At 72.7% G+C, this 110,941-nt stretch carries 109 protein-coding genes and 1 pseudogene (1 of these 110 cut by a window edge); 57 read left to right on the top strand and 53 right to left on the bottom strand.

Annotated elements, in window-relative coordinates:
- The 7 genes from WAB15_RS07685 to WAB15_RS07655 form a co-directional block, all read left to right on the top strand.
- Positions 1-548, top strand: the 3' portion of a protein-coding gene (locus tag WAB15_RS07685; RefSeq protein ID WP_407285767.1) for a cytochrome P450. It extends 664 nt beyond the left edge of the window; only the last 548 of its 1,212 coding nucleotides appear in the window; its start codon lies beyond the left edge, outside the window; it ends in the stop codon at positions 546-548.
- Positions 549-862: 314 nt separating this feature from the next.
- Positions 863-1,231: a hypothetical protein gene (locus tag WAB15_RS07680; protein ID WP_399143992.1), complete on the top strand. Its 369-nt coding sequence runs from the start codon at positions 863-865 to the stop codon at positions 1,229-1,231.
- A gap of 61 nt (positions 1,232-1,292) precedes the next feature.
- The gene (locus WAB15_RS07675; RefSeq protein WP_407285766.1) at positions 1,293-1,433 is read left to right on the top strand and encodes a hypothetical protein; all 141 of its coding nucleotides are present in this window, start codon (positions 1,293-1,295) and stop codon (positions 1,431-1,433) included.
- A gap of 50 nt (positions 1,434-1,483) precedes the next feature.
- A complete protein-coding gene (locus tag WAB15_RS07670) occupies positions 1,484-2,101 on the top strand; it encodes a GDSL-type esterase/lipase family protein (RefSeq protein ID WP_399143990.1) in 618 nt (205 codons plus the stop codon).
- Positions 2,102-2,347: 246 nt separating this feature from the next.
- Positions 2,348-3,493, top strand: a complete 1,146-nt coding sequence (locus WAB15_RS07665; RefSeq protein WP_407289190.1) for a serine hydrolase domain-containing protein — start codon at positions 2,348-2,350, stop codon at positions 3,491-3,493.
- A gap of 133 nt (positions 3,494-3,626) precedes the next feature.
- Positions 3,627-4,352: a nucleotidyltransferase domain-containing protein gene (locus WAB15_RS07660; protein WP_407285765.1), complete on the top strand. Its 726-nt coding sequence runs from the start codon at positions 3,627-3,629 to the stop codon at positions 4,350-4,352.
- Between the two features lie 190 nt (positions 4,353-4,542).
- Positions 4,543-4,836: a hypothetical protein gene (locus WAB15_RS07655; RefSeq protein ID WP_399143988.1), complete on the top strand. Its 294-nt coding sequence runs from the start codon at positions 4,543-4,545 to the stop codon at positions 4,834-4,836.
- A gap of 188 nt (positions 4,837-5,024) precedes the next feature.
- Here the strand turns inward: WAB15_RS07655 and WAB15_RS07650 are convergent, their stop codons facing one another.
- The gene (locus WAB15_RS07650; RefSeq protein WP_407285764.1) at positions 5,025-6,101 is read right to left on the bottom strand and encodes a S1 family peptidase; all 1,077 of its coding nucleotides are present in this window, start codon (positions 6,099-6,101) and stop codon (positions 5,025-5,027) included.
- Positions 6,102-6,339: 238 nt separating this feature from the next.
- Positions 6,340-6,474 (bottom strand): hypothetical protein, encoded by a 135-nt coding sequence (locus WAB15_RS07645; protein WP_407285763.1) that lies wholly within the window; start codon positions 6,472-6,474, stop codon positions 6,340-6,342.
- A 224-nt stretch (positions 6,475-6,698) separates the two neighbouring features.
- On the opposite strand from WAB15_RS07645, the gene WAB15_RS07640 reads away from it, so the two are divergent.
- From WAB15_RS07640 to WAB15_RS07620, 5 genes are all read left to right on the top strand, one after another.
- A complete protein-coding gene (locus WAB15_RS07640) occupies positions 6,699-7,178 on the top strand; it encodes a colicin E3/pyocin S6 family cytotoxin (RefSeq protein WP_407289189.1) in 480 nt (159 codons plus the stop codon).
- The gene (locus WAB15_RS07635) at positions 7,175-7,405 is read left to right on the top strand and encodes a hypothetical protein (RefSeq protein WP_407285762.1); all 231 of its coding nucleotides are present in this window, start codon (positions 7,175-7,177) and stop codon (positions 7,403-7,405) included. The genes WAB15_RS07640 and WAB15_RS07635 overlap by 4 nt, the downstream gene beginning before the upstream one ends.
- A gap of 255 nt (positions 7,406-7,660) precedes the next feature.
- Entirely contained in the window at positions 7,661-8,779 is a 1,119-nt protein-coding gene (locus WAB15_RS07630) for an amidinotransferase (RefSeq protein WP_407285761.1), read from the top strand.
- 239 nt (positions 8,780-9,018) lie between these two features.
- Positions 9,019-9,246 carry a hypothetical protein gene (locus WAB15_RS07625; protein WP_407285760.1) on the top strand — a complete coding sequence of 76 codons (228 nt, stop codon included), beginning with the start codon at positions 9,019-9,021 and terminating at the stop codon, positions 9,244-9,246.
- Between the two features lie 73 nt (positions 9,247-9,319).
- Positions 9,320-9,859, top strand: coding sequence for a hypothetical protein (locus tag WAB15_RS07620; protein WP_407285759.1), 540 nt, complete (start codon positions 9,320-9,322; stop codon positions 9,857-9,859).
- A 107-nt stretch (positions 9,860-9,966) separates the two neighbouring features.
- Here the strand turns inward: WAB15_RS07620 and WAB15_RS07615 are convergent, their stop codons facing one another.
- Positions 9,967-10,746, bottom strand: a complete 780-nt coding sequence (locus WAB15_RS07615) for an SDR family NAD(P)-dependent oxidoreductase (RefSeq protein WP_407285758.1) — start codon at positions 10,744-10,746, stop codon at positions 9,967-9,969.
- Between the two features lie 280 nt (positions 10,747-11,026).
- Between WAB15_RS07615 and WAB15_RS07610 the strand changes: the two genes are divergently transcribed.
- Complete coding sequence (locus WAB15_RS07610; RefSeq protein ID WP_399143980.1) at positions 11,027-13,246, top strand: NADP-dependent isocitrate dehydrogenase; 2,220 nt, start codon at positions 11,027-11,029, stop codon at positions 13,244-13,246.
- 127 nt (positions 13,247-13,373) lie between these two features.
- Entirely contained in the window at positions 13,374-13,916 is a 543-nt protein-coding gene (locus WAB15_RS07605) for a hypothetical protein (RefSeq protein WP_407285757.1), read from the top strand.
- A gap of 64 nt (positions 13,917-13,980) precedes the next feature.
- Here WAB15_RS07605 and WAB15_RS07600 read toward each other — a convergent pair whose 3' ends face one another.
- The 5 genes and pseudogenes from WAB15_RS07600 to WAB15_RS07580 form a co-directional block, all read right to left on the bottom strand.
- Positions 13,981-14,679 (bottom strand): HAD family hydrolase, encoded by a 699-nt coding sequence (locus tag WAB15_RS07600; RefSeq protein ID WP_407285756.1) that lies wholly within the window; start codon positions 14,677-14,679, stop codon positions 13,981-13,983.
- Between the two features lie 139 nt (positions 14,680-14,818).
- Positions 14,819-15,151: pseudogene (locus tag WAB15_RS07595) on the bottom strand (phosphatase PAP2 family protein); the annotation flags it as partial.
- Between the two features lie 207 nt (positions 15,152-15,358).
- The gene (locus tag WAB15_RS07590) at positions 15,359-16,294 is read right to left on the bottom strand and encodes a M56 family metallopeptidase (RefSeq protein ID WP_399143974.1); all 936 of its coding nucleotides are present in this window, start codon (positions 16,292-16,294) and stop codon (positions 15,359-15,361) included.
- A 137-nt stretch (positions 16,295-16,431) separates the two neighbouring features.
- Positions 16,432-17,010 (bottom strand): DUF5134 domain-containing protein, encoded by a 579-nt coding sequence (locus WAB15_RS07585; RefSeq protein WP_407285755.1) that lies wholly within the window; start codon positions 17,008-17,010, stop codon positions 16,432-16,434.
- Positions 17,011-17,153: 143 nt separating this feature from the next.
- Positions 17,154-17,540 carry a VOC family protein gene (locus WAB15_RS07580; protein ID WP_407285754.1) on the bottom strand — a complete coding sequence of 129 codons (387 nt, stop codon included), beginning with the start codon at positions 17,538-17,540 and terminating at the stop codon, positions 17,154-17,156.
- Positions 17,541-17,691: 151 nt separating this feature from the next.
- On the opposite strand from WAB15_RS07580, the gene WAB15_RS07575 reads away from it, so the two are divergent.
- On the top strand, positions 17,692-18,225 hold the full coding sequence (locus WAB15_RS07575) for a GNAT family N-acetyltransferase (RefSeq protein WP_399143970.1): 534 nt from the start codon (positions 17,692-17,694) through the stop codon (positions 18,223-18,225).
- A gap of 16 nt (positions 18,226-18,241) precedes the next feature.
- Here WAB15_RS07575 and WAB15_RS07570 read toward each other — a convergent pair whose 3' ends face one another.
- The 4 genes from WAB15_RS07570 to WAB15_RS07555 all read right to left on the bottom strand — a co-directional run bounded on the left by WAB15_RS07570 (position 18,242) and on the right by WAB15_RS07555 (position 21,651).
- The gene (locus tag WAB15_RS07570) at positions 18,242-19,072 is read right to left on the bottom strand and encodes an amino acid ABC transporter ATP-binding protein (protein WP_407285753.1); all 831 of its coding nucleotides are present in this window, start codon (positions 19,070-19,072) and stop codon (positions 18,242-18,244) included.
- Entirely contained in the window at positions 19,069-19,974 is a 906-nt protein-coding gene (locus WAB15_RS07565; RefSeq protein ID WP_407285752.1) for an amino acid ABC transporter permease, read from the bottom strand. The genes WAB15_RS07570 and WAB15_RS07565 overlap by 4 nt, the downstream gene beginning before the upstream one ends.
- Positions 19,971-20,852 carry an ABC transporter substrate-binding protein gene (locus tag WAB15_RS07560; protein WP_407289188.1) on the bottom strand — a complete coding sequence of 294 codons (882 nt, stop codon included), beginning with the start codon at positions 20,850-20,852 and terminating at the stop codon, positions 19,971-19,973. Before WAB15_RS07560 ends, WAB15_RS07565 begins: the two co-directional genes overlap by 4 nt.
- Positions 20,853-20,967: 115 nt before the next feature.
- Positions 20,968-21,651 carry a glycerophosphodiester phosphodiesterase gene (locus tag WAB15_RS07555; protein WP_399143967.1) on the bottom strand — a complete coding sequence of 228 codons (684 nt, stop codon included), beginning with the start codon at positions 21,649-21,651 and terminating at the stop codon, positions 20,968-20,970.
- 465 nt (positions 21,652-22,116) lie between these two features.
- Here WAB15_RS07555 and WAB15_RS07550 point away from each other — a divergent pair, with 465 nt between their 5' ends.
- The 4 genes from WAB15_RS07550 to WAB15_RS07535 all read left to right on the top strand — a co-directional run bounded on the left by WAB15_RS07550 (position 22,117) and on the right by WAB15_RS07535 (position 26,329).
- Positions 22,117-23,514 carry a DUF6421 family protein gene (locus WAB15_RS07550; RefSeq protein WP_399143966.1) on the top strand — a complete coding sequence of 466 codons (1,398 nt, stop codon included), beginning with the start codon at positions 22,117-22,119 and terminating at the stop codon, positions 23,512-23,514.
- Positions 23,511-24,335, top strand: a complete 825-nt coding sequence (locus tag WAB15_RS07545; protein WP_407285751.1) for an SDR family NAD(P)-dependent oxidoreductase — start codon at positions 23,511-23,513, stop codon at positions 24,333-24,335. The genes WAB15_RS07550 and WAB15_RS07545 overlap by 4 nt, the downstream gene beginning before the upstream one ends.
- Positions 24,314-25,402 (top strand): threonine aldolase family protein, encoded by a 1,089-nt coding sequence (locus tag WAB15_RS07540; RefSeq protein ID WP_399143964.1) that lies wholly within the window; start codon positions 24,314-24,316, stop codon positions 25,400-25,402. Before WAB15_RS07545 ends, WAB15_RS07540 begins: the two co-directional genes overlap by 22 nt.
- A gap of 231 nt (positions 25,403-25,633) precedes the next feature.
- Entirely contained in the window at positions 25,634-26,329 is a 696-nt protein-coding gene (locus tag WAB15_RS07535; RefSeq protein WP_407289187.1) for a B3/4 domain-containing protein, read from the top strand.
- A gap of 77 nt (positions 26,330-26,406) precedes the next feature.
- Here WAB15_RS07535 and WAB15_RS07530 read toward each other — a convergent pair whose 3' ends face one another.
- Complete coding sequence (locus tag WAB15_RS07530) at positions 26,407-27,114, bottom strand: lysophospholipid acyltransferase family protein (protein WP_399143963.1); 708 nt, start codon at positions 27,112-27,114, stop codon at positions 26,407-26,409.
- A gap of 167 nt (positions 27,115-27,281) precedes the next feature.
- Positions 27,282-27,698, bottom strand: a complete 417-nt coding sequence (locus tag WAB15_RS07525; protein ID WP_407285750.1) for a DUF4395 domain-containing protein — start codon at positions 27,696-27,698, stop codon at positions 27,282-27,284.
- A gap of 75 nt (positions 27,699-27,773) precedes the next feature.
- Here WAB15_RS07525 and WAB15_RS07520 point away from each other — a divergent pair, with 75 nt between their 5' ends.
- The 4 genes from WAB15_RS07520 to WAB15_RS07505 all read left to right on the top strand — a co-directional run bounded on the left by WAB15_RS07520 (position 27,774) and on the right by WAB15_RS07505 (position 30,948).
- On the top strand, positions 27,774-28,202 hold the full coding sequence (locus WAB15_RS07520) for a TlpA family protein disulfide reductase (RefSeq protein WP_407285749.1): 429 nt from the start codon (positions 27,774-27,776) through the stop codon (positions 28,200-28,202).
- Positions 28,203-28,427: 225 nt separating this feature from the next.
- Complete coding sequence (locus WAB15_RS07515) at positions 28,428-28,934, top strand: flavin reductase family protein (protein ID WP_399144509.1); 507 nt, start codon at positions 28,428-28,430, stop codon at positions 28,932-28,934.
- Between the two features lie 212 nt (positions 28,935-29,146).
- Positions 29,147-29,935: an electron transfer flavoprotein subunit beta/FixA family protein gene (locus tag WAB15_RS07510; RefSeq protein ID WP_407285748.1), complete on the top strand. Its 789-nt coding sequence runs from the start codon at positions 29,147-29,149 to the stop codon at positions 29,933-29,935.
- Positions 29,936-29,985: 50 nt separating this feature from the next.
- On the top strand, positions 29,986-30,948 hold the full coding sequence (locus WAB15_RS07505; protein WP_407285747.1) for an electron transfer flavoprotein subunit alpha/FixB family protein: 963 nt from the start codon (positions 29,986-29,988) through the stop codon (positions 30,946-30,948).
- A 99-nt stretch (positions 30,949-31,047) separates the two neighbouring features.
- Here the strand turns inward: WAB15_RS07505 and WAB15_RS07500 are convergent, their stop codons facing one another.
- Complete coding sequence (locus WAB15_RS07500; protein WP_407285746.1) at positions 31,048-31,566, bottom strand: DinB family protein; 519 nt, start codon at positions 31,564-31,566, stop codon at positions 31,048-31,050.
- A gap of 203 nt (positions 31,567-31,769) precedes the next feature.
- On the opposite strand from WAB15_RS07500, the gene WAB15_RS07495 reads away from it, so the two are divergent.
- Positions 31,770-33,041, top strand: a complete 1,272-nt coding sequence (locus WAB15_RS07495) for a DUF6986 family protein (RefSeq protein WP_407285745.1) — start codon at positions 31,770-31,772, stop codon at positions 33,039-33,041.
- A gap of 434 nt (positions 33,042-33,475) precedes the next feature.
- Here WAB15_RS07495 and WAB15_RS07490 read toward each other — a convergent pair whose 3' ends face one another.
- The gene (locus WAB15_RS07490; protein ID WP_407285744.1) at positions 33,476-34,513 is read right to left on the bottom strand and encodes a LacI family DNA-binding transcriptional regulator; all 1,038 of its coding nucleotides are present in this window, start codon (positions 34,511-34,513) and stop codon (positions 33,476-33,478) included.
- A gap of 142 nt (positions 34,514-34,655) precedes the next feature.
- Between WAB15_RS07490 and WAB15_RS07485 the strand changes: the two genes are divergently transcribed.
- Positions 34,656-35,612, top strand: a complete 957-nt coding sequence (locus WAB15_RS07485) for an ROK family protein (protein WP_407285743.1) — start codon at positions 34,656-34,658, stop codon at positions 35,610-35,612.
- 276 nt (positions 35,613-35,888) lie between these two features.
- Positions 35,889-37,790, top strand: a complete 1,902-nt coding sequence (locus tag WAB15_RS07480; protein WP_407289186.1) for a protein kinase domain-containing protein — start codon at positions 35,889-35,891, stop codon at positions 37,788-37,790.
- Positions 37,791-37,850: 60 nt separating this feature from the next.
- Here WAB15_RS07480 and WAB15_RS07475 read toward each other — a convergent pair whose 3' ends face one another.
- Positions 37,851-39,920 (bottom strand): NPCBM/NEW2 domain-containing protein, encoded by a 2,070-nt coding sequence (locus WAB15_RS07475; protein WP_407285742.1) that lies wholly within the window; start codon positions 39,918-39,920, stop codon positions 37,851-37,853.
- Positions 39,921-40,552: 632 nt separating this feature from the next.
- Here WAB15_RS07475 and WAB15_RS07470 point away from each other — a divergent pair.
- Positions 40,553-41,587: an NUDIX domain-containing protein gene (locus WAB15_RS07470; RefSeq protein ID WP_399149135.1), complete on the top strand. Its 1,035-nt coding sequence runs from the start codon at positions 40,553-40,555 to the stop codon at positions 41,585-41,587.
- Positions 41,588-41,685: 98 nt separating this feature from the next.
- On the opposite strand, the gene WAB15_RS07465 is transcribed toward WAB15_RS07470, so the two are convergent.
- On the bottom strand, positions 41,686-43,047 hold the full coding sequence (locus WAB15_RS07465) for a dipeptidase (RefSeq protein WP_399149134.1): 1,362 nt from the start codon (positions 43,045-43,047) through the stop codon (positions 41,686-41,688).
- A gap of 179 nt (positions 43,048-43,226) precedes the next feature.
- On the opposite strand from WAB15_RS07465, the gene WAB15_RS07460 reads away from it, so the two are divergent.
- From WAB15_RS07460 to WAB15_RS07445, 4 genes are all read left to right on the top strand, one after another.
- Positions 43,227-44,432, top strand: a complete 1,206-nt coding sequence (locus WAB15_RS07460; protein ID WP_407285741.1) for a geranylgeranyl reductase family protein — start codon at positions 43,227-43,229, stop codon at positions 44,430-44,432.
- A 75-nt stretch (positions 44,433-44,507) separates the two neighbouring features.
- Positions 44,508-45,326, top strand: coding sequence for a TetR/AcrR family transcriptional regulator (locus WAB15_RS07455; RefSeq protein WP_407285740.1), 819 nt, complete (start codon positions 44,508-44,510; stop codon positions 45,324-45,326).
- Positions 45,327-45,443: 117 nt separating this feature from the next.
- Complete coding sequence (locus tag WAB15_RS07450; RefSeq protein WP_407285739.1) at positions 45,444-46,769, top strand: sensor histidine kinase; 1,326 nt, start codon at positions 45,444-45,446, stop codon at positions 46,767-46,769.
- The gene (locus WAB15_RS07445) at positions 46,766-47,431 is read left to right on the top strand and encodes a response regulator (RefSeq protein WP_407285738.1); all 666 of its coding nucleotides are present in this window, start codon (positions 46,766-46,768) and stop codon (positions 47,429-47,431) included. Before WAB15_RS07450 ends, WAB15_RS07445 begins: the two co-directional genes overlap by 4 nt.
- Positions 47,432-47,480: 49 nt before the next feature.
- On the opposite strand, the gene WAB15_RS07440 is transcribed toward WAB15_RS07445, so the two are convergent.
- Together WAB15_RS07440 and WAB15_RS07435 are read right to left on the bottom strand one after the other, a co-directional pair.
- Entirely contained in the window at positions 47,481-48,248 is a 768-nt protein-coding gene (locus WAB15_RS07440) for a maleylpyruvate isomerase family mycothiol-dependent enzyme (RefSeq protein ID WP_407285737.1), read from the bottom strand.
- Between the two features lie 94 nt (positions 48,249-48,342).
- Positions 48,343-49,473: an MFS transporter gene (locus WAB15_RS07435; protein ID WP_399149128.1), complete on the bottom strand. Its 1,131-nt coding sequence runs from the start codon at positions 49,471-49,473 to the stop codon at positions 48,343-48,345.
- 194 nt (positions 49,474-49,667) lie between these two features.
- On the opposite strand from WAB15_RS07435, the gene WAB15_RS07430 reads away from it, so the two are divergent.
- Entirely contained in the window at positions 49,668-50,888 is a 1,221-nt protein-coding gene (locus tag WAB15_RS07430) for an ROK family protein (protein WP_399149127.1), read from the top strand.
- A gap of 62 nt (positions 50,889-50,950) precedes the next feature.
- Here the strand turns inward: WAB15_RS07430 and WAB15_RS07425 are convergent, their stop codons facing one another.
- From WAB15_RS07425 to WAB15_RS07410, 4 genes are all read right to left on the bottom strand, one after another.
- Positions 50,951-51,856 carry a phosphotriesterase gene (locus WAB15_RS07425; RefSeq protein WP_407289185.1) on the bottom strand — a complete coding sequence of 302 codons (906 nt, stop codon included), beginning with the start codon at positions 51,854-51,856 and terminating at the stop codon, positions 50,951-50,953.
- 74 nt (positions 51,857-51,930) lie between these two features.
- On the bottom strand, positions 51,931-52,515 hold the full coding sequence (locus WAB15_RS07420; RefSeq protein ID WP_407285736.1) for a DUF4865 family protein: 585 nt from the start codon (positions 52,513-52,515) through the stop codon (positions 51,931-51,933).
- A gap of 66 nt (positions 52,516-52,581) precedes the next feature.
- Entirely contained in the window at positions 52,582-52,980 is a 399-nt protein-coding gene (locus WAB15_RS07415; protein ID WP_399149125.1) for a cupin domain-containing protein, read from the bottom strand.
- Positions 52,981-53,072: 92 nt separating this feature from the next.
- A complete protein-coding gene (locus WAB15_RS07410) occupies positions 53,073-53,699 on the bottom strand; it encodes a TetR/AcrR family transcriptional regulator (protein WP_407285735.1) in 627 nt (208 codons plus the stop codon).
- A gap of 258 nt (positions 53,700-53,957) precedes the next feature.
- Between WAB15_RS07410 and WAB15_RS07405 the strand changes: the two genes are divergently transcribed.
- Positions 53,958-54,263, top strand: coding sequence for an SHOCT domain-containing protein (locus WAB15_RS07405; protein ID WP_399149123.1), 306 nt, complete (start codon positions 53,958-53,960; stop codon positions 54,261-54,263).
- A 57-nt stretch (positions 54,264-54,320) separates the two neighbouring features.
- Here WAB15_RS07405 and WAB15_RS07400 read toward each other — a convergent pair whose 3' ends face one another.
- Positions 54,321-54,830 carry an ATP-binding protein gene (locus tag WAB15_RS07400; RefSeq protein WP_407285734.1) on the bottom strand — a complete coding sequence of 170 codons (510 nt, stop codon included), beginning with the start codon at positions 54,828-54,830 and terminating at the stop codon, positions 54,321-54,323.
- A gap of 176 nt (positions 54,831-55,006) precedes the next feature.
- Positions 55,007-55,294 (bottom strand): hypothetical protein, encoded by a 288-nt coding sequence (locus WAB15_RS07395; RefSeq protein ID WP_384428452.1) that lies wholly within the window; start codon positions 55,292-55,294, stop codon positions 55,007-55,009.
- Positions 55,295-55,598: 304 nt separating this feature from the next.
- Here WAB15_RS07395 and WAB15_RS07390 point away from each other — a divergent pair, with 304 nt between their 5' ends.
- The gene (locus WAB15_RS07390; protein WP_407289184.1) at positions 55,599-56,696 is read left to right on the top strand and encodes a PLP-dependent cysteine synthase family protein; all 1,098 of its coding nucleotides are present in this window, start codon (positions 55,599-55,601) and stop codon (positions 56,694-56,696) included.
- 56 nt (positions 56,697-56,752) lie between these two features.
- Here WAB15_RS07390 and WAB15_RS07385 read toward each other — a convergent pair whose 3' ends face one another.
- Together WAB15_RS07385 and WAB15_RS07380 are read right to left on the bottom strand one after the other, a co-directional pair.
- Positions 56,753-57,226, bottom strand: coding sequence for an SRPBCC family protein (locus tag WAB15_RS07385; RefSeq protein WP_399149121.1), 474 nt, complete (start codon positions 57,224-57,226; stop codon positions 56,753-56,755).
- A gap of 133 nt (positions 57,227-57,359) precedes the next feature.
- Entirely contained in the window at positions 57,360-58,205 is an 846-nt protein-coding gene (locus tag WAB15_RS07380) for a DeoR/GlpR family DNA-binding transcription regulator (protein WP_399149120.1), read from the bottom strand.
- A 234-nt stretch (positions 58,206-58,439) separates the two neighbouring features.
- Between WAB15_RS07380 and WAB15_RS07375 the strand changes: the two genes are divergently transcribed.
- A complete protein-coding gene (locus tag WAB15_RS07375; RefSeq protein ID WP_407285733.1) occupies positions 58,440-60,857 on the top strand; it encodes a hypothetical protein in 2,418 nt (805 codons plus the stop codon).
- On the opposite strand, the gene WAB15_RS07370 is transcribed toward WAB15_RS07375, so the two are convergent.
- From WAB15_RS07370 to WAB15_RS07345, 6 genes are all read right to left on the bottom strand, one after another.
- Complete coding sequence (locus WAB15_RS07370; protein WP_399149118.1) at positions 60,827-63,256, bottom strand: right-handed parallel beta-helix repeat-containing protein; 2,430 nt, start codon at positions 63,254-63,256, stop codon at positions 60,827-60,829. The two genes, WAB15_RS07375 and WAB15_RS07370, sit on opposite strands and share 31 nt — an antisense overlap.
- Positions 63,257-63,433: 177 nt before the next feature.
- A complete protein-coding gene (locus WAB15_RS07365) occupies positions 63,434-64,027 on the bottom strand; it encodes a hypothetical protein (RefSeq protein WP_407285732.1) in 594 nt (197 codons plus the stop codon).
- 144 nt (positions 64,028-64,171) lie between these two features.
- Positions 64,172-64,624: an ATP-binding protein gene (locus WAB15_RS07360; protein WP_407285731.1), complete on the bottom strand. Its 453-nt coding sequence runs from the start codon at positions 64,622-64,624 to the stop codon at positions 64,172-64,174.
- Entirely contained in the window at positions 64,618-65,508 is an 891-nt protein-coding gene (locus tag WAB15_RS07355; RefSeq protein ID WP_399149115.1) for an MEDS domain-containing protein, read from the bottom strand. Before WAB15_RS07355 ends, WAB15_RS07360 begins: the two co-directional genes overlap by 7 nt.
- A gap of 145 nt (positions 65,509-65,653) precedes the next feature.
- Positions 65,654-66,478, bottom strand: coding sequence for an MOSC domain-containing protein (locus WAB15_RS07350; RefSeq protein WP_407285730.1), 825 nt, complete (start codon positions 66,476-66,478; stop codon positions 65,654-65,656).
- A 47-nt stretch (positions 66,479-66,525) separates the two neighbouring features.
- The gene (locus WAB15_RS07345) at positions 66,526-66,984 is read right to left on the bottom strand and encodes a DUF6643 family protein (RefSeq protein WP_407285729.1); all 459 of its coding nucleotides are present in this window, start codon (positions 66,982-66,984) and stop codon (positions 66,526-66,528) included.
- A 246-nt stretch (positions 66,985-67,230) separates the two neighbouring features.
- Between WAB15_RS07345 and WAB15_RS07340 the strand changes: the two genes are divergently transcribed.
- A complete protein-coding gene (locus tag WAB15_RS07340) occupies positions 67,231-68,613 on the top strand; it encodes a TerD family protein (RefSeq protein WP_407285728.1) in 1,383 nt (460 codons plus the stop codon).
- A gap of 52 nt (positions 68,614-68,665) precedes the next feature.
- Here WAB15_RS07340 and WAB15_RS07335 read toward each other — a convergent pair whose 3' ends face one another.
- Complete coding sequence (locus WAB15_RS07335; RefSeq protein WP_407289183.1) at positions 68,666-69,805, bottom strand: glycosyltransferase; 1,140 nt, start codon at positions 69,803-69,805, stop codon at positions 68,666-68,668.
- 123 nt (positions 69,806-69,928) lie between these two features.
- On the opposite strand from WAB15_RS07335, the gene WAB15_RS07330 reads away from it, so the two are divergent.
- The 3 genes from WAB15_RS07330 (at position 69,929) to WAB15_RS07320 (ending at position 72,000) form a co-directional block, all read left to right on the top strand.
- On the top strand, positions 69,929-70,732 hold the full coding sequence (locus WAB15_RS07330) for a glutamate racemase (protein WP_407285727.1): 804 nt from the start codon (positions 69,929-69,931) through the stop codon (positions 70,730-70,732).
- Between the two features lie 54 nt (positions 70,733-70,786).
- On the top strand, positions 70,787-71,404 hold the full coding sequence (locus WAB15_RS07325) for a hypothetical protein (protein WP_399149110.1): 618 nt from the start codon (positions 70,787-70,789) through the stop codon (positions 71,402-71,404).
- 92 nt (positions 71,405-71,496) lie between these two features.
- Positions 71,497-72,000: an NUDIX hydrolase gene (locus WAB15_RS07320; protein ID WP_399149109.1), complete on the top strand. Its 504-nt coding sequence runs from the start codon at positions 71,497-71,499 to the stop codon at positions 71,998-72,000.
- Between the two features lie 57 nt (positions 72,001-72,057).
- Here the strand turns inward: WAB15_RS07320 and WAB15_RS07315 are convergent, their stop codons facing one another.
- A complete protein-coding gene (locus WAB15_RS07315; RefSeq protein ID WP_399149108.1) occupies positions 72,058-72,588 on the bottom strand; it encodes a hypothetical protein in 531 nt (176 codons plus the stop codon).
- Between the two features lie 219 nt (positions 72,589-72,807).
- Here WAB15_RS07315 and WAB15_RS07310 point away from each other — a divergent pair, with 219 nt between their 5' ends.
- The 3 genes from WAB15_RS07310 to WAB15_RS07300 all read left to right on the top strand — a co-directional run bounded on the left by WAB15_RS07310 (position 72,808) and on the right by WAB15_RS07300 (position 76,102).
- A complete protein-coding gene (locus tag WAB15_RS07310) occupies positions 72,808-73,656 on the top strand; it encodes a 3-hydroxybutyrate dehydrogenase (RefSeq protein ID WP_407285726.1) in 849 nt (282 codons plus the stop codon).
- A gap of 87 nt (positions 73,657-73,743) precedes the next feature.
- Positions 73,744-75,771: a helix-turn-helix domain-containing protein gene (locus WAB15_RS07305; protein ID WP_407285725.1), complete on the top strand. Its 2,028-nt coding sequence runs from the start codon at positions 73,744-73,746 to the stop codon at positions 75,769-75,771.
- Between the two features lie 91 nt (positions 75,772-75,862).
- A complete protein-coding gene (locus tag WAB15_RS07300) occupies positions 75,863-76,102 on the top strand; it encodes a CsbD family protein (RefSeq protein ID WP_399149106.1) in 240 nt (79 codons plus the stop codon).
- Between the two features lie 75 nt (positions 76,103-76,177).
- Here the strand turns inward: WAB15_RS07300 and WAB15_RS07295 are convergent, their stop codons facing one another.
- Positions 76,178-77,536, bottom strand: coding sequence for an MFS transporter (locus tag WAB15_RS07295; protein ID WP_407285724.1), 1,359 nt, complete (start codon positions 77,534-77,536; stop codon positions 76,178-76,180).
- A 289-nt stretch (positions 77,537-77,825) separates the two neighbouring features.
- On the opposite strand from WAB15_RS07295, the gene WAB15_RS07290 reads away from it, so the two are divergent.
- From WAB15_RS07290 to WAB15_RS07275, 4 genes are all read left to right on the top strand, one after another.
- On the top strand, positions 77,826-78,656 hold the full coding sequence (locus tag WAB15_RS07290; RefSeq protein WP_407285723.1) for an FAD binding domain-containing protein: 831 nt from the start codon (positions 77,826-77,828) through the stop codon (positions 78,654-78,656).
- Positions 78,653-81,370 (top strand): molybdopterin-dependent oxidoreductase, encoded by a 2,718-nt coding sequence (locus WAB15_RS07285; RefSeq protein WP_407285722.1) that lies wholly within the window; start codon positions 78,653-78,655, stop codon positions 81,368-81,370. The genes WAB15_RS07290 and WAB15_RS07285 overlap by 4 nt, the downstream gene beginning before the upstream one ends.
- 6 nt (positions 81,371-81,376) lie before the next feature.
- Positions 81,377-82,351: an antibiotic biosynthesis monooxygenase gene (locus WAB15_RS07280; protein WP_407285721.1), complete on the top strand. Its 975-nt coding sequence runs from the start codon at positions 81,377-81,379 to the stop codon at positions 82,349-82,351.
- Positions 82,352-82,513: 162 nt separating this feature from the next.
- Positions 82,514-84,478, top strand: coding sequence for a protein kinase domain-containing protein (locus WAB15_RS07275; protein ID WP_407285720.1), 1,965 nt, complete (start codon positions 82,514-82,516; stop codon positions 84,476-84,478).
- Positions 84,479-84,487: 9 nt separating this feature from the next.
- Here the strand turns inward: WAB15_RS07275 and WAB15_RS07270 are convergent, their stop codons facing one another.
- Both WAB15_RS07270 and WAB15_RS07265 read right to left on the bottom strand, forming a co-directional pair.
- Positions 84,488-84,838 (bottom strand): peptidase inhibitor family I36 protein, encoded by a 351-nt coding sequence (locus tag WAB15_RS07270; protein ID WP_407285719.1) that lies wholly within the window; start codon positions 84,836-84,838, stop codon positions 84,488-84,490.
- 297 nt (positions 84,839-85,135) lie between these two features.
- Entirely contained in the window at positions 85,136-86,209 is a 1,074-nt protein-coding gene (locus tag WAB15_RS07265) for a beta-propeller fold lactonase family protein (protein ID WP_407285718.1), read from the bottom strand.
- A gap of 283 nt (positions 86,210-86,492) precedes the next feature.
- Here WAB15_RS07265 and WAB15_RS07260 point away from each other — a divergent pair, with 283 nt between their 5' ends.
- From WAB15_RS07260 to WAB15_RS07250, 3 genes are all read left to right on the top strand, one after another.
- Positions 86,493-87,701: a 4-hydroxybenzoate 3-monooxygenase gene (locus WAB15_RS07260; protein ID WP_407285717.1), complete on the top strand. Its 1,209-nt coding sequence runs from the start codon at positions 86,493-86,495 to the stop codon at positions 87,699-87,701.
- A gap of 76 nt (positions 87,702-87,777) precedes the next feature.
- The gene (locus WAB15_RS07255) at positions 87,778-87,855 is read left to right on the top strand and encodes a 50S ribosomal protein bL37 (RefSeq protein WP_384428599.1); all 78 of its coding nucleotides are present in this window, start codon (positions 87,778-87,780) and stop codon (positions 87,853-87,855) included.
- A 112-nt stretch (positions 87,856-87,967) separates the two neighbouring features.
- Positions 87,968-88,291, top strand: coding sequence for a putative quinol monooxygenase (locus WAB15_RS07250; RefSeq protein ID WP_407285716.1), 324 nt, complete (start codon positions 87,968-87,970; stop codon positions 88,289-88,291).
- Positions 88,292-88,320: 29 nt separating this feature from the next.
- Here the strand turns inward: WAB15_RS07250 and WAB15_RS07245 are convergent, their stop codons facing one another.
- Positions 88,321-89,634 carry a phosphoribosyltransferase family protein gene (locus WAB15_RS07245; RefSeq protein ID WP_407285715.1) on the bottom strand — a complete coding sequence of 438 codons (1,314 nt, stop codon included), beginning with the start codon at positions 89,632-89,634 and terminating at the stop codon, positions 88,321-88,323.
- Between the two features lie 147 nt (positions 89,635-89,781).
- On the opposite strand from WAB15_RS07245, the gene WAB15_RS07240 reads away from it, so the two are divergent.
- The gene (locus WAB15_RS07240; RefSeq protein ID WP_399149096.1) at positions 89,782-90,597 is read left to right on the top strand and encodes an HAD-IIA family hydrolase; all 816 of its coding nucleotides are present in this window, start codon (positions 89,782-89,784) and stop codon (positions 90,595-90,597) included.
- Positions 90,598-90,671: 74 nt separating this feature from the next.
- Here the strand turns inward: WAB15_RS07240 and WAB15_RS07235 are convergent, their stop codons facing one another.
- Positions 90,672-91,361 (bottom strand): histone deacetylase, encoded by a 690-nt coding sequence (locus WAB15_RS07235; protein WP_407289182.1) that lies wholly within the window; start codon positions 91,359-91,361, stop codon positions 90,672-90,674.
- 161 nt (positions 91,362-91,522) lie between these two features.
- Between WAB15_RS07235 and WAB15_RS07230 the strand changes: the two genes are divergently transcribed.
- Positions 91,523-93,076, top strand: coding sequence for an ATP-dependent DNA ligase (locus WAB15_RS07230; RefSeq protein ID WP_407285714.1), 1,554 nt, complete (start codon positions 91,523-91,525; stop codon positions 93,074-93,076).
- A gap of 4 nt (positions 93,077-93,080) precedes the next feature.
- Entirely contained in the window at positions 93,081-93,563 is a 483-nt protein-coding gene (locus WAB15_RS07225; RefSeq protein ID WP_399149093.1) for an NUDIX domain-containing protein, read from the top strand.
- Positions 93,564-93,608: 45 nt separating this feature from the next.
- On the opposite strand, the gene WAB15_RS07220 is transcribed toward WAB15_RS07225, so the two are convergent.
- The 5 genes from WAB15_RS07220 to WAB15_RS07200 all read right to left on the bottom strand — a co-directional run bounded on the left by WAB15_RS07220 (position 93,609) and on the right by WAB15_RS07200 (position 98,720).
- Positions 93,609-94,601: a zinc-dependent alcohol dehydrogenase family protein gene (locus tag WAB15_RS07220; RefSeq protein ID WP_399149092.1), complete on the bottom strand. Its 993-nt coding sequence runs from the start codon at positions 94,599-94,601 to the stop codon at positions 93,609-93,611.
- Positions 94,598-95,473 (bottom strand): carbohydrate ABC transporter permease, encoded by an 876-nt coding sequence (locus WAB15_RS07215; protein WP_407285713.1) that lies wholly within the window; start codon positions 95,471-95,473, stop codon positions 94,598-94,600. The genes WAB15_RS07220 and WAB15_RS07215 overlap by 4 nt, the downstream gene beginning before the upstream one ends.
- Entirely contained in the window at positions 95,470-96,459 is a 990-nt protein-coding gene (locus WAB15_RS07210; protein WP_399149090.1) for a carbohydrate ABC transporter permease, read from the bottom strand. Before WAB15_RS07210 ends, WAB15_RS07215 begins: the two co-directional genes overlap by 4 nt.
- Positions 96,440-97,801 carry an ABC transporter substrate-binding protein gene (locus WAB15_RS07205; protein ID WP_399149089.1) on the bottom strand — a complete coding sequence of 454 codons (1,362 nt, stop codon included), beginning with the start codon at positions 97,799-97,801 and terminating at the stop codon, positions 96,440-96,442. The genes WAB15_RS07210 and WAB15_RS07205 overlap by 20 nt, the downstream gene beginning before the upstream one ends.
- A gap of 157 nt (positions 97,802-97,958) precedes the next feature.
- The gene (locus WAB15_RS07200) at positions 97,959-98,720 is read right to left on the bottom strand and encodes a DeoR/GlpR family DNA-binding transcription regulator (RefSeq protein ID WP_399149088.1); all 762 of its coding nucleotides are present in this window, start codon (positions 98,718-98,720) and stop codon (positions 97,959-97,961) included.
- Between the two features lie 317 nt (positions 98,721-99,037).
- Between WAB15_RS07200 and WAB15_RS07195 the strand changes: the two genes are divergently transcribed.
- On the top strand, positions 99,038-99,445 hold the full coding sequence (locus WAB15_RS07195) for an STAS domain-containing protein (protein WP_399149087.1): 408 nt from the start codon (positions 99,038-99,040) through the stop codon (positions 99,443-99,445).
- Positions 99,446-99,469: 24 nt separating this feature from the next.
- On the opposite strand, the gene WAB15_RS07190 is transcribed toward WAB15_RS07195, so the two are convergent.
- Positions 99,470-100,645: an exo-alpha-sialidase gene (locus tag WAB15_RS07190; protein ID WP_407285712.1), complete on the bottom strand. Its 1,176-nt coding sequence runs from the start codon at positions 100,643-100,645 to the stop codon at positions 99,470-99,472.
- A gap of 101 nt (positions 100,646-100,746) precedes the next feature.
- Entirely contained in the window at positions 100,747-101,661 is a 915-nt protein-coding gene (locus tag WAB15_RS07185; protein ID WP_407285711.1) for a LysR family transcriptional regulator, read from the bottom strand.
- Between the two features lie 229 nt (positions 101,662-101,890).
- Here WAB15_RS07185 and WAB15_RS07180 point away from each other — a divergent pair, with 229 nt between their 5' ends.
- The 3 genes from WAB15_RS07180 to WAB15_RS07170 are packed head-to-tail and all read left to right on the top strand — an operon-like array spanning position 101,891 to position 106,178.
- Positions 101,891-103,087, top strand: a complete 1,197-nt coding sequence (locus WAB15_RS07180; RefSeq protein ID WP_407285710.1) for an NAD(P)/FAD-dependent oxidoreductase — start codon at positions 101,891-101,893, stop codon at positions 103,085-103,087.
- A 35-nt stretch (positions 103,088-103,122) separates the two neighbouring features.
- On the top strand, positions 103,123-104,583 hold the full coding sequence (locus tag WAB15_RS07175) for a 2-oxoadipate dioxygenase/decarboxylase family protein (protein WP_407285709.1): 1,461 nt from the start codon (positions 103,123-103,125) through the stop codon (positions 104,581-104,583).
- Positions 104,584-104,618: 35 nt separating this feature from the next.
- On the top strand, positions 104,619-106,178 hold the full coding sequence (locus tag WAB15_RS07170; protein ID WP_407285708.1) for an aldehyde dehydrogenase family protein: 1,560 nt from the start codon (positions 104,619-104,621) through the stop codon (positions 106,176-106,178).
- On the opposite strand, the gene WAB15_RS07165 is transcribed toward WAB15_RS07170, so the two are convergent.
- Positions 106,165-106,935, bottom strand: a complete 771-nt coding sequence (locus tag WAB15_RS07165; RefSeq protein WP_407285707.1) for a hypothetical protein — start codon at positions 106,933-106,935, stop codon at positions 106,165-106,167. The genes WAB15_RS07170 and WAB15_RS07165 overlap by 14 nt on opposite strands.
- Before the next feature lie 3 nt (positions 106,936-106,938).
- Positions 106,939-107,583 (bottom strand): RNA polymerase sigma factor, encoded by a 645-nt coding sequence (locus WAB15_RS07160; protein ID WP_407285706.1) that lies wholly within the window; start codon positions 107,581-107,583, stop codon positions 106,939-106,941.
- 385 nt (positions 107,584-107,968) lie between these two features.
- Between WAB15_RS07160 and WAB15_RS07155 the strand changes: the two genes are divergently transcribed.
- On the top strand, positions 107,969-108,787 hold the full coding sequence (locus WAB15_RS07155; protein ID WP_399149079.1) for an SAM-dependent methyltransferase: 819 nt from the start codon (positions 107,969-107,971) through the stop codon (positions 108,785-108,787).
- 52 nt (positions 108,788-108,839) lie between these two features.
- Here WAB15_RS07155 and WAB15_RS07150 read toward each other — a convergent pair whose 3' ends face one another.
- The 3 genes from WAB15_RS07150 to dhaK are packed head-to-tail and all read right to left on the bottom strand — an operon-like array spanning position 108,840 to position 110,928.
- Positions 108,840-109,280 carry a PTS-dependent dihydroxyacetone kinase phosphotransferase subunit DhaM gene (locus WAB15_RS07150; RefSeq protein ID WP_407285705.1) on the bottom strand — a complete coding sequence of 147 codons (441 nt, stop codon included), beginning with the start codon at positions 109,278-109,280 and terminating at the stop codon, positions 108,840-108,842.
- The gene (gene dhaL / locus WAB15_RS07145) at positions 109,277-109,888 is read right to left on the bottom strand and encodes a dihydroxyacetone kinase subunit DhaL (RefSeq protein ID WP_407285704.1); all 612 of its coding nucleotides are present in this window, start codon (positions 109,886-109,888) and stop codon (positions 109,277-109,279) included. Before dhaL ends, WAB15_RS07150 begins: the two co-directional genes overlap by 4 nt.
- A 47-nt stretch (positions 109,889-109,935) precedes the next feature.
- Entirely contained in the window at positions 109,936-110,928 is a 993-nt protein-coding gene (gene dhaK, locus WAB15_RS07140) for a dihydroxyacetone kinase subunit DhaK (RefSeq protein ID WP_399149076.1), read from the bottom strand.
- Positions 110,929-110,941: the final 13 nt, after the last annotated feature.

Here is a 110,941-nt window from a genome sequence, read left to right as displayed (position 1 = left end):
AGGACGCCACCTACGACCACGACGCCCTCGTCGACCTGGCGTTCCTGCTGCTGACCGCCGGGCACGACACGACCGGGAACATGATTTCGCTGGGCATGCTCGCCCTGATGGAGACGCCCGAGCTGCGGGCGCGCATCACCGGCGACCCCGGCAGCACACCGGAGGTCGTCGAGGAACTGCTGCGCTACTTCACCATCACCGACATCATCACCACCCGCGTGGCCAAGGAGGACATCGAGATCGGCGGGCAGACCATCCGCGCCGGCGAGGGGGTCTTCGCACTGGGCGGCGCGGCCAACCACGACCCGGACGTCTACGACAACCCCGGGAAGCTGGACGTCGACCGCGGCGCACGCCAGCACCTCGCCTTCGGCCACGGCGCGCACCAGTGCCTCGGACAGAGCCTCGCCCGCATGGAACTGGAGATCGTCTACGACACCCTGCTGCGCCGCATCCCCGGGCTCCGCCCGGCCGGCCCCGTCGAAGCCCTCCCGCTGAAGAACGACGCGGCCATCTTCGGCCTGCACGAGCTCCCGGTCACCTGGTAGGCGAGGCCCGCGCGCACAAGCCGGCTCACGGCGCCCGCAGCAGGGCCCGCAAGGGGCGGGTCGCCGCGCCGAAACGGGCCGATCCGTCGGCGATACACGGCAGCCCTCACGCCAATGGCGGCAACGGGCGCCGGTAGGGAACCGGCCTCCGGGCGCGGCAGCGCATTCCGGCGGGGAAGGGATTCGGCGCGTCACTCGGTGGCTGCGTGGTATTTCGCATTAGCCTTCAGTAACTGTATGGATTCGATCGATTACCGACCGAATCCATTCGATCTACCGGAGATGATATGCAAAAGCTTCGCAAGGCTGCCGTCGTGACAGTCGCCCTCGCCAGCGTCGGCCTCGTCGGCGCCGGCACCGCCTACGCCGGCGGCACGGGCGGCGGCACCCCCGGCCGCACCCAGGCGGCCCGCGTTGAGGCCCCTCAGCAGCAGACGGTCCGTCAGGACATCGGCCGGCCGCAGTGGGGCGACCACCACCACCGCCGCAAGTCGCACAGCCACAGGGTCGACATCCGCCAGCACACCTCCTGCCGGACGCACGAGGCGAACGTCGACATCCTCGGCAACGTAGGCATCCTCAACGGCCTGCTGGCCAACGCCGGCGGCGGCGAGGGCAGCTCGGGCGTGCAGCACACCAGGATCGGCACGCACCTGGCTTGCAACAACGTCATCCGCAAGTAACGGAAGGCGCGCCCCGGCCCGAGCCGCGGGCGCGGCGCCGGGCCCATGCGAGCACGGTCGTGTGGGCCCGGTCGACGGTGGGCTCCATAACGGCGACGGTCTGCTGTCGCTCGACGAGATGATCGACGCGTCCCTGGAGTACAGCACCAGCGCCGACCCCCAGGCCCGCAGCAACGAGCTGCTCGGCCCGCTGACCGCATAGGGCGAGGGCGGGGGGGTCGGGCATCGGGCCCCGCCCGTAGGGTGGGCGCGGTGATCAGGGACACGCGCATCTGCTTCATCGGTGACTCCTTCGTCCAGGGAACAGGCGACCCGGAGTACCGGGGCTGGGTCGGCCGGGTGCTCGCGGAGACCCGCGGTGACATCACGGCCTTCAACCTCGGCATCAGGCGCAACACCTCCGAGGACGTCCGGCTCCGCTGCTGGCAGGAGGTCCTGCCCCGCACCCTGCCCGACGCGGACAACAGGCTGGTCGTCTCCTTCGGCAGCAACGACACCGTGGTGGAGGACGGCAGGGTCCGCGTCGACCCCGCCCGCTGCCTGGACAACCTGGCGGCCATCCTGGACGAGAGCCGGCGCCGGGCGATCGCACCGCTGGTGGTGGGCCCGCCACCGGTCATCGACGCGGGCGACGCACATGCGCGACGGACCCTGCACCTCGCCGACGGGATGGCCGCCCTCTGCCGGGCCCGGCACATCCCGTTCATCGCTACGACCCGGGCCCTGGCCGACCACCCCGTCTGGACCCGGGAAGCCATGGCCGGCGACGGCGCCCACCCCGGCGCCGGCGGCTACCGGACGTTGGCCGGCCTCGTCCTCACCCGCCAATGGCACGAATGGATCGCCCGCGCGGACCAACACCGAAGCTGAGCCCGGGGCGTTGTGCGGCGACGGCTCGCCGACACGGAGCGAACGGCCGCCCGACGCCCGGGGGTTAGCCCTACTGCGCAGGGGCCCGCTGCCCGGATGGCTCAGTGGAGGAGGAACCCGCAGGCTGAGGGGGTCCGGATGTGCGAGGCGCTCGCGAATTCGAGTGCCCGAGGAGGGGGTCCCATGCCCGTTCAGGCCCGTCGGCTTCCTTCTGTTCGTGGCTCGTCTCCAGGGCGGCGGCAGGGGATCGCGAGCGTGGCGGTAACGGCCGCCGCCCTGGCCGTGAGCGGCACCCTGGCCCCCACTGCGGCGCAGGCCCACGGCTCCGGTGATGTCGTGCGCAAGGGGCTGGACCGCCTGGTGCACAAGGACCGCTACCCCGCCGCCCTGGCCGCCACCGTCGGCCGGGACGGGCGTACCCACCACTTCACCGCCGGTGTCGCGGAAGTGCGGACCGGCGCGAAGGTGCCGGTCGACGGGCAGGTGCGGGTGGGGAGCAACACCAAGGCGTTCACCGCCACGGTCGTCCTGCAACTCGTCGGCGAGGGCAGGGTCGCGCTCGACGCCCCCATCGAGCGGTATCTGCCGCACCTGGTGCGGGGCAAGGGCATCGACGGCCGCCGCATCACCGTACGCCAACTGCTCCAGCACACCAGCGGGCTGCCCAACTACACCGACTTCATCAGCGATCCGACCGGCAAGGAGCGCCACACCTACGTCCAGCCCCGCACCCTGCTCGACGTGGCGCTGGCGCACAAGGCGCTGTTCGCTCCCGGGACCCGCTGGTCCTACAGCAACACCAACTACCTCCTGGCCGGGCTGCTCATCGAGAAGGTCACCGGCCGCCCGCTGGCCGACCAGATCACCCACCGGGTCATCGACCGCATCGGGCTGCGCCACACCTACTTCCCCGGTGTCGGCGACGAGCGCATCCGCGAGGCCCACCCCCAGGGCTACTTCGCGTCGAAGCCCGGCGCGCCACTGGAGAACATCACGGAGCTGGACCCCTCCTGGGGGTGGGCCGCCGGCCAGCTGATCTCCACCCCGAGCGAGCTGAACCGCTTCTTCACCGCCCTGCTCGGCGGCGAGCTGCTCAAGCCCGCGCAGCTCGCCCAGATGCGCACCACCGTCGAGGTCCCCGAGAGCGCCGGCCTCGGACCCGGCGTCCGGTACGGGCTCGGTGTGACCAGCACCCGGCTGAGCTGCGGCGGGCCGGCATGGGGGCATGGCGGTGACATCCCCGGCTACAGCACCCGCACCGGTGCCACCGGGGACGGCCGCGCCATCACCGTCGCCGTCACCGCCGACGGACCACCCACCGAGCGGGGCCCCGCCGATGTCCAGGCCCTCCTCGACAGCGCCCTCTGCGAAGACCTGCGCCCGCGCGCGTAGCCGGGTGATACCGCAGGCCCGCAGGTCGGCCGACTCTCCATGACCGGTGCATCCCGCGCCACTTGGCCTGTTGTCCGACGTCACTTGCCGGATGCGTGGAGGGCGCACCCGGGGGCTGGCACGATGATCCGTCATGAATGATCAGGAAACTGCCGCGGCTGAAGCCCTGCGCCTGGTGACGGATCGCTTCCCGTACGCTCTGGGGGCGCTGCTCGGTGGCTCGGCCGCCCATGGCCGCGCCACTTCGACGAGCGATCTGGACGTGGCCGTCCTCTTACCGGACTCGGACCGCAGCCGCCGGGAGGTCGTCCGCCATGACGGCCGCCTGGCCGAGTTGTTCGTGAACACCGTCACGGACGTACCCGAGTTCTTCGAGTGGGACCGAGCCCGTCGCCGCGGCACCGTTCTGTTCCTCTACGCCGAGGGCCTGCCCCTGCACGACCCGCACGGGCATCTGGCGCGTACCCGCGATCGGGCGCGAGCGGTGCTTGCGGCCGGACCTCCCCAGCTCGGCCCGGCGGAGTGGGAGCACGGCCGCTACGTCCTCACCTGTTATCTGGACGACCTGGTCGACACCTCGCCCGCCGACCGGTACGAGCAGCTGGCCCTCGCCGACCACGCCCTGCGCGAGGCGGCGCACCTGGTCACCGCCTACCACCGTGCATGGACGGGGATCGGCAAATGGCTTCCGCGCAGGCTGCTGAGCGCGGACCCGGAACGGGGCGGAGCCCTGCTGGACGGTCATCAGGCGGTGGCCGAACGCGCCGACCCCGCTCCGTTGGCGGCGGCGGTCAACCAGGTGCTCGACCTGCTCGGGGGACCGCTGCGGGAAGGGTACGCACGCCGCTGGCGCGGTTGAGCCGCCCGGCAGGCCATCGACCATGCCCCGCCGGAGGGTCCGTCGGCGGGTCGACGAGACCGACACGGGGACTGTCAAGTGATCGGCGCGTCGTTCAAGTGGTTGTGGGATATGTCGTATTAGCCTTCAGTAGCTGTACGAAGTCGATCAGTTACAGATCGCATCCGTTCAACTTACCGGAGATGAATCAATGCGCAAGCTTCAAAAGGCTGCCGTTGTGGTCGCAACCCTCGGCAGCGTCGCGTTCCTCGGCGCCGGCACCGCTCAGGCCCACGACGGCAAGGGAGGCGGCGACACCTGGGTCGTCAAGTCGGGCAGCTCCTGCCGGTCACACGACCTGAACGTCGACGTCCTCGGCGAGGTCGGCATCCTCAACGGCGTACTGGGCAACGCGCTCAACGGCGAGGGCCCGGCAGGTGCTCAGTCCACCCCGATCGGCTCGAGCATGGGCTGCAACAACCTGGTCGGCGGCGGCGGCAAGTAAGGAAAACGGGCCCGGTGTCCAGGCGCGAGCCTGGCACCGGGCCCCTTTTTGCCTTGGGGACGCGGGCCGGCGGCCGCTCCGGGACGGGCTCCGCCCACCGCCTCGGCCAAGGCGTCCGCACATGGCGGCGTCCGCACATGGCGCCGGCCCGCGCACCGTGCGCGGGCCGGCAGCATACGCGGGCGGGCTCAGCCCAGTTCGGATCCGGTCTTCTGCAGGGCCTCGTGCACCGGCTGGTAGAAAGTCTGGCCTCCGAGGGTGCAGTCGCCGCGGCCGCCCGAGGTCAGGCCGAGGGCGTGGTCACCGTCGAAGAGCGGGCCGCCGCTGTCGCCGGGCTCCGCGCAGACGGTGGTCTGGATCAGGCCGTCGACCGCGCCCTGCTGGTAGTTGACGGTCACATCGAGCGCCATGACCACACCGCTGCGGACATGGGTGGTGCTGCCGCTGCGCTGCACCTGCTGGCCCACGATCGGCTCGGCCGCCTTGGAGATGGTCTGCGTCTTGCCGTTGTAGAGACTCACCGCGCTGGGGTGCACCACGTCGGCCGCGGTGTACCGGGCGAGCGCGAAGTCGTCGCCGGGGAAGGTGGAGTCCTGCGTCACCGCGGCCTCGGTGCCCCCCATCGTCGCGGACCAGCTCCGCACCGCCTCGCCGCAGTGTCCGGCGGTCAGGAAGTACGGCTGGCCGCCCTTGACGACGTTGAAGCCGAGCGAACAGCGCGCGGTGCTGCCCCAGATCGCCTCGCCGCCGGCGAGCAGCGGTCGCAGTTCCGCCGACGAATGGGTGAGGGTGGCCCGGTCGCCGAGCGCCGTGGCGGCCGCCTTGAGCTGGTCGAGGTTCTCTCCCTTGACCGTGGGGTCGGCGACGATGACCACCTTGTTGACGCGGGGATCCATCGCCCAGGACGTCCCGGGAATCCGCACCTGCTCCTTGAGCGTGGCACGGGCGGTGTCCAGTGCGGCGAGGGAGTGCTTGACGATCTTCGGCTGGGCGCCCGCCGCACGGACCTTGGCGGCGGCGGTCTCACTGGTCACGTTCACGATGAGCGTGCGGTTCGCGGCGTCGTAGTACGAACCCGCCCCCTCGTCGCCGAGACTGGAGCTGATCTCCTTGGCCCGCTGGGCGGCCGTGGTCGCCGTCGGTGGGTCGGAGGGCGGGCCGGGAGCGGCATCGGCGCTCGGCTGGGTGAGTACGGCAGTGATCAGGGCCAGGGCCCCGGCACCGGCGACGAGGGTGCGAGGCTTCGATACTCTCGTGCTCTTCAATTCAGGACCTCTGGTGAAGTTGGGCCGGTAGCGGATGTCCGGTCCGGGAGGATGCGGGGCGTTCCCCGGTCCTCAAATCTCTCCCCTGCCCCTGCTGCGTACTACACCCGCACAGGCCGCAGCTGAGGCGGAATCACCTGTACGGCCGGTGTCGGAGGCCTGGTCCACCGAGGTCACCGCGACTCCGGCCGGCCGTCGTCCTCGTGCGATCGGCCGGCCGGAGTGCGCCGTGTCCGACTCAGCCGACGATCTCGATCTCGCCGTGCGTGCCGGCGGCTTCGACGCCCGGGTAGCGGCCCAGCGTGCCCTTCTCCCAGCGCACCAGCACATCGTTGGGGCGGTCGTTGGCGATGAACGCGCCGGTGGTGACCACCGTCGCCTTGGTCCACGTGGGTGTACTGCGTCAGCTCCCCGTCGACCCAACGCACCACCAAGCCGTCCGAGCCGCCCCCGAAGCCGGCACCGGTGATCCGCTTGGCGTACCACCAGGTGCTCTTCGCCTTGGCCGGCTGGGACTCGGCGGTGAAGGGATGGCGGGCGTCCTCGTCGTCCGCGCCCTGGTAGAGCGTGACCTCGCCGTCGATCCAGCGCACGAGCATGTCCATGTGCCGGGTGCCGCCGGCCGCCGGTGAAGTACCTGGATGCGATGTGGGTCGCCTTGTTCCAGGGGGCGTTGGGGAAGGCCGTACGGTAGCGGACCTTCTGGACCCAGGTGTTGAGGTCGTCCATCCGGGTGTCGACGGCCCCCCTGCGGGTCTCCGACGGGTCGGTGCTCAGGCAGCCGCCCTGCCAGGACGTGCTGTTGACCGCCACCAGCTCCACCCGGCCCGCGGTCTCCCGTACCGCCGGACCGCCGGTGTCGCCCTTGCAGACGGCGCCGTCCGCGGGGGTTCTCCGCGAAGCAGCTGCTTACGGATATCACCCACTGCCGGTCGACGAGGGCGCCGGAACAACTGCGTTTGCCGTCACCGGTATCGCCAGAAGTACAATAAAAGCGGGAAACACCAAGTTGAGTTCGGCCCGTACACCGGGGAGCAGACGAAGCCGAAAGACCGTACGCGTGAGGTGGAGAAGTGAGAATCGTCGTCACGGTGTTCAGGAAGGACGCCGATTTCCTTGACAGCAAGCTGGACGTCTCGGAAATCGGTCTGGCGGCCGCCGCCGGGCTGGCCGGTATCCCCGCCGAAAGGTTCCTCGACGCGTATCCCTTGGACGGGAATCGGGCGGCCGCTCTGACCCGGCTCACGGGGATCGCCTTCGACCTGGACACCTATGAATACTTCCTGGAACCCGAAGCGGACTAGGCCGCCGCATTCCGGGGAAATCTGATTCGACATCAAGGGGCCGGTACGGCTCGGACTGGACGTCCGGGACCGTGCCGGCCCCGACGTGTGTCGCCCCACACGGGCCATCGGGCGTATTCCTGTTAGAGGCACCGGGTTCCGGCCAACATGGCGGGGAAAGTTGCCCGTTCACTTGTTCGGCACGTTCAATCGATCTTCATCGCGGGCGCACGGGTCTTCGGTTGCCGTGCGCCGCCTGAACGAGGAGCAACTTGCGTGAACGCCGATACCCCCCACATCGACCCGGGTGACTCCTACACCTCGTCCGGCCGGGCGGAGAGCCCCGTGTGCTCCTACACGGAGTGGGACCCGCTGGAGGAAGTGATCGTCGGCATCGTCGACGAGGCGAGTTTCCCGACCTGGCACATGGCTCTGCCGCCCGTGCTTCCCGGCAACCAGCACGCGACCTTCCGCCGCAACGCGGGGCAACCCTTCCCGCCCGAACAGGTCGCCGCGGCCCGCGCCGAGCTGGAGGAGCTGGTGCGCATCCTGGAGGGGGAGGGGGTGACCGTCCGGCGGCCGGAAACCATTCCTCAGCGGACGCCGTACACCACCCTCGACTGGACCAGCACCGGTATGTACGCGGCGATGCCCCGGGACGCGATTCTCGTGGTCGGCGACGACATCATCGAATGCCCCATGGCCTGGCGCTCCCGCTATTACGAGAACCTCGCCTACCGGCCGCTGCTGAAGGAGTACTTCCGCGGCGGTGCGAAATGGACCGCGGCGCCGAAGCCGGAACTGACGGACGAGCAGTTCGACCAGGACTGGACCGACCCCGGTGAGGACGGCCCGCAGCGACTGGTGGTCACTGAATTCGAGCCGACCTTCGACGCGGCCGACTTCACCCGCTGCGGTCGCGACATCATCGCCCAGAAGAGCAACGTCACCAATGACTTCGGCATCGAGTGGCTGCGCCGGCACCTCGGCGACGAATACCGTATCCATGTATTCGAGTTCAACGACTCGCACCCGATGCACATCGACGCCACACTCGTTCCTATGGCGCCGGGCAAGCTGCTCATTCACCCCGAGCGGGTGCCCGAGGTGCCGCAGCTCTTCAAGGGCTGGGATGTGATGGCCGCACCGGCTCCGGTCATTCCCGACACGCATCCGCTGTACATGACCAGCAAGTGGATCAACATGAACATCCTGATGCTGGACGAGGAGCGGGTGATCGTCGAAGCGCAGGACGAGCCGATGATCGCGGCGATGAAGAAGTTCGGCTTCCAGCCGATCCCCTGCAACTTCCGTCATTTCAACACCTTCGGCGGATCGTTCCACTGCGCCACGGCCGACGTCCGACGCCGGGGAACCCTGCAGTCCTACTTCTAAGCCGGCCGCGGACCTCGCCCTCGCACGCCGCGCCCGCACCGGGTCCCGCCCTGGTGCGGGCTTAGCCTGGCCGCAGCCGGCACAAACGCACCGATTACCGGCACTAATATGGCCATCGGACTCGCCGACATCACCATGCCCGCCCAGCGCCCGGCGGTCACCGACCGTTCCCTGACGTGCCGAAGTCCCCCGGCGCCTTCATGCCGGGGGACTTCAGCACGAGAAGACAAGGAATCACCATGCCCCCCACAGCGAGCGGACCGAAGAGGTCGGAGATGCCGAACCTGCCCTTCTGGTTCACTCTCCCCGTCATCTTCCTCGTCTCTTTCGTCCTCGGAGAGCACTACGGGTTCCCGTGGTGGCTGCGCCTCTTGGTCGTGGTCGCCGTCGGCTTCCTTCTCGAAGCGGTCAACCAGGGCGTACGGCGCGTGATACGCAGCAGCAGAGTGGATGGGGGCAAGGTGTGAACCATGAAGCCGCCTTTCGGGACACCGCGTTTCGACGCACCCCGCTTCGGCACACCGCATCGAGGAACAGCAGTTGACCCCATATTCCCTGGCGTTCTATATGGACGTGGTCACCACCGGCACCGTGCTCGGTGTGCGTCCCACGGACTCTCCCGACCGGGTCACCGAGGTTCTGGGGTCGGACTTCGGTGAGAACAGGTTCGGCGATACCGCCATGTGCCGTGACTACGGTCTGGCCGAGTTCCACTGGTGCCGCGCCGACGCCGAATCCCCGTGGTCGGGGCACCACTTCACCGTGCATGTGCACCGGCTCGGATATCGGTGCCACACGAAAGAGCTCGTCGACGGCGTGCTCCGCGACCGGTACGGGCGGTTCGCTCCCAGGCTTCGGTTCCAGAAGCTGCAGCGCCTGTTGGAGCGACGCGGCGTCCCCCTGCTGGAGATCCCGGAATACCCGGCGAACGCTCCGTACTACCGGAAGTTCTGGCAGCCGGACTCCCGCGTGGCCGTCTCCGTCATCGGCACCTACGGCGAGTACAGCACCCCGGACGCTCTACGGGTCGGCGATGTGTACAGCATCCAGGCGCCGGTGTCGTTGTCGACGTCTGGATGACGATGCGGCGCCGGGAGCGCCTCGTCATGTCACCAGGAGTCCACCTCGCCAGGAGTCCACCTCGCCCAGAGCGCACCTCACCCGGAACCACCTCACCCCGCCCCCGCTCAGGTCACGGAGAACCCGCCGTCCACGAACACCGTCTGACCCGTCACATACGCCGCACCCGGACCGGCCAGGAAGACCGCCGCGCCGACGAAGTCGTCCGGTTCGCCGTTGCGCCCGGCCATCGTCCGGCCGGCCATCGCCGTGGGGCGTTCGGGATCGGTGAACAGTTCCTCGGTCAGCGGGGTGCGGACGAATCCGGGCGCGATCGCGTTGACGCTGACGCCGTGGCGCGACCAGGCCTCCGCCTGGGAGCGGGTCAGCGCGGAGAGCCCGGCCTTGGACACCCCGTAGGCGCCACTGTTGCCGAACGCGCGGATCGACTGCTGTGAGGCGAGGTGGATGATCCGTCCCCAGCCGCGGTCCGCCATACCGGGCCCGAAGCGCTGCCCCAGCAAGAACGGCGCGTCGAGGTTGACGGCCATGGTGCGATCCCATTCGGAGGCGGTCAGCTCGTCCAGCGGGGGACGGGGGTTGACTCCGGCGGCATTGACCAGGATGTCCGGTTCGCCGTGCCGCCGTACCATCTCCTCCGCGCCCTCGCGGACCGCCTCCCGGTCGCGCAGATCGGCGGCTATCCAGTCCGCCGTACAGCCCGCCGCCCGCAGCCGCTCGGTGGTGGCGCGCAGCGGCTCCGTGCGCCGGGCCAGCACCACCACCTCGGCCCCGGCGCGGCCGAGCGCCTCCGCGATGGCCAGGCCGATACCGGAACTGCCGCCGGTGACCAGGGCGGTGCGGCCGGTGAGTGAGAAGAGCGCGTCGAGGTAGGCGGTGGTGGTCATGGTCTGGGGTGCCTCCTGCTGGTGTGCGGCCGTACGGGGGTGATCCGGCGGGTCGGGTACCGGTACCGGTACAGGGATGATCTTGCCGGACAGGTACGGCACGGCGTCATCCGGCCTCCCGTCGCCCGGTGCCGATCTCTTCGGCGACCGGTTTGCGGCGGTTCGCGGGGATCGGAACCGCCTCCTCCGGTTTCGCCCCGGGCGGGGTCCTGTCGAGTGGGGGGCGATCACGAGATATCTTGATGTCGAGCAATGTTGCAGACGTGGAGCGGAGCACCCGGTGACTGACTCGACCATCATCTACACCCACACTGACGAGGCCCCGGCCCTGGCGACGTATTCGTTCTTGCCTGTGATCCAGGCATACGCGTCGACGGCGGGCGTCAATGTGGAGACCCGTGACATCTCTCTGGCCGGGCGGATCATCGCGAGCTTCCCCGAGCGTCTGGAGGCGGGGCAGCGCATCGAGGACGCCCTCGCCGAGCTCGGTGAGCTGGCCAAGACGCCCGAGGCCAACATCATCAAGCTGCCCAACATCTCGGCCTCGATCCCGCAGCTCAAGGCCGCGATCGCCGAGCTGCAGGAGCAGGGCTACGCGCTGCCGGCCTACCCGGACGACCCCAAGACCGACGAGGAGCGCGACATCCGCGCCCGCTACGACAAGGTCAAGGGCAGCGCCGTCAACCCGGTCCTGCGTGAGGGCAACTCCGACCGCCGTGCGCCGGCGTCGGTGAAGAACTACGCCAAGGCCCACCCCCACCGCATGGGCGAGTGGACCGCCGGTTCCAAGACCAACGTCGCGCACATGACCAACGACGACTTCCGCTCCACCGAGAAGTCCGCGGTGATCGCCGAGGCCGGTTCGCTGCGCATCGAGCTGTCGGGCGACGACGGCTCGACCACGGTCCTGCGCGAGTCGGTCCCCGTGCTCGCCGGCGAGGTCGTCGACGCCTCCGTGATGCGCGTCGCCGCGCTGCGCGAGTTCCTCGCCGCGCAGGTCGCCCGCGCGAAGGCCGACGGCGTGCTGTTCTCCGTCCACCTCAAGGCCACGATGATGAAGGTCTCCGACCCGATCATCTTCGGCCACGTGGTCCGGGCGTTCTTCCCGAAGACCTTCGCCAAGTACGGCGAGGCGCTCGCCGCGGCCGGCCTGACCCCGAACGACGGCCTCGGCGGCATCTACAAGGGCCTGGAGCTGCTGCCCGAGGGTGCCGAGATCAAGGCGTCCTTCGACGCCGAGCTGGCCGACGGCCCCGAGCTGGCGATGGTCGACTCCGACCGCGGCATCACCAACCTCCACGTACCGAGCGATGTCATCGTCGACGCCTCCATGCCGGCCATGATCCGCACCTCCGGTCACATGTGGGGCCCGGACGGCCAGGAGGCCGACACCCTCGCGGTGCTGCCCGACAGCAGCTACGCCGGCATCTACCAGGTCGCCATCGACGACTGCCGCGCGCACGGCGCCTACGACCCGTCGACCATGGGCTCGGTGCCCAACGTCGGTCTGATGGCGCAGAAGGCCGAGGAGTACGGCAGCCACGACAAGACCTTCGAGATCCCCACCACGGGCACCGTGCGGGTCGTCGACGCGGCCGGCAACACCGTGCTGGAGCAGGTCGTCGGCGCCGGCGACATCTTCCGGATGTGCCAGACCAAGGACCTGCCGATCCGCGACTGGGTCAAGCTGGCCGTCACCCGCGCCCGGGCGACCGGCAACCCGGCGGTGTTCTGGCTCGACGAGGACCGCGCGCACGACGCGCAGCTGATCCAGAAGGTCAAGACCTACCTCGCCGACCACGACACCGACGGCCTGCAGATCGAGATCATGGCGCCGGTCCACGCGATCAAGTTCTCGCTCGACCGCATCCGCCGCGGCGAGGACACGATCTCGGTCACCGGCAACGTGCTGCGCGACTACCTGACCGACCTGTTCCCGATCCTGGAGCTCGGCACCAGCGCCAAGATGCTCTCGGTCGTCCCGCTGATGAACGGCGGCGGCCTGTTCGAGACCGGTGCCGGCGGCTCCGCGCCCAAGCACGTCCAGCAGCTCGTCAAGGAGAACTACCTCCGCTGGGACAGCCTGGGCGAGTTCCTCGCGCTCGCGGTCAGCTTCGAGCACCTCGCCCAGAAGACGGGCAACGCGCGCGCCCAGGTGCTCGCCGACACCCTCGACCGGGCGACCGGCGGCTTCCTCAACGAGAACAAGTCGCCGAGCCGCCGCCTGGGTGGCATCGACAACCGCGGCAGCCACTTCTACCTGGCCCTGTACTGGGCCCAGGAGCTGGCCAAGCAGACCGACGACGCCCAGCTCGCGCAGGCGTTCGCCGGCCTCGCCAAGACCCTCGGCGAGCAGGAGCAGACCATCGTCGACGAGCTGATCGCGGTGCAGGGCTCCCCGGCCGAGATCGGCGGCTACTACCAGCCCGACCCGGCGAAGGCCGCCGCCGTCATGCGTCCGTCGGCGACCTTCAACCAGGCGATCGCGACCCTTTCCTGACGCGAGCGCCACACACGGTCCACCCCGCCCCGGCCGGCATCGCGCCCGGCCGGGGCGGCCCCGTTTCCACGGGCGTGCCGCCCCCCGGAAGCGATTGCTCCGCCGTCGTACGCGGCATCATCACGCCGTGGACTCCACCCAGCCGCTCCTCTTCCTCGACGTCGACGGCCCGCTCAATCCCTGGCTGGCCAAGCCGCACCGCCGCCCCAAGGGCTACACCACGCTGCGGATGCGCCCCACGGGCTGGGAGCCGCCCCGTCCGGCCCTGCGGGTATGGCTCAATCCCGACCACGGCCCGCTCCTGATGGGCCTGGGCTTCCGGCTCATCTGGGCGACGACCTGGAAGGCGGAGGCCAACACCTGGATCGCCCCCGTACTCGGCCTGCCCGAGCTGCCCGCGCTGGACTGGCCGCGGATGCGCCATCAGGACCCGAACGGCGTCCACTGGAAGACCCGCCACCTCGTCGCGGCCGCCGAGGGCCGCCCCTTCGCCTGGGTCGACGACGAGATCGGCGCCCGCGACCACGCCTGGATCGCCCGCCACCACAAGGGGCACGCCCTCCCGCACCGCGTCGACCCCACCAAGGGGCTCCTCCCGGACGACTTCGCGACGCTCCGGGCCTGGGCGGCCGGACAGTCCGGCGCCGGGAACGGGACGGCGGGGAGGTAGCGCGGGTCGGCTCGGCCGCCTCGCGCGGCCCGTCCCCGTCGCCCGCCTACGCCCGCCGCCGCCCTCAGCCCACCAGGTCCAGTACCGGCCGCAGCCCGTCCGGGCGGCGGTCCACCGGCAGCGGGTCCACCGGCAGGAACCCGCATCCGATCGCCGTGGCGCCGCCGTCCGCCCGGCGGTCGTCGCCCACCATCAGCACGGCGGACGGGGCGAGCCCCAACTCGCGGCAGGCCAGGGCGAAGAGCCGCGGGTCGGGCTTCTGGACGCCCTGTTCGAAGGAGAGCACACAGCCGTCCACGTACCGCTCCAGGCCATGGGCGCGCAGCACCGGCCGCAGATCCCAGCCGATGTTGCTCAGTACGCCGACGCGGACGCCGCGCCGCCGCAGCTCGGCCAGCACCTCGGCGGCGTCCGGGTACGGGCGCCAGGCCTCCGCCGTCCTGTGGCGCTCATACAGCGCGTCGTACAACTCCGGGCGGGGGAGCGGCACTCGGCGTGCCAGGCCGGTGTACACCGCGCGGTGGTGGCGGGCGTCGCAGTCGCGGAGCTCCCACTGCGCGACCAGTTCGGCGGGCAGCTCGGCGGGCAGGGCGCCGCCGGGCAGGGCGCCCGCCCGCTCCAGCTCGGTCGCCCGACGGGTGATCTCGGCGTCGTCCATGGCCACGCCGCATGCGGTCAGTGCGGCGCGCAGCCAGGACTCGGCGGGCTCGATCCGCAGCAGGGTCCCGGAGAAATCGAAGAGCACACCCTTGATCGTGGTCATGGGTCTCATCCTGACCGGTGCGCGGCGCCGGGCCCAGACCGCCTCCCGGCCGTGCGGGCGGTGTACGCCGCTGCCGCCCGGCCACCAGGGCGCCGCCCAGCAGCCAGCCGCCGAGGACATCGGACGGCCAGTGCACGCCCAGATACACCCGGGTGACGCCGACGCCGAGGACGGAGACCGCGACCACCGTCCGGGCGGTCCACCGCCACACCGGCCGTACCCCGTACAGACCCAGCAGCCAGAGCAGCAGAGCCCCCGTGACCAGCGCGGACAGCGCATGCCCCGAGGGGAAGGCCGCATAGTGCGCCGAGTCCACCGGATCCGGCCACACCGGGCGCGGCCTGCCGACCAGCGCCTTCAGGGCCTGCTGGAGGGCCGCACCGGCGAGCGCGGTGACCGCCAGCCAGGCCCCGAGCAGCCGCGCACCGCGCCGTACGAGCAGGCAGACCGCCACCGCGAGCCCCGCCCGCATCGTCCACGGGTCCCACACCCAGTCGCTGAGCAACCGGTTCAGACGGGTCCAGTCGGGCGAGCCGACGGCCACGGGGTGCAGGGCGCCGGTGACGGCGGCATCCAGGGACATCAACGGCCCCCAGCGCAGCCCGACCAGGGTGAGCAGCACCGTGAACAGGGCGGCACAGACCAGGGCGGGGCGGGTGCCATGGGGCATACCCTGACCCTACGTCAGCGCACTCAGCCCCGGGACGAACGTCACCAGCAGCGGCACGGCGGGCACCAGCGCCGCGACCGCCGTCATCCGCAGCCGGCGGCCGGGGGTGAAGCGGGGCGCGGGGGCCAGCAGCCGGTCCACCCGCTGCGGCACCTGGGCGAGCTGCGTGGGGCAGGGCCCGAACACCCCGCGGTCCTCGTTGAGTTCGACCAGCGCCAGGGCTATCGTCAGCCGGCCGAAGCGGCGCGAGGCGGCATCGTCGGCGGCCAGTTCGACCAGCCGGTGCACCTGGTCGCGGAACGCGGCGAAGACCGGGATCTGCGGGAAGCCGGCCGCGAGCGCCGAGGCGCAGTACAGCAGCAGATCGTGCCGGGCCCGCGCATGCCCCTGCTCATGGGCGATCAACGCATCGAGCTGACGGCCCTTCAGGCGACGCAACGCCGAGGTGGTGATGACCAGTTGGGGCGATGGAGGCGCCAGCCACCAGGCCTCCGGGCGGTCGCCCTCCAGGACCACCAGCCGCTCCCCGAAGGGCTTCTCGCCGGGCAGCAGGGGCGCGCGCCGCAGCAGGTCGGCGCGGCGCTGCCGGCGGCGGGCCCGTGCCGCCCGTACCTCTCGGGTCAGCGCGACGGCCGTCCATGCGCCGCCGCCCGCCAGGAGCAGCGCCAGCACACCGGCCCACGGCCCGTACCCCTTGAGCGCGTACGCCTCGACGACCACCCGGGGGGCGAACCCGAACACCGGGCTGCGCACGGACTCCCAGGCCGCGGCCGCGCTCAGCGACATCGCCAGCACACAGCACAGCAGCACGGCGGCCACCACGCACTGCCACACCCACAGGGCGAGCACCGGCTCGCGGTCGGGCCAGTCGGAACGGGCCATCAGCCGAGGCGCCATCGCCGCGGCCAGCGCGCCGAGAACCATCAGCGCGATCGGGACCATCATGTCGTCACCTTATGAGCGCGCGGATACTCGTTGGTACGGTCACGCATCGGAAGTGACGTACGCCACGCAGGGCACATGCGTGTGTTCCGGAGGGCGTACTCACCCCGCAAGGACACTCCGTGGGCGTCCGGCGCAGCTCACAGGGCCAGCAGCATCGCCAGCATGGCGATGCCCATCGTCAGCCGGCAGGCCCGCAGCACCCCGGCCGGCCCGGCGGCCGTCGCCACCACCGGCCCGTCCACCACCGGCGCCCCGGCCACCGCCCCCGAAGCCGGCACCAGCCGGAGCCCCGCGGCGAGGACGTACACCGTGTAGTAGGCGAGCAGCAGCCCGGTCAGCAACGGCACCCCGCCGGGCGCCGCATGCGTCATGGCGCCCATCGGCCCGTCGTGGCGCATCCCGCCGGCGGGCACCGCCATCGCCAGCGCCATGTACACCATCGCCCACGCCCCCACCGCGTGATGCAGATGCCGATGCGTCAGCGCCCACACGCCCGCGGCCCCGAATGCCGCGGTGAACAGCCAGGGCGACCACGCCGGCGGCGGCACCGCGGACGCCGGCAGCCCCATCACCGCCATCCCCAGCGCCATCAGCCCCTCACCGCGCGCGGCCCCCCGCTGTGCGGCCGGACCGCGGTGCGCCCGGAGCAGGCAGTACACGCCGGTGCCGGCGCACAGCAGCACCAGCAGCCAGCCGACCAACGGTGGTTGGTGCACGAAGCGCCTCCCCAGGGCCCCTGGTACCCGTACGCGTCGGCTGCTAGATGCCCGGCAGGTGCCCGGCACACGGGAGCGCACGGGCGCACAGGAGGGGAGCGCGGGCCGTGCACCGGGACCGCGAAGGGGAGAAGCGGCGGTCCTCAGGGCCGGTAGCGCAGCGGATGGTCCGCCGGGACCTCCGTCAGCACGATGCGGTGGCCGTCCGGGTCGGCGATCCACATCTCGATGAGCCCCCAGGGCTCCTGTACGGGCGGCCGCAGCACCTCCACCCCGTGGGCCAGCAACTCCTTGTGCGCCGCCGCCGCGTCCGCCACCTGGAGCCACAGCTGAAGGGTCTGGGTGCCGGGCCCGGCGGCGCGGCCGGAGACCTCCAGGAAGCCGCCGCCGAGGAAGTACACCGTGCCGCGCTCGGGACCGGTGCCGAACTCCCGGTAGATCTCCAGCCCCAGCGCCTCGCCGTAGAACGCCCGGGACCGCTCGGGGTCGGAGGGCCGCAACAACACCCTGCTGCTCAGTACGTGCACCATGCCAGGACCCTACGCCGCCGGCCGGCGGGGCCCGCCGAACGACCCGGCGGACGGCCCTGACATGACGCGCACGGCTCTTGTTAGCCTCGTTTTCGTCGATTCCGCCCTGCCGCCGGCCGCATCTCCCGGGCCTGAGAGGACTCCGCGCACCATGCCCACCAGCGAGCTGACCTTTCGTACCGCCCTCGAAGCCGATATCCCCGGGCTCGTCGAGCTGATCGAGTCGGCCTACCGAGGGGACGCGAGCCGGGTCGGCTGGACGACGGAGGCGGATCTGCTGGAGGGGCAGCGCACCGATCCCGAAGGCGTCGCCGCCGTGGTCCGCAACGAGACCGGCCGGCTGCTGATCGCCGAGCGGGACGGCGAACTGGTCGCCTGCTGCCAGCTCGAACACCGCGGGGACCACGCGTACTTCGGGATGTTCGCGGTGCGCCCGAAGCTCCAGGGCGGCGGCCTCGGGAAGATCATCATCGCCGAGGCCGAGCGGACCGCCCGGGAGACCTGGGGCTCCGGCGAGATGCGGATGACGGTCATCCGGCAGCGCGAGGACCTGATCGCCTGGTACGAGCGCCGCGGCTACCAGCGCACCGGCGAGCTCAGCCCGTTCCCGTACGGCGATGAGCGGTTCGGCGTCCCGCGGCGCGCCGACCTGGAGTTCGAGCTGCTGGTCAAGCCGCTGGTCTGAGCGCTCCAGGTAGGCCTCATAGCCGCCGGGCCTGGACGATCCGCTGGAGGAACCGCCGCGTGCGGTCGTGGGCCGGATCGCCGAAGACCTGCTCGGGGGCGCCGCGCTCCAGCACCACCCCGCCGTCCAGGAAGCACACCTGGTCGGCGACCTCCCGCGCGAAGCCCATCTCATGGGTGGCGAGGACCATCGTCATGCCCTCCTCCTTGAGATCGCGGACCACCCCGAGCACCTCGCCGACCAGCTCGGGATCGAGCGCCGCGGTGATCTCGTCGAGCAGCAGCAGCCGGGGCCGCCCGGCAAGGGCCCGCACGATCGCGACCCGCTGCTGCTGGCCGCCGCTGAGCCGGTCCGGGTACTCACCGGCCCGCCCGCCGAGCCCCAGCCGCTCCAGCAACTCGTGGGCGCGGGCCTCCGCCTCGGCGCGCGGTACGCCGTGCACCCGGCGCGGCGCCAGCGTGATGTTGTCCAGCACCGTCATGTGCGGGAAGAGGTTGTAGGCCTGGAAGACCACGCCGATCCGGCGGCGCACCGCGTCCGCGTCGGCCCGCGGGTCGGTGATCTCCGCGCCGTCCAGGAAGATCGCGCCGTCGTCGATCTCCTCCAGCAGGTTCGCGCAGCGCAGCAGCGTGGACTTGCCCGAACCGGACGCGCCGATCAGCGCGGTCACGGTGTGCTGCGGGACCTCCAGATCGACGTCCCGCAGTACGACCGTGCCCCGCCCGTAGGTCTTGCGCACGGACTCCAGTCGCAGCACCGGTCCGCCGTCCGGGGCGCCCTTGGTGAGGTCCACGTCGGCCGCGGCCTTCCCGGCGGCCGGCACCGGCGTGTTCTCCGTCGTGCTCATACCAGGCCTCCCTGGGCGCGCCTGCGGTCCATCCGTGCCGTGATCCAGTCCGTGAAGCGCGTCATGGGGATCGTCAGCGCGACGAAGACCAGGCCGGCCACCACGTACGGCGTGAAGTTGAAGTCCTTGCCGGCGATGATCTGCGCCGCGTACACCGCGTCCACCGCGCCGGCGATGGAGACCAGACCGGTGTCCTTCTGCAGCGACACCAGATCGTTCAGCAGCGGCGGCACCACCCGGCGCACCGCTTGCGGCAGGACGACGAACCGCAGCGCCTGGCCGCCGGAGAGCCCCAGCGACCGGGCCGCCGCCCGCTGCGAGGGGTGCACCGACTCGATGCCGGCCCGGAACACCTCGGCCACATATGCCGAGTACGTCAGCACCAGCGCCGAGCCGCCGAGCACCACCGGATCGGTGGTCACGCCCTGCAACCGCAGCGCCGGGACGCCGAAGACCACCATCAGCAGACAGATGATCAGCGGCAGTCCGCGGAAGAAGTCGGTGTAGGCGGTGGCCAGCGCGCGCAGCGGGAAGAACACCGGGCCGCGCAGCGTCCGGGCCACCGCCAGCAGCAGCCCGAGCACCAGCACCGCCGCCCCGCACACCACCAGCAGCCGCAGATTCAGCAGCAGCCCCTCCAGCACCTGCGGCAGCGCCTTGCGGGCGTACTCGGCGCTGAAGAAGGTCTCGCGGGTGCGCGGCCAGCCCGGGGAGTTGGTGATGACGAGGAAGAGCGCGACGGCGGTGATCAGCGTGCTCAGCGCGGCGATGGCGGTGGCCCGCCGGGCCCTGGCCCGCTTGACGCGTTCCCGCTCGATCCGCCGCGCCGAGGGCACGTATCCGTCGCCGGCCGGCTCCCCGGCCTCGTCGCGCTTCTTCAACAACCCTTCCCCGCCGGTCATTTGAGCACCGGTGCGTCGACGGCGTCGCTCAGCCACTTCTTCTCCAGCGCGGCGAGCGTGCCGTCCTCGCGCAGCGCGTCGACCGCCGCCGTCACACATCCGGTGATCCGGCTCTCCTTGTCCAGGACCAGTCCGAACTGCTCCTTCGCGGCACCGGAGACCGGGAACTGGCCGACCACCTCGGCGTCCTTCACCTCCGCGGAGGTGATGTAGAAGGCCGTCGGCAGATCGGTGACGATCGCGTCCACCTGTCCGTTCTTCAGGGCGGACTTGGCGAGGTCGTTCTTCTGGAAGACCGCGGCGGGGCGGGTCGGGCGGATGGTGTCGTTGACGACGTCCAGGCTGGTGGTGCCGACCTGCGCGCCGAGCTTGACGTCCTTGAGGTCGGCGATGCTCTCGGCGCGCGCGGCCTTGGAGCCCTTGAGCGCGACGACCGCCTGGCGCACGTCGTAGTAGCCGGAGGAGAAGGCGACGGCGCGCTTGCGCTCGGCGCTGATGGAGATCTGGTTGATGTCGAAGTCGAACTTCTTCGCACCGGGCGCGAAGGCGTTGTTGAACGGCACGGTCTGCCAGTCCACGGCGCCCTTGCCGTAGCCCAGCCGCTTGGCGACGGCGTAGGCGACCGCCGATTCGAAGCCCTTGCCGCCGGCGGGGTCGTCGTCGACGAACCAGGGGGCGTACGCGGGCTTGTCGGTGCCGACGGTGAGCCGGCCGGCCGCCACGGTGGCCAGCTTGCCGCGGTCACAGCTCTGTTTGCCCTGCCCGGTGGCCCGCGGGCCACCGGGGGACTCGTCCTGCGGGGCACAGCCGACGGCCGCGGCGAGCAGCACGGTGGTGGCACAAGCGGCAAGGCGAAGAGGGCGGTTGACGAGGCGCATGCCCGGAGAGTGGCAGCGCGCGACGCCGTCTGTCGAGATCATTGGGGAAAACGTCCGCATGCTGGAAGCCCGTTGCGCGCCTGTGAACTGCGGATTTCCCCGGTGGGCGGGCCGCTTACGCGGTGAAGCGCACCGCCCGCCGGATCTCCGGCATGTCGGTCACCACGCCGTCCAGGCCCAGACCGCGCGCCAGCCGGAGCTGATCGTGCGTGTTGACCGTCCAGCCCAGGACCTTCAGATGCGCGGCGTGCGCCCGCTCGACGAGTTCGAGGGTGAGCCGGCGGATGTTGAGGGAGAGCATCGACGCGCCGACGGCCTGTGCGCGGTCGACGACATCGGCGCCGTAGCGGCTGCCGACCAGCGCGGTGCGCACCCCGGGCAACAGGGTGCGGATCGCGGCCAGCGCCTCGTCGTGGAAGGAGATGACCTCCACCCGGCCGGTCAGGTCGCGCGAGCGCATCACCTCGGCCAGCGCCTGCGCCGCCGCGACGTCCTTGATCTCGGCCTGCAGCGGCGCCTTGACCGCCTCCAGGACCTCCTCGAAGACGGGGATCCGCTCGCCCTGCCCGGCGTCCAGCTCGCGCAGTTCGGCGAGGGTGCGCTCGGCGATCGGCCCGGCGCCGTCGGTGGTGCGGTCCACGTCCGCGTCGTGCATCACCACGAGCGCGCCGTCCTTGCTCAGATGCAGATCCAGTTCGATGACATCGAGGCCTTCGTGCTCGGCGCGTACGAAGGAGCGCAGGGTGTTCTCCGGCTCCACGCCCATGATCCCGCGGTGTCCGATGGTGAGAAAGGACAAGGCTGCCTCGCTTCTGTCGGCTCGGTACTGCTGTCGGCTCTTTGTCAGTGTCGACCGTCGACCGTCGGCAACTGCGTTCCGAAACGGCGTTCAGCCTAACGGGGACAAGTGCAGATGAACCGGTTGCGGACGCGACCACGGTGTGTCCAGTACGGGTACCCGCCATATCCGGCCGGCAGACCGCCCTTCTCCCGACGTGGGCGCGTCCCGCTCGGGTCCGGCGGCGGCCGTGTGGCATATGCCATAGCACCGTCCGGCCGTGCCCGCACGGCGCGCGCAGGCCGGGAGGAAGCGCGGAATCCCTTGGCGCTACTGGCAGGAAGTCCCGTCGATACCACGACCCACAGGAAAAAGATGCGTGAGCGCCGGGTGTCAGCAGAAAAATTTTCAGCTGCCCCACTTGAGTGAGGGAACCTCGCCTGGTTACCGTGTGCTGACAAGACGATCTACCGCCGGAGGGCAGTCATGACGGAAATTCTTTCGCCTGTGGGTGTCCGGGGAGGCACTCCGACCGCAGAGCGTGTCGTGGAGCACCCGGCGTGGCCCGTCCTGAAGGACGCGGTCGAGACCGTCCGGCCCTGGCAGTCCAAGGACGGTTCGATCGATCTGACGGCGGAGGGCGCGCCGACCGCCGAGGCCGTCCGCGGCGAGGTCGAGCGGATCGCCGCGGCCGTCACGGAGCTGGGCGCGCTGCTGCCGCACAACGCCGCCTACCACCGGGCGCTCGTCACCGACCTGCGCCGCTGGACCGACGACGGCTTCGGCGTGCCGGACTTCCTGGACTCGCTGCTGGCCTTCGAGCCCGCGCAGCAGCGCGCCGACGGCCTGCAGCACCTCGTGCTGTTCCCCATGTACACCCAGAACGGCAACCCGAACCGCAACTTCGAGGCGGTCGTCCTGCGCATGGTCTGGCCCGAGTGGCTCTCGGAGCTGGAGCGCACCCGCTACGACAACCCCCTGTTCCTCGGCATCACCTTCGAGGACTTCACGGCCGGCTACGACACCCACTCCGCCGTGCTCTTCCCCGAGACCATCGCGGTGCGCGAGGCCCCCGAGCGGTTCAGCTGGGGCGGCATCTTCTGCGACCGCGAGGCCGCCCGCTTCCGCCGGGTCAGCCAGGCCGCCGTCGAGACGCTCGGCCTGGAACTCCCGCAGGACATCCGCGAGATGCTCGACGACCAGGAGCGCTGCCAGGAGGCGTTCGTGCTGTGGGACATGGTGCACGACCGCACCCACAGCCACGGTGACCTGCCGTTCGACCCGTTCATGATCAAGCAGCGCCAGCCGTTCTGGATGTACGGCCTGGAGGAGCTGCGCTGCGACCTCACCGCCTTCAAGGAGGCCGTGAAGCTGGAGGCCGAGGGGTACTCCCAGGCCCGCGACGTGCAGTACGCGGTGATCTTCGACCGGATGTTCCGGTTCCCCGTGACCGGCGACCGGGTCCGCAACTACGACGGCCTCGGCGGCCAGCTGCTCTTCGCGTACCTGCACAAGCACGACGTCGTACGCTGGACGGACAACACACTGCACATCGACTGGGAGCGGGCGCCCAAGGTCACCAACGAGCTGTGCGGCGAGATCGAAAAGCTCTACCGCGACGGCATCGACCGGCCGAAGCTGGTCCACTGGTTCGCCGCGTACGACCTCGTCTCGACCTACCTCGCACCGCACCCGGGCTCGGTCTGGGCCAAGGGCCCCGACGCCCTGAACCTGGACCAGCCGCCGCGCAAACTCGTGGACGACGTGCTGCCCGACGAGTTCCCGCTGAGCATGTTCTACGAGGCGCTCGCCAAGAAGCTGCGCGCTGTGATCACCTCTACCAAGGGCATCACGGCCCACGGCGACGTGCTGGCGGCGGCATGAACAACGACCGGAACACCCGGCCACAGGCCGTCCAGGAGCAGGACGAGGAGGCGACGGAGATGGTTACTTCGACGGGCGGCCAGGGGCCGCTGGAGGGTGCGGTCATCGCGGTGGCGGGAGCGGCCGGACCGGCCGGCCGCGCCACCCTGCTGCGGCTGGCCGAAGCGGGGGCCGTGGTGGTCGGCTCGGACTCCAACCCCGAGCGGCTGGCGGAGGCCGTGGACGCGGCCCGCTACGCGCACGGTGGCGCCACGGTCATAGGGGACACCGTCGACCTCCTCGACCCGGACCAGACCCGCGAGTGGGCGGCCCGTACGGAGAAGGAATTCGGCCGCATCGACGGCCTGGTACACCTCGTCGGCGGCTGGCGTGGCTCGTCGACGTTCGCGGAGACCGACCTGGCGGACTGGGACCTCCTGCACAGGCTGCTGATCCGCACCGTCCAGCACACCTCCCTCGCCTTCCAGGAGCCCCTGGAGCGGAGCGGCAACGGCCGTTTCCTGCTGATCAGCGCGGCCGGCGCCTCGAAGCCCACCGGCGGCAACGCCGCCTACGCGGCCTCCAAGGCCGCCGCCGAGGCCTGGACGCTGGCCATGGCGGACGGTTTCCGCAAGTCGGGGGGCGAGGAGGGGCTGCGCGCCGCGGCCGCCATCCTGGTCGTGAAGGCGCTCGTCAACGACCAGATGCGCGCCGAGCGACCGAATGCGAAGTTCGCGGGCTTCACGGATGTCAAGGAGCTGGCCGAGGCCATCGCCGGCGTCTGGAGCCGGCCCGCCCAGGAAGTGAATGGAAAGCGTCTGTGGCTGACCCCCGAGCCGTGACCGGAGCGAAGACCGACGCCCGGCAGCACCACGACCCCGAGGTACGCGGCTTCGCCAGCGACAACTACGCGGGCGCCCACCCCGAGGTCCTGGCCGCGCTCGCCCTCGCCAACGGCGGCCATCAGGTCGCCTACGGCGAGGACGACTACACCGCGCACCTCCAGCGGGTCTTCCGCAGCCACTTCGGGCAGCGTGCCGAGGCGTTCCCGGTGTTCAACGGCACCGGCGCCAACGTCGTCGCCCTCCAGGCCGTGACCGACCGCTGGGGCGCGGTGGTCGCCGCCGAGACCGCACACATCAACGTCGACGAGTGCGGTGCGCCGGAGCGGGTCGGCGGGCTCAAGCTGCTGACCGTGCCCACCGAGGACGGCAAGCTCACCCCCGAGCTGATCGACCGCCAGGCCTGGGGCTGGGAGGACGAGCACCGCGCGATGCCGCAGGTCGTCTCGATCACCCAGAGCACGGAGCTGGGCACGGTCTACACGCCCGACGAGGTCCGGGCGATCTGCGAACACGCCCATGAGCGCGGCATGGTGGTGCATCTGGACGGATCGCGGATAGCCAACGCCGCGGCGACCCTCGACGTCCCGATGCGGGCCTTCACCAACGCGGTGGGCGTCGACATCCTCTCCTACGGCGGCACGAAGAACGGGGCGGTCTTCGGTGAGGCCGTGGTCGTGCTCAACCCCGACCGGGTGCGCGCGATGAAGCATCTGCGCAAGATGTCCATGCAGCTCGCGTCCAAGATGCGCTTCGTCTCGGTCCAGCTGGAGGCGCTGCTCGCCAAGGATCTGTGGCTGCGCAACGCCCGGCACGCCAACACCATGGCGCAGCGGCTGGCGGCCGGAGTGCGGGCGATCGACGGGGTGGAGATCCTCTATCCGGTCCAGTCCAACGCGGTCTTCGCCCGGCTGCCGCACGACGTCAGCGAGCGGCTGCAGAAGCGCTACCGCTTCTACTTCTGGGACGAGCAGGCCGGCGATGTGCGCTGGATGTGCGCCTTCGACACCAAGGTGGAGGACGTCGACGGCTTCGTCGAGGCGCTGCGGGAGGAGATCGCTCGGTAGGGCCTGTCGGCGGGGCCTGTCCGGTGGTCATGGCCGTCGCGAGGCGACGGCGGGTCGACCGCGAAGGTGGCAAGCGAGTCCAGCGCAGTGGAAAGTTCACTGCGCTGGACTTCGTAGTGCAGTTTGCTGAACCGTGCCCGGTCGTGCTCCAATGCGTCCGGTGGCCGGCCGTCGACCGGTCCCGGTTTGCAGCTACCCCCACCGATCTCCGAGGAACGGCCCATGTCCAGCCTGACCTGCTCCCTGCACGTCTCCGCCGAGGTCCGCGCCCTGGCGCCCGGCTTCGGCCACCTCGCCGTCGAAGCGCACGGTCTGACCAACGGGCCCAGCGACGAGCTGAGCTCCGGGCTCCTGGACGAGGCCACCCGCCGACTGGCCGGACGGCTCGACGGCCGTGCCCCGCAGGACGACCCGCACATCGCCGCCTGGCGCGCCGCGTACGGCGCCTTCGGCAGCAAGCCGTCGCGCACCCGGAACTCCGCCGAGGCGCTGGCCAAGCGTGCGCTCGCGGACGGGCTGCCCCGCATCAACCGGCTCGTCGACCTCTACAACGCCATCAGCGTCGCCCACCTCGTTCCGGTGGGCGGCGAGGACCTGGACCGTATCCAGGGCGGGATGCGGCTGGTCCGGGCCACCGGCGACGAGCCGTTCGCGACGGCCGCCGGCGGCGCCGAGATCGTCGAGTACCCCGACTCCGGCGAGGTCGTCTGGTGCGACGACGAGGGCGTCACCTGCCGCCGCTGGAACTGGCGCCAGGGCGTCCGCACCCGCCTCACCGAGGACTCCGTCAGCGCCCTGTTCCTGCTGGAGCGGATGGCCCCGATGACGCTCGACGAGCTGTCGTCCGCGGGCGCCGAGCTGGCCGAGGCGCTGCAGAAGGCCTGCCCGGACGCCCGGATCGAGATCGGTGACGTCTGGTCCGGGTGACCGGGGCCGGACGCCGATCAGCCGCCGAAGGAGAACTCCTTCGGCGGCTGACGTCGTAGTGGGGTGCCCTGTGGCGCCTACGCGCCGGGCGCCGGTGCGGTGCCGCCCAGGTGCGCCGGGATCCACCAGGTGTCCTCGGGGCCCTTGGGGCGCACGGGGTAGGCGCGCTGGGCCGCTTCCAGCAGGTCCTGCACCCGGGACCGCACCCGGTCGGTGATCTTCTCCGCCTGCTCGGCGGGATCGGCCTCCAGCGGCTCGCCGACCCGGATGGTTATCGGGAAGTGGTTGCGACCCAGATTGCGCTTGTGGCCCTTGGTCCACAGGCGCTGGGTGCCCCACAGCGCCACCGGGAGCAGCGGCACACCGGCCTCCTGGGCCAGCCGTGCCGCACCCGACTTGAAGGTCTTCAGGGTGAAGGACTCGGAGATCGTCGCCTCGGGGAAGACCCCGATGATCTCGCCCGAACCCAGTGCGGACAGCGCGTGCTTGTAGGCGTGCATGCCCTGCGCGCGGTCCACCGGGATGTGCTTCATCGCGCGCATCAGCGGCCCCGACACCTTGTGCCGGAACACCGACTCCTTCGCCATGAAGCGCACCAGCCGCTTGGCCGGCCGGGCCGTCAGGCCGGCGAAGACGAAGTCGAGGTACCCGATGTGATTGCTCACCAGCACCGCCCCGCCGCGGCGCGGAATGTTCTCCGTCCCGGCGATGTCGAATTTGAGATCGAGCGCCTTGAAGAGCGTGCGTGCGGCGCCGATCACCGGCGGATAGACGAGCTCTGCCATTGTCCGGAGGACCCCTTTTTCCCTTTTCCGTGCCTGGGGAGGGTTCTCCCGGCGGAAACCTACGCAGGCGTAACTGCGGCTTTCGGGAGATCGTGCCCGATCGAGGCCGCGGCGGCCAGCGTGCGGGGCGCCGCGGACGGGAGATTCTCGTCACGTGGGGACAGCCCTCAGCCCACCGTTCGCCGCAGCACAAGGTACATCTCGCACCCCAGGCAGTACCCGAAAGCGGCATTGAGGAAGGCCGCCGCCAGCGCACATCCGGTGGCCGCGAGCCCCAGCCACTGCGGGCCCGCGACGTAGCCGACCAACCCCACCACCGCGAAGAACAGCCCGACGCTCTGGGCGAAGCGCGGCGGGGCTGGGTCCTCGAAGCCGGTCGGCGCGGACAGCCGCGGACGCACCGCCACCCTGAACAGCCAGGCATAGGGGGAGCGCTGGACACCGGCCGCCGCCCCGACGGCGAAGACCAGCGCCTGGAAGGCCAGCAGCCAGCCACTCCCGCTGATGAGTACGGCCGCCAGCACCACCGTCGTCAGCGCAGCCCCGAACCTCGGACCGCGTACGTCAATCCTCTCGACACTCATGCCCCCACCATCCCGCAGACCGGGCCGCTCGCGGCGCCGGGAATTCTTGCAGTCCGGTGAACGCTGCAACCGAAGATGACTGGACTCATGGTGTGCATCGCGGTGCTCGCGGCAGCGAGCGCCTTCGGCGTGTGGCACCGGCGCCGCAATGGGAGGCTGACGGTGCGAAAGCGGGATGAACGGGACGGGGCGCCGCGACTGGGCGCCGCGGTGATCGGCCGGGAGCTGGGGGAGCGGGCCACCCTGCTGCAGTTCTCCAGTGCCTTCTGCCAGCCCTGCCGCGCCACCCGCCGCACACTCGCCGAGGTCGCCGACATGGTCGAGGGGGTGGCCCATGTGGAGATCGACGCCGAGGCCCATCTCGACCTCGTACGGGAGCTGAACGTGCTGCGGACCCCCACGGTGCTGGTGCTCGACGCGGACGGCGCGATCGTGCGCCGCGCCTCGGGGCAGCCCCGCAGGGCCGATGTGATCGCGGCGCTGGGAGAGGCGGTCCGTGATTGATCTCCCAGATGGTGGGCGGCCCTTGACGCTCTGGGTCACCCGTCGTCACTCTGACGTGATGCGGCCAGGAACCCTTCTCTACGGACGCGCCCATGTCGACCTTCTGCGGACTGCCAGCGCCCGCTGTCCGGGCGTGTGAGCGACGACGACATCACGGTCGTCGGCGGCCGCGCGGTTGCCGACGGCTTCGCCCGGGCCCGTACACCCCAGCAGAAGGACAACTCCATGACGGCCTCGCCCGATCTCGGCACGCCCCGCGCCGCCTCCCCCGAACTCCTGCGCTCCGTCTTCCGGCAGCACGCCGCCGGTGTCGCGGTGATCACCGCGCAGGGCGCCGGCCCCGTCGGCTTCACCGCCACCTCCCTCACCTCCGTCGCCGCCGACCCGCCGCTGCTGTCGTTCGGCATCGGCACCGGCGCCTCCAGCTGGCCGGCCGTCTCCGAGGCCGCGCACATAGGCGTCCACATACTCGGCGAGCACCAGCGGGAGCTGGCCGCCACCTTTGCGCGCAGCGGCGCCGACCGCTTCGGCCCCGCCACCTCCTGGCGCACCGGCCCCGAAGGCGTGCCCCTGCTCGACGGCGTACTGGCCTGGCTGGTGTGCGAGGTCGTGGCGCGTGTCCCGGCCGGCGACCACCGGATCGTGCTCGCCCGGCCCGTCGTCGGCGACCCCGCGGGCCCCGGCCGTCCGCTGCTGTACCACCAAGGTCGCTTCAACGCGCTGCGGGACTGACGGGTTCCCGTTCCGCTTCGCCGTCCCCCGATCAGGGCCGTTGGCAAGGTCACATTTCGACGGCCTTGATTCGGGGCACGAGACTGGATGTACTGGTGGGTAACATGACGGTCGGCGCGGGGATCCGCAACCAACCGGGAGCCGCCCCAACAGGCGCCTATGCTGCCAGCACAAGGCAGTTCTGAAGAGACGAAGCAGGTAGGAGAGCCGGCGTGAGCTTGAGGATCGTTGTCTGTGTGAAGTACGTGCCCGACGCCACCGGCGACCGGCACTTCGCCGAGGACCTGACCGTCGACCGTGACGACGTGGACGGTCTGCTCTCGGAGCTCGACGAGTACGCCGTCGAGCAGGCCCTGCAGATCAAGGAAGCTGCCGACGGCGACGCGGAGATCACGGTCCTGACCGTCGGTCCCGAGGACGCCAACGACGCGCTGCGCAAGGCCCTGTCGATGGGCGCCGACAAGGCCGTCCACGTCGAGGACGACGACCTGCACGGCACCGACGCGCTCGGCACCTCGCTCGTGCTCGCCAAGGCCATCGAGAAGACCGGCTACGACCTGGTCGTCTGCGGTATGGCCTCCACCGACGGCACGATGGGTGTGCTGCCGGCGCTGCTGGCCGAGCGGCTGAACGTCCCTCAGGTCACCCAGCTCTCCGAGGTCTCCGTGGCCGACGGAAAGGTCGCCGGCCGCCGGGACGGTGACTCCGCCAGCGAGCAGCTGGAGGCCGCGCTGCCGGCCGTCGTGTCGGTCACCGACCAGTCGGGTGAGGCGCGCTACCCCTCCTTCAAGGGCATCATGGCCGCCAAGAAGAAGCCGGTGGAGAGCCTGGACCTGGACGACCTGGGCATCGACGCGGACGAGGTCGGCCTGGAGGGCGCCTGGACCAAGGTCGAGGACGCGACCGAGCGCCCGGCGCGCACGGCGGGCACGATCGTCAAGGACGAGGGCGAGGGCGGCAAGCAGCTCGCCGAGTTCCTCGCGGGCCAGAAGTTCATCTGAGCCCGACCGCACCTCAACCGCCTTCATTCTTCCCGCAGGAGAACAATCCCATGGCTGAAGTCCTTGTCTACGTCGACCACGTCGACGGTGCCGTCCGCAAGCCCACCCTCGAACTGCTCACCCTCGCCCGCCGCATCGGCGAGCCGGTAGCCGTTCACCTCGGCCCGAACGCCGAGGCGGCCGCCAAGGTCCTCGGCGAGCACGGCGCCGTCAAGGTGCTGGCCGCCGACGCCCCCGAGTTCGCCGAGTACCTCGTCGCCCCCAAGGTCGACGCGCTGCAGGCCGCCTACGACGCGGTCTCCCCGGCCGCCGTGCTGCTGCCGTCCTCCGCGGAGGGCAAGGAGATCGGCGCCCGCCTCGCGGTCCGCATCGGCTCCGGCATCATCACCGACGCGGTCGACCTGGAGGCCGGCGACGAGGGCCCGGTGGCCACGCAGTCCGTCTTCGCGGCCTCGTACACCACCAAGTCCCGCGTCAGCAAGGGCACCCCGGTCATCACCGTCAAGCCCAACTCCGCCGCCCCGGAGGCCGCCCCGGCCGCCGGCACGGTCGAGCAGCTCGCGGTGACCGTCGCCGACTCCTCCAAGGGCACCAAGGTCGTCTCGCGCACCCCGCGCGAGTCGACCGGCCGCCCGGAGCTGACCGAGGCCGCGATCGTGGTCTCCGGTGGCCGCGGCGTCAACGGCGCCGAGAACTTCCCGGTCATCGAGGCGCTCGCCGACTCGCTCGGCGCGGCCGTCGGCGCCTCGCGCGCCGCGGTGGACGCCGGCTGGTACCCGCACACCAACCAGGTCGGCCAGACCGGTAAGTCGGTCTCGCCGCAGCTGTACATCGCGGCGGGCATCTCCGGCGCGATCCAGCACCGTGCCGGTATGCAGACCTCGAAGACCATCGTCGCCATCAACAAGGACGCCGAGGCGCCGATCTTCGAGCTGGTCGACTACGGCGTGGTCGGCGACCTGTTCGACGTCGTCCCGGCGCTCACCGAAGAGGTCAATTCCCGCAAGGGCTGATCCCGCCGGGTCTTCGGGCCCGCTTCGGCCAACCGCACGAGGCCCCGTACGCGCGGTGCGTACGGGGCCTCGTGCTGCCGTGGTCCGGGCGGGTGTGGCTCAGTCGCCGGTCACGCCGTCGATCCGCTCGCGCAGCAGGTCCGCGTGACCGTTGTGGCGCGCGTACTCCTCGATCATGTGGACGTAGATCCAGCGCAGGCTCAGCGTGCGACCGCGGCGCGCCGTGAAGGTCTCGTCCAGCCCGCGGTCGGCCACCGCCTTGTCGCAGGCCTCGATCTCGGCGCGGAGGGCGGCGAAGCTCGCCTCGGCGGCGGCCGGGTCCAGGTCGTCGAAGTCGGCGTCGGGGTTCTCGTCGGTGAAGTAGTGGTTGCCGATCCGCTCGCCGGCGAAGCGTATGCGGAACCACGCGCGTTCGACGTCCGCCATGTGGCGCACCAGGCCGAGCAGCGTGAGGCTGGACGGCGGGTTGCTGTGCCGGGCGAGCTGCTCGCCGGTGAGCCCGGCGCACTTGGCGAGCAGGGTGTCGCGGTGGAAGTCGAGCCAGCCCTGCAGCATCTCCCGCTCGCCGGCCACGGTCGGGAGTTCTCTGCGCTGGACGGAGGGTGCGATCCATGTCATGACGGTGAGTGTGGCCGGGTCCGCCGGGGCGCGCCACGGATTTCCGGGAGCCGCTCGCGGGCCCGTGACCTGCGCCGCCTCGGAGGGGAGGGTGTTGACCTCGTCAACCGACCCAGTTAACTTCGCTCTACGGATTGTTGATTCCATTAAGCGGAAAACGCTCGCGCGGTAGCGCCGGGCGTAAGCACCGGGAGGGTATTCGAATGGGGCAGCAGGAGACCGTGGCGACGAGCCTCGCCGACACCGTACGCGAGGGAATCGGAGCCGCTCTCGCCGAGGTGGACGCGGATCTGGCCCGGCGCTACCCCGGTGATCCCGGCACCCGCCAGCCGGTCCACACGGTCTACGTACCCGGCGACGCCTTCACCGCCGGCACCCTGCGTTCTTGGGGCGACCAGGCGCTGGCCGCCCTCGACGAGCACGCCCCCGACGCCGAGGCGCTCGCCGCCGTCCTGGGCATCCCCGCGGAGCTCGCCGCCGACGTCCACGACCGTGTCCGCGCCAAGCTGACCCGTGAGCCCATCGAGGACCTGCGGATCGACTTCGAGGACGGCTACGGCCCCCGCCCCGACGCCGAGGAGGACGAGGCCGCGGCCCGCGCCGCCGAGCTGGTCGCCGCCGCCTACCGCGACGGCACCGCCGCCCCCTACATGGGCATCCGGATGAAGTGCATGGAGGCCGCCGTCCGCGACCGCGGCATCCGCACCCTCGACATCTTCCTCACCGGCCTGATGGAGGCCGGCGGCCTGCCGGACGGCCTGCTCCTCACGCTCCCCAAGGTGACCTACGCCGAGCAGGTCACCGCCATGGTCCGGCTGCTGGAGGCCTTCGAGAAGGCGCGCGGCCTGGAGAGCGGCCGGATCGGCTTCGAGATCCAGATCGAGACCACCCAGTCCATCCTGGGCGCCGACGGCCGCGCCACCGTCGCCCGCATGATCGAGGCCGCCGAGGGGCGCGCCACCTCGCTGCACTACGGCACCTTCGACTACAGCGCCTCCTGCGGCGTCAGCGCCGCCCACCAGTCCCTGGACCACCCGGTGGCCGACCACGCCAAGGCCGTCATGCAGGTGGCCGCCGCGGGCACGGGGGTGCGGCTGTCCGACGGCTCGACGAACGTCCTGCCCGTCGGCCCCACCGCCCAGGTCCACGACGCCTGGCGGCTGCACCACGGCCTGGTCCGCCGCTCGCTGGCCCGCGCCTACTACCAGGGCTGGGACATGCACCCGGCCCATCTGCCGACCCGCTACGCGGCGGTCTACGCCTTCTACCGCGAGGGCCTCGAACAGGCCGCGGCCCGCCTCGCGGCCTACGTGGCCAAGGCCGGCGGCGACGTCATGGACGAGCCCGCCACCGCCAAGGCCCTCAGTGGCTACCTCCTGCGCGGCCTGGACTGCGGCGCGGTCGACGTCTCCGAGGTCGCCCGCCTGACGGGGCTGACGCGAGCCGACCTCGATGGGCTGGCGGGGCGGGGGTAGCTGCGCTTGGGCTGGCTTCCCACGTTTTCGGCTTTCCCGCCGTGGTGGTTTCTCGCCGTTGCGCCTGGCGGCGGGCGTTTGTTTGTCGGGTGCGGTGACAGCCCTACGGACTCCGTCCTACGGTCTGTCCCCTCGCGTGGGTGGGTGGAAGGCAGGCCGGTGGGGGCGGGCCCACTCCCTCGACTGCGCGCACACGAAGGCTGACGTGCACCCCCACCGGTTTTCTCCCACCCTCAACGGGAGGGGGCGGGCCGGAGGGGTTGGGTGTCCGGACGTAAAGCGCAGCAGTCCGGACACCCAACCCCTCCGGCCCGTCACCGGCAGCCGAACAGCCCCGCGCAGCGGCAACAGCCCGCCGCAGGCGAACCGACAACAACCCCCACGGCGGGACAGCCGAAAACGTGGGAAGCCAGCCAAGCGCAGCGGAAAGTCGACTACCCGTCAGGGGCAAGCTCCCCCGACCCCCGAGCGATCAGCCGGGTCGGTATTTCCTCGCGCCGCGGCGGGTCCGTGATGCCCTCAAGGCGGCGGAAGAGCAGGCCGGCCGCCGTGCGGCCCATCAGGGCCGGATCCTGGGCGACGACCGTGATCGCGGGCCGGACGAGATCGGCCAGCTCGAAGTCGTCGAAGCCGACCAGCGCGACCGGACGCGGGCGTTCGCCCAGGACGCGTACGACGGTGACCGTGACGCGGTTGTTGCCCGCGAACAGCGCCGTGACCGGCTGCGCCGCGTCCAGCATGGCGGTCGCGGCGGCGCGTACGCGGTCGGGGGCGGTGGAGCCCAGCGACACCCACGCCTCGTCGACGGGCAGGCCGGCGGCGGCCATTGCCGCGCGGTAGCCGCGCAGCCGCTCCTTCGCGGTGTGGATCCGCGGCTGGTCGCCGATGAAGCCGATCCGTCGGTGGCCGTGCGCGATCAGATGGGCCACCGCGTCCCGGGCGCCGCCGAAGTTGTCGGAGAGCACGGCGTCGGCGTCGATCCGGCCGGCCGGGCGGTCCACGAACACGGTGGCTATGCCGGCCGTGATCTCCGGCTCCAGATAGCGGTGGTCGTCACCGGCCGGGATGACGACGAGACCGTCCACCCGCCGCGCGCACAGCGCCAGTACCAACTCCTGCTCCCGGGCCGGGTCCTCGGCGCTGGAGCCGTTGATCAGCAGGGCGCCGTGGCCGCGGGCGACCTCCTCGACCGCGCGGCTGAGCGGGCCGTAGAAGGGGTCGGCGAGATCCTCCAGTACGAGACCGATGCTGGCCGTACGGCCCTTGCGCAGGATCCGGGCGGAGTCGTTGCGGCGGAAGCCGAGGGCGGTGATGGCTTCCTGGACCCGGCGTTCGGTGTCCGGGGTGACGCCCGGTTCGCCGTTGACCACGCGGGATACCGTCTTGAGGCCGACCCCGGCGCGCGCCGCGACATCCTTCATCGTGGGCCGGGTGCCATAGCGGCGGGACGTGCCCCGCGCGGTGTCGGTCACGGTGTGCGGTCCTGATTCTGTCGGCGGCCTGGTGTGGCGTCGAGCATAGCCTCTAGACAACGTTGTCAATCGAGGGGAGACTATCGTTCGCACGCCGGGCCGCTACGCCCGGCCACCGGGCCCACCAGGAGATTCCACACCGATGCAGACGGACCTCAGCGCAGCGTTGGACATTGGCGGCACCAAGATCGCCGGCGCTCTGGTGGACGCACACGGCAGACTGCTCGTACGGGCCAACCGACCCACGCCCGCCGGCGGCGACGGGGCGACGGTGATGCGCGCGGTGGCCGAGGTGGTCCGGGAGCTGGCCGCTGCGCCGGACTGGGCGCGGGTGGCGGCGGTCGGCATCGGCAGCGCGGGACCGGTCGACGCCCACGCCGGTACGGTCAGCCCGGTCAACATCCCCGGCTGGCGCGGCTTTCCGCTCGTCGCCGGGGTGCGGGCGCTCGTCGGGGAGCGCCCCGTCGTGCTGGTCGGCGACGGCGTCGCGATGACCGCGGCCGAGCACTGGCTGGGCGCCGCGCGCGGGCACGCCAATGCGCTGTGCATGGTGGTCTCCACCGGAGTCGGCGGCGGGCTCGTCCTCAACGGCCGGTTGCACCCGGGACCAACGGGTAACGCCGGGCACATCGGTCACATCAGCGTCGACCTCGACGGCGACCCCTGCCCGTGCGGGGCCCGCGGCTGTGTCGAGCGGATCGCCAGCGGCCCGCACATCGCCCGCCGGGCGCTGGCCGACGGCTGGCGGCCGGGCCCCGACGGGGACACCAGCGCCGCCGCCGTCGCCGCCTCCGCGCGCGCCGGCGACCGGATCGCGGTGCGCTCCTTCGAGCGGGCCGCCCGGGCGCTGGCGGCCGGGATAGCCGCCACCGCCACCCTGGTCGAGATCGATATCGCGGTGATCGGTGGGGGCGTGGCCGGCGCGGGAGATGTCCTGTTCGCCCCCCTGCGCTCGGCCCTGCGCGACTACGCGACGCTGTCGTTCGTGCAGGGACTGACGGTCGTACCCGCCCAAATGGGGACGGACGCCGGGCTGGTGGGGGCCGCCGCGGCCGCCGCGCAACAGTCCCGTCTCGATGCGTTCGTCCCCACCCCCTGACGACACCACAGGCCCCCGTGCGCCCCTTAGTCTGTTGCCGACCGCGAGGTACGACGCCGTACGGGCGATGTGCACGGCGTACGGGCAACGACACGGGTATCGAGGGGATCGGCGACGGTGACACCGGGGGAGCGCGAGCAGCGCGAGGTGGACGACGCGCGTGCGGCGGACGGCGCGAGCGGATCCGATGAGGCGGGCGGGGCAGGCGACGGCGCGCCCGTCGCCGCGGCGGCGAGCGGGCCGGGGCGCGGCCAGGACGCCGATCTGACCGGGCGGGTGCTCGGCGGCCGCTACCGCGTGACCGGACGGATCGGGCGCGGCGGCATGGGCGTGGTCTGCCGCGCGGTCGACGAGGTGCTGGGCCGTGAGGTCGCGGTCAAGGTCCTGCGCGCCTACACGGACGCCTCCGCGCCCGAGCTGGCCGATCTGCGCACCCGTATGCAGCGCGAGGCGCGGGCCGCGGCCCGTATCCGGCACTCCGGCGTGATCACCGTCCACGACGTCATCGACGAGGACGGCCGGCCGGTCATCGTCATGGAGCTGGTGGACGGGCCTTCGCTGGACGACGCCCTGGAGCAGCGCGGCACCTTCGACCCCCGGGAGATCGCCCGGATCGGCGCCCAGGTGATGGACGCGCTGGACGCCGCCCATCAGGCGGGCGTGCTGCACCGCGATGTGAAGCCCGGGAACGTGCTGTTGGACAGCAGCGGGCGGGTGGTGCTCACCGACTTCGGCATCGCCAGCATCGAGGCCCCGGGCGACGGCGCGACCACCAACATCACCCGCAGCGGCGAACTGGTCGGCTCGCTCGACTACCTGCCGCCCGAGCGGGCGCAGGGCCAGGACCCCACCCCGGCCTCGGACATCTGGTCGCTGGGCATGACGCTGTACGCGGCCGTCGAGGGCGGCGGCGCGCCCTTCCGCCGGACGTCGGTGTGGTCGACGCTCACCGCGATCGTCACCGAGGCGCTGCCCGAGCCCCGACGGGCCGGCCCGCTCACCCCCGTACTCCATGCCCTGATGGCCAAGAATCCGGCCGACCGCCCGTCCGCCGCCCAGGCCCGGAGCCTGCTGCAGGAGGTGGCCGAGGGCCGCGAGCCCGCGGTCGGACCGGTGCCCGGTGCGCCGCATCTGCCCACCGCGACGGATCTGCGGGCGGTGGCCCCGCCGCCCGCGCCGCAGGAGCTTGGCCCGCAGGCCGCCCCGGCGACGCAGCCCGTGCCCGCGCCGGTGACACGGCCCGCGCAGCAGCAGCCCGCCCCGCAGGGGCCACCCGCCGGGCCCGGCCCCCAGACGCCGGGCTTCTCGTACACCACCCCCGGCCCCGCCGCCGACCCGCCCGGTGTGGTGGCCGGTCCGGCGGTCGGCAGTACGGGTGCCCACCCCTACCCGGGGAGCCCGTCCGAGCGGGACACCGAGCGGCTGCCCGCCCGGGGCCGCCGCCGTGTGGCGCTGGCCGTGGCGGCGGTGCTGGCCGTCCTCGCGGCCGGTGGCGGTGTGACGTACGCGCTGGTGGGCGGGGAGAAGGGCGAGATGGTCGCGGAGGGCGGACGGTCGTCGGCGCAGCCGGCCGGGACGCCCGGCGGTCCGGACACGCCGAGCCCGGCCACGGGCAAGGACGACGCCAAGGGCAAGGACAAGGGCGCGGGGAAGGGGAAGGACGGCGGGCGGAGCGCGTCGCCGTCCGCCTCGGACGGCCCCGCGGACGGCGGCGCTTCCCACAGGCCCAAGCCCGGTGGTGCGGGCGGGAGTTCGGGGGAGCACACCGGCGGTGCGGACGGCGGCCAGGGCGGGACCGACGGCGGCGCTTCGGGCGGTTCGGACGGCGGCGCTTCCGGGGGATCCGGTGGCGGTACCACCACGACCGGCGGCAGCGGCGGCGACCCGACGCCGTCGACGTCGTGCGTCTCGATCGGCGGCGGCAAGACCAACTGCGACGTCTGGCGGAGCGCGAACTCCTACACCGCCTCCTTCCAGCAGGTCGGCACCCTGAACATGGGCACCAACTACTTCTACTGCCAGGCGAAGCTGGGCCGCCGCGAGACGTACGGGGAGTGGACGAACGTCTGGTGGGCCAAGACCGATGACGACAGTGGCAATTCCGGGGTCTATGTGAGCGTCGTCTACCTCAAGGGCGGCGCGAACGACCAGCCGATCCCCGGGCTGCCCACCTGCTGACCACCGGGTGCCGGGCGGGCCGGTGGCGCCCGCCCGGCGACCGGCCGCCCGACTCGCCCCTCAGCAGCTGAACTTGGCGTCGCCCCAGTCGGCGTGGTCGTAGTCGATCCCGTCCCCACCGTCGGTCACGACGAGCCGGACGGTCTCGGCTCCGGCGACCCGGGCGCTGATCGTGTGCGCGGCGTCCGCGCCGGTGACGGTGCCGCCGGCGGCGACCCGCCGGCCGTCGGCCCACACCTCGAAGCCGGCCGAACCACGGTCGCCGGACTCGTCGTCGATCCCGACCTGGGCGCTGAAGGTGGCGCACCGCCCGCCGGTGTAGAAGCCGACCTCGGAGGCCGCGTGGACGCCGAGGCCCTTGGCGAAGCCGGTGCCGCCGATGCGGATCGGCCGGCCGTCCCCGGCGTCGCGCTCCCCGACGCTGGTGTTCCGCTCGACCGGGCCCCAGCCGTTGGCGGCGCTCAGCCAGGGGAGTTCGGCGGCGTACGCGGTCCCGGACGGCGGCGGCACCACGACATGGGCGGTGCCGGGCAGGGTGGTGGTGACCCGCTTGCCGCCCGGTGAGCGGTAGTCGGCGGTGAGCGGCAGCGGGTAGGCGCCCGGCGCGGCGCCGGCCGGCGCGGTGATCCGCCAGCTGGTGGTGAGCGTCCTGCCGCCGGGCAGCGCGCGGGCCGTCGCGGGCGAGGTGGGCTCGGCCTGCCATCCGCGCGGGGCCTTGAGCGTCACGGCGAGCTGCTTGGCGGGGGAGCCGCCGAGGTTGCGGACGGTGGAGCGCAGTCCGGTCGCGGCGCCGGCCTCGACCAGCGGGGTGCGGTCGGTGCCGGTCTCGACGGCCGGCGGGTGGTCGGCCCAGCGCGCGTCGGCCGCGATGCGGTAGACGGTGGTGCCGTGGGCCGGCACGGTCGCGGAGACGGTGCCCGTGGTGTGGGTGTCGCGGTGCTGCCACAGGTCGCGCAGGCGGTAGCCGGCGGCCTGGGGGAGGCCGGCGTCCTGGGCGGTGGTGGTGATCCGCTGCGGCTGGTCGGTCTCGTTGAACAGCGCCACCGCGCGCTCGCCGCCCGCCAGTTCCTTGACCAGTGTCCAGCGGCCGGAGTCGGACTTCAGCACGGTGGCCTGCTTGCCCAGGGCGTCCTGGTCGAGCGCGATGATGTCCTTGTTCGCCAGGATCTCGAAGGTCTCCGGGGCCGCCTTGCGCAGATCGGAGCCGATCAGCAGCGGCGCGGACATCATCGACCACAGGGAGAAGTGACTGCGGTACTCGGTGTCCGTCATCCCGCCGTTGCCGACCTCCAGCATGTCCGGGTCGTTCCAGTGCCCGGGCCCGGCGGACGGCGCCAGCGGCAGATTCCGCTTGGCGATGTCCAGCATGCTCGACCAGGAGTCGCTGATGTCGCCGGTGGTGCGCCACAGATGTCCTACGTCCGACGCCCACTCCCAGGGCTTGTTCTCGCCCCATTCGCAGATGCTGTAGACGATGGGTCGGCCGGTGGCCTTCAGCGCGTCCCGCATGGTGCGGTACCGCTGCTTGGCGTCCACACCCTGGTTATTGCAGTTGTCGTACTTGAGGTAGTCCACGCCCCAGTCGGCGAACTGCCGTGCGTCGGACGTCTCGTGCCCCAGGCCGCCGGGGAACCCGGCCTCGTTGCAGGTCTTGGTGCCGGCGCTGGTGTAGATGCCGAACTTCAGGCCCTTGGCGTGGACGTAGTCGGCAACCGCCTTGATGCCGTGCGGAAAGCGCTGCGGATCCGGTACGAGCTTGCCGTCCCCGTCGCGCTCGGGCAGCGCCCAGCAGTCGTCGAGGTTGACGTACCGATAGCCGGCGTCCTTGAGGCCCTTGGCGAGGAAGAGGTCGGCGATGCCCTTGACCATGTCCTCGTTGAACTCCGCCCGGCAGTGCGTGGAGTTCCAGTTGTTGAAGCCCATCGGGGGCGTCTTGGCCAGCCCGTCGGGAAGCCGGGGTGCGGGGGTCGGGCGGGCGGCGCGGGTGGCGTCGGCGGGGCCCGGGTCTGCGGGCGTACGGGCCGCGGCGGGCAGGGCGGTCACCCCTGCCGCGCAGAGCAGCGCGGCGGACAGTGCTCCGACGATTCTTCGCTGTCCTCGCCGGTGGGTGGTGCGGATATGAACGCGCATGGGTCGCGTCCTCCGTCTTCACGAGAGATGTGATGGAAGCGTGTACCTGTCACTGGCGAGTGTTTACGGTAGGGCTTGTTGGAGTCTGTTGGAAGAGGGGCGGTTGCGGTTGCTTCTCCGCCTGCCAAGGCCCTTGACTGGCCCAGCTGTTCGGGATGAGGTCCCCATGTTCACGTTCGGTTCTGTTTGGTTCCGGGTCTGAAGGCGGGGCATGTCCCAGTCACCGTTCACCGGCTCAACTGCCCACGGGGAAGCGGCAGAACGTCGGAGGTCCCGCCAGGCGCTGCTGAGGGCCGCGCCGGCGCCCTGCGCAGTGCGCCCCGCGCCGCCGTCATATGCGGATTCCCGTATGCCGGCGGGGTGCGGGCACCCGCTGTGCAGGTGAGGGTTTCGGTACTGGAGGGGCTGGGGAGCGCTTGTTTGCCGGGGCTTCGCGGTGGGGGATACGAGACCGGCATCCCCCTCCCGACGCATGTCTCCACCGGCCCGTCCACGGGTACCCGAAGTCTCCCTGGCCGGGCGGGTGGTCGCATGCGCAACGTTCCCGGCCGCCTGTGCGGCCCGTGGTCCCCAGCGTTTCCGTGGCAGGGTGTTGCGGGCAACTCACCTGGGTCTAGGGAAGAGGGGAAACCGTGATCGTCTGGCTGAACGGCACGTTCGGTGCGGGCAAGACCACTGCGGCTCATGAACTGCTCGACCTGCTTCCCGGAAGCACGCTCTACGACCCCGAACTCCTCGGCAGCGGGCTGCGCCTGATGCTGCCGGCCAAGCGGTTCGAGGAGGTCGACGACTATCAGGACCTCCCGTCCTGGCGGCGGATGGTCGCCGACACCGCCGCCGCGCTGCTCACCGAGGTGCCGGGCCCGCTGGTGACGCCGATGACGCTGCTGCGCCAGGAGTACCGCGACGAGATCTTCGGCTCCCTCGCCGCCCGCCGGATACCGGTGCTGCATGTTCTGCTGCATGCGGAGGAAACGATCCTGCGGGCGCGTATAGCGCACCGCGAGGAGACACCGGGCGACGACGGGGCCAATGCCGCGATCCGCCGCTGGAGCCTGGCGCATCTGGAGCCGTACGCCGACGCGCTGCCGTGGCTCACCGACGACGCGCATGTCGTCGACACCACCCGGCTCACGCCCCGGCAGACCGCCGAGCGGGTCGCCGAGGCCGTCCGCGCCGGCACCGGCGCCTGCGACATCGTGCAGACCCCCGAACCGACCGCCGAGACGCTCGCGGCCGGCGTCCTGCTCTTCGACGACCAGGACCGGGTGCTGCTGGTCGACCCCACCTACAAGGCCGGCTGGGAGTTCCCCGGCGGCGTCGTGGAGCGCGGCGAGGCGCCGGCCCACGCCGGGGTGCGCGAGGTCGCCGAGGAGCTGGGCATCGAACTGGCGCACCCGCCCCGGCTGCTGGTGCTGGACTGGGAGGCTCCCCAGCCGCCCGGCTTCGGCGGTCTGCGCCTGCTCTACGACGGCGGCACCCTGACCGAGGAGCGGATCGGCAAGCTGCTGCTGCCCGGCGCCGAACTGCGCGACTGGCGCTTCGTCACCGAGGCCGAGGCCGAGCAACTGCTGCCCCCGGTGCGCTGGAACCGCCTGCGCTGGGCACTGCGCGCCCGGGAACGGGGCTGTCCGTTCCACCTGGAGGCGGGCGTCCCCGTCGGCTGACGCGCCGGCCGGGGAGGGGCGCCGCGGCCGGAGCGAGTCCGGCCGCGGCGCCCGTTCCGCTTCAGGAGACGGGTCTTGGGCGTCCGCCGTACGGGACGTCAGGCCCGGCTCTGCGCGTACTGCCGCAGGAACAGCGCCTCCGCCAGCGAGAGCCGCTCCAGCTCCTGGGGCGAGACGCTCTCGTTGACCGCGTGGATCTGCGCCTCGGGCTCGCTCAGGCCGATCAGCAGGATCTCCGCGTCCGGGTAGAGCCCGGCCAGGGTGTTGCACAGCGGGATCGAGCCGCCCATACCGGACGTCTGCATCTCCTCGCCGTCGTAGGCCTCCCGCAGCGCCGCCGCCATCGACGCATACGCCGGGCTGCCGGTGTCCGCGCGGAACGGCTGCCCCTGCCCGACCTGCTCGACCGCGACCCGCGCGCCCCACGGCGCCGCGCCCTCCAGGTGCGCGGCCAGCAGCTTCGTCGCCGCCGCGGCGTCCGTGCCCGGCGGCACCCGCAGGCTCACCAGCGCCCGGGCGCCCGCGTGTACGGACGGGGTGGCGCCGACGACCGGCGGGCAGTCGATGCCCAGCACCGTGACGGCCGGCCGGGCCCAGATCCGGTCCGCGATCGCGCCGCCGCCGATCAGCCCGACGCCGTCCAGCACCCGGGCGTCCTTGCGGAAGTCCTCCTCCGGGTACTGCAGTCCCTCCCAGGTGGCGTCGGACTCCAGCCCCCGCACCGTCGTCGAGCCGTCCTCCGCGCGCAGCGAGTCCAGGATCCGGATCAGCGCCGCGAGCGCGTCGGGGGCCGCGCCGCCGAACTGGCCGGAGTGCAGATTGCCCTCCAGGGTGTCGACCTGGACCCGTACGAGCGTCATCCCGCGCAGCGTCGCGGTCACCGTCGGCAGCCCGACCCGGAAGTTGCCGGTGTCGCCGATGACGATGGCGTCGGCGGCCAGCAGCTCCGGGTGCGCCTCGGCGTACCGCTCCAGGCCGCCGGTGCCCTGCTCCTCCGAACCCTCCACGATCACCTTGACGTTGACCGGGACGCCGCCGTGCTCCTTCAGCGCGCGCAGCGCCGTCAGATGCATGATCAGACCGCCCTTGCAGTCCGCCGCGCCGCGCCCGTACCAGCGGCCGTCGCGCTCGGTCAGCTCGAACGGCGGGGAGAGCCAGGCGGCCTCGTCCAGCGGCGGCTGCACGTCGTAGTGCGCGTACAGCAGCACCGTCGGGGCGCCGGCCGGGCCGGGCAGGAAGCCGTACACGGACCGGCTGCCGTCCGGGGTGTCCAGCAGCGCCACGTCCTGGAACCCGTCCGCCCGCAGCGCGCCGGCGACCCAGTCGGCGGCCGCCTCGCACTCGCTCGGGGGGAACTGGGCCGGATCGGCCACCGACTTGAAGGCCACCAGCTCGGCCAGCTCGGTCCTGGCGCGGGGCTGCAGTGCGGCGACGGTCTGCGCGAGGGGGCTGTCAGACATGGAACGCTCCTTGTGGGCGCGACGTTGTGGGGTACGGGCCGTCCGGGCCTCGTGAGCCGGACGGGCCGGACGTACGGGCATGGGTGCCCCCGATCTTCCCACAGGGCCTTCGCGCGAGAGCGGCCCGTAGGATGCGGGCGGTACGCGCAGCCAGGCATCGAACGGGAGCAGAAGCACAGGTGAGCAGCGAGCGGGCAGCGGAGGACAACCAGCGGGTGTGGGACGTCGTGGTGGTGGGCGCGGGGCCGGCGGGCGCCTCGGCCGCGCATGCCGCGGCCTGTACGGGACGCCGGGTGCTGCTCCTGGAGAAGGCCGAACTGCCCCGCTACAAGACCTGCGGCGGCGGCATCATCGGCCCCTCGCGGGACTCCCTCCCGCCCGGCTTCGAACTGCCGCTGCGCGACCGGGTGCATGCGGTGACGTTCTCGCTGAACGGGCGGCTCACCCGCACCCGCCGCTCCAAGAACATGCTGTTCGGCCTGATCAACCGGCCCGAGTTCGACGCCCGGCTGGTGGAGTCGGCCAAGGACGCGGGCGCGACGGTCCGTACGGGCGTCACGGTCTCGCGGGTCGAGCAGCACGGGGCCGAGGTGCCGGACCGGCGCACGGTCGCGGTGGTGCTGGGCGACGGTGAGGTGGTGCTGGCGCGGGCGGTGGTCGGCGCGGACGGCAGCGCGGGCCGGATAGGGGCTCACGTCGGGGTCAAGCTCGACCAGGTCGACCTGGGGCTGGAGGCCGAGATCCCGGTGCCCGAGCCGGTCGCCGAGGACTGGGCGGGCCGGGTGCTCATCGACTGGGGCCCGATCCCCGGCAGCTACGGCTGGGTCTTCCCCAAGGGCGACACCCTCACCGTCGGCGTCATCTCCGCCCGCGGCGAGGGCGCGGCGACCAAGCGCTATCTGGACGACTTCATCGGCCGGCTGGGCCTGGCCGGCTTCGAACCGAGCGTCTCGTCCGGGCATCTGACGCGCTGCCGCGCCGACGATTCGCCGCTGTCCCGCGGCCGGGTGCTGGTGTGCGGCGACGCGGCCGGGCTGCTGGAGCCGTGGACGCGGGAGGGCATCTCCTTCGCGCTGCGGTCCGGCCGGCTCGCGGGGGAGTGGGCGGTGCGGGTCTCCGAGGCGCATGACGCGGTCGACGCCCGCCGCCAGGCCCTCAACTACGCCTTCGCGATCAAGGCGGGCCTCGGTGTGGAGATGGGCGTGGGCCGGCGGCTGCTCACGGTCTTCTCCCGCCGCCCCGGGCTGGTGCACGCCGTGATCACGAGCTTCCGGCCGGCCTGGCACGCCTTCGCGAAGATCACCCGCGGCACGACCACGCTCGCCGAGATCGTGCGCACCCACTCGGTGGCGCGACGGGCGCTGGAGTCCATGGACCGGGGGTGAGGGGGCCCGCGGCGAGGTGACCGCGGGCCGTGCGGCCGGCCCGCCCGCTCATGATTCGGTGATCCGGAAGACGGGGTGGCGGGGGGCCGCGGCGAGGAGTTCCTCGTCGGTGGAGTCGGCCGTGACGTCGCCGAAGAACGCCTTGACCTCCCAGCTCCAGCGCTTGAGGTAGGCACGCAGCAGGGCCGGGGTCTCGGCGGGCGGCAGCTCGACGGCGGTGAACGGGCGGGTGCGGCGGCCGACGCCGAGGCCCGCAAGCAGCTCGCCGCCGAGGGCGCCGCCAAGCTCTCCCTGCGCGCCGTCGCCCGCGAGCTCGGCATGGCCTCCTCCGCGCTCTACCGCTACTTCCCCAGCCGCGACGACCTGCTCACCGCGCTGATCGTGGACGCCTACAACGCGGTCGGCGAGGCCGCCGAGCGCGCCCGCGACGCCCTCCCAACGGCCGACGCCGGCCGCCCCGCCGCCCGATGGACGGCCGTCTGCACGGGCGTACGCGACTGGGCGCTGGCCCATCCGCACGAGTACGCGCTGATCTACGGGTCCCCCGTCCCCGGCTACCGCGCTCCCCGCACCACCACCGAGCCGGCCGCCCGGGTGGGGCTCGCGCTGATCGGCGTCGTCCGTGACGCACACGCCGCCGGTGCGCTGAGGGAACCCGGGGAGCCGCTGCCCGACGTGGTGGTGGGCGATGCGCTGGCACTCGGCGCGGAGCTGGGCATCGAGCTGCCCGGCGCCGTACTGGCGCGGCTCATCGGGGCCTGGGCGCAGCTCTTCGGGCTGCTGAGCTTCGAACTCTTCGGCCAGTTCAACGGGGTCGTCGAGGCCCGTACGGAACTCTTCGAGCAGGCCGTGCTCCAACTCGCCCGCAGCGTCGGCCTCAGCGCACCGCACTGACACCGCAGGAGCGGCAGCCGGCCCCCTGCTCCCGTACTCCTGTACTCCCGCGGGAGTACGCCGGATCACCGCGCCGGGCTGACGCCACCGCGTCCCGCCGCGGTCTAGCGTGACGGCATGGAGAACGCACGGCCGCCGTGGGCGCGGCGCGGCCCCGGCCCGGTGTGGGAGCGGTGGCTGTCGGTCCCGCCCGAGACCCCGCGCGGCCGGTGGCCCGCCGGGCTTCCCTGGCTCTCGACGCTCGCGGTGACGGTCGTCGTCCTGGTCGGCTCGGGCTTCGCCGGGCGCGCCCAGCCGGACCGCGTCCCGCTGGACTCCTTCGGCCGCGCCCTCCTGGTCGTCGGCGCGGCCCAGCTGCTCGTCCGGCACCGCTACCCGCGCACCGTCGCCCTCGGCACCGCCGCGAGCAGCGCCGCCTACCTCGCGGCCGGCTACCCCTACGGACCGGTCTTCCTCCCCCTCGCGCTCGGCGCCTTCACGGCGATCGTGGCCGGGCACCGCAAGGTCGCCTGGTGCGCGCTGGGCGGGGTGTGGGCCACCCATCTCCTGGTCGCGCACTGGCTCTACCGCCTGCTGCCGCCCCCGCACGACGGGCCCGCCCCCTGGGGCCAGGAACTGTTCGTGACCGCCTGGGCGGTGGCGGTGGTGGCGCTCTCCGAGCTCGTACGGGTGCGCCGCGAGCAGATCGCCAAGGCGCGCGCCGAGCGGGCCGCGGCGGAACGCCGCCGGGCCGACGAGGAGCGGCTGCGGATCGCCCGCGAGCTGCACGACGTCCTCGCGCACAGCATCTCGGTCATCAACGTCCAGGCGGGCGTGGGGCTGGCGCTGCTGGACAGCGACCCGGAGCAGGCGCGCACGGCGCTGACCACCATCAAGGCCGCGAGCAAGGAGGCGCTCGGCGAGGTCCGCCAGGTCCTCGACACCCTGCGCACCCCGGGCGACGCCCCGCGGTCCCCCGCCCCGGGCCTGGACCGGCTGCCCGAACTCGCCGCGCAGGCCCAGAGCGCCGGCCTGACCGTGCACCTCAGCACCGAGGGCACCCCCGCCGTCCTGACGCCGGGCACCGACCTCGCCGCCTTCCGCATCGTCCAGGAGGCCCTCACCAACACCGTGCGCCACTCCGGCTCCCGCACCGCGCGGGTGCTGCTCCACCACGCTCCCGGAGCACTGGAGATCCGGGTCGACGACGACGGCCCGGCCACCGCCGGCCCGCACGAGGCCGGCGGCGGCAACGGCCTGGTCGGGATGCGGGAGCGGGCCGCGGCGCTGGGCGGCACCGTCGAGGCGGGCCCGCGCCCGGACGGCGGCTTCCGCGTCCTCGCCCGCATCCCGCTGGAGAAGGGGACGGGGAAGGGGGAGGGGAAGGCGACAGGCAAGGGCCGGGCCCCGGACGCCGATACGGATACGGTGAACCGGACCGCCGCCACCGAGGAGGAGTCGTGATCCGGGTACTGCTCGCCGACGACCAACTGCTGGTCCGGGCCGGTTTCAAGGTGCTGCTGGACGCGCAGCCCGACATCGAGGTGGTCGCCGAGGCCGGGGACGGGCAGCAGGCCGTGGCCGCGGTGCGCGTGCACCGGCCGGACGTCGCCCTGATGGACATCCGGATGCCGGTGCTGGACGGCCTGGTCGCCACCCGCCGGATCACCCGGGACCCGCAACTCCCCGATGTGAAGGTCGTCATGCTGACCACCTTCGAGCTGGACGAGTACGTCTTCGAGGCGATCCGCTCCGGGGCCTCCGGCTTCCTGGTCAAGGACACCGAGCCGGAGGAGCTCGTACGGGCCGTGCGGGCGGTCGTCGCCGGTGACGCGCTGCTCTCGCCCGGTGTCACCCGCCGTCTGATCGCCGAGTTCGCGGCCCGCTCCAAGGAACCCACCGCGGCCGACGCCCTGTCCGAACTCACCGACCGGGAGCGCGAGGTGATGGCCCTGGTCGGCATCGGCCTGACCAACGAGGAGATCGCCCGCCGCCTGGTCGTCAGCCCGCTCACCGCGAAGACGCACGTCAGCCGCGCCATGATCAAGCTGGGTGCCCGCGACCGCGCCCAACTCGTCGTGCTGGCCTACGAGTCGGGCCTGGTACGACCGGGCTGGCTGGGCTGACCCCACTCGACGTCCCCGACACCGGGGCGGGCGCCCGGCCGCCCCGGCCTCAAACGCCCCCGCGCTCCCGCCAGAGCTCGACCAGGGTCTTGTCGCCGGTGATCGTCATGGCGTCCCAGGGGAGGCGGTTCCACAGGGCGAGGTAGAGCTCCTCGGCGGGGCCCTCGACGGTGCAGTCGGCGGACTTCGCGGGCTCCGGGCCGTCCGCGCCGGCGTCGGCCTGGGTGCGCACCACGCGCGGGGGCGCCTCGGAGAGGTGGACGGTCCAGTCGGCGCCGGGGGCGTTGCTCCCGCGCACCCGCAGTGTCCGCGGGAGGTCCGTACGGAGCCGGCTGCGGTCGAGGGAGTGAATGCCCGCCAGGAGTTCGTCGATGCCGTCGGCGGCGAAGGCGGCGGGGAGGGGGGTGAGGGCGGCGCCGAGCGCCTGCTGGGCGTCGACCCGGTGCACCGACGTCTCGTGCGCCTGGCGGCGTGCCCAGAACGCGAGCGGGGACGCCGCGGGCCAGAACGACCAGGCCGCCAGGTCCTGCGGGGCGTTGTGCAGGGCGAGGACGAGGTGGTGATGGCCCTCGCGCAGCCAGCCCACCAGTTCGTCGTCGGCCAGCTCCGGCGCCTCGGCGATGCGGCCGGGCTGCTGCGCACCCTGCCGCACGATCTCCGTCGCCCAGCGGTGCACCCGCCCGACGTGGCGGACCAGATCCCGCATCTGCCAATCGGGACACGCCGGAATCGAGGCGTCCGGGCCCGCCTCCTCGGCGGCGTCGGCGAGCAGGCCCCCGTCCAGTCGGAGCGTTTCGACGAACTCAGTGATCTCCATGCGCCTGAGTGTGCCAGCCCCCACTGACAGTGGGCCGCCGCGGGGCGGGGCCCGTCCGCGCAAGCGCGGTGCACCGCCCCCCGGCGCTCGGGGCTCAGCGGCGACCGGTGCGGTGCGCGCCGCGGGTCGCATACGCGATCACGGCCGCGACCGCGGCGAGCAGGGCGAGGGTGGTCAGCGCGACGGGCAGGGTGAACGCCTCGGCGAGGAACCCGATGGCGGGCGGGCCGAGCAGCATCCCGCCGTAGCCGACCGTGGACGCCACGGCGACGCCGTCCGCCCCGCCGGCCTCGCCGGCCCGCGCGATGGCGATCGGGAAGATGTTGGCGAGCCCGATACCCGCGACGGCGAAGCCGAGGCACGCCGACCAGGCGCTGGGGGCGAGCGCGCCGAGCAGCATGCCCGCGGTCGCCGTCGTCCCGCCCGCGATCAGCGACCGGGCCGGTCCGAAGCGCTGCACCATCGCGGTCCCGGACAGCCGTCCGACGGTCATCGCCAGCGCGAACACCGCGTATCCGGCGGCGGCCGTACCCGGCCCGGCGTCCAGATCCTGCGAGAGGTGCAGCGCGCCCCAGTCGGCCATCGCCCCCTCGCCGTACGCGGTGCACAGGGCGATCAGACCGAAGACGACGACCAGGCGGGCCGGACGGCGCCCCTGGCCCGTGCCGGTGGTCCCGGCGCGGTCCGTTGCCGCAGGCATCCGCTCGGGCACGACGGGAGCGGGGTGCCGGTGCAGCGAGCGCCCCGCAACGGCCGTCGCCAGCAGGCCGATCGCGGCGAGCAGCGACAGATGGACGAGGGGGGGCAGGCCGCCCGCGAGCAGGCCGCCCAGCCCGGCGCCCAGCATGCCGCCGAGGCTGAAGGCGGCGTGGAAGCTCGGCATCACCGGGCGCCGCAGGGCGGCGATGAGGTCGACGGCGGCGCTGTTCATCGCGACGTTGAGGGAGCCGTACGCGGCGCCGAAGACCAGCAGGACCAGCCCCAGCGCGGTCGCCGAGTGGGTGAGCGGCGGCAGCACGATGCTCAGCGCGAGGGCGGCCGCGGAGGCGGTCGTCACGGCGTGGCTGCCGAAGCGCCGGCACAGCCGTCCGGTGATCAGCATGAAGGCGACCGCGCCCGCCGACACGCCGAGCAGCGCGAGCCCGAGCGTGCCCGCGCCGGCCCCGGTCTGCGCCTTGATGGCCGGGATGCGCACGACCCATCCGGCGAAGAGGAAGCCGTCCATGGCGAAGAACGTGGTGAGGGCGATGCGGAGGCGGGTCAGGTCGGAGAGGTGGGTCGGGCGGGGGAGGTGGAGGTGTCGGCGGGGGTGGTGGGATCGGCGGGATCGGGGGTGTCGATCGGTCGCTGGGGAGCTCTGGTCCCGGGTAAGGACCCTCCGTATTTTGTTTAGCGTCGGCACAAAGTCAGAATAGGGGTGTGACCCAGACTCGGACAACCAGGTTGGAGCGGGGCCGTAGCGCCCTCGGACCCGCACTGGAGCTCGTACACACCGGGCGCGCGCCCACCCGCGCCGTCCTGACCTCGGAACTCGGCGTGACCCGCGCCACCGCCGGCGCGGTGGCCGCCGAGCTCGAAGCGCTCGGCCTGATCATCGTCGACTCCCGGCCCACCGCCTCGGCCGGCTCCCAAGGGCGCCCCTCCCACCGGCTCTTCGTGAACGAGAACGGCCCCGTCGTGCTCGCCGCGCAGATCCACGCCGACGGGTTCCGGGTCGCGCTGGTCGGCCTGGGGGGCCGCATCGTGGCGACCTCGGCCGGCTGCGGCACCATCCCCGCCGACCCGGCCCATGTCCTCGCCGACGTCGTCGCGGCCGGCGGCGAGCTGCTGCGCGAGACCGGCCGGCGCTGCCTGGGGGCCGGCCTCGCGGTGCCCTCCGCGGTCGCCGAACCGGACGGCGAGGCGCTCAACCCGCTGCACCTCGCCTGGCCTTCAGGCGCCCCCGTACGCGAGCTCTTCCTGCGCTCGCTCACCGAGGCCGGCATCCCGGGCGTGACCGAGACGATCGGTTTCACCGGTAACGACGTCAACCTCATGGCGCTCGCCGAACACCGGCACGGCGCCGGCCGGGGCGCCCGCGATCTGCTCTGCGTGGCCTCCGGGCACCGGGGCGTCGGCGGTGCGCTGGTGCTCGACGGCCGGCTGCACAGCGGGAGTTCGGGCCTGGCACTGGAGGTCGGCCATCTGACCGTCAACCCCGAGGGTGCGCCCTGCCACTGCGGCAGCCGCGGCTGCCTGGACGTCGAGGCGGATCCGCTCGCCTTCCTGGTCGCCGCCGGCCGCGAACCGGGCCCTGAGGTCTCGCTGCTCCAGCAGGCCGCCGAGCTGCTCAGGGACGCCTACGCCGACCCGGGCGTACGGGCCGCGGCCGATCTCCTCATCGACCGCCTCGGGCTCGGCATCGCCGGGCTCGTCAACATCCTCAACCCCGACCGCGTCATCCTCGGCGGGCTGCACCGCACCCTGCTGGAGGCCGACCCGGAGCGGCTGCGCGCGGTGGTCGCCGACCGCAGCCTGTGGGGGCGCAGCGGCGGGATCCCGATCCTGCCGTGCGGCCTCGACTACAACAGCCTGGTGGGCGCGGCGGAGCTGGCCTGGCAGCCGGTGCTGGACGATCCGCTGGCCGTGGTCGAGCGGTAGCCCGACGGGTGGGGCCGGGCGGTGGGCCGTTGCGGGAGACGGCTCTCCCGCCGCCCTCCCCGTCAGCCGCCACCGCCCGTCCGCGCCCACGTGGCGGCGAAGGCCCGCGCCGGGTTGGTGGTCAGGAACCGCGTCACCAGGTCCTTGCCCAGGGTCAGTTCGAGCCGCTCCCGATGGCGGCACAGCAGATGCGGCATCCCCGGGCCGCCGTTGACCGACCTGGCGCCGGCCGTCGTGGTGTCGCCGCCGAGCAGGATCCGGTCCCCGAAGCCCGCGTCGGAGAGTGCGGCCAGCGCATCCGGCAGCCGCCAGTCGGTCGCATGATGCGCGCGCGAGGGGCCGTCGAAGGCCAGATACGCCCCCGCCTCGGCGGCGGCCCGATGGACCACGAGATCCGGCGACCGGTTGAGATGGCCGAGGATCACCCGGTCCGGCGGGACCGCCAACTCCCCGCAGAGCAGCTCCAGTACGTCCAAGGCGCCGGTGCCCAGTTCCAGGTGGACACCGATGGCCGCGCCGGTCGCGTGCTGGGCCTCGGCGGCCGCGGCCATGGTGTAACGGGTGTGCGCGTCCAGGCCGTGATAGCCGCCGGCGACCTTGATCATCCCGGCCCGTGGGCCGGTCTCACCGATCCCTTCGGTCAGCTCGGCGACGAAAAGCCCGGCCAGATCCGGACGGATCCGGTCCAGCAGCTCGGGCGTGTAATGCGCCGCCTGGTGCAGCCCGGTGGCGGCGACGATCCGCACCCCCGACTCCCTTGCCAGGCACGGCAGTTCGGTCGCGCCCCGGCCCATGCCGTACGGCGTCCACTGGATCACCGCCGCTCCGCCGGCCGCGCGGAAGGCGTTCAGCTCGGCGGCCGCGGCCGCCGCATCGGCCAGTTCCTGGCCGGGGAGCAGGGGGCTGCGCAGGAAGAGGTGGTCGTGCGCGTCGCAGACGCCGAGATCGGCGGGCGCGATATCGCCCAGGACGGTGCGGACGGCGGGAACGGGGCGGTCGGGGGGAAGGGCGGGACCGGCGGGGGCCGCCGCGGGGGGCGAGGTCACCACTGCGGCCCCGCCCCCAGCAGGCCGGTGCCCGGAGCGGACAGATGCAGCACCTGGTAGCTGTCGCCCGCGGACCGGGGGGCGGCGTCCGCCCAGAGGGTGAAGTGGACCAGCTCCCAGCGCCGGGGATCCAGGGCCAGCGCGGTGGTGTGCACCGCGTCCACGGTGGCCAGCTCCTCGTGCGCGGCCACCGCCTGCTCGGCGACGGCGGCCACATCGGCCCGCTCGTCGAGCGTCTCCGTCCGGCGGGTGAAGGCGCGCGGGGGCGTGCAGGCGGCCGGACCCGGCCGGTGGAACAGCCCCTGCCAGTGCTGGACCGTCGGCCGCCCGAAGTCGCGGACCACACCGCGGAATCCGTCGCCGAGGAGGAAGCGGTTCATGGCCTGCGGGTCGGCCCAGAGGTAGAACGGCGCGTACTGGTTGACGGGCGAACCGTCGACGCCGCGCTCGCGGATTCCGTACGCCTTGAGGCCGAGCCCTTCGAAGTCGTCGAGGAGGTGGCCCTTGGACTTCACCCGGTTCCGGATGATCCGCATGTCGTAGTCGGCGGGGAGGGCGATCGCGTACTGCATGGCGTGCATGAGGAGGCTCCGTACGGTGGCGGGGCGAGGCGAGGAGGCGAGGAGGCGGGGCGGTGCGGTCGGCGGTCACCCAGCCGGGTACTCCCGCTCGCCGACCCGCTCCGCCCACTCGGTGGTGGTGCCGTCGGCGGCGGCCTCGACGGTCGCCAGATGCGTCATGAAGGTGTCCGGTGCCGCGCCGTGCCAGTGCCGTTCGCCCGGCGCGATCCAGACGGTGTCCCCGGCGCGGATCGGCTCGACGGGGCCGCCCGCGCGCTGCACCAGACCGGCGCCCTCTGTGACGTGCAGGACCTGGCCGTGCGGGTGGGTGTGCCAGGCGGTGTGGGCGCCGGGCGCGAAGTGCACGCTGAACATGCGCAGGCGGGAGGGCGCGGGCGGGGCGGCGATCTCGTCGAGCCAGACGGTCCCGGTGAACTGCGCGGCGGGCCCCGGCCTACTGGCGGGCCGTTGCCGGGTGATCTCCATGGCGGGTGGGCTCCTTCGTGGGTGACGGGTTGGCGATTACCGCCAACTGGTGACGGGGTACCGGTTCCTGGTTCCCGGTGACGGGATGCCGGCTACCGGCTATCGGGCCGGGGAGCGGGGTGGACGACCTGTGCGGCGAGGAGCGCCAGCACGCCCTCCACGGCCGCGTCGAACGGCGCCGTGTCATCCGCCGCGCGGGCCAGCACATACCCGCCCTGGACCACGGCGGCGACGGTGGCGGCGGTGGCCACCGGATCCAGTCCCGCGGCCAACTCGCCGCGCCGCTGCCCGTCGGTGAGGACCTCGGCGAGCCGGCCCCGGAGCCAGTCGAACATCTCGTCCAACGGCGCCCGCAGCTCCGGGCTCTGCACCACATCGCGGTCCTGCGTCATCCGGCCGATCGGGCAGCCGCGCAGCACCTGCCGCTCGCGCAGCAGATAGGCCGCGACCCGCTCGTACGCCGTACCGGGGGTGGTCAGGCACTCCTGGGCCGTCTCCTTCATGCCCTCCGCGGTGCGCCGGATCGCCGCCAGGGCGAGGTCGGACTTGCCGGAGAAGTGGTGGTACATGCTGCCCTGGCCCACGCCCGCGCGCTCCAGGATCGCTTTGGGGCTGGTGCCGACGTACCCCCGCTCCCACAGGAGTTCCTGGGTGCTCCGCACCAGCCGTTCCTGAGTGCTGAGGCGTTCCCGAGAGCCGCGACGTTCCTGAGTGCTCATACAAGCAGTGTACATACTAGTAGTTACAGAGACGGCGACGGTCCGGCAAGGAGCACCGAGGGTCGGGCGAGAGCCCGTCGTGCGGCCCGTAGTAGCCGCCTCCCGACCCAAGTGCTCCCTGGGTGCGTCCCCGTGTCCTCCCGCCTACTCCCCCCGTCGTACCGGCGGAGCCGCTGGCCGTACGACGACCTACGGCGCTCGGGAGGCCAGGCTCGGAAGGGACAACGAAGCCCACGTTCCACCAAGGAGTTGATGGCGATGTTCGAGCTTGCCGAACCCTGGACCGGCGGTGGCCCGGGCCCCTGGATCCTGTTCGTCCCCGTCCTCTGGGCGCTGGCCGTCCTCGGCGTGGTGACCCTGCTGCGCCGCACCGGTCTGCGCCTCGGCGGCCCCGGCCGGGCGTTCCGCGGTCCGCAGGCCGCCGCCCGCAACGACGCGCCCACTCCCATCGCCGTGCTCGGCCGGCGCTTCGCCGCGGGCGAGATCGACGAGGAGGAGTACTGGAGCCGGCTGTCCGTACTGGAGGAACACTTCGGCGCCGGTCCCAAGGGAGGTAAGGCCTGACCGCCACCGGTCTCCAACGGGCACGCCGGCGCGGCCGGGGAGCGCGCCGGGTGGGCGTCAGCCGACCCGCGCTCCCCGTGTCCGGGAACGGGTGTCGGCCGCCGTGCGCACCCCGTCCTCCAGCGACAGCGGCTCCCAGTGCGCGTGGTCCGTACGGACCTCCTCGGGGGCGGCGGCCAGGGCCGGAAGGGTGAACCACACGACCTTGCCGCTGCCGTCCGGGCGCATCCCCCAGCTCTCGCTGAGCGCCGCGATCAGCGCCAGGCCGCGCCCGCAGGTCTCCCAGCCGCCGGCGGTCCGGATGTGGGGCAGCCGGGGATCCTCGTCGTGCACCGAGACCGTCAACTGATCGAGGAGCAGGTGCAGTTCGACGGTGCACCGCTTGCTGGGGCGGGCGTGCCGGTGGACGTTGGCCAGGAGCTCGGTCACCCCGAGCGCGGCGGAGTCGACCAAGGCGTCGAGGTGCCAGTGCCGCAGTCGGGCGGAGACGATTGCGCGCACATGGCCGATACGAGCCGGAACGGCTTGGAGCTCCACCGTGCAGTGTCTGCTGGGCTGCCTGATCACGACCGCGACTCCCTGATGAGGTCGGGCGCCCCCCGTGCCGGGCAGGGGCGAAGACCGGATCCAACGATGCCCGCTGCACCACAACGTCACCGCTGGTGAACCCTCAGTGATACGAGTTCCAGGGTCGGCCAGGCGGTGCGCTCCCGCAACCGCACCGCCTCGGTCCGGTCGACCGCTCAGGGGCGTGGCGGACGCGCCGCCTCCAGGGCCTTGAAGAAGAGTTCCGGGGTGCCGAGCGTGAGCGAATAGCGGTGCCCGTTGAGGGTGGCGAGCGCCCGGTCCCGCGCCGCGAACAGCGGTTTGTGGGCCTGTACGGCCTGCAGCGGGGCGCTGTCTATCTCGGTTCCGTAGCTGGTCAGCAGCGCCAGCCGGCCGTCTCTGATGACAACCTGGCCGGCCCGGGTCAGCGACCGCAGCCACCGCTCGATCCGTACGCCGGTCGCGTTGAACTCCGGCTCCGCCATGGCCGGCACCTCCTCGGTGAGACGGGCAGGTGCCCTCCACCGCCCCTTGTGGGAAGTTTGCCGCGATGGCGCCCGGTGCACCAGTGCCCCTGGTGCCCGGCGCGTGCAACAGCCCCTTCCCAGGGCGTCCTTGGGGTATCCCAAAGCGATGTTTATGCAGGTGAGAAGCGTGCCGCGGGTGGTTATAGTCGGAATCGGCCCGGCGTAGTGCGCGGGCTTGGAACCCCGCTAAAGGAGCGCGCCGGTGAGCACCGCACAGCAGCCGCAGAGCCGGCCCGACCACGAGACGGCGGCCGGGGCCCCGATGCCGACCGTCGATGTCGACCGCTCGGATCCGGACTACCGAACCTGGCTCAAAGAAGCCGTCCGAAAGGTGCAGGCGGACGCCAACCGCACCGCCGACACCCACCTCCTGCGCTTCCCACTGCCCGAGAAGTGGGGCATCGACCTCTACCTCAAGGACGAGTCGACGCACCCCACCGGCAGCCTCAAGCACCGGCTGGCCCGCTCGCTGTTCCTCTACGGGCTGTGCAACGGCTGGATCCGCCCGGGAAAGCCCGTCATCGAGTCCTCCAGCGGCTCCACGGCGGTGTCCGAGGCCTACTTCGCCTCGCTGATCGGGGTGCCGTTCATCGCCGTGATGCCGGCCACCACCAGCCGGGAGAAGACCCGGCTGATCGAGTTCCACGGCGGCACCTGCCATCTGGTCCAGGACCCGCGGACCGTCTACGACGTCTCCGCCCGGCTGGCCGCCGAGTCCGGTGGCCACTACATGGACCAGTTCACCTACGCCGAACGGGCCACGGACTGGCGCGGCAACAACAACATCGCCGAGTCGATCTACCAGCAGCTGCGGCTGGAGCGCTATCCCGAACCGGCCTGGATCGTGGCCACCGCGGGCACCGGCGGCACCTCGGCGACCATCGCCCGCTACGTCCACTACATGCAGTACGACACCCGCGTCTGCGTCCCCGACCCGGAGAACTCCTGCTTCTTCGACGGCTGGCTCACCGGCGACGCGGAGACCGACTGCGCCACGGCCTCCCGCATCGAGGGCATCGGGCGGCCCCGGATGGAGCCGAGCTTCGTTCCCGGCGCCATAGACCGGATGATGAAGGTTCCCGACGCCGCCAGCGTCGCCGCGGTACGCGCCCTGGAGGCGGCGATCGGCCGCAAGGCGGGCGGCTCGACCGGTACGGGACTGTGGAGCGCGTTGAAGATCGTCGCGGAGATGGTCGCCGAGGGCCGTACGGGCTCGGTCGTCACGCTGCTGTGCGACCCCGGCGACCGCTACCTCGACAAGTACTACTCCGACGACTGGCTGGCCTCCCAGGGGCTGGACATCACGCCGTACGCGCGCGCCATCGAGGAGTTCCTGGCCACGGGGGCCTGGCCTTCCTGAAGGCCCTTCGCCCCGGTACCGGACGGCCGGGCCCGGTTCAGGCTCGGGCGCCCGGTTCAGGCTCCGGCGAGGCGGCGGTCCAGGGCCCGGGCCGACTCCCGCAGGGCGCGGCCCAGGCCGGGCCTGGCCAGCGTCATCGCCCAGCGGAGCGGCGCCGGGCCGTCCGCCGCGAAGGTCCACCGCAGCCGGGTGCCACCGCCCGCGGGCGTCAGCCGCCAGTCCTCCAACAGGGCCCGCAGACCAGGGGCGTTGGTGGTGTCGACCCGGTAGGCGTAGTGCTCGTCCGGCTCGGCCGCCAGGACCGTCTCGACGAAGCGGGTGCCGCCGGTCAGTCGCACGTCCCGGCCCCGGCCGCCGTGCGTCGGCACCGCCCGCGCCACGCCCGTGAACCAGCGCGACCAGCCCGCCACATCGTCCGCCAACGCCGCGTACACCGCCTTCGGCGGCGCGGCGACCTCCGCGGCGAAGACCAGCCGCAGCGGGGCGGACTCGACGAAGTCGAGCTCGACGGGGCGGAGTCGGCGTGCCATGGGACGAGCACCCCCTACGGGACGGTCGGCGGCCCGGGGCGGCGTGTCCCCGGCGCCGCACACCATAGCTGGCGACCCGTCAGAAGTCTGCGGTCCGGCACCGCCGAGTCCGCCGGCACGCGCCGGCCCGCCGTCAGACCTCCGCGTCCGCCGGCTGCTCGCCCGCCACCACCAGTTCCGGCGGCAGCTCCGCGAACTCCGCCCGCGCCCCGGCGGACAGCCCGGAGTCCGTCACCAGCACATCGACGTCGTCCAGCGTCGCGAACGAACTCAGCCCGACCGTGCCCCACTTGGTGTGGTCGGCGACCACCACCACCCGGCGCGCCGAGCGGACGAAATGCCGGTTGGTCTCCGCCTCCGCCAGATTCGGAGTCGACAGCCCCGCCTCCACCGATATGCCGTGCACCCCGAGGAACAGCACATCGAAGTGCAGCGTCCGGATCGCGGCGTCCGCCACCGGCCCGACCAGCGTGTCCGACGGCGTGCGCACCCCGCCCGTCAGCACCACCGTCGCGGCCCCCGCACGCGGCCCCGTGCCGCCGCTGGCCGCCGCCCGCTGCGCGGTGTAGAAGACATCGGCCACCCGCACCGAATTCGTCACCACCGTCAGATCCGGGACGTCCAGCAACTGCTGCGCCAGCGCGAACGCGGTCGTGCCACCCGCCAGCGCGATCGAGCTGCCCGGCGCCGCCATCTCGGCCGCGGCCTTGGCGATGTCCTCCTTGGCGCTCAGCTCCAGCCCCGACTTCGCCTCGAAACCGGGCTCATGCGCACTCGGCTCGCTGACCGGCACCGCACCGCCGTGCACCTTCTCCACCATGCCCTGGCGCGCGAGCACGTCCAGATCGCGGCGGACCGTCATGTCCGAGACGCTGAGCTTGCGGGTCAGTTCGTTGACCCGCACCCCGCCGCGCCGCCTGACCTCGTCGAGAATCAGGGCACGCCGCTGCTCCGCAAGGAGGTTCTGGCTGTCGCTCACCCCGGCCCGTCCCTTCCGCCCGGCTCGCCACGTCGGGTCGTACGCGCTGGCTGCCGCCCGCGATCACTGGTTCCCTCATCCTCGCACGAGCCACCGACAGCGCCGCCGCGCCCGCCGCGAACCCCGTCGCGCGGCGCCCCGGTGTCCGGAACGGGTGGCTGCGCTCCAGCCGGCGGGGGAGAATCCTTGAGGCACCGCACCGCACGGTGCCACACGGACAACGGGGGACAGACAGTGGAGACCGCGGAACCGACACCGCATGCCCGCTCAACGGATCCGGCCGCGACGGGAGATGGCCCACCACCCGACGCACCCCAGCTCTCACTGGAGCTGCTGGTGCACGGCGTCGGCGGCACCACCGCGCAGGAGATGCTCGGCGACCCACGGGTGCAGCTGATCACGGGGGACGACACCGCCGCCTGCTACCGCCGTACGGAGGACGCGGACGCCGAGCGGCGACCCCAGGACTACCTCGACGAGCCGGTCCGCGAGGCGTACTGCTGGTCCAATCTCACCTCCGGCAACGGAGCCCGCGCCCTGTGGCTGATCCTGGTGCCCTTCATGGTCGCCAACCTCGCCCACTGGATGCGCCCGGCCGCCCCGGCCGACCATCGGGCACAGCGGCTCTACGACCTCCTGGTGCGCCTCCTCGCGCTCACCCTCACGGTCCTGCTCGCCGCCGCGGCCTGCGAGGTCGCCCTCGACCTCACCGCCTGGCAGTGCGCCGGCACCACGGTCTGCGTCGCCGACAAGTCCTGGCTGGGCTTCCTCAGCCCCGACAGCCACGGCTGGTGGAGCGCCCCCGGCCGCCGGCTCGCGCTCGCCTCCGCGGTACCGCTGCTCGTCGTCGGCTTCCTGTGGTGGCTCTCGCACCGCACCTGGAGCGCCTACGAGTCCGCCTCGCCGCCGCCCCGGCGGCCCGGCAGCTCCCGCTACACCCCGCACACCGAACGCACCGCGCTCAGCCTGGAGGGCTTCTGGTACGGCCGCCGACTGGTCGCCCGGCTGCGCTCCGCGCACACCACGGCCGGCGTGCTGACCATCGCCGCGGTGCTGCTCGGCGCCGGCGCCAAGGCGGACGCACGGGCCGGCGGCGAGACCGCCCTCGCGGTCACCGGGCGGGCGCTGACCGCCGTGGTCATCCTGCTCGCCGCGGTCACCCTCGTCATCGTGTGGCGGACCGCCCGCAGCGAGGCCGCGCCGGACGACGAATCCGACCGCCTGGTCGTACGGGCCCTGCCCTACGTCGCGCTCGCCGTGCTGGCGCTGATCGCCCTGCACACCGGCTGGGCGCGCCCCGGAGCCCGCAGCCACGGCCCGCTGCCCGGCGCCGCCGCGTTCGGCGGTATCGCGGTCTTCCAGGGCCTGCTGGTCCTGGCGCTGGCGGTGACCGCCTGGGTGCTGCAGCGCGCCGCCCGCGACGACGCCCGCACCGCCCTGCGCGGTATGGGCGGGCCCGCCGTCGCCCTGCTGGCCTGCGCGGTCGCCGGTGTGCTGTCCGGGGGCGTGGCCCAGCGCTTCGCCGACTGGATGGACGGCGGCGCCACGCCCGGCCAGGCGCACGCCCCCATCCCCGGCCCGCCGGTCCTGCTGTCCTGGCAGGCGTCGGCCATCCCCGCGCTGCTGGTGGTGTTCGCGGTCGTCGCCGTCCTCGCCGCCATCCGCGTGGCCGTCGTCCGCGGGCGGGTCGTCAAGGACGTCCCCGGGCTCTACGACCCCAGGGAGCGCCCCGACGAGCGCCGTACGAAGCGGATCGCCGGCACCATCGCCCGCGCCGGACTCACCGACGCGGCGCCCGTCCTGGTGGCCGCCACCGCCGCGGTCACCCTCGTCCTGGGAGCCGGTGCGGTGGCCGGCGCCTGGCTCACCGACCGGGCACCCGGCCCCGCCACCGCCGACGCGCCGCCCGTCGTGCACGCCGCCGCCCAGACCGCGGAGTCCCTCGGCTCCTGGCTGATGAGCGCCGGCGTGATACTCCTGATCGCCATGGGCCGGCGCGCCTACCGCGACCACTCCGCCCGCCGCACCATCGGCATCCTCTGGGACGTCGGCACGTTCTGGCCGCGCGCCGCCCACCCCTTCGCGCCGCCCTGCTACGCCGAGCGCGCCGTCCCCGACCTCACCTGGCGGATGGCCACTTGGACCGAGCGCTTCAACGGCCGTCTGGTGATCTCCGGGCACTCGCAGGGCAGTGTGCTGGCGGCCGCCGCCGTCTGGCAGCTGGACCTGGTCACCCGCAGCCGGGTCGCCCTGCTGACGTACGGCAGCCCCCTGGAGCGCCTCTACGGGCGCTGGTTCCCGGCCTTCTTCGGGCCGCCCGCGCTCACCGGACTGCACCGCGAGATGGACGACTGGCGCAACCTGTGGCGCTTCACCGACCCCATCGGCGGCCCCATCCGGCTCACCTGCGAGGACGGCCGCCGGGTCGACGAGGGGCCGCTGCGCGACCCGCTCGCCTTCGGCCGCACTCTGCGAAACCCGCTGCCCGCCCAGATACTGGGCCACGGCGACTACCAGACCGACCCGGTCTTCGACACGGTCCGCGCCGAGCTGATCGCCCGGCTCGACCCGGACCTGCCGTGCCAGCGGCCCGCCGGTGAGGAGGTGGACGACCGCCCGACTCAGGAGAGTTCGGGCAGATCGTCCGCGTAGAGCAGGGTCAGGTCGTCGGTGCTCGGGTCGGACAGCTGCGCCACCCGGCCCGCGTGCCGCTCGACCATCGCCTCGAACGTCTGCCGCGCGGTACGGCCGTTGCCGAAGGAGGGCCCCTTGGGGAGCACGGTGAAGTACTTCAGCAGTGCCTCACCGGCCCCCTCGGCGAGGCGGTACTCATGCTCCTCGCCCTGCTGCTCGACGATCCGCAGCAGCTCCTCGGGGGCGTAGTCACCGAAGGTGATGGTCCGTGAGAAACGCGACGCCACACCGGGGTTGACCGCCAGGAAGCGCTCCATCTCGGCGGTGTACCCCGCCACGATCACCACCACCGCTTCCCGGTGGTCCTCCATCAGCTTCACGAGGGTGTCGATGGCCTCCTTGCCGAAGTCCCGGCCGGAGTCCTCGGGGGAGAGGGCGTACGCCTCGTCGATGAACAGCACCCCGCCGCGCGCCCGGTCGAACGCCTCCTGCGTACGGATGGCCGTCGAGCCGATGTGCTCGCCCACCAGGTCCACCCGCGACACCTCGACCAGATGCCCGCGCTCCAGCACCCCCAGCGACGCCAGGATCTCGCCGTAGAGCCGGGCCACGGTGGTCTTGCCGGTGCCGGGGGAGCCGGTGAACACCAGATGGCGGCGCACCGACGCGGCCTTCAGTCCGGCCTCTTGGCGCCGGCGCCCCACCTCGATCATGTTGATCAGGCTGCGGACCTCGCGCTTGACGCTCTCCAGCCCCACGAGGGTGTCGAGCTCGCCCAGCACCTCGTCGGACGGCCGGCTGCTTGCGACCGGTTCGGCCGCCGCCGTGGCGGCCGGCGGCGGGCTCTGCGCCGGGACGCCGCCCAGCAGCCCGGCCGTCTGGGTCGCCTGCTGCACGGGGGGCGGCACCGCCGCGGCGGCCGGCGACACCGCACGGCTCTCGTCGCTCGTGCAGTCCTGGACCGTGGGCCCGTCCCCCTGCCCGGCGCCGCCCTCGGCGAACTCGTAGCCGCCGCGCGCACAGCGCTCCGTACGGCACCGGGCCAGCGTCGTACGGCAGCCGTCGATCACATGGAAGCCGAAGCCGGAACTCCCGGTGACCCGGCAGCCGTGGAAGGTGCCGCGGCCCTCGGCCGAGACATAGAACCCGGCCTCGGCCGGTCCGCTGACCGTGCAGCCCTCGACGGTGGGGTCCGCGCCCTTGGTGACGATCACGCCGGTCTGCGCACCGTCGATGGTGCAGTTGGCGAGCGTGCCGCCGCTGCCGTGGTCGCGGAACCACGCACCGGTCGCCGCCTCCCGGATCCGGCAGTCGTCCAGCTGGACGGTCGCCCCGTCGCTCACCGACACCGCGGTGTTGCGGACCTGCGCGATGTCGCAGTCGACGACGTCGGCGCGCGAGCCCCGGTCCAGCACGAACAGCGCGTCCGGCACGTCGTGCACCCGGGTCGAGTCCAGTACGGCGGTGGCGCCGTCGCTGACCCACACCGCCGGGTAGTCGCCGGTGCTGTCGTGGATCTCGCACTGGTTGGCGTCCACCCGGGTGCCCGGGTCCCATACGGACAGGCCGTTGCGCCCGAAGTGCCGCACCGTGCTGCGGGTCAGCGTCAGCACCGAACGGGACCGCAGATCGACCGCGTTCTCCGGGATGTCGTGGATGTCGCAGTCCGCCAGCGTGAGGACCGCGTCGGTGTCCAGGGTGACGCCGTCGGCGGAGGTCCGGTGCACCGTGCAGTCCGTGAGATGGCCGGTGGCCCGCGCGGCCACCTGGATCCCCGCGCCCTTGATCTCGTACAGCTCGCAGCCCACCGCCTCGACCGCGCTGCCCTCGCCGTTGACCGACAGCCCGGCGCCCGAGGCGTGGTGGATCCGGCAGTTCTCCAGCCGGGGATGGGCCCCGCCGCGCACCGCCACCCCGGCCTGCCCGGCGGCCACCACCTCGCACTCCTCGAAGAGACCGCCGGCCCCGTCCAGGACGCTGATGCCCACCCCGCCCGCGTTGTCGACCGTGCAACGGCGCACCGTCGGGCGGGCCCCGCCGCGGACCTCGATGCCGGAGGCGGACCGGGTCACCACCCGCAGGCCGGTCAGCTCCGGCGCGCCGTCCTCCACCAGCAGCGCGGGTGCGGCCGAGTCCGTCGCCTCCAGATGCAGATCGTGGACGGTCGCCGAGGCTCGTATCGTCAGCGCCACCCCGTCGGCCGGGGCGATCCGCACCGAGCCGCGCGCCCCGTCCGGGCCCCGCAGCGTCACCGCGCGCAGCAGCACCAGGTTCTCCCGGTACGTGCCGGCCGGGACGGTCAGCACATCACCGTCCCCGGCGGCTTCCAGGGCGGCGGCGAGCGAGCTGTACTCCCCTGTGCGGCGCCGCCACCGCGACGTTCCGGAGTGCGTCACCTGGACCGAGCCCTGTGCCATGGCGCTGTCGTGCCCCCACCTCGTGCGGCTGATGTCGGCCCGGCAACCATCCGTACGCGGATGTCCGCATTCGGTACTGCAGGCCCCAGCCGAGAGGCTGGCGCCCCCACCGTAGCGCGCCCGGGGGGCGGCAGTTGACACGGTCAGTACCTGGTCAGCCGCGAGGGACCGGGCGGCTCAACTCCCGGCGTCGGCCCGGCCCCAGTCCTGGCCCGCGCGCTCCCACTCCGCGTCCCAGCGGCGGAAGCGACGCGCCATCAGCTGCCCGACGACCAGGCGCCGGCCGCCCTCGATCAGCCCGCCGACGGCGGCCGCGCTGCCCAGACCGGCCAGCACCGCGTGCGTACCGGCCGTGCTGACGTCCATCGGCCGCGGCATCACCCGGCCCCGGTCGTCGGTCCAGATGCGGAACCGCTCGCCGGACTCCACCGGACGCGGTGCGGCGAGCTGCCCGGTGTGGGCGCTGCCGTCCAGGGCCGTCCAGCGGGCGATCACCCGGAGGTGGGCATCGCGCTGCGAGGAGGTCTCCGGATCGGGGTCGAGCGGAGCCCGGGAGACCAGCCGGTCGACCGTGGCCCACACCAGATGGCGCTGCTGATACTGCATCCGTACGGCTTCCAGCAGCGCGCCGTGCGCCGCCCGGCCGATGAGCCAGCCGGCGGCGGGTGCCCCGAAAACGATCAGGAGGGCGGCGGCGAGCGCCAGCCAGGCCTCGATCCGGTCGGTCCGACGCCGCAGCGGATTGCGCCGCCAGCGCCATACCCCTCGCATCGCTCGCATCGTCGCCCCCTCTCCGTGTTGGTAAATACCGCATCAGGGGTGCTCCAGGCGAGAGTTCCGCCAAGAGAGAGGCACATCACGCCGTATCGGAACCGGGTTTCCGCCCCACGGAGCGGGATCCCGGGGCCGGGGCGCTCAGCTCAGCCGTACCGCCAGCGTCACCACCGCGCCCGTCAGGCCCGTATCCGGCGCCGCCCCGGCGACCTCGAACCGGTCCGCCACCAAGCGCGCCAGCCACAGCCCGCGCCCCTTCGTCGCACCGTCCAGGCCCGGCAGCAGCTCGGGGATCACCGCCTCGCTGAACCCGGGGCCCGCATCGCTGATCCGGCACTCCAGTTCATCGCCGAGCCGCCGCAGCACCAGCCGCCCCGAACCGCCCGCGTGCTCCACGGCGTTGCCCGCGATCTCGTCCACGGCCAGCACGAACTCGCCCCGCTTCGGCTCGCACAGGCCCTCCCGGGCGGCGCACTCCTCCACCAGCAGCCGCAGCTGGGGCAGCAGCCGGGCGGTGAAGCGCCGTTGGAGCAACCGGCGGCCGGACTCCTCGGCCGGCTTCTCGGCCGGGCCCGCCGGATCGGGGTTCACCACGAATGCACCACCTCCGTCAGCACCAGCAGCGGCACCGTCCCGCTGCCCAGCCGCCGCAGCGTCCGGCGCTGCCCGCGGTGGCAGCGCACCTCGATCAGTTCATGGCCCACGGCGCCGCGGGCCAGCATCAGCAGGCGGACGGCGCAGCCCACCGACAGGAAGTGCAGCCGGGACAGATCCACCGTCAGCCGCCGGGCCGGCGCCGTATGCGCCAGGGCGAGCTGCAGCGCCCTGCTGAACGCGTCCTGATTCGCGGCGTCCGCCTCGCCGATGAAGCGCAGCGCGCCGTCCGGGTCGCGCACCGACCGCAGCGCGCCCAGGCGCTCCAGCAGCGCGCGCGGGTGCGCCCGTTCCATGGCCGCGACGACCTCGCGGTCGAACCCGCGGCGGTCGTAGGCGCAGATCTCCGTGTACGGGCGGCAGCGGAACAGCGCCTGCGCGCCCGTCTCGCGGCGCATCATCGCCTCGACGTCCGCGCCGAGGGCGGCCACCCAGCCCATGTCGATGAACGCCCGAAGGCCCGTATAGCCCTCGGCCGTGGCCCGGTCGGTCTCGGCGTAGAGCCGGCCCATCTGCCGCGCGGCGGTGAACGCGGTGTCCGGCGCGATCATCCCGCGCATGCTGTCGACCACCAACTGGCCGCGGGCGCGCGCCCGGACGGTGCTGCGGCTGGGGAAGTCGATCCTGGCCAGCACCTCCTCCTCGGGCACCCCGGGGCAGGGCAGCACCAGCACCTTCTCGCCGCGGGCCAGCCCGAGCCGGACGAATGCCGTGACGACCTCCCAGCGCACTTCGTCGTTGCCGTAACTCACAAAGGCGTGGTCTCCGGGCCGCAGATGCTGGACAGGGATCAGATGGTCGCTCTCGGTGTCCCTCGCAGGCATCGTCACGCGGTCCTGGTCTCCCGTCCCCCTGGCCCGTTCGGCGGCGCCGCGCGCCCACCGCGGCCGACCGTCACCGGGCCGTGATGGTCCGCCAGTCGTCGCGAGCGCCCGTGGCGCGGCCACGGTGCAGGGCCGCGCCGGCCCGTCAGTCGAGTATCTCGAACGGGTCGCCGATACGGATCGTGCCGCCCCCGCGGGGAATCAGATTCTGGCCGAAGACCAGCCGGTCTCCGAAGCGGCGACGGCGGGCGAGGGTCCGCAGCGGCTCCTTGCCGCGCTCGGCGGTGCGCTGGTCGGTGGTCGTGACCACACAGCGTGCGCAAGGCTTGACTACCTGGAAGACCACCTCGCCGATACGGATCCGCCGCCAGTCGTCCTCGGCCCAGGGAGCCGTGCCGTCCACCACCACATTGGGCCGGAAACGGTTCATGGGCAGGGGCCCCTCGTCGGGGTGGTCGCCCTGCGCGACGAGCGAGTTGAGGGCGTCCAGCGACGAAGCGGTCGTCAGCAGCAGCGGGAAGCCGTCGGCGAAGCCGACCGTCTCACCGGGCTCGCAGTACTCGGGGTGGATCGGCCGGCGCTTCTCCGGGGCGTCGAGATGCACCAGCCGGCACTCGACGCCCAGATACCCGCGGAACCATTCGGCCGCCGCCTCGCCCGCGGGTACCGCCTCCACCTCGTCCTTCCAGACCTCCACCGAGACGGTCTCCCCGCACCCGGGCAGCTCGACCGTCAGCGCCGCCATGCCGGGGGCGGTGAGCCTGAGGGCACCGCCCGGCAACTCCTCGGCGCGCGTCAACGCCAACCTCGGCTGCTGCCGTTGGGTGATCATCCTGCGCCCGGCGTCCACCAGCATCCATCGTCGGTCCCCGGCGAGCCCCCACGGCTCCACGACCGCCTCGCCGGGGTCGGATCCCGCCAGGGATTTGACCGGATAGAGATGGATCGACTGCAGCGCGGACTTCGGCATGGGTGCCATCCTGCCAGCCGCCTCGGACAGTTGACCGATCGCCCAGGTCAGTACCCGCGCGGGTACTGCCGGCCGTACGGATCCTCGTACGGGGCGGCCGGGCGGGGCGCGACCGGAGCGGCCGGCCGCATCGCCTCATACCCCGTGCCCATGCCCGGTGCGGGACGCTGGGGCTGGGGCTGCTGCGGGGCCTGGTAGCCGCCGCGGACGCCCGCCTGCTGGGGGATGTATGGCGCCGGGGCGTGCTGCAGCGGTGCGACCGGCTGCGCGGCGGCGCCCGGGTACCCCTGACTCGGCGAGGGGTGGGAGGGAGCGGGCGGCAGCGCCGGAAGCGCCGAGGGCAGCGCCGGCAAATAGGAAGAACCCGTGTCGTAAGGGGAGGGGTTCACCCGGATCGGGGCGATCTGGGGCGTGCCCCGTTCTGCGACGAGGCTGTCGTAGATCGGGGTGTCCGGGAAGGAAGGCGAAGCGTAGTAGCCGCCGTAGGTGGAGCGGGGGGAGGTCATGCCTCATAAGTTAAGCCCACGATGTGCTGATTGGGGAGTCTGGAAAGAGGGTTGTTTTACGTGTTCGGAGAGGCCATGGATCGCCAATGCGAGCGAACTTGGGAAAATCGGTCGCGATCGCCCGTAGGAATCGTGTAAAGACCTCGCTTCTCGCGGGTGAACAGGGGACGTTCGGAGCGGTTCGGGCCAAGTAGGTTGGGAGTGCCACCACTGACGGGGCACGGCGGACGAGAGGAAGGCGCAGCGATGTCGATGCTCAAGGGCGGCAACGTCCCGGTCCCGGCCCGGGCGGTCCGGGTCGAACTGGGCTGGCAGGCCGCCCCCGGGACGCCGGACGTGGACGCCTCCGCGCTGCTGCTGGTGTCCGGAAAGGTCCGCGACGACGGCGACTTCGTCTTCTACAACCAGGCCGCGCACGCCTCCGGCGCCGTGCGCCACGAGGGCAAGCGCCCGGCCGGCGGCGCGATGACCGACACCCTCACCGTCGCCCTGGCCGCCGTCGAACCCGCCGTCGACAAGGTGGTGCTCGCCGCCTCCGCCGACGGCGGCACCTTCGGGAGCGTCCCCGGGCTGCACATCCGGGTGCTGGACGCGGCGAACGGCGCGGAGATCGCCCGCTTCGACAGCCGGGACGCCACCACGGAGAGCGCCTTCGTGCTCGGGGAGCTCTACCGGCGGCAGGGCGGCTGGAAGTTCCGCGCGGTGGGGCAGGGCTACGACACCGGACTCGCGGGCCTCGCCACCGACTTCGGCATCAGCGTCGAGGAGCCCGCGCCGCCGCAGGCCCCAGCGCCCGCCCCGCCCCCCGCCTCGGCGCCCGCCACGGCTCCCGCGCCCCCGATGGCGGCGCCCGCGCCGCCCGCGGCACCTCCTGCGCCCCCGTTGCCGACGGGTCAACCGGCGGCGTCAATTCCGCCCCCGCCGGGGCAGCCCAGGCCGGCTTCCGCGCCCCCTCCGGTTCGTCTGACGAAAGTCACCCTCACGAAGGACGCTCCCGTCGTTTCGTTGACGAAACAGGGCGGCACCTCGGGGGCGATGCGGGTGAACCTCAACTGGAGCACCGGCGGTGCGGGCAAGCGGCTGACCAAGAAACTCGGCCGCAAGGCGATGGAGGCCATGGGCGCCCGCGGCGCGCTGCTGCCCTCGTCCGGCGAACTGGACCTCGACCTGTGCGCGCTGTACGAACTCACCGACGGCGCCGCCGGAGTGGTCCACCCGCTCGGCAACAACTTCGGCACCCTGCACGCGCCGCCGTACATCCAGCTCGACGGCGACGACCGCACCGGTGCGGTCGCCGACGGCGAGAACCTGACCATCAACCTCGACCACCAGGCGCGCATCAAGCGCATCCTGATCTTCGTCACCGTCTACGCCGGGGCCCGCAGCTTCGAGGGGCTCAGCGCCACGGTCACCCTCCGGCCCCAGCACGGAGCCCCCGTCGAGTTCACGCTGGACGCCTGCACGGTGCCCTCCAAGGTCTGCGCGCTGGCCCTGATCACCAACACCGGCAGCGAACTCGTCGTCCAGCGCGAGGCCCGCTACCTCGTCCCCGAGCCCGGCATCAGCCCGCAGCGCACCGTGGACTACGCCTACGGCTGGGGCCTGGACTGGTCCCCGGCCAGCAAGTGACGTGGGCCCCCGGGGGGCGGCCCAGGGCGCCGACACCAGGGGCGCACCGGCGTCAGTACGTCCGCCCCTTCCAGGCCGCGCCGCGCCCCCGGTAGTGCTGCACCGCCGAATCCACCGTCATCAGCAGATACAGCAGCGCGGTGAACGGCAGCAGGGGCGCCGCCCAGACCGGCTGCCCGTAGTAGCGCAGCATCGGCAGATACGTCCCGCACATCACCGCCCAGGCCGCGCCGCCCAGCGCCGCGACCGCCGGGTCGCCGCCCGCCAGCCCGGCCGCCAGCGCGAGCGGCGGCGCCAGATACACCAGCGCGAGACCGAGGGCCGTGCCGAGCAGCAGCAGCGGCTGATGCCGCAGCTGGGCGTACGCGCTGCGGGAGACCATCCGCCACAGCTCGGCCAGCCGCGGATACGGCCGCACGCTGTCCACATGGTCGGCCAGCCCCAGCCAGATCGTGCCGCCGCCGCGCTGCACCGCCCGCGCCAGCGTCACATCGTCGATCACCGCGCCCCGGATCGCCTCCGGGACCCCGGCCCGCTCCGCGGCCTCCCGCCGCAGCAGTACACAGCCGCCGGCCGCCGCCGCGGTCCGCGCCCCGGGCCGGTTCACCCAGCGGAACGGGTAGAGCTGCCCGAAGAAGTACACGAACGCCGGCACGATCAGCCGCTCCCAGAACGTCACCACCCGCAGTCGGGCCATCTGCGACACCAGATCCAGCCGTGCCGACCGGGCCGCCGCCACCAACTCCCGCAGGCTCTCCGGACCGTGCGCGATATCCGCGTCGGTCAGCAGCAGATAGTCCGGCGCCATTCGCTCCCGGGCCAGCGCGATCCCGTGCCGCAGCGCCCACAGCTTGCCCGTCCACCCCGGCTCGGGCTCACCGGGCGAGGCCACCGTCAGCGGCAGCCCGCCCCGGGCGTCGGCCAGCTCTCGGGCGAGCGCGCCCGTGCCGTCCGTACTGCCGTCGTCGACCAGGAACACCTCCGCCCGGCCCGGGTACTTCTGCCCGAGCAGTGAGGGCAGGCTCTCCGGCAGCACCGCGGCCTCGTCCCGCGCCGGCACCACCACCGCGACCGACGGCCAGCGCCCGGGATCCCGGCGGTCCGGCAGCCGCATATCGGTACGCCAGAAGAAGCCCTGCCCCAGCAGCAGCCACGCCCAGGCCGCCAACGACCCGGCACCGATCCAGCCCATCGCTCCCACGCGCGCAGTCTGCCGCACCACCGCGGCGACGGCCCGGCTTGTCGGCCGACGTGTCCCGACCGGACGCCCCGGCCGGTATGACAAGTGGGACGGCCGGACCGGTAAAGTGTCCGGGTGAAGATCGCGCTGATGGACTCCGGGACCGGGCTGCTCGCGGCGGCGGCCGCCGTACGCCGACTGCGGCCGGACGCGGATCTGGTCCTCTCCTCCGACCCCGACGGCATGCCCTGGGGTCCGCGCACCCCCGACGACGTCGCCGAGCACGCCCTGGCGGTGGCCCGCGCCGCCGCCGCGCGCCGCCCCGACGCGCTGATCGTCGCCTGCAACACCGCCTCCGTCCACGCGCTGCCCGTCCTGCGGGCGGAGCTGGAGCCCGCCATCCCGGTCATCGGCACGGTCCCGGCCATCAAGCCCGCCGCGGCCGGCGGCGGCCCCGTCGCCATCTGGGCCACCCCCGCCACCACCGGCAGTCCCTACCAGCGGGACCTGATCGAGCGCTTCGCGCACGGCGTGGCCGTCGCCGAAGTGCCCTGCCCGGGTCTCGCCGACGCGGTCGAGGCCGCCGACGAGGCCGCCATCGACGCCGCCGTCGCGGCCGCCGCGCAGCGCACCCCGAGGGACGTACGTGCCGTCGTCCTGGGCTGCACCCACTACGAGCTGGTCGGCGACCGGATCCGCGCCGCCCTTCAGCAGCCCGGTGCCCCCGCACTCGTCCTGTACGGCTCGGCCGAGGCCGTCGCCGCCCAGGCGCTGCGCCGCGCCGGCGCCGAACCGGCACCCGCGGCCGCCCCGACCGGCGGGCTCAGCGTGCTCCTCAGCGGCCGTCCGGCCGGACTGCCGTCCGTGGCGCTCGCCTACGCCGAGGGCCGGCTGCTCGCGGGGAGCCGTACGGACGCCGCGGGTGTGCTGAGCGGCTGACCGCCCCCGTCCGACGCGCTGCCATAGCGTGCGAAGGCGCGTACGCTGCGTCTCATGAGGGACCACCCCCACGAGGGGGCAGCAGCCCCCGGCGACCACGGCAGTGCCGGCGGAGCCGACGGACCGGCGCCGCGCCTCAACGGCTCCCACGCGGAGATCCCCGAGGTCTGGCACGGCAGCGCCACCAACCGCATCCAGTGGCTCCTGGCCGCGGTGGGCGCGGCGTGTCTCGCGCTGGGCATCGAACTCGCCGTCGACAGCAGCTGGACCTCGAGCCTGGCGCCCCTGGTGATGTCGGTGGTCGGCTGTGTCGCGGCCGGCCTGCTGGTGCTCTTCGGCACCCTCGCCTTCGTCCATGTGGCGGTACGCGTCGACAAGGACTGCCTGGAGGTGCGGTGCGGCCATATAGGGGTGCCGCGCCGCAGGATCCCCCTCGACACCGTCGTCGACGCCGACTTCGCCCCGCAGGTCACCCCCCGTCACTGGGGCGGCTGGGGCTACCGCTGGCGCCCCGAGCAGGGCACGGCCGTCGTCGTGCGCCGGGGTGAGGGGCTGGTGCTCAAGCTCGGTGACGGGCGCACCTTCACCATCACCGTCGACGACGCCGAGGGCGCCGTCCGCGCCGTCCGCCGCCGGCTCTCCCCGCGCAACGGGACCCCGGCGGGCGCCTGAGCAGCGGCCGGGGCACACGGCCGGGAACTCCGCCCCCGCGCCGGGGGCCCTCCGCGGACCCGGCCACCGGCCACGTCCCGTAGGGTCGAAGCATGCCAACGCCCGACTTCATCCGTGACCTGCGGAACTCCATCGGCCGGCAGCTGCTGTGGCTGCCAGGGGTGAGCGCGGTCGTCTTCGACGACGAGGGCCGTGTCCTGCTGGGCAAGCGGGCCGACACCGGCGGCTGGTCGGTGATCGGCGGTATCCCCGAACCGGGTGAGCAGCCCGCCGAGACCGCGCTGCGCGAGGTCTACGAGGAGACCGCGGTGCGGGTCGTCGCCGAACAGGTGGTCCTCGTCGAGACCATGCCGCCCACGCACTACCCCAACGGGGACGTCTGCCAGTTCATGGACGTGACGCTGCGCTGTCGCGCGATCGGCGGCCGGGCGCGGGTCAACGACGACGAGTCCCTGGAAGTGGGCTGGTTCGCGCTGGACGCCCTGCCGGAGCTGGAAGAGTACGCGCTCACCCGCATCAAGCGGGCGGTGGAGGCCGGGCCGACCTGGTTCCACGGGATGGGGGAGGAGCCGGAGGGCCGGCACTTCCCGGTGTAGGCCCCGGCCCCTCCGGCCCAGGGCCCGCCTGTCCGGTGGATCAGGCTCGGACATCCTCTAGAGCTCCTCCGTCGACGGCTCCTCCAACGGGTCCGACGGCTCGACGGGGAGCGTGGGCAGCCGGGACGAGCCCGGGGAGTCCGGCCGGCCGGCCGGCTCCTCCGTGTGCATCTCGCGCCGGTCCTTGCGGCAGCTGGTGATCCAGGTGCCGGTGGGGCCGCTCTCGTACTGGCAGAACCAGCCGCGTACGGCCAGCGTGCCCAGGTCGCTGTCGCCCTCCCGCGGCGCCCGCAGCAGGAACTCCTTCATCACGTCGCGGGCCTCCCCGCAGCCCACCGTGCCGCCGGCGCCCGGATCGGCGTAGAGCGCGACATCGCCCGCCGCGCCCAGGGCGTCCTTGATCGTGCCGCAGCTGACCGGCTGCCCGGGGACGGCGGGCGAGGGGACGCCGGGGTCGTCGGGGCCCGGCCCCGCTCCCGTACCGGCGGACGACGGCACGGCGGTCGTCGCCCCGCCGCCCTCCGCGTCCCCACACCCCGCGGCGGCCAGGGCGAACAGCACGGTCGGCAGGGCGATGAGCCTCCGCATGTCGGACTCCCTCGTGGCGGCGGTGCACGGACGGCACGTTGCGTCGTACGACGCTAGGAGCCCCGCGGGGCCGCGGCGATCCGGGACGGCCGATCGGGTGAACTGTGCCCGGTGCGGGGCACGGTGGCACGGCGGGCGTGCCCGGGCGCCACACCCGGCTCCCGAAGTGTGGTGCCGTGGCACATCGGTGCCGGCCGTCGCGCTGCCTAGGGTGCGGACATGACCAGGATCGGTACCCCAGGAACCCCCGGCACACCAGGAATCCCGGGTGCCCCGGGCGCGCCACGCACTGCGGGTCCGGTGTCCCTCGAACTCGACGGCCGCACCGCCCTCGTCACCGGCGCGGCCGGCGGCATCGGACGCGCCTGCGCGCTGCGGCTGGCGGCGGCCGGCGCCACGGTGCGCGCCGTCGACCGGGACGCGGCGGGCCTGGCCGGGCTCGCCGCGGCGCTCCCGGACGGCGCCCGCGGCGGTATCGAACCCCGCCCTCTGGACCTCACCGACCTGGACGCCGCCGAGCGGGCCGCGGCGGGCATCGACCTGCTGGTCAACAACGCCGGTATGCAGCTCGTCCGCCCCATCGAGACCTTCCCGCCCGAGGTCTTCCACGAGGTGCTGACCGTCATGCTGGAGGCTCCCTTCCGGCTGCTGCGCGGCGCGCTGCCCCATATGTACGAGCAGGGCTGGGGCCGCGTCGTCAACATCTCGTCGGTGCACGGGCTGCGGGCCTCGCCCTTCAAGTCCGCCTACGTCGCCGCCAAGCACGGCCTGGAAGGCCTGTCGAAGACCGCCGCCCTGGAGGGCGCCCCACACGGTGTCACCAGCAACTGCGTCAACCCCGGATACGTCCGCACCCCCCTCGTCGAGCGCCAGCTCGCCGACCAGGCCGCGGCACACGGCATCCCCGAGGAGCGCGTACTGGCCGACATCCTGCTCGCCGACTCCGCCCTCAAGCGACTGCTCGAACCGGAGGAGGTCGCCGAGGCCGTCGCCTACCTCTGCACCCCGCAGGCGTCCTTCGTGACGGGTACCTCGCTGGTCCTGGACGGCGGTTGGACGGCGCACTGAGCGCTCCGTCCAGCGCGCGCATCGCGGCCGATCCGCGGGCTGCCGGAGTCTGGCGCGCGGCGACGACCCGAAGGTATCCCTGTGACCATGCCCAACGACCAGCCGACGCCCGCGCCCGGCACCGACTCCGCCGACGCCCCCGCCCACGACCGGGCCGAGGACTCCTCACCCGGCGCCCCGGGCTTTCTCGGCCTGCTCGCCACCGGGGCCGCCGCCGAGGACTACGAGCGCCCGGTGCTGCGGGCCCGCGCCGAGGGCGCGCCCGCCGGCCGGCTCGCCGCACTGGAGCGGGCCAAGCTCCTCGCGCTGCGGGTACGGACCGAGTTGGAGGACCGCCGGCGGCGCGAGGCCGAGCTGTCGGCGCTCTACGCCACCGCGCACGACCTGGCCGGGCTGCGCGACCTGGACGCCGTACTGCGCGCCATCGTGCGCCGGGCCCGCTCCCTCCTGGGCACCGAGGTCGCCTACCTCACCCTCAACGACCCGTCGGCCGGCGACACCTACATGCGGGTCACCGACGGCTCGGTCTCCGCGCGGTTCCAGCAGCTGCGGCTCGGTATGGGCGAGGGCCTGGGCGGGCTGGTCGCGCAGACCGCCCGCCCCTACGTCACCGACAGCTACTTCCACGACGAGCGGTTCCGGCACACCCGGAGCATCGACTCCGGCGTCCGCGACGAGGGGCTGGTGGCGATCCTCGGGGTGCCGCTGCTGCTCGGCAGCGGCGTCATCGGCGTGCTGTTCGCCGCCGACCGCCGCGAGCGGGTCTTCGAACCGGGCCAGATCGCCCTGCTGGCCGCCCACGCGGCGCACGCGGCCGTCGCCATCGACACCGCCAACCTGCTTGCCGAGACCCGTAAGGCGCTCACCGACCTGGAGGCGGCCAACGAGATCATCCGCAACCGCAGCGCGGTCATCGAGCGGGCCTCGGACATCCACGACCGGCTGACCGAACTGGTGCTGCGCGGCGGCGGGGTGCGGGACGTCGCGGACGCGGTGGCCGAAGTGCTGGGCGGCGAGGTGGAGTTCACCGATCCCGAGCGGGCGCCCGCCGCCGCCCTGGACCGCTCCCGCGCCGACGGCCACGCCGTACGGGACGACGGGGGTACCTCCCGGTCGAGCGAAGCCGAGAGTGGGGGAGACTGGGTCGCCGCGGTATGGGCCGGCGGCGAGGTCCTGGGCGCCCTGGTCCTGCGCGGCCACCCGACGCTCGACCCCGTCGACCAGCGGACCCTGGAACGGGCCGCCATGGTCACCTCCCTGCTCCTGCTCGCCCGCCGGACCGCCGGCGAGGCCGAGGCACGGGTGCGCGGCGAACTGCTGGACGACCTCCTGGACGCCGCCGGGCGCGACCCCCGCCTGCTGCGCGAACGCGCCGCCCGCGTCGGCGCCGACCTGGACGCGCCCCATGTGGTCCTGGCGGCGCGGATGGCCGATGCGCCGACGTCCGGCTGCGCGGACCCGCCGCACCCCGCCGGCGCCGACCGCCGGCGCCTGTGGTCGGCGGCCGCCCACCTCGCCGCCACCCGCCACGGCCTGGCCGCCGTACGGGACCGGGGCGCCGTCCTGCTGCTGCCGCTCGGACCGGACGGCGATCCGGCGCACTCCGCCCGCCGGATCGCCACCCGGCTCCGCGCCGCGCTGCACGCCCCCGTCACGGTCGGCGCCTCGGCCCCGGTGCCGGCCCCCGCCGCCCGACCCGCGGCCGTCGCGGACGCCTACGCCGAGGCCCGGCGCTGCCGGGAGGCGCTGTGCGTGCTGGGCCGGGCCGGACAGGGCGCGGCCGCAGCCGACTTCGGCTTCCTCGGTCTGCTGCTCGCCGACACCCGTGATGTGGACGGCTTCGTGCACCGCACGCTCGGTACCGTCGCCGACTACGACGCCCGCCGCGGAACCGAGCTGCTGCGCACCCTGAGCGCCTATTTCGCCTCCGGGATGAGCCCGGCCCGCACCAAGGACGAGCTGCACGTCCATGTGAACACCGTCGCCCAGCGCCTGGAACGGGTCAGCCGGCTGCTGGGACCCGACTGGCAGACCCCGGCGCGCGCCCTGGAGATCCAGCTGGCGCTGCGGTTGCACCAGCTCTCCGGGGCCATGGCGCGCGATACGGAGGAGTAGCGGGAGCCGGCTCCGGGTGCGCGCCCGCAGGGCCTGAGGCAGCGTGGACCCGGAGCTTTCGCTCCTTCCCCGGACACACAAGGAGTTGGATATGCCGGACAAGGGCGCCAGGGACAAGATGACGGGCAAGGCCAAAGAGAGGGCCGGCCAGGCCAAAGAGAAGGCGGGCGAGGCCATCGACGACGAGCGGATGAAGGCCGAAGGCCGCACCGACCAGGTCAAGGGCAAGGCCAAGAGGGCCATGGGCGAGGCCGAGGAGACCGTCCGGGGCGCGAAGGAGAACATCCGGGGCGCCAAGGACTCCCTGCGGTCCAAGGACGACAGGTCCTGACGTCCGGCGGGGGTGTGGCGGGCCCGCTGCCCGTCTCCCGGAGCGTCCCACGGCCCGTCACGCCCCCGCCGTACCTCAAGCCTTCGCCACCTCCGCGGTCGCCGCCCCCTCCACCGCCGCGAGATCCCGGTTACGGGTCTCCCGCGCCGCACCCACCGCGATCAGCGTCAGCACCGCGGCGCCGATGACGTACAGGGCGATCGGTGTCGGGCCGCCGAAGTCGGCGAGCAGCGCCGTGGCGATCAGCGGGGCGGGTGCCCCGGCCGCCACCGACGCGAACTGGGCGCCGATCGAGGCACCCGAATACCGCATCCGGGTCGCGAACATCTCCGCGAAGAACGCCGCCTGCGGTGCGTACATCGCACCGTGGAAGACCAGCCCGACGCTCACCGCGAGCAGCAGCGGCCCGAACCGCCCGGAGTCCACCAGCGCGAAGAACGGGAACGCCCATAGGGCGACGCCGGCCGCGCCCAGCAGATAGACCGGACGGCGCCCGATCCGGTCCGACAACGCGCCCCAGGCGGGGATGACCGCGAAGTGCAACGCCGAGGCGATCAGCACCGCGTTCAGCGCGGTCTGCGGTCCGAGCCCGGTGTGTGCCGTCGCGTAGACCAGCACGAACGCCGTGACGACGTAGTACGAGATGTTCTCGGCCATCCGCGCGCCCATCGCGATCAGCACATCGCGCCAGTGGTGCCTCAGGACCGCGACCAGCGGCGTCCTCTCCACCGCCGCGCCCTGCGCCCGCCGGGCCTCGGCGCTGCGCAACGCCTCCTGGAAGACGGGTGATTCGTCCACCGACATCCGCATCCACAGTCCGACGACGACCAGCACGCCCGAGAGCAGGAACGGCACCCGCCACCCCCAGGCCACGAACGCCGCCTCCGGCACCAGCGCCGTCATCAGCGACAGCACGCCGGTGGCCAGCAACTGCCCCGCGGGCGCGCCCGTTTGCGGCCAGGACGCCCAGAACCCACGCCGCCGGGCGTCGCCGTGCTCCGACACCAGCAGCACCGCGCCGCCCCACTCACCGCCCAGCGCGAACCCCTGGACCAGCCGCAGCACGGTCAGCAGCACCGGCGCCGCCGTGCCGACCGCGGCATGCGTGGGCAGCAGCCCGATCGCGAAGGTCGCACCGCCCATCATCAGCAGGCTCAGCACGAGCAGCCGCTTACGGCCCAGCCGGTCCCCGTAATGCCCGAAGACCAGTGCCCCCAGGGGCCGGGCGGCGAACCCGACCGCGTACGTCAGAAACGACAGCAAGGTGCCGACGAGGGGGTCGGAACCGGGGAAGAAGAGCTTGTTGAAGACCAGCGCGGCGGCCGATCCGTAGAGAAAGAAGTCGTACCACTCGACGGTGGTGCCGATGAGGCTGGCGGCGACGATCCGCCGGAGGTTGGCGGGGGCTGGTGGAGCGGTCGCGGGGGAGGGCATCGGCACCACTTCCTGCAGGGGGCGGGGACGGTCTCGTGTCGCCACACCGTAGGAACGTGCAGGTCAGAGGCGTATGTGGTGGGACACCATAGTTCCGGGTGGGGGAGTGCGGGTGCCCACCATGCGATACGCTGGAACGAAAGTGCCTGTGCCCGCCGGCCCCTCGCGGCTCAGCCGCCCCGGGCGGTGCGGCACGGCGGTCAGCATCTGCTCGGGCAGCGTGGAGTCCATACCAACAGCGCCACGGGACAGCTGTCTTCCGTGGGTGCGTTCTCCGTAGGTCGGTTTCATGGACCTCAACACCATCACCGAAGTCATCCGGCGACCGTCCGAGTGGCCAGGCATCGAATGGCACGAGGGCGACGCCTGGCTCGCAGGCGGAACGTGGCTCTACTCCACGGAGCAGCCGGACCTGCGACGGCTGGTCGACCTGACGGCGTTGCGTTGGGAGCCTCTTGTTCCGACGGACGAGGGCCTGGAGATCAGCGCCACATGCACCATTCGCGACCTGTACACCTTCTCCTGGTCGAAGGGCTGGACCGCCGGAATTCTCTTCCGGAAGAGCTGTGAGGCATTCCTGTCCTCGTTCAAGGTCTGGAACGCGGCGACCGTCGGCGGAAACATCTGCATGTCCTTGCCCGCCGGCCCGATGATCACGTTGACGGTCGCGCTGGAGGCGCAGTACGAACTGTGGGCGCCCGACGGCTCCGTACGCTTCGTCGACGCCCTCGATTTCGTCACGGGCGACCACCGCAACGTACTCGCCCCCGGGGAGATCCTTCGGCGCGTCGTCATTCCGGACCGCGCGCTGCGCAAACGCACCGCGCACCGCCGCTTCACGCTGACCCGGCTCGGCCGTTCGACGGTGTTCCTCGTCGGCACGCAACGGCCGGGAGCGAACGACCTGTTGCTCACCGTCACCGCCGGGACCACGCGGCCGGTCCGCATCGCCTTCGACTCCCTGCCCGATGTCCGAACCCTCCGGCAGAGCATCGACGACGCAGTGCCGGCCGACCTGTGGTTCGCCGATCCCAATGGGACCCCCGACCACCGTCGGCATCTGACACGGCACTTCGCCGAAGAGATCTGCCGCGAACTCACCGCTGGGGACCTGGCATGAACTACCGAGTGAACGGCAGGGAATTCGACTGGGAGCCGGCTCCCGGTCAGTGCCTGCGCACCTTCCTTCGCGAACTCGGCCACTTCGGCGTCAAGAAAGGGTGCGACGCGGGCGACTGCGGCGCCTGCACGGTGTGGCTGGACGGCACACCGGTACACAGCTGCATCACCCCCGCCTTCCGCGCGGACGGCCGGGAGGTGACCACGATCGAGGGCCTCGGACGGCCCGGCGCCCCGCATCCCATGCAGCGGCAGTTCGAGGACGCTCCGGGATTCCAGTGCGGATTCTGCACCGCAGGGATGATCATGACGTCGGCGACCTTCACCGAGGATCAGAAGGCGGATCTCCCACGGGCGTTGAAGGGCAACCTCTGCCGCTGCACCGGATACCGGGCGATCGAGGACGCCGTGAAGGGCGTCGGTGCGGTGGAGACGGCGGCACCGGGCAAGGCCGTCGGGACGAGCGTCGGCGCGCCCGCGGGCCACGACGTGGTGACGGGTCACGCCGAGTTCACCATGGACACGCGGATCGACGGCATGCTGCACCTCAAGGTGCTGCACTCACCCCACGCGCACGCCCGGATCCGCTCGATCGACAAGAGCGCCGCCCTCGCGGTGACCGGTGTGCACCGGGTCTACACCTGGGAAGACGTACCCCGCAGACGCTTCAGCACGGCGATCCACACCGACCACCTGGTCGACCCGGACGACACCTACGTCCTCGACGACACGGTCCGCTTCGCCGGCCAGCGCGTCGCCGCGGTCCTGGCCGACACGGTCGGGGCGGCCGAGGAGGGCTGCCGGCGTCTCGTGGTCGAGTACGAGGCGCTGCCGGCGGTGTTCGACCCGGAGGCGGCGATGGCCGACGGCGCACCCCAGCTGCACGGCTCCGACGATCCGTTCGTCCGCGACCCGGTCCACAACATCCTTGTCGAACTCCACTCGCACATCGGCGATGTCGACGCCGGATTCGCCGCGGCCGACGTGATCCACGAAGGCACGTACTTCTCACCGCGGGTGCAGCACGCGCATCTGGAGACCCACGGCTCGATCGCCTGGATGGAGGACGGCCGGCTGAACGTCCGCACCAGTTCGCAGTCACCGTCGATCGCGAAGGTCAAGCTGGAGCGCCTGTTCGGGCTGCGCCCCGACCAGGTGCGGGTGTTCTGCAAGCGAGTGGGCGGCGGATTCGGCGGTAAGCAGGAGGTGATCGCGGAGGACCTGGTCGCGCTCGCCACCCTGGACACCGGCCGTCCCACCTGTCTGGAGTACACCCGCGAGGAGGAGTTCACCACGGCCTCGCCACGGCATCCGATGACCCTGACGGTCAAGCTCGGCGCGAGGGCCGACGGAACGCTCACCGCCTTCCACGTACGCAACGTGTCGAACACGGGCGCCTACGGCAACCACGGCGGCGAAACGCTGTACGCGGGCGGAGCCGCCGTCATGATCTACCGCTGCCCCAACAAGAAGTACGACGCGTACTCCGTCTACACGAACACCGTGCCGAGCGGGGCGCTGCGAGGCTACGGGATGACGCAGCCGGCGTTCGCCGTGGAGTCGGCGATGGACGAACTGGCCCGCGCGCTGCACATCGACCCGCTGGAACTGCGCCGACGCAACATCGTGCGGCCGGGCGAGCCCCTGGTCGCCCGGCACGACGGCCCCGACGACGTGGTCTTCACCGAGGACGGGCTCGCCACCTGCGTCGACCTCGTAGGGGACGCCCTGGCCCGTACGGCCGACCGACCGCCTCCCGGCCCCCAGTGGCTCGTCGGAGCCGGCGTGGCGAGTTCCCTGCACGAGACCGCGCCCCCGACGGAGCACCTCTCCGAGGCCTGGGTCACGCTGGGCGACGATCTCCTCTACGAACTGGCCGTCGGGACCGTCGAGTTCGGAGAGGGGACCTCCACCGCTCATGTCCAGATCGCGGCCAACCAGCTGGGCACGACGCCGTCGCGGATCCGTCTGGTGCAGTCCGACACGGACCGCACGGGATTCGACACCGGTGCCTTCGCGAGTGCGGGTCTCTTCGTGGCGGGCAACGCGGTCCTGCGGGCGGCCAATGCCGTGCGCGACCGCATTCTGGAATTCGCCGCCGCGCACACGGGCGTCCACGTCGTGATGTGCACGATGGACGACGACGGTGTCGTCTGCGGGGACCGGCGGGTGTCGCTGGCCGAACTCGTCGCGCTGGCCCGCAGGCGTGGAATCCGTTTCACCGCCGCACGCAAGGCCTACGGCTCGCCCCGGAGCGTCACCTCCAACACGCAGGGGTTCCGGGTCGCCGTGCACCGCGTGACGGGCGAGATACGGATCCTGTACAGCGTGCAGGCCGCGGACGCCGGGGTGATCATCAACCCGGCGCAGGTCCGGGGGCAGATAGAGGGCGGTGTCGCCCAGGGAATCGGCTTCGCGCTGACCGAGAACCATCACGTCGACGACCACGGCGTCATGGTCAATCCGAACTTCCGGAACTACCGCATCCCCACCTACGCCGACATTCCCCGCACCGAGGTCCTCCTGGTGGGCTCGACGGATTCGGTGGGGCCCATGCGGGCCAAGGGGATGGCGGAATGCTGTATCAATCCGGTGGCCCCCGCGCTCGCGAACGCGGTGCACGACGCCACGGGCGTCCGCTACCGTGCGCTGCCGCTGACTCCGGAACGCATTTACGGCCGGCTCCCTGCGGAGCAGTCGGTGTCGACGGGTTGAACCACCATGAACACCGAAAAGAACCTAGCCGCCGCGGCGACGGCGATCATCGGCCAGAAGGTCCTGCCCGGGATGGAGCGGGAGTTCGAGTCGTGGCAGGAGGACCTCAACGCCGCGGCCGCCTACTACCCCGGTTTCCTCGGCGCCGAGGTCTCCCCGCCGACACCGCTGCAACCCGACTGGGTCGTGGTGTACCGGTTCGACTCGGTGGCGCACCTGCAGGCGTGGATCAACAGCGCGACCAGGCAGACGTATCTCGACGCCGGCGCCAAGTACTTCGACGGTCCGGCGACCCAGCAGGTGGTCAGCAGCGGCACCCAGTCACTGGATCCGCTGGTCACCGTGGTGGTCACCCACCGCGTCCACCCGAACCACGTCGACGACTTCCTCGTCTGGCAGCACCACATGGTCCGGGAGGAGAGCAGTTTCGAGGGGTTTCGCGGGAGCGAGCTCTTCCGCCCCATCGAGGGGCTTCAGGAGGAATGGACCACGCTGTACCGCTACGACAGCGCCGAGCACCTCGATGCCTGGCTGACGTCGCCCCAACGACAGGAGATCCTGGCCGAGGGCGAGAAGTTCAGCGACTTCAAACTGCATACGATCGACAACTCGTTCGGCAGCTGGTTCGCCTTCGAGGGCAACGGCCAGGAGGCGCCGCCGCCGCCCTCCGAGACCAGGACCTCCCTCGCCATCTGGGTCGGCCTGTACCCGACCGTCGTGCTGCTGACACTCGCGCTGTCCCCGCTGCACCTGCCGCTCTGGATCGGCCTGCTCGTGGGCAACCTGCTGTCGAGCTTCCTCATGAGCTTCCTGACCATGCCCTACTACGTGAACCCGCTGCTCGGCCGATGGCTGCGGCCACCGCCGGACGAACCGGCGGCAAGGAGCAACCTCCGTGGCCTGGGCGTCGTCGCGCTGGCGATGGCCTTCTGGGCTGTCGTCTTCTACCTCGTCACGGTCCGCTTCTGGACACTGCCCTGACTGGCGACGGCCCGGACAGCCGACGTCCGGGGGCCGCGTGCAGGTGTCGAGGCCGACCGCGGCGCCGAGCCGCTGCCGGCGGTCGCTCCCTGGGCGACGGCGGGCGCCTCGGGCGGGTGCGGGATACTACGGAACACAACTGCGGGCAGGGGGAGGGTGGCGGTGCGACCGCTGGCGAAGAACGATCCGCGGCAGATCGGCCCGTTCCGGGTCATCGGGCTGCTCGGCGGTGGCGGCATGGGGCGGGTCTACCTCGGCCGCGCGGCGGACGGGCGGACGGTGGCGGTGAAGACCGCGCGCTCCGAACTCGCCGACGACCAGGGCTTTCGGACGCGGTTCGCCCGTGAGGTGGCCGCCGCCCGGCGGGTGGGCGGACCGTTCGTGGCGCCGGTGGTCGACGCCGCGCCGCAGGACGACACGCCCTGGATGGCGACCGACTACGTGCCCGGCGTCTCGCTGGCCGCCGCCGTGCACGACTGCGGGCCGCTGCCCGAGCAGACCGTGCGGCTGCTGACCGCCGGACTGCTGCACGCCCTGGCCGCGGTGCACGCGCACGGCCTGGTGCACCGCGACCTCAAGCCGTCGAACATCCTGCTCACCGCGGGCGGCCCCCGCGTCATCGACTTCGGCATCGCGCACTCCGCCGCGGACACCGCCCTGACGGCGACCGGCACCGCCCTCGGCACCCCGGGGTTCATGGCCCCCGAGCAACTGGTCATGACGGGGCCCGAGATCACCGGCGCGGCGGATGTGTTCGCGCTCGGCGGGGTGATCGTCTTCGCGGCGACCGGCGGCGGTCCGTACGGGAGCGCCGAGCCGCAGATCCTCATGTACCGCACCGTGCACGAGGAGCCGCGGCTCGACGAACTACCCGACTACCTAAGGGAGTTGGCCGGGGACTGTCTGGCGAAGGAGCCGGCGCGGCGGCCCGCGCTGCCCGCGCTCATGGCCCGGGTGGGCGCACCGGGCCCGTACGGCGACTGGCTGCCGGAGCCGATCGCCGCACAACTGGACGGGCTGTCCGCGCGGCTCGGCGACCCCAGGGCCCGGGACACCTTCGCACCGCGGCCGCAGGCCGAGCCGCCCGCCGGTATCGCCTTCGACCGGCTGCCGACCCGCACCGCGGTCGACGGCCCCGCGCCCTCGGCGCCCACCCGACCACCGCATCAGCCGGGTCGCCCCGCGTCCTCGGGGCCGAGCCGGCGCCGGGTGCTCGCCGCGCTGTCCGCCGCCGGGGTGGTGGCCGGTGGCGGGGCGCTGGCCTGGACGCTGCGGCCGGACGGCGCGGGCGGCGGCAGCCCCGGTACCAGCACCGGGGGCAAGCCCGGCAGCAGCCGGAAGCCGTCCGCCCAGTTGCCGGCGGAGATTCGCGGCAAGGGGGTCGTCACCATCGGCTCGGATCTCACCTACCCGCCGATGGAGTTCGTCAGGGACGGCAGGCCCGTCGGCCTCGACGTCGACCTCGCGAACGCCCTCGGCCGCGAGCTGGGGGTGCGCTGTACGTTCAAGAACGCCACCTTCGACACCCTCCTCCCCGGCCTGCACGAGGGCCGCTTCGACCTGATCATGTCGGCGATGACCGACACCAAGGACCGTCACGAGGGGAACGCGGGCGGATCGGAGACCGGCGGCGGCGTCGACCTGATCGACTACTTCCGCTCCGGTGTCGCCATCGTCGTCCGCAAGGGCAACCCGCAGGGCATCGAGAAGCCCGCGGACCTGTCCGGCAAGACGGTCGCCGTTCAACGCGGCACGCTGGCCCATGACTTCCTGGGCGAGCTGAACCGGCAGGTCCCCGCGAAGCTGAGGATCCGGCCGTTCGACTCATCGGCCGACGTCTACGACGACGTCGCCGAGCGCCGCTCCTCGGCCTGCCTCGACGACTACCCGGTCGCGGTCCACACCGCGGCGACCCGCTCGCACGGCGGCGCGCTCGAACTCGGCGGCGGGCAGCTGCAGCCGCTTCCCTTGGGCATCGCGGTCGCCAAGGCCGACACGGCCCTGCGCGACGCCGTGCGGGCGGCCCTCGACCGCCTCATCGCGAGCGGCGAGTACCGCAGGATCCTCAAGAGATGGCACGTCGAGGGCGGTGCGGTGGAGCGGGCGGTGGTCAACGGCGGCCGGTAGCCGGCGGCCTCACTGCCAGCTGGTGACGGAGACCGACTGCACGGAGCCGCCCGGCCGCAGTGCGCCGACCTGTACCGCGCAGTGCGGCGCCGAGTAGAAGGAGCGGGAGCGGTCGCCGTTGTTGTAGATCGACTGTGCGGGCTGCACCGGCGTGGCCGCGCATCCGCGCTGCGTGTCCGACACGGCCCGCATCGCCCCGTGGAAGGCGGGCTCCGGCCAGAAGCAGACCGAACCGCGTGGGCAGCCGTGCGGGTCCGACGCCGCGCCGGTCCCCGCGTGCGCGGGGACGGTGGCGGCCAGGGCGAGGGCGGCAGCGGCGGCCAGGGAACCGAGTGCCGCGGTGACGTGCTGGAGGCGCATGGGATCTCCCGTGACAGTCGAAACATGATCCGCACGGGGGCGCCCACCTGGGCATGCGCCGGATGTGCGGGCGGGCTTGGCCTGGTCACACTCACCGGCCCGAGGGACCTTGACCAGGCCAAGGCCGTGGAGACGAGTGTGGGGCAACAGCCGGCGCCGCGTACGGCGTTCGAGTCGCTGTCACGCTTCCGGGCAGCCCTGTACGAGTGTCCGCACGCGTGAAGCGACGCGTTGTTCGAACTGTGCGATGCGCTGTGGTGCCGAGGCGGGCGTCGCGGCCCGGCCGGCGTCCGACGCTCAGCGCGGGGTGATGGCGATGCCTTCGGGTTCGTGCCCGGTGGGCAGGGTGAAGCGGAGCCGCCGGGCGAAGGGGTCGATGACCGAGACGGTGTCGGACTGCTCGTTGGTCACCCACACCCGCCGGCCGTCCGGGGTGACGGCGACCCCCTGCGGCTGCACGCCCACGTGGACGTGGCCGACGATGTGACGGGAGGGGATGTCGATGATCAGCAGGCAGTCCCGGGCCGAGTCGGCGACGTACAGACGCCTTCCGTCGGGGCTGACCGCGTTTCCGAGCGGCGCCCGGCCCGCCGGCAGCGTGGCGATCACCCTGTCGCCGTGGGGGTCGATGACCGACACCGTGCCGGAACCGGTGTTGGAGACGAACACCCGGTGGCCGGAGGGCGAGGAACTGATCCCGCTGGGGAAGTCGCCCACCGGGATCTCCCGGATCGCATGCGCGCCGGGGTCGAGCACGGTCACCTCGCCGCCGCCGTTGTCGGTCACATAGCCGCGTCCGTCCGGAATCGTGGTGATGCTGTGCGGCAGCGGCCCCACCGGCACGTTGGCGATCACATGGCGGGCCCGTACGTTGATGACCGAGACCGTGTCCGAGCCGAAGTTGGCCACCAGCACACGGCGGCCGTCGCGGGACGGCATCGCGGCGAAGGGCCGCCGCCCCACCCGCACGGTGGCCATGACGAGCCGCGAGGCGGTGTTGATGAAGGAGACGGTGTTCGAGCGGCTGTTGGCGACGTAGACCACTTCGCCGTCGGGCGCCGCACCCACGCCGGTGGGGCCGTGGCCCACCTGGACATCGGCGACCCGGCGGTCCAGACGGGTGTCGTACGTCGAGACGGTCGCCGAGCCGCTGTTGGCCACGTAGGCGCTGACGCGCACGGGGTAGCGGGCGGCGGTGTGCCGGGGTGGTGGGTTCGGTGGTGTGCCGGCCGCGGCCAGCACGCAGAGCAGCAGCACGGCGGCGGCCGAGCTCCAGCAGAGGCGACGGCGTCGGGACGGTGGCGGAACGTTCGGATGGTGCCTGTCGGGTGCCATGCCGGGCGGGGCGCTGGTCAGGGGGTAACGGTGCATGGCTCTCCTGGGTCACTAGTGATCATTACGGCTCCACAAGATCAGGGATCCCGGGTGGCCGCCCTCGGCCGTGCTCCAGGCGGGTGAACCGCCGCCCGCTCCCTGCGCGGTCCACGCGGTGCGCCGTCGCCCGGTTGGCCGAGCGGATCGATCCGCGCCGGCCCCCGCCCCCACCTCCGGCCGCACGCGTCAGGCCGCTCGCACGGTGCCCGCCGCACCGGCCGGGCCGGCCGACCGCCATACTGCGTGCGTTCTTTCCGACGCCCGAAGGGAACCGCACGCCGTGCCCTCTCCTGCCGAACTCACCCGCACGCGCACCTCGGTGGCGATCGTCGGTGCCGGTCCCGCCGGCCTCGTCGTCGCGAATCTGCTGCGCGCCGCCGGTGTGGACTGCGTACTACTGGAGGCGGAGAGCCGGGAGTTCATCGAGCAGCGGCCGCGTGCCGGGTTCATCGAGGAGTGGGCGGTGCGCGCGCTGGCCCGGCACGGGCTGGTCGACCGGCTGCTCGAACGGGCCGAGACCCAGGCGGAGTTCGAGTTCCGGTTCGACGGTGAGCGGCACACGGTCCGCACGGCGGAGCTGTCGGGGCGGCGCCACTTCGTCTATCCGCAGCCGCTGCTGGTCACCGACCTGGTCGCGGCGTACGTGGACACCGCCGGCGGCGACGCCCGCTTCGGCGTGCGCGAGGTGCGGCTGCACGATCTGACCGGCGACCGCCCCACCGTGTCGTACACCGATCCGGCGACCGGCGTCCGGCACCGGGTCGAGTGCGACTACATAGCGGGCTGCGACGGCGCGCGCGGGGTGACCCGGGCCGCGATACCCGCCGACCGGGCGGTCCTGACCCGCTACGACCACGGCGTCGCCTGGCTCGCCCTGCTCGCCGAGGCCCCGCCCTCCGCCCAGGGCGTGGTCTTCGGCATCCACGAGCGCGGCTTCGGCGCCCATATGGCCCGCAGCCCCCAGATCACCCGCTACTACCTCCAGGTCGCCCCCGGCGAGGACGTCCGCAACTGGCCGCACGAGCGGGTGTGGGACGAGCTGGGGCTGCGCCTCGCCGCGTCCGGAGCCCCGTCGCTGAACGAGGGACCCCTGCTCGAAAGGGTGGTTCTGGACATGCACAACTACGTACTGGAGCCGATGGCGTACGGCCGTCTGTATCTGGCGGGCGACTCGGCGCACCTGGTCGCCCCGATCGCCGCGAAGGGCATGAACCTCGCGATCAACGACGCGCTGCTGCTCGCCGACGCGCTGATCGCGCACCGCGAGGGCGACGACAGCGGCCTCGACGCCTACTCCACGGCGTGTCTGCGCCGGGTCTGGCAGTACCTGGAGTTCTCGCAGTGGCTGTCCGAGACGCTGCACGGCGCCTCCTCCGGCGACCGGTTCCGGGCGGGCACCGCGTCGGCCCGGCTGCGCCGGCTGCTGGGCTCCGAGTCCGCGGCGAAGGCGTTCGCCGGGCTGTACATCGGCGAGGAAGCCGACCTGTAAGACGGGGCGGGCCGCCGCCGAGAGGTGGTAGAACCTTCGCGAAACCTAGTGTTGAGGTACGGAGAAGGGAGACGTCATGTCCTCGAAGCGCCGTCGTAAGAAGAGGGCCCGCCGCAAGGGCGGAGCCAACCACGGCAAGCGGCCGCAGTGCTGATCTGAGGACCGCACCCGGTCCCCGACCCAAGGGGCGCCCCGCGTGCCCCTTGGGTATGGCCCTGTATGACCCGGTTGACGGCGGATGAACCCGGGTGTCCTATCATCGACCGATGATCTTCATCGTCGTCAAGTTTCCCGTAAAGCCCGAGCACGCCGAAGAGTGGCCCCGGCACGTCGAAGCCTTCACCGCCGCCACCCGCGCCGAACCGGGCAACATGTGGTTCGAGTGGTCCCGCAGCATCGAGGACCCCCACACCTACGTCCTGGTCGAGGCGTTCAAGGACGACGCCGCCGAAGCGCACGTCAACTCCGACCACTTCCGCGCCGGCCTGGAGACCATGCGCCCCCTGCTGCGGCGCACGCCCGACATCGTGAGCACCACCATCGAGGGCGCGGACGGCTGGAGCGCGATGGGCGAGATCACCATCGACTAGGCCGTCCGCCAAGTGTGCGGCCCGGCCGGCTAGCCGACCAGGTGGCCGACGAACCAGTCCCTGGCGAGATCGGCGACCTGGTCGAGGGCGCCGTGCTCCTCGAAGAGGTGGGTGGCGCCGGGGACGATCTCCAGCTGGGTCTCGCAGCGCAGCGCCGCTTCGGCCTCGCGGTTGAGGTCGAGGACCAGGAGGTCGTTGCCGCCCACGATGAGCAGCGTCGGGGCCCGTACGCCGGCGAGCAGCGGCCCGGCGAGGTCGGGGCGGCCGCCGCGGGAGACCACGGCGCCGATGTCCGCGCTGGGGGAGGCGGCGGCCCGCAGCGCCGCCGCGGCGCCGGTGCTCGCGCCGAAGTAGCCGATCGGCACGTCGGCCCGGCCGCGCAGCCAGTCGGTGGCGTCGGTCAGCCGCTCGGCCAGCGTCTCGATGTCGAAGACGTTCGCCCGGTTGGCCTCCTCCGCCGGTGTGAGCAGGTCGAAGAGCAGGGTCCCCAGGCCCGCCCGGTTCAGGGCCGTGGCGACCAGGCGGTTGCGCGGGCTGTGCCGGCTGCTGCCCGAGCCGTGGGCGAACATCACGATCGCCTTGGCGCCGGCGGGCAGATTGAGGTCACCGGTCAGCCGGACGCCGGCGGCGTCGATCGCCACCTCTTCCTCCAGGTCCGAGCCGCCTCCCGCGTCCGCCAGCGGATCGCTGTCCGCGGCCGCGCCCTCCCCCTGCGCGGCCCGCTCCAGCAGGGACACCACCTCGGCGTCGGGGGTCTGGGAGAAGTCCTGGTACCACTCGCCGACGGCGGCGAAGCCGAACGGGGTGGACAGGCAGACGAATTCATCGGCCTTGCTGCGGAGCCGATCGGCCGCGTCCGGAGGAGCCACCGGTACGGCCAGCACCACACGGGTCGCGCCCTGCGCCCGTACCACCTCGCACGCGGCGGCCGCCGTGGCGCCGGTGGCGATCCCGTCGTCCACCACGATCGCCGTCCGCCCCTCCAGGTGCAGCCGGGGCCGTCCGGCGCGGAACCTGTGCGCCTGCCGTACGAGTTCGGCCTCCTCGGCCTTCTCCACGGAGTCCACATCCGACTGATCGAGCCGGCCGCGACGGACGATATCGTCGCTGATCACCCGCACACCGCCCTCCCCGATGGCGCCGAATCCCAGCTCGCGCTGGTAGGGGACCCCCAGCTTGCGGACCACGATCACATCGAGCGGCGCCTTGAGCGCCCGCGCCACCTGGAAGGCCACCGGGACCCCGCCGCGGGGCAGGCCCAGGACGACGGGCTCTTCCCCCTCCAGGTGCCGTAGCGCTTCGGCGAGGCGCTGCCCCGCATCCGTACGGTCGGTGAACAGCACAGTGTGCACCCCCTACCCAGGGGAGACGGAAGCCACGTCCACACCTCACTTCCGAATTACCTCAGATGTCGATGCTCCGCAAGTCGGGCGGCCGGATGGCGTACGGCCGTACGTCCGGGCCGGTCGGGGCGTGGTTACCGTCGGCGTATGGCAGGAATCGGAGCGGTACTGATCGACATCGACGGTGTGCTCACGGTGTCATGGAAGGCGCTGCCCGGCGCCGTCGAGGCCATGGAGCGGCTGCGTGCCGCGGGCATCCCGCTGGCCCTGGTCACCAACACCACCTCGCGCACCCGCGCCGAGATCGCCCGGCGACTGGCCGGGGAGGGCTTCCCGGTCGACGCCGACGACATCCTCACCGCCCCCGCAGTGACCGCCGCCTACCTGCGCGAACACCATCCTGGTGCGCGCTGTCTGCTGCTCAGCGCCGGCGAGGTCCAAGACGACCTGGAGGGCGTGGAGATCTGGTCGGGCACCGGTGCCCGGGCGGGTCGGGACGGACCGGACGTGGTGGTGCTCGGTGGGGCGGGCGAGGAGTTCGACTACCCGGCGCTCAACGCCGTCTTCGGGTATCTGCGGCGCGGTGCCCGGCTGGTCGCCATGCACCGGAACCTGTACTGGCGGACGGCGGGTGGGCTCGACCTCGACACGGGGGCGTTTCTGCTCGGGCTGGAGCGGGCCGCCGGGGTCGAGGCGGTGGTCACCGGCAAACCGGCCGCGGAGTTCTTCGCCGCCGCGCTGGCGCATCTGGGCGTCCCCGCCTCGGCGGCGCTGATGGTGGGCGACGACATCGAGTCGGATGTGCTGGCGGCCCAGCGCTGCGGGATCACCGGCGTCCTGGTCAGGACCGGAAAGTACCTGCCGGAGACGCACCGGGCCGCCCGCGGCTCCCCGGACCATGTGCTCGACTCGTTCGCCGAACTGCCGGAGCTGCCCGGACTGATCGGACGGTTGGGACGATGACCGCGGGGACAGCCTGTCCGGACGGTGACCGCATGGCTCGGTCGGTGACCGTACGGTGACGGGCTCCCCGGTGGCTACGGAGTGCCGGGTGTGGTGAGAAGCGCCGCGATGTCCGCGGCCTTCCAGCGGCCGGACGCTCCCGGGCAGCTCGCCAGATACTCGGCGGCCCTGAGCGGGCTCCACTCGTGGGAGTCGATGATGCCGGCGGCGATGTGCTCCAGGTAGGCCGCGGAGGGCGGATTGAGGTTCACGGAGAGGTCGTCGCTGCTCCACGGGGCCGTGAAGGTCAGCACCGGCAGGCCGTCCAGCATCCCGGCGCACACCAGGGTCTCGTAGCGGCCGGGGCCGATCCGGGCCCGGCCGTGGGTGAGGACATGGGTCAGATCCAGCTCGGCACCCGGCTCGCGGGCCATCTCCTGGGCGGCGATGTCGGAGAACTGAGAGGACGTCAGCAGATAGGCCCGCCCCGGGAGTTCGGCGGCATCGCGCCGATCCGGTGCGTAGTCGGGGTCGTAGAAGGCCCGGCCGCCGGTCCACACCGGCGATTCGGTGGCGAAGTACATCCGGCCGGGCAGCAGGACCGGCGCGCTGTGCGCGGGCGGGCGGGGATCCCGGCAGCCGGGGTGGCTGCGCAGCCCGCCGGGGGGCCGGCCGCCGACGAGGTAGTACGTCAGCCGGTCGAGGTGCATGTTGGAGCCGTACGCGGCGTACCAGAGCTGATCGCCGGGGCGCGGGCCGTCGGTGGCTTCCGGGGCGGGAGGCATGGATTCGGGGCGTCGGGGCCGGATCACAGCCTCACGTTACGCGGCCACGACCGGCCCGCCGGGCAGCCGCTCCGGGGCCGAGCGGACTGTGGCCGCCGACCAGCCCGTACCGGACGCGTGCCGGGCGGGCGGGGACGGCACCGCGGAGGCACCATGGCCCTATGCTGCTGGCCGAGCTCGCGCGGGTGTCGGGGGCGGTCGCCGCGACCTCGGCGCGCTCGCGGAAGATCGCTCTGCTGGCCGGGCTGTTCCGGGCCGCCGCCCCCGAGGACGCCCCCGTGGTCATCCCGTATCTGGCCGGGCGGCTGCCCCAGGGGCGGATCGGGGTCGGTTGGAGCGTGCTGCGCGAGCCGGTCGCGGCAGCGGACGCCGCCACGTTGACGGTGGGCGAGGTGGACGCGGCGCTGACCGGCCTGGCCCGGGTCTCGGGGACCGGGGCGCAGCAGGAGCGGCGCAGCCGGGGGGTGCGGGCGCTGCTCGCCGCGGCGACCGCCGAGGAGCAGCGGTTCCTGGTGGGCCTGCTCACCGGCGAGGTGCGCCAGGGCGCGCTGGACGCCCTCGCGGTCGACGGGCTCGCCGCGGCGAGCGAGGTGCCGGCGGCGGACGTACGCCGGGCCGTGATGCTGGCGGGATCGCTGCCGGACGTCGCGGCGGCGCTGCTCGACGAGGGGCCGCCGGCGCTCGCACGGTTCCGCCTCACCGTCGGCCGGCCCGTCGGGCCGATGCTGGCGCACAGTGCCAAGTCGGTGGCCGAGGCCGTCGACCGGCTCGGCGCCTGCGCCGTGGAGGAGAAGCTCGACGGCATCCGCGTACAGGTGCACCGGGACGGGCCGGACGTCCGGATCCACACCCGCACGCTGGACGAGGTCACCGCCCGGCTGCCCGAGGTCGTCGCCGTCGCCCGGGCGCTGCCGGCCGAGAGGTTCATCCTGGACGGCGAGGTGATCGCCCTCGACGGCGCGGGCCGGCCGGTGCCGTTCCAGCGGGTCGCGGGCCGCTTCGGCTCGCGGGTCGACGTCGCCGCCGCGCAGGCCGCGCTGCCGCTGTCCCCGGTCTTCTTCGACGTGCTGTCGCTCGACGGCCGCGATCTGCTGGAACTGCCCGGCGCGCAGCGGCACCGCGAGCTGGCCGGGCTGGTCCCCGAGCATGTGCGGGTGCGCCGTTGCGTGGTGGCGGACCCGGCCGACGCCGCGGCGCGTGCGGCGGCCGAGGAGTTCTGGGCCGAGACGCTCCGCCGGGGCCATGAGGGCGTGGTGGTCAAGGCGCTCGACGCCCCGTACAGCGCCGGCCGCCGGGGCGCCGCATGGCTGAAGGTGAAGCCCGTGCACACCCTCGACCTGGTGGTGCTCGCGGCGGAGTGGGGGCACGGCCGGCGCACCGGGAAGCTGTCCAACCTCCACCTCGGCGCGCGCGGGCCGGACGGTGGATTCGTCATGCTGGGCAAGACCTTCAAGGGGCTCACCGACGCCACCCTCGACTGGCAGACCGAGCGGTTGCGGGGGCTCGCGGTGGCCGACGACGGCCATGTCGTGACGGTGCGTCCGGAACTCGTCGTGGAGATCGCCTACGACGGTTTGCAGACCTCGTCGCGCTACCCGGCGGGTGTCACCCTGCGCTTCGCGCGGGTGCTGCGCTACCGGCAGGACAAGACGGCGGCGGAGGCGGACACGGTGGCGACCGTGCTCGCCGCGCACGATGCCGCCGGGGGAGTGTAGGGCGGTGGCGGGCAAGCGGAGTGCCGGGCTGCTGCTGTACCGCGGCGGCGCGGAGGGCACCGAGGTCCTGCTCGCGCACATGGGCGGTCCGCTGTGGGCGCGGCGGGAGGCGGGCGCCTGGTCGGTGCCCAAGGGGGAGTACGTGCCTCCGGAGGAGGCGTGGGACGCGGCGCGGCGGGAGTTCGAGGAGGAGCTGGGGATGCCGCCGCCCGACGGGCGGTACGTGCCCCTGGGGGACGTCCGCCAGTCGGGCGGCAAGGTGGTGACCGTCTGGGCCGTCCACGGCGATCTCGATCCCGAGCGGATCGTGCCCGGCACCTTCGACATGGAGTGGCCGCGCGGCTCCGGAGTGGTCCGCAGCTTTCCCGAGATCGACCGGGTGGCGTGGTTCCGGCCGGAGGAGGTCGGGGAACGGCTGGTCAAGGGCCAGCGGGTGTTCCTGGAACGGCTGGCGGAGCGGCTCTCGGACGAGGGAGCCGACCGGTGACGGCCGTGGCGCCGCGCGGCCGCGGCGCCCGACGGCCCGGGCACCCTACGGCAGCACCTGGATCTTCCGCCCTTCGCCCGCCTGGAACCGGCCCAGCCCCTCCGCGTACTGCTCCAGCGGCAGCCGGTCGCTGATGAAGACCTCCGGATCGAGGACGCCGGCGGCGAAGAGCCCGGCGGCGCGTTCATAGCTGTGCAGGACGGCCATCGAGCCGGTGATGGTGATCTCCTGGTTGTAGATGCGGTACGGCTCGATGGTGGCGCGCGCGGCGTAGTCGGCGACGCCGAACTGGAGGAAGGTGCCGCCTCTGCCGACCCGGCCCAGCGCGTCCTGGATGGCGCGCTCGTTGCCGGTGGCGTCGATGACCACGTCCCAGCCGCGCGGGCGGTCCAGCTCGTCGGCGGAGCCGGCCGCACCGCTGCAGCCCAGAGTGCGGGCGGTGGCCAGCCGCTCGGGGTTGATGTCGACGACGTCGACGCCGGCCGCGCCGGTGCGCTTGGCCAACTCCAGCATCATCAGGCCCATCGTGCCCGAGCCGTAGATCAGGACGTGGCTGCCCAACTGCTGGGAGCGCAGGATGTCGTAGCCGCGTACGGCGCAGGAGAGCGGCTCGATCAGGGCCGCGTCCTCGGTGCGTACGTGGTCGGGCAGTTTGACGCAGTTCGCCACGGGAGCGACGGCGAACTCCGCGGCGCCGCCGGCCGTGGTCACCCCGATCGCGGCCCAGCGCTCACAGAGGTTGTTGCGGCCGATGCGGCAGTAGTGGCATTCGTGGCAGTAGAGCGAGGGGTCGACGGCCACCCGGTCGCCCTCGGCGAGTTCGGTGACGGCGCGGCCGGTGGCGACGACCGTACCGGCGAACTCGTGCCCGGGAACCACCGGCAGGGTGGGCGCGAACTCGCCCTGGAGGATGTGCAGATCGGTGCCGCACAGCCCGCAGGCGGCGACCGAGACCACGACCTCGCGGGGGCCGGGGGAGGGGTCCGGCACGGAGGCGATCTCGACCTTGCCGGGGGCGCTGATCACGGCTGCTTTCATTTCACGGCTCCGAGGGAGAGGCCCTGGACGAGTTTGTCCTGGGCGGCGAATCCGGCGAGGAGTACGGGGAGGGAGATGACGGTGGCGGCGGCGCAGACCTTGGCCAGGAACAGGCCCTGGCTGGTGACGAAGCCGGTCAGGAAGACCGGTGCGGTGCCGGCGACGGTGCCGGTCAGGACGCGGGCGAAGAGCAGTTCGTTCCAGCTGAAGATGAAGGAGATCAGGGCGGTCGCGGCGATGCCGGGCATGGCGACGGGGGCGACGATGCGCAGGAGGGTGGTGTGCAGTCCGGCGCCGTCGAGGCTTGCGGCTTCGAGCATTTCGGCGGGTACTTCGGACAGGAAGGAGCGCATCATCCACACCGCGATCGGCAGGTTCATGGAGGTGTAGAGGATGATCAGCAGCCAGATGTTGTCGAGCATGCCGGTGTTCTGGGCGACGAGGTAGATCGGTAGGAGTCCGGCGACCAGGGGCAGCATTTTGGTGGAGAGGAAGAAGAACAGGACGTCGCTCCATTTGCGTACGGGCTTGATGGACAGCGCGTAGGCGGCGGGGACGGCCAGGGCCAGGACGATGAGGGTGGAGAGTACCGACGCGGTGAGCGAGTTGATCAGTGGTGGCCAGGGGCTGATGCCGGTGCCTTCGCCGAAGAACTCGCGGTAGCCGTGCAGGGTCAGGGAGGCGCCCACGCTCGGTGGGTTGGTCGCCGCGTCCGCCTCACTGTGGAACGACGTCAGCACCATCCACGCCACCGGCAGGAAGAAGCCGATGCCGCACAGCCAGGCGAGCAGGCTCAGCAGGCTGCCGGTACGTCGCCGGCGCCGGGTCGCGGGTGCGCCCGCGGGGCGCCGGGTCAGCAGTGCGCTGGTCATCGGGAGACCTCCTCGCGCAGCAGGGACGAGACGGTGCGCAGCGCGAAGGTCGCCACCAGCAGCGAACACAGCACGACGACGACGCCTTGCGCGGACGCCTGTCCGTAGTCATGGGCCTGATAGAAGGTCTGGTAGATGGTGTACGGCAGGTTCGCGGTACCGAGGCCGCCCGAGGTGAGGGTGAACACCGCGTCGAAGTTCTGGACGACGTAGATGGTCCCGAGCAGGGCGGCCAGCTCCAGGTAGCGGCGCAGGTGGGGCAGGGTGAGGTAGCGGAAGATGTCGAAGGCGGAGGCACCGTCCATCCGGGCCGCCTCGACGGCGTCCGTCGCCCGGCTCTGCAGTCCGGCCAGCAGGATCAGCATCATGAACGGTGTCCACTGCCAGATCAGCGACACCTCCACGGCGGCGAGCGGGGAGTCGGTCATCCAGTCCGGTTGCGGCGGATTGTCGCTGCCGAACAGCCCCCATATCCACGTCAGCGCGCCGTTGAGCAGCCCGTAGGAGGCGTTGAACAGGGCGTGCTTCCACAGCAGCGCGGAGGCGACCGGCACCACCAGGAACGGGGTGATGAGCAGGGTGCGGACGATGCCGCGGCCGCGGAAGCCGCGGTCCAGCAGCAGCGCGAGGCCGAGCCCCAGCAGCAGGCTGACCAGCACCACGGTCACCGTCAGCAGCACCGTCGTGATCACCGACGACCGCATCGCGGGGTCGGTGAAGACGGCGACGTAGTTGCCGAAGGCGGCGAAGCCGCGGTTGTCGGGGGCCAGCGCGTTCCACCGGGTGAAGGAGATCACCACGGTTGCCAGGAACGGCAGTTGGGTCACGGCGATCAGGAAGACCAGGGCGGGCAGCAGGGGTGCGCGGCGGGCCCAGTCCTTGGCCCGTTGGGCCCGCCGGACGCGGGCCGTGTGTCTGCCGGAGGCCGGGACGGCGTCCGGGCCGGACGGGACGCGCCGGGTCGGCTCAGCGGCTGTGGTAGGCATCCGACACCTCCTGCGCCAGCCGCTGGCTCTTCTTCAGGGCCTCGGAAACGCTCTGCTTGCCGGCGATCGCCGAGCTCACTTCCTGGGAGACCTTGGTGCCCAGGTCGGCGAACTCGGGGACGCCGACGAACTGGATGCCGGGGGCCGGACGCGGCTGCACGCCCGGGTCGTCGGGCCGGGCCGAGCTGATCGCGTCCTCGGTCGCCTGGGCGAACGCTCCGGACTCCCGGACGTACTGCGGGTTCTGATAGGTGGACGCCCGCTTGCCCGCGGGCACGTTGGCCCAGCCCAGCTTGCGGCCCACCAGCTGCTCGTACTCCTTGCTGGAGGCCCAGCTGATGAACTTCCACGCCGCGTCCTGGTGCTTACTGGCCTTCTGCACGCCCCAGGCCCAGGTGTACAGCCAGCCGGAGCTGGGCGTCTTGTCGACCGGCGCCGGTGCGTAGCCGACCTTCCCGGCGACCTTGGAGCCGGCGCCCTCCAGGGAGCCGGCGCCGGCGGTCGCGTCGTACCACATGGCGACCTTGCCCTGCTGCATGTCGTTGAGGCACTCGGTGTAGCCGGCCTGCGGCGCGCCCGCCTCTCCGTGCTTGCGCACCAGATCGACGTAGAACTGGGTGGCCTTGGTGAACTCCGGGCTGTCGAGCTGCGCCTTCCAGTCCTCGGTGAACCAGGTGCCGCCGAAGGTGTTGACGACCGTGGACAACGGGGCGATCACCTGGCCCCAGCCGGGCTGGCCGCGCAGGCAGATGCCCTTCATGTCCTTGCGGAAGCCGTCCAGCTTGGCGGCCATGTCGGCGACCTGTTGCCAGGTCGGCCGCTTGGGCATGGACAGCCCGGCGGCCTTGAGGAGGTCCTTGCGGTACATCAGGAACGACGACTCGCCGTAGAAAGGCTGCGCGTACATCTTGCCGTCGACGGCGGTGAGGGACTTGCGGAGCGGCGCGAGGATGTCCTTCTGGTCGAACTTCGGGTCCTTGGCGGCCCGGTCGCCGAGCGGGGCGAGCCATCCGTTGAGGGCGTACATCGGCGTCTCGTAGTTGCTGAGACTGGCCACGTCGTACTGCCCGGCCTGGCTGGAGAAGTCCTGGCTCATCTTGTCGCGCAGGTCGTCCTCCGGCAGCACGGTGTAGTTCACCTTGATGCCGGTCTTCTTGGTGAAGTGCTCGGCGGTGAGCTTCTGCAGATCCACCATCTGCGGGTTGTTGACCATCAGTACGTTGAGGGTGTCGGAACCGCCCTTGCCCGTGTCGCCGAAGCCGCCGGAGCAGCCGGCGGTGGACAGTGTCAGGGCCAGGGCGACCGAGGTCAGCCCTACGGAGCGGCAGGTGCGGCTGCGCATGGGGGATCGTGCTCTCACGGCTCTTGCCTTTCTGGGGACGTACGGGGGACGTCTGGGTGCCCGCGGGCACGATGGGGAGACCGTCCGGCGGCCGGGCGGCCGTCGGCGGGACTGTGGGGTTGCTTACGGGCCGGTTCGTCCGGGCGGCCCCGCCCGGTCAGACCCGGAGCACCTGCGGCCCCAGGAGGGAGTAGCGATGAGCCTCCGGCGCGGACAGGCCCGCGTCGGTGACGATCGCGTCGAAGTCGCCGACGTCGGCGAACCGGCAGAAGCTGCTGGCGCCGAACTTGCTGTGCACCCCGACCAGCACCCGCCGCCGCGAGGAGCGCACGGCCTGCTCCTTCACCTCGGCGACCGCCGGGTCGGGGGTGGTCAGACCGTGCTCCCGGGAGACGCCGTTGGCTCCCATGAAGGCCAGGTCGATCACGAATCGGGCGAGCATGTCCCGGGCCCAGGACCCCACCGTCGCCTGCGTACCGGAGCGGACCCGCCCGCCGGCCAGCAGGACGGTGGTCGACTCGGACGCCGCGACCAGCGACGCGGTCCGCAGCGACGCGGTGATCACGGTGAGCGGACGGTCGGTGGGCAGCAGCATGGCGACCAGCTCCGGTGTGTAGCCCTCGTCGACGAACACCGTCTCGGCCTCGCCGACCAGCTCCGCCGCGGCCGCGGCGATCCGGCGCTTCTCCGCCACCAGTTGCGTCTCCCGCCGGGCCAGCGTGGTCTCGAAGCCGGCGCTCTCGACCGGATAGGCCGCGCCGTGCGTGCGGCGGATCAGGCCGCGGCGCTCCAGCTCGCTCAGATCCCGCCGTACGGTCTCGCGGGCGACCCCGAACTCGGCGGCGGCATCGGCGACCTCGACCCGGCCGGACTGCCGGGCGAGTGCGAGGATGCGGTGCTGGCGTTCCTCGGCCCTCATGGCTCACTCCTGCCTGGTTTCTGGCTGATTCCGGCTTCCGTTCGGTCACGGGACTGCCCGTTTCCGCCCGCATCAGGTTTATAGCAAGCGGTTCCCTGCGAAGTGCTGCCCGTCACATTGGAAAACCTGCCCGTTTTTGCCTGCTTCCTGACCGTGTTCTCCGAGTCCACGGCCCGACCCCATGCCCGTACGGCCCTGGTGGCGGGCCCGTCGTCCATATCGGGCGCCCCCGCGCCCACCGGCCGCGACCGGCCGGCGCCCGACGTCGGCCGATCGTCGGGGTGGTGCCCCCGCCCCTGGCGCTTAGGGTGGACGCCATGAGCTCGGAGATGCGGTCGTTGGCGGTCACTGCGATCGTGGAGGCGGAGGAGTGCGCGGTGCTGCGGGTCAGCGGGGAGCTGGACCTTCGCACCGAGCAGGCCTTTCTCTCCGAGGCGCGGTCCGTGGTCTCGGCCGGACACCGCTTCCTCGTGCTCGATCTGACCGCCCTGCGCTTCTGCGACTCGCGGGGGCTGAGCTGTCTGCTCGCCCTGGAGTGGCTGTGCCGGCGGCTGGAAGGGCGGCTGCTGCTGGCGTCGCTCGGCGTACGGATGCTGCGGCTGCTGATCGGCACCCAGTCCCTCAACGTCTTCTCCTGCTACCCCACGGTCGGTCATGCGCTGGCCGCCGTCCCCGACGGCAGCCGCCCGGCGTGGCCGCCCGCGGCACCCGACCCGTCCGTGTGAAGCGGCGGTGCGCGCGGCTGACGGTCAGCGGGCCGGACAACTCATCCCCAGCCACGCGCCGTCGAACCGGACGAAGGTGATCTTCCGGTACGGGCCGGATTCGTACAGCAGTCCGAAGGTGCCGTCTTGCAGCCGGGTCAGCGTCGAGTAGGCAGCCGCGCCGGGCGCGACGGTCCGGGCGATCGGCCAGCTCCGCCCGTCGTCGCAGGACGCCCGCACGGTCAGCTTCTCGCGCGCGCCGGTGCTCGCGGTGTTGCTGAACAGCAGCCAGTGGGCGCGCGGCTGACGGGCCGGCGCCCACGGGGCGTAGCGCAGGATCGAGGCGTTGTTCGCCGGATCGATCAGCTCGTCGTCCGCGGCCGGGGCGCTGTAGGTCAGCCCGCCGTCCCACGAGTGGGCGACCAGCCGCCGTCTGACGCCGTTGGTACGGCTGTTGAGCATGATGCGGCCGTCGGCCAGCTCGACGGTCTTGTTCTCGTCCATCCGCGGGCCCACCGGCTCGCCCAGGTGCCAGCTCGCGCCGTGGTCGTCGCTGTACGCGCTGGCCGCCCACATGCTGCCGTCCGCCTTGCGGAACGCGTACTGCTGCAGCAGCCGCCCACCGGAGAGCTGGCTGCCGGCCCCCGAAGAGGCGAAGATGCCCCGCCAGGAAGGGTCCTTGAGGACGCTGGTCAGGCGACGGTTGCGCCAGCTGCGACCGCCGTCGTCGGAGTAGCTGTAGTCGGTGTGCAGCACACCGGTGCTGTCGTGGGCGTTGCCGGCCCCCGCACTGCCGAAGCCGACGCCCTTGGGCGCGTACGCGTGGAAGAGGAAGACCCGGCCGGTCTGACGGTCGGTGAGCAGGCTGGGGTCGCCCGCGCCCACCCCGCCGTCGTAGTCCACCACCGCTCTCGGGGCGCTCCAGGTACGCCCGTTGTCGGTGCTCCGCCGCACCATCACATCCACGTTCCCGGGCAGATCGGCCGCGCTGTCGTTGCGCCGGTCGTAGGCCGCGAGGAGGGCGCCGTCCGGCAGGGTGGTCAGCGCCGGGATGCGGTAGGTGTGCGCGCCCCGCCCGGACAGCGCCAGATCGGTGGTCTCGTACAGGGCGGGCCGGGCGGCCGCGCGGTGCGGCTCGGCGGCGGGTGCCGCGGGGGCGGCCGGCAGGCCGGTGCCGGTGGCGAGCAGCGCGGCCAGCGCGAGCAGACGGGCGGCTTTCACCGGTACCTCCAGGGCCGGACGCGGTGGGGCCGCTCCAGGGTGCGGGAGGCCGCCGGAACGGGCGCGCCGAGCGGCTCCGTCGGGGTGAGGCGGCCCCTTCGCTACGGCGTGGCGCCCTCCCGCAGCGCGTCGATCAGCGCCGCCACCGACGGCCTGCGGAGCGCGGCGGAGCCGACCGCGACCACGATGTGGCGGACGACCGGGTCGTGCAGCGGCACCGCCGTGACGCCCTGCGAGCGCAGCCGCAGCATCAGCTCCGTCAGCGGCGCGACGCCCAGCCCCGCCCCGACCATCGCCAGCGACGTGGCGGTGTCGGACACCTCGTGGACCACCCGCGGCTCGAAACCCGCCCGGCGGCACACGGCGCGGATCGCCCGCCCGTAGTACGAGCCGGCCGCCGGCAGGATCCAGTCGCAGTCGGCGGTCTCCGCGAGCCGCAGCGCGCCCGCCCGCCCCTCCGGCCCGTCCCATGGCGGCCGCCCGCCGGGCACGGCGAGTGAGAACCGCTCGGAGCGCAGCCGCACCAGCTCCACCGCGCCGTCCCGGACCAGCGGCGCGTCCGGATAGTCCAGCCCCAGCGCCAGCTCCACCCGTCCGGCGCACACCTCCGCGTACGCCTGGTCCACGTCCACCTCGCGGCTCTCCACCCGCACATCGGGGTGCCGGGCGCCCAGCCGGCGCAGGGCCGGCGGCAGCAGCACCGCGGCCGCCGTACCGAACACCCCCAGCCGCAGCCGCGCCCGCAGCTCCCCGCGGCCCCGCTCCAGCGCCGCCACCGCCTCCGCCTGCGCGGCCAGGATCCGCTCCGCGTGGTCGGCGAGCGTGTGCCCGGCATCCGTCAGCTCCACCCGGCGCCCCACCCGCCGGACCAGCTCCGTGCCGGTGGCCCGCTCCAGCGCCGCGATGTGCTGCGAGACCGCGCCCGGCGTATAGCCCAGGGCCGCGGCCGCCGCGGTCATCGTGCCGCTCCGGGTCAGCTCCAGCAGCGTCCTGAGCTGGACACCTGGCAGTTCCATGGCGGCACCCTACCCAGCGCCGCCGGCCCGCCCGGCCCCGTGCGCCGCCTTGCCAAACCCCCTGGCGCCCAGAAGTCTTAATAGATCGCGTCCAGCAACCGTCGATGGACGCGGCCCGGCCCGCCCGTCACCATCTAAAGCCACCGGTGACCGCGCCCCACCCGCACCGGAGCGTCCGACAGCCCACCACCCACTCCGTACCGCACCAGCAGACCGGAAGGCGGCCCGGATGGCATCCACCGCGACCTCGGCGAAGGCCCGGGTCCCCCTCCCCGAGCAGGCCGACGTCGTGATCATCGGCGGCGGTGTCATCGGGGCGAGCATCGCGTTCCACCTGGCCGAGGGGGGCGTGACCGGAGTGCTCCTGCTGGAGCGCGACCGGCCCGCGTCCGGCTCGTCCGGCAAACCCCTCGGCGGCGTCCGCGCCCAGTTCTCCGACCCGCTCAACATCCGGCTCGGCCTGCGCAGCCTGGACGCCTGGCGGGACTTCGCCCGGCGGCCCGGCGCCACCGTCGGACTGGAGTCCGTCGGCTACCTCTTCCTCCTCGGCGACGACCGCGAACTGGCCGTCTTCACCGAAGGCGTGCGGACCCAGAACGCACACGGCGTCCCCAGCCGCATCATCACCCCGCGCGCCGCCCAGGAACTGTGCCCCTACCTCGACCCGGGCGGCATCGTCGCCGCCGCCTTCTCGCCCACCGACGGCTACGCACTGCCGCGCTCCGCGGTGACCGGCTATCTGCAGGCCGCCCGCCGGCTCGGCGCGAGCGTGCGCACCCACTGCCCGGTCACCGCCCTCGACACCGCCGACGGCGCCGTGCAGGCCGTCCACACCCCGCACGGCACCGTCCGCACCCCCGCCGTCATCTGCTGCGCGGGCGCCTGGTCCGGGGCCATCGGCGCCATGGCGGGCGTCGACCTCCCCGTCACCCCGCTGCGCCGGCAGATCGCCTTCACCGGGCCGCTGCGCCCCGCACCGCCCCGCATCCCCTTCACCCTCGACTTCGACTCCACCCTCTACTTCCACAGCGACGGCGCCGGCGGGCTGCTCATGGGTCTGTCCGACCCCGGCCAACAGCCCGGATTCCAGCGGGAGTTCACCCGCGAATGGCTTGCCCCGTTCCGTACCGCGGCGGCCCGCCGGGCGCCGGAAATCGCCCGGCTGCCCGTCGTCGACGGCTGGGCCGGCCTCTACGAGATGACCCCCGACCGCAACGCGCTGATCGGCGAGGCCCGCCGGCCCGGCCGGTTCCTGTACGCCACCGGCTTCTCCGGCCACGGCTTTCTGCAGGCCCCCGCCGTGGGTGAGCTCGTCCGCGACCTGTACCTGGGCCGCGAGCCGTTCCTCGACGTCGGCCCGCTCGCCGCCACCCGCTTCGACGACGGCACCCGCCCCGCCGGCCGCCCCGAGGCCCACATCATCTGAAGACCCCGGTCCGCCCCCGACCCCCGGAGCTGCGAATGGTCCCCACCTGGCAACTGCGCGCCGCGTTCGCCCGCCGGCTCTCCGCCATGTACGGCACCGAAGTCCCCGCGTACACCACGCTGCTGGACGTGGCAGGGCAGGTCAACGACGAGGTCGCGGCCCGGGATCCGGACGCGGGTCGGCTCGGCGCCCTCAGCCGGGTCACCGCGGAACGCCACGGCGCGATCCGCGTCGGCACACCCGGCGAACTCCGCCAGGCCGCCCAGATCTTCGCCGCGTTCGGCATGCACCCGGTGGGCTTCTACGACCTCAGGGACGGCGAGGAGGGCGCCGTACCCGTCGTCTCCACCGCCTTCCGGCCGACCTGCGAAGAGGAGTTGGACCGCAACCCCTTCAGAGTCTTCACCTCGCTGCTGACCACCTCCGACCGCCGCTTCTTCGACGCCGGCCTGGCCTCCCGGGTGGAGGCCTTCCTCGCCCGCCGGCGGCTCTTCCCGCCGGAACTCCTCGCCCTGGCCGAACGCGCCGAGCAGACCGGCGGACTCCCCGAGCCGCAGGCCGAACGCCTCCTCACCCTGGCGGTCGCCGCGTTCGCGCTCTCCCCGGAACCCGTCGACCGCGCCTGGTACACCGAACTGGAGCGCATCTCCGCGGTCGCCGCCGACATCGGAGGGGTGACGACCACGCACATCAACCACCTCACCCCGCGCGTCCTGGACATCGACGCCCTCTACCGGCGGATGGGGGAGCGCGGCATCACCATGATCGACCGGATCCAGGGGCCGCCGCGCTGGGAGGGCCCCGACGTGCTGCTGCGCCAGACCTCCTTCCGGGCGCTGGCCGAGCCCCGCAGGTTCCGCGCGGCCGACGGCGCGGTCACCGTCGGATCGCTCCGGGTCCGCTTCGGCGAGGTCGAGGCGCGCGGTATCGCCCTGACCCGCGCGGGCCGGGCCCGCTACGACCACCTCATGGCGGAGACCGACCGCCGGATGGCGCTGAGTCCGGGCGCCGACCGGCAGGCCGTGGCCCGCGACCTGTGGCGTCAGGGCTTCCCCGCCACCGAGCACCAACTCGCCGTCGCGCACCAGGCGTTCTTCACCTACCGTCCGGCCACCGACCGGCCCCGGGACGACCGGCGCCCGCCCGCCGACCTCGCCGGCCTGCTCACCCAGGGCTGGCTCACCGCCCACCCCGTCGTCTACGAGGACTTCCTGCCCCGCTCCGCCGCCGGCATCTTCCGCTCCAACCTGACCGGCGACGGCACCCGCGACGCGGACCTGGTCGGCGACCCCTTCGACGCGCACCGCCTCTCCGAGGCGATCGGCCGGCCGGTCCTCGACCCGTTCGCGCTCTGCGCCCGCCGGCAGGACCACTCGCTGCGGCAGGCGCTGTTCACCCTGCAGGCGAGCGCGGCGCTGCGCGCACTGGACGACGGGGAACTCGTCGACACCGAACCGGCCGGCGCGGATCCGGGCGTCCCGGACCCGGCCCGCTGACCACCGCCCACCCCACTTCACCCAGGAGTTCCGCCATGCCCGCCACCGACGCAACCGGCCACCGGCTCCCCGACACCGACGCCCTGCGCGCCCGCGCGGCCGCAGCCCTCGACCGCTGCGGCGTGGACCTCGACGCGTACACGGGTGCAGGGGCCGACACCGTCCTAGCCCGCACGCCGCTGACCGGCGGCACCCTCGCCCATCTCGCCGCAACCACCCCCGAGCAGACCGACGCGGCCGTCGCCGAGGCGCACCGCACCTTCATGGACTGGCGCACCGTGCCGGCCCCGCGGCGCGGTGCGCTCGTCAAGCGGCTGGGCGAACTCCTCACCGCCCACCGGGAGGACCTCGCCGACCTGGTCACCATCGAGGCCGGCAAGATCCGCTCCGAGGCGCTCGGCGAGGTGCAGGAGATGATCGACATCTGCGACTTCGCCGTGGGCCTGTCCCGGCAGCTCTACGGCCGGACCATCGCCGGCGAACGGCCGGGCCACCGGCTGTCGGAGAGCTGGCACCCGCTCGGCGTCGTCGGCGTCCTGTCCGCCTTCAACTTCCCCGTCGCCGTCTGGTCCTGGAACACCGCCGTCGCCCTGGTCTGCGGCGACACCGTCGTGTGGAAGCCGTCCGAGCTGACCCCGCTCACCGCCCTGGCCTGCGACGGGCTGCTGGCCCGCGCGGTCGCCGACGTGGGCGCGCCGGCCGGGGTGCACCGGCTGCTGCTCGGGGCCCGGGAGTGCGGTGAGCGGCTGGTCGACGACCCCCGGGTGGCGCTGGTCAGCGCGACCGGCTCGGTACGGATGGGACGGCAGGTCGCGCCGCGGGTCGCCGCCCGCTTCGGCCGCTGCCTGCTCGAACTCGGCGGCAACAACGCCGCGGTGGTCGCCCCCTCGGCGGATCTCGACCTCACCGTCCGCGGCGTCGTCTTCTCCGCGGCGGGCACCGCGGGCCAGCGCTGTACGACGCTGCGCCGGCTGATCGTCCACGAGGACCTCGCCGACCGCCTCGTCGAGCGGATCGTGCACGCCTACGGACAACTGCCGCTGGGCGACCCGTTCGACCCGGCCACCCTCGTCGGCCCGCTCATCAGCACCGCCGCCCACACGGCGATGTCCGAGGCGCTGGCCGAGGCGCAGCGCTCCGGCGGCAAGCTGCTGGCCGGCAGCGAGCGGTGCCTGGCGGACCAGGCCCCGCACGCCGCCTATGTCCGGCCGGCGGTCGTCCGGATGCCCGAGCAGACCGAGATCGTCCGCACCGAGACCTTCGCGCCGATCCTGTACGTCCTGACCTACCGCACCCTCGACGAGGCCATCGCCCTGCACAACGGCGTTCCGCAGGGCCTGTCCTCCAGCATCTTCACCCGCGACCAGCGCGAGGCCGAGCGCTTCCTGGCCGCGGACGGGTCCGACTGCGGGATCGCCAATGTCAACATCGGCACGTCGGGCGCGGAGATCGGCGGTGCGTTCGGCGGTGAGAAGGAGACCGGCGGCGGCCGCGAGTCCGGCTCCGACGCCTGGCGCGCCTATATGCGCCGGGCCACCAACACCGTCAACTACTCCGCGGAGCTGCCGCTCGCGCAGGGCGTCAGCTTCCTCTGAGCGTGCCACCGGCCCGGCCGAGGTCCTGGACGAGGGTGGGCGACGGGCGCGGGATCTCGCCGAAGTCCTCGTCGTCGCCGTCCACGACCAGCCGGTTGATCACGTTCTCCAGGGCCGCCGGCAGGGTCGGGGCGAGCCCGCTGTGCCACTGGACCAGGAGGTTGTGCCGGGCGGCGTCCGGCAGCAGCTGCTTGTCGTCGAACGCCGCCACCGACGGGCGCTCCTCGTCGGGCGCGTGCGCGGCCTGCTCGCGCCAGTAGGCGGCGTCGCGGTACTCGCCGTTGCGGCGGTGGGAGAGATACAGGCAGTAGGCCGCGGTCCGGCTGCCGGCGCCGGCGCCGAAGTGCCACCAGAAGTGCGCCGCGTCGCAGCGTCCGGTGATGTGCAGCAGACAGGCGAAGACCAGCGCCCCTTCGGGGTCGATGCGGTGGTCGTTGACCAGCCGCTCCAGGCTGGACGCGGCCGCCGCGGCGTTGACCACTAACGCACAGGCCAGCTGGAGTTCGTGGGTGGCCTCGTCGCGGGCGCTGGGGTAGGCGCTCGGCGCCCCGCGGTCGGCGCGCCCCGGCAGCACCGCCGCCCGCGGCCCGTCCGCCCCCGTCCGCAGGGCGACGGTCCGGGTGCCGGGTCTGCCGGGCGGAGTGCGCTCGGCGAGGTCGCAGAAGCCGGCCAGGCCGTTGATCCCGGACACCGCTGCGGCGGCGCTCAGCAGCGTCTCGACGGTCTCCCGGCGGCCGGCCGGGTGGTGGTGCGACATGGTTCAGTTCCCCCTGGTGTTTCCCTGGTCGATGCCGAGAGCCGCGGCGAGCTTGCGCTTGCCGCGGCTCGCATAGGAGCGGACGGTGACTTCGTCGACCCCGAGCAGCCCCCCGATCTGAGCGTCGCTGTAGCCGATGACATGCCGCAGCACGATCACGTCGCACTGCCGTTCCGGCAGCCGGGCGATGGCGGCGTACAGGCCCAACTGGCTCTCCAACATGGCGAATTGCTGCTGGCACTCGCGCAGCAGGGCGTGTGTGACGACGGCGAAGGCGGCGGTCTCGGTGAGCGCGGTGGGCTGCTGGTGGTCGTAGAGCCACTCCACCACCCGCTCCTTGAGGACCGACCAGGCGTATGCCTCGACCGAGGCCTGCCGCAGTGCGTGCGACCACAGCCGGCCGAGCTGCTCGTACGCGGACAGGGTGACCTCGCGGGCCGCGGCCTCACTGCCCGTGTGCAGATAGGCGTACGTCAGCCACTTGCCGGCATGGGTCGCCAGGAACGCCTCGAAGGTGATCGACAGCCGGTGGTCGGACGGCCCCGGCGCGCGGGCCTTCGGTGGGCAGCGGGAGGGCGCGGCTAACTCCGTGATGCAGGCGTGCGCCGGGGCGCACGCCGCTGGAAGTCGGTCCCGGTCTGCGCTCACGAGCCGTCCTCGTTCCCCTCGCCGTGCACCGCTGACGGGGCGCCGGGGCGACGGCGGCAGCGGGAGGACGGTTTGCCCTCACCCTCCAATGAACAGGAAAGTGGGCCCGTTTGTGGCATGGGAGACGCAAAAATCTTCCGCTGCGTATTCATATGACTACCCGTGACAACCTGCTGTGACGGACCGTCACTTTTTCGGCGTGGATCGTCACAACCTGTGTGGGGTGTTCGCCCCGCATGATCCAGGGCGTACCGGGCAGTGCTCCAGCAGCCGTGTGTACGGAGGCGCGTTGCGCGCCTTGAGGGCGCACGGCTCCTAAGAGTGCGCCCCCTGGCCGCCGGAAGGGGCCGGGCGGCGCTGTGCCGTACTGGGGAGGCAGCGGACGATGAACGACCATGAACCCGTGGTGGATCTACAGCTGGACCGGGCCCACTCGTCCCGGATCTACGACTACTTCCTGGGCGGCAAGACCAACTTCCTGGCCGACCGGATGGCTGCCGGCAGCGTGTTGGGCGTCTTCCCCGCCGCGCTGGTCGCCGCCCGCATCAACCGCGAGTTCATGCACCGCGCCACCCGCTTCCTGGCCGCATCCGGACTGCGGCAGTTCCTCGACATCGGCACCGGCATCCCCACCCGGCCGAACCTCCACGACATCGCCCAGGACGTCGCCCCCGACGCCCGGGTGGTCTACACCGACAACGACCCCATCGTCCTCGCGCACGCCGCCGCCCTCCTGCACAGCACGCCGGAGGGCCGCACGGTCTACCTCCAGGCCGATGTCACCGACCCCGAAGGCATCCTCGGCGCACCGCGGCTCCTGGACACCCTCGACCTGAGCCGGCCCGTCGCCCTCAGCCTCAACGCCCTGATGCACTTCGTCACCGACGACGGACGAGACCGCGCCCACGGCATCGTCGAGACCCTCAAGTCCGCGCTCCCCAGCGGCTCGGTCCTGGCCATGACGCACGCGACGGCGGACTTCGACCCCGAGGCGATGGAGCAGATCAGCAAGATCTACGCCAACGCCGGGACCGGTCTGCAGTTCCGCCCCCGCGCCGCGTTCGCCCGCTTCTTCGACGGCTGGGAGCTGCTGGACCCCGGCGTCGCCCTCTCCCACCAGTGGCGCCCCGACCGCCCCGAGGACGCCACCCACGTCACCGACGCGGAGGCCTCCTGCTACGCGGCCGTCGCCCGCAAGCCCTGAACGGGGCGGTGGCCGGGCCCGTGCTCGGCTCGCCTGGCCACCGGCCCGCCCGTCAATCCTTGCGGTACCCGTACGCCTCGGTCGCCGCCGCCGCGACGGCGTCCATATCCGCCCCCGCCGAAGCCGTGACCACCGCGGCCACCGCGCCCTCCACGAACGGCGCGTCCACCAGCCGTGCCCCCTCGGGGAGTTCGTCGCCCTCGGCGATCAGCGCCTTGACGGTCAGCACCGCGCTGCCCAGGTCGACCAGGATCGCCACCCCCGCACCGCGGTCCACCGCCCGCGCCGCCTCGGTGATCAGCTCCGAACTGGTCCCCAGCCCGCCGTCCGGCGTGCCGCCCGCGGCCGCCACCGGAGCCTGCGCGCCGCCGCCGGCCAGCCCGACGGCCAGCGTCGCGACGGACTCGGCGACCGGCCCGCTGTGCGACACCAGCACCACACCGACCAGGGCGCCCCCGTCACCGGCCGCACCCACGCCGTCCGCCGCGCTCACTTCGCCACCTCCGCGAGCGCCGCGAACAGCAGCGCCGACGACGTCGCCCCCGGATCCTGGTGCCCGATACTGCGCGCGCCCAGATAGCTCGCCCGGCCCTTCCTGGCCTGCATCGGTACGGTCGCCGAGGCGCCTTCCCCGGCGGCCTCGGCCGCCGCGTCGAACGAGGTCGTCAGCGCCGCCACCCCCGGCACCAGCGCATCGAGCATCGTCTTGTCGCCCGGCGCCGACCCGCCGAGCTGCCCCACCGCGGCCACACCGGCGTCCAGCGCCGCCCGCAACTCCTCCGGCGACACCTCCGCCGCCTCGCCGAGCGCCTTCCCGGCACGCCGCAGCAGCGTCCCGTACAGCGGCCCGGACGCGCCGCCCACACTCGAAATCAACTGCCTCCCGGCGGCGACCAGCACCGCACCGGGCGTCGCCGGCGGCTCGCCCTCCGCCACCGTCTTGACCACGGCCGCGAACCCACGCTGCATGTTCGTGCCGTGGTCGGCGTCGCCGATGGCCGAATCCAGCTCGGTGAGGCGGGTGGCCTCCCGGTCGATGACGGTGGCCGCCGCCGTCATCCAGCGTACGAAGAACGCGGCATCCAGGGCCGTTTCGGACACGGGCTACTCTCCTTCGGTCGTTCGGTCACTGAGCGGGCGGGAGGGCCTCAGCGGCCCCAGCGGAGCCCCGCCGTCTGCACCGGCGCGTCCCACAGCCGCAGCAGCTCCCCATCCACCTGACACAGCGTCACCGAGCAGCCTGCCATGTCCAGCGACGTCACATAGTTCCCGACGAGCGTCCGGGCCACCGCCACGCCCCGCTCGTCCAGCACTCGGCGCACCTCGGCGTTGAACCCGTACAGTTCCAGCAGCGGCGTCGCCCCCATGCCGTTGACCAGCACCAACACCGGCAGCCGCGGCTGGAGATCCTCCAGAATCGCATCCACCGCGAAGTCCGCGATCTCGTGCGAGGTCATCATCGCGCGCCGCTCCCGCCCCGGCTCGCCGTGGATGCCCACGCCCAACTCCAGCTCACCGGCGGGCAGATCGAACGTCGGGCTGCCCTTCGCCGGCGTCGTGCACGCACTGAGCGCCACCCCGAAGCTGCGCGAGGAGGCGACGACCTGCCGGGCCACCGCCTCCACCCGCTCCAGCGGCATCCCCTCCTCGGCCGCCGCCCCGGCGATCTTCTCCACGAACAGCGTCGCACCGGTCCCGCGCCGCCCCGCCGTGAACGTCGAGTCGGTCACCGCGACATCGTCGTCCACCAACACGCTGGCGACCTGCACGCCTTCGTCCTCCGCCAGCTCCTGCGCCATCTGGAAGTTGAGCACGTCGCCCGTGTAGTTCTTCACCACGAACAACACACCGCGCCCGCTGTCCACGGCCGCCGCCGCACGCACCATCTGGTCCGGCACCGGCGAGGTGAACACCTCCCCGGGACAGGCCGCGTCCAGCATCCCGGGCCCGACGAACCCTCCGTGCAGCGGCTCATGCCCACTGCCGCCCCCGGACACCAGCGCCACCTTGTCCGCCACCGGCGCGTCCCGCCGCACGATCACCCGGTTCTCGGCATCCACCACCAGCTCGGGATGCGCCGCGGCCATCCCCCGCAGCGCGTCGGCGACGACGGTCTCCGCGACATTGATCAACATCCTCATCGGTACCTCCAGG

It is taken from the genome of Streptomyces sirii, from assembly GCF_045690365.1.
Lineage (GTDB): Bacteria > Actinomycetota > Actinomycetes > Streptomycetales > Streptomycetaceae > Streptomyces > Streptomyces sirii.
This window is presented reverse-complemented; position numbering and strand designations above follow the sequence as displayed.

Excerpts from the sequence above, each read along its gene's own strand:
- WAB15_RS07235 (WP_407289182.1), bottom strand. The coding sequence starts at position 91,361 with ATGCCTCCCGCCCCGGAAGCCACCGACGGCCCGCGCCCCGGCGATCAG.
- WAB15_RS07345 (WP_407285729.1), bottom strand. The coding sequence starts at position 66,984 with ATGACCTCCCCCCGCTCCACCTACGGCGGCTACTACGCTTCGCCTTCC.
- WAB15_RS07165 (WP_407285707.1), bottom strand. The coding sequence starts at position 106,935 with ATGTCGCACCACCACCCGGCCGGCCGCCGGGAGACCGTCGAGACGCTG.
- WAB15_RS07420 (WP_407285736.1), bottom strand. The coding sequence starts at position 52,515 with ATGCACGCCATGCAGTACGCGATCGCCCTCCCCGCCGACTACGACATG.
- WAB15_RS07385 (WP_399149121.1), bottom strand. The coding sequence starts at position 57,226 with ATGGCACGCCGACTCCGCCCCGTCGAGCTCGACTTCGTCGAGTCCGCC.
- WAB15_RS07580 (WP_407285754.1), bottom strand. The coding sequence starts at position 17,540 with ATGGTGCACGTACTGAGCAGCAGGGTGTTGTTGCGGCCCTCCGACCCC.
- WAB15_RS07395 (WP_384428452.1), bottom strand. The coding sequence starts at position 55,294 with ATGGCGGAGCCGGAGTTCAACGCGACCGGCGTACGGATCGAGCGGTGG.
- WAB15_RS07440 (WP_407285737.1), bottom strand. The coding sequence starts at position 48,248 with ATGGAGATCACTGAGTTCGTCGAAACGCTCCGACTGGACGGGGGCCTG.
- WAB15_RS07475 (WP_407285742.1), bottom strand. The coding sequence starts at position 39,920 with ATGCGCGTTCATATCCGCACCACCCACCGGCGAGGACAGCGAAGAATC.
- WAB15_RS07615 (WP_407285758.1), bottom strand. The coding sequence starts at position 10,746 with ATGACCACCACCGCCTACCTCGACGCGCTCTTCTCACTCACCGGCCGC.
- WAB15_RS07525 (WP_407285750.1), bottom strand. The coding sequence starts at position 27,698 with ATGAGTGTCGAGAGGATTGACGTACGCGGTCCGAGGTTCGGGGCTGCG.
- WAB15_RS07310 (WP_407285726.1), top strand. The coding sequence starts at position 72,808 with ATGACCAGGATCGGTACCCCAGGAACCCCCGGCACACCAGGAATCCCG.
- WAB15_RS07175 (WP_407285709.1), top strand. The coding sequence starts at position 103,123 with ATGGTCCCCACCTGGCAACTGCGCGCCGCGTTCGCCCGCCGGCTCTCC.
- WAB15_RS07185 (WP_407285711.1), bottom strand. The coding sequence starts at position 101,661 with ATGGAACTGCCAGGTGTCCAGCTCAGGACGCTGCTGGAGCTGACCCGG.
- dhaK (WP_399149076.1), bottom strand. The coding sequence starts at position 110,928 with ATGAGGATGTTGATCAATGTCGCGGAGACCGTCGTCGCCGACGCGCTG.
- WAB15_RS07655 (WP_399143988.1), top strand. The coding sequence starts at position 4,543 with ATGCGCAAGCTTCAAAAGGCTGCCGTTGTGGTCGCAACCCTCGGCAGC.
- WAB15_RS07195 (WP_399149087.1), top strand. The coding sequence starts at position 99,038 with ATGAGCTCGGAGATGCGGTCGTTGGCGGTCACTGCGATCGTGGAGGCG.
- WAB15_RS07365 (WP_407285732.1), bottom strand. The coding sequence starts at position 64,027 with ATGCGAGGGGTATGGCGCTGGCGGCGCAATCCGCTGCGGCGTCGGACC.
- WAB15_RS07220 (WP_399149092.1), bottom strand. The coding sequence starts at position 94,601 with ATGAAAGCAGCCGTGATCAGCGCCCCCGGCAAGGTCGAGATCGCCTCC.
- WAB15_RS07410 (WP_407285735.1), bottom strand. The coding sequence starts at position 53,699 with ATGAGCACTCAGGAACGTCGCGGCTCTCGGGAACGCCTCAGCACTCAG.
- WAB15_RS07590 (WP_399143974.1), bottom strand. The coding sequence starts at position 16,294 with ATGATGGTCCCGATCGCGCTGATGGTTCTCGGCGCGCTGGCCGCGGCG.
- WAB15_RS07575 (WP_399143970.1), top strand. The coding sequence starts at position 17,692 with ATGCCCACCAGCGAGCTGACCTTTCGTACCGCCCTCGAAGCCGATATC.
- WAB15_RS07305 (WP_407285725.1), top strand. The coding sequence starts at position 73,744 with ATGCCCAACGACCAGCCGACGCCCGCGCCCGGCACCGACTCCGCCGAC.
- WAB15_RS07230 (WP_407285714.1), top strand. The coding sequence starts at position 91,523 with ATGCTGCTGGCCGAGCTCGCGCGGGTGTCGGGGGCGGTCGCCGCGACC.
- WAB15_RS07210 (WP_399149090.1), bottom strand. The coding sequence starts at position 96,459 with ATGCCTACCACAGCCGCTGAGCCGACCCGGCGCGTCCCGTCCGGCCCG.
- WAB15_RS07270 (WP_407285719.1), bottom strand. The coding sequence starts at position 84,838 with ATGCGCCTCCAGCACGTCACCGCGGCACTCGGTTCCCTGGCCGCCGCT.
- WAB15_RS07505 (WP_407285747.1), top strand. The coding sequence starts at position 29,986 with ATGGCTGAAGTCCTTGTCTACGTCGACCACGTCGACGGTGCCGTCCGC.
- WAB15_RS07280 (WP_407285721.1), top strand. The coding sequence starts at position 81,377 with ATGAACACCGAAAAGAACCTAGCCGCCGCGGCGACGGCGATCATCGGC.
- WAB15_RS07625 (WP_407285760.1), top strand. The coding sequence starts at position 9,019 with ATGCCCCCCACAGCGAGCGGACCGAAGAGGTCGGAGATGCCGAACCTG.
- WAB15_RS07405 (WP_399149123.1), top strand. The coding sequence starts at position 53,958 with ATGTTCGAGCTTGCCGAACCCTGGACCGGCGGTGGCCCGGGCCCCTGG.
- WAB15_RS07255 (WP_384428599.1), top strand. The coding sequence starts at position 87,778 with ATGTCCTCGAAGCGCCGTCGTAAGAAGAGGGCCCGCCGCAAGGGCGGA.
- WAB15_RS07415 (WP_399149125.1), bottom strand. The coding sequence starts at position 52,980 with ATGGAGATCACCCGGCAACGGCCCGCCAGTAGGCCGGGGCCCGCCGCG.
- WAB15_RS07495 (WP_407285745.1), top strand. The coding sequence starts at position 31,770 with ATGGGGCAGCAGGAGACCGTGGCGACGAGCCTCGCCGACACCGTACGC.
- WAB15_RS07530 (WP_399143963.1), bottom strand. The coding sequence starts at position 27,114 with ATGGCAGAGCTCGTCTATCCGCCGGTGATCGGCGCCGCACGCACGCTC.
- WAB15_RS07545 (WP_407285751.1), top strand. The coding sequence starts at position 23,511 with ATGAACAACGACCGGAACACCCGGCCACAGGCCGTCCAGGAGCAGGAC.
- WAB15_RS07550 (WP_399143966.1), top strand. The coding sequence starts at position 22,117 with ATGACGGAAATTCTTTCGCCTGTGGGTGTCCGGGGAGGCACTCCGACC.
- WAB15_RS07215 (WP_407285713.1), bottom strand. The coding sequence starts at position 95,473 with ATGACCAGCGCACTGCTGACCCGGCGCCCCGCGGGCGCACCCGCGACC.
- WAB15_RS07320 (WP_399149109.1), top strand. The coding sequence starts at position 71,497 with ATGCCAACGCCCGACTTCATCCGTGACCTGCGGAACTCCATCGGCCGG.
- WAB15_RS07560 (WP_407289188.1), bottom strand. The coding sequence starts at position 20,852 with ATGCGCCTCGTCAACCGCCCTCTTCGCCTTGCCGCTTGTGCCACCACC.
- WAB15_RS07285 (WP_407285722.1), top strand. The coding sequence starts at position 78,653 with ATGAACTACCGAGTGAACGGCAGGGAATTCGACTGGGAGCCGGCTCCC.
- WAB15_RS07350 (WP_407285730.1), bottom strand. The coding sequence starts at position 66,478 with ATGCCGAAGTCCGCGCTGCAGTCGATCCATCTCTATCCGGTCAAATCC.
- WAB15_RS07500 (WP_407285746.1), bottom strand. The coding sequence starts at position 31,566 with ATGACATGGATCGCACCCTCCGTCCAGCGCAGAGAACTCCCGACCGTG.
- WAB15_RS07325 (WP_399149110.1), top strand. The coding sequence starts at position 70,787 with ATGAGGGACCACCCCCACGAGGGGGCAGCAGCCCCCGGCGACCACGGC.
- WAB15_RS07335 (WP_407289183.1), bottom strand. The coding sequence starts at position 69,805 with ATGGGCTGGATCGGTGCCGGGTCGTTGGCGGCCTGGGCGTGGCTGCTG.
- WAB15_RS07300 (WP_399149106.1), top strand. The coding sequence starts at position 75,863 with ATGCCGGACAAGGGCGCCAGGGACAAGATGACGGGCAAGGCCAAAGAG.
- WAB15_RS07290 (WP_407285723.1), top strand. The coding sequence starts at position 77,826 with ATGGACCTCAACACCATCACCGAAGTCATCCGGCGACCGTCCGAGTGG.
- WAB15_RS07370 (WP_399149118.1), bottom strand. The coding sequence starts at position 63,256 with ATGGCACAGGGCTCGGTCCAGGTGACGCACTCCGGAACGTCGCGGTGG.
- WAB15_RS07205 (WP_399149089.1), bottom strand. The coding sequence starts at position 97,801 with ATGCGCAGCCGCACCTGCCGCTCCGTAGGGCTGACCTCGGTCGCCCTG.
- WAB15_RS07600 (WP_407285756.1), bottom strand. The coding sequence starts at position 14,679 with ATGACCACGATCAAGGGTGTGCTCTTCGATTTCTCCGGGACCCTGCTG.
- WAB15_RS07315 (WP_399149108.1), bottom strand. The coding sequence starts at position 72,588 with ATGCGGAGGCTCATCGCCCTGCCGACCGTGCTGTTCGCCCTGGCCGCC.
- WAB15_RS07355 (WP_399149115.1), bottom strand. The coding sequence starts at position 65,508 with ATGCCTGCGAGGGACACCGAGAGCGACCATCTGATCCCTGTCCAGCAT.
- WAB15_RS07450 (WP_407285739.1), top strand. The coding sequence starts at position 45,444 with ATGGAGAACGCACGGCCGCCGTGGGCGCGGCGCGGCCCCGGCCCGGTG.
- WAB15_RS07435 (WP_399149128.1), bottom strand. The coding sequence starts at position 49,473 with ATGGACGGCTTCCTCTTCGCCGGATGGGTCGTGCGCATCCCGGCCATC.
- WAB15_RS07570 (WP_407285753.1), bottom strand. The coding sequence starts at position 19,072 with ATGAGCACGACGGAGAACACGCCGGTGCCGGCCGCCGGGAAGGCCGCG.
- WAB15_RS07520 (WP_407285749.1), top strand. The coding sequence starts at position 27,774 with ATGACTGGACTCATGGTGTGCATCGCGGTGCTCGCGGCAGCGAGCGCC.
- WAB15_RS07250 (WP_407285716.1), top strand. The coding sequence starts at position 87,968 with ATGATCTTCATCGTCGTCAAGTTTCCCGTAAAGCCCGAGCACGCCGAA.
- WAB15_RS07200 (WP_399149088.1), bottom strand. The coding sequence starts at position 98,720 with ATGAGGGCCGAGGAACGCCAGCACCGCATCCTCGCACTCGCCCGGCAG.
- WAB15_RS07660 (WP_407285765.1), top strand. The coding sequence starts at position 3,627 with ATGAATGATCAGGAAACTGCCGCGGCTGAAGCCCTGCGCCTGGTGACG.
- WAB15_RS07465 (WP_399149134.1), bottom strand. The coding sequence starts at position 43,047 with ATGTCTGACAGCCCCCTCGCGCAGACCGTCGCCGCACTGCAGCCCCGC.
- WAB15_RS07170 (WP_407285708.1), top strand. The coding sequence starts at position 104,619 with ATGCCCGCCACCGACGCAACCGGCCACCGGCTCCCCGACACCGACGCC.
- WAB15_RS07240 (WP_399149096.1), top strand. The coding sequence starts at position 89,782 with ATGGCAGGAATCGGAGCGGTACTGATCGACATCGACGGTGTGCTCACG.
- WAB15_RS07295 (WP_407285724.1), bottom strand. The coding sequence starts at position 77,536 with ATGCCCTCCCCCGCGACCGCTCCACCAGCCCCCGCCAACCTCCGGCGG.
- WAB15_RS07640 (WP_407289189.1), top strand. The coding sequence starts at position 6,699 with ATGTCCATGTGCCGGGTGCCGCCGGCCGCCGGTGAAGTACCTGGATGC.
- WAB15_RS07265 (WP_407285718.1), bottom strand. The coding sequence starts at position 86,209 with ATGCACCGTTACCCCCTGACCAGCGCCCCGCCCGGCATGGCACCCGAC.
- WAB15_RS07565 (WP_407285752.1), bottom strand. The coding sequence starts at position 19,974 with ATGACCGGCGGGGAAGGGTTGTTGAAGAAGCGCGACGAGGCCGGGGAG.
- WAB15_RS07180 (WP_407285710.1), top strand. The coding sequence starts at position 101,891 with ATGGCATCCACCGCGACCTCGGCGAAGGCCCGGGTCCCCCTCCCCGAG.
- WAB15_RS07515 (WP_399144509.1), top strand. The coding sequence starts at position 28,428 with ATGACGGCCTCGCCCGATCTCGGCACGCCCCGCGCCGCCTCCCCCGAA.
- WAB15_RS07485 (WP_407285743.1), top strand. The coding sequence starts at position 34,656 with ATGCAGACGGACCTCAGCGCAGCGTTGGACATTGGCGGCACCAAGATC.
- WAB15_RS07155 (WP_399149079.1), top strand. The coding sequence starts at position 107,969 with ATGAACGACCATGAACCCGTGGTGGATCTACAGCTGGACCGGGCCCAC.
- WAB15_RS07340 (WP_407285728.1), top strand. The coding sequence starts at position 67,231 with ATGTCGATGCTCAAGGGCGGCAACGTCCCGGTCCCGGCCCGGGCGGTC.
- WAB15_RS07390 (WP_407289184.1), top strand. The coding sequence starts at position 55,599 with ATGCCGACCGTCGATGTCGACCGCTCGGATCCGGACTACCGAACCTGG.